The organism is Acinetobacter sp. R933-2 (assembly GCF_030325485.1).
GTDB classification, from domain to species: Bacteria; Pseudomonadota; Gammaproteobacteria; order Pseudomonadales; family Moraxellaceae; genus Acinetobacter; species Acinetobacter sichuanensis.
In genome coordinates this window covers 221,968-332,611 of record NZ_JACAIJ010000001.1, presented here as the reverse complement: position 1 = coordinate 332,611, position 110,644 = coordinate 221,968, and the positions used below count along the sequence as shown (strand labels likewise).

Sequence of the window (110,644 nt, the reverse complement as noted above, 5' to 3'; positions counted from 1 at the left end):
GCGGGATGGAGCAGTCTGGTAGCTCGTCGGGCTCATAACCCGAAGGTCGTTGGTTCAAATCCAGCTCCCGCTACCAATCAATTTTATTTTAGAAGCAAACTAAAATAAACAACTTAGAGAGTTAAGTTGAGATAAATATTTGCGATGTTGATGCGGGATGGAGCAGTCTGGTAGCTCGTCGGGCTCATAACCCGAAGGTCGTTGGTTCAAATCCAGCTCCCGCTACCAAGTTTCTAAAGAGGGCTCACAGATAGGTGGGTCTTTTTGCACAGTGGGCTTTTAGTTTTCTGTGTAATAATAGGGGCGAATTTCGCCCTTTTTTATTGGCTATCGTGTAGTGTCGATATGAGCCGTATAGGCAAAGTTAAAGTGTCATGTTTCACTACTACTATAGTGTGTATGGGTCTGTGGTGATCTATTAAGATCATAATCGCGCAAAATGACGAGAGTAAATGAAGCTATCAAATAAAACTCAAGCACTTCAAGATTTAATTGTTCCTGCAGTGCAAGCTTGTGATGTAGAACTTTGGGGTATTGAATTTTTACCTCAAGGTAAGCGTTCTTTATTGCGTATTTATATCGATAAAGAAGTAGATAAAAATGCTGAGCCTATCATCAATGAAGATGGTGAGGTAGAGTCAGGTCAAGGCGTAGGCGTACAAGACTGTGTACGTGTGACTCAGCAAGTCGGTGCAATACTTGATGTGCATGACCCAATTTCGGGTGAGTATGCATTAGAAGTATCATCTCCAGGTTGGGATCGTCCTTTTTTTGAATTGAAACAAATGTCTCAATATGTTGGTCAACAAGTTGCACTTCGCTTAATCGCAGCCGTTGAAAACCGTCGTAAATTCCAAGCAAAACTTGTTTCTGTTGATCTTGAAAATGAAATGATTCAAGTTGAAGTTGAAAAACAACAAGTATTGGAAATTGACAGCAACAATATCGACAAAGCCAATTTAATCTATCAAGACTAAATTAATTTTAACGAATAAGAATTTGAATAGTAGGTGACTTATGGGCCGTGAAATTCTTACCGTTGCAGAGACGGTTAGTAATGAAAAAGGTGTTAGTCGTGAAGCAATCTTTGAAGCGCTTGAGCAAGCTCTTGTTGCAGCAACAAAGAAAAAATTCTACGAAGGCACAAATTCTGAAGAAGCACAGTTACGCGTAGAAATTGATCGTAAAACAGGTGAGTACAGTACTTTCCGTCAATGGGAAGTCGTTGCTGATGAAGATCATGAAATGCCTGCTTGCCAAGATGCAATCTCAGATGTAGATCCTGCAAAATGGTCAATCGGTGACATCCGTGAGCTTGAAGTACCTTCAATTGAGTTTGGACGTATTGCTGCACAAATTGCAAAACAAGTCATTGTGCAAAAAATCCGTGAAGCGGAACGTGCATTGATTGCTGAAGCTTATGAATCTAAAGTTGGTGAGCTGATCTATGGTGAAGTGAAAAAACAAACCAAAGATGGCTTTATTATTGACTTAGGTGATAATGCAGAAGCGTATTTAGCGCGCGAAGAAATGATTCATAAAGAAATTCTTCGTCCTAAACAACGTATGAATGCGATTTTATATAGCGTAAATAAAGAAGGTCGAGGTGCGCAATTATTATTGTCACGCGCTAAGCCTGAAATGTTGATCGCATTGATGAAAAAAGAAATTCCTGAAATTTCTGAAGAAATCATTGAAATTAAAGCAGCCGCGCGCCAACCAGGTGTTCGTGCTAAAATTGCAGTGAAAACGAACGATCATCGTATTGATCCTGTTGGTGCTTGTATTGGTATGCGTGGTACACGTATTCAAGCAGTACAATCAGAATTGAATGGCGAACGAATTGATGTTGTCGTGTGGTCTGATGATCCTGCTCAATATATTGCAAGTGCTTTAGAGCCAGCAGATGTATCGGGTATTGTGATTGATGAAGAAGAACGTACTGCAGATATTATTTTTGCTACTAGTGATCAATTAGCGCGAGCAATTGGTTCACAAGGTCAAAATGTTCGTTTAGCGTCTGAGCTTACAGGTTATAAGCTCAATATGATGCTTGAGGATGAATATCGTGCTCGTCAACAAAATGAAGCACAACAATATTTAGATATGTTTGTTACACGTCTTGATATTGAAGAAGATCTTGCAATGGCATTGGTTGAAATGGGCTTTACTTCTCTAGAAGAAATTGCTTATGTGCCAGTGGAAACATTTGACGAAATTGAGCTAGATGCTGAACTTGTTGAAATGTTACAAGGTCGTGCGAAAGAAGTAGCCTTAGCTGATGCTTTAAAGCAGCAAGAAAATATTCAAGAGCCAAGTCAAGAACTTCTAGAAATGGAAAGTATGACTTCTGAAATTGCATATGCTTTAGCGGCTCGTGGTGTTATTACAGTGGATGATTTAGCTGATCAAGCAACTGACGATATCGCAGATATTGAAGGTTTAAATGTTGAAAAAGCGGGTCAACTCATTATGAAAGCGCGTGAATCATGGTTTAACTAGGAGGTAATACATGACGGATAAGTCAATTAACGAGTTAGCGGTCAGTGTAGGACTTCCTGTAGAAAAGCTCCTTGATCAGGTGCGTGAAGCTGGATTACCACAAAAGAAAGCTGAAGATAAGATTACGACAGAACAGCAAGATACCCTTGTCAACCATTTGAAAAAATCTCATGGTCAAGATGTGGGTCAGGCAGGAAAAATCACGTTGAAACGTAAAACGACTAGTACCGCTAAAGTAGCAAGTACATCGGGTAAGGCAAAAACGATTAATGTAGAAGTGCGTAAGAAGCATACATTTACTAAGCCAGATCCAGAACAAATTAAAGCTGAAGCACTTGCGAAAGCAGAAGCTGAAGCAAAAGTACGCAATGAACAAAAAGCGAAAGTAGACGCTGCGCCAAAAGAGGCTGAAAGCTCTGCAAAAGCAAACTTGGAAAAAATGCGTGCTGCTGCAAAACAGCAAACAGCTGCAAAAGAAACACCAAAAGCTGCAGTCGTGGTGAAGCGTAAATCTACGAATAAACCAATTACTAAAGCAACTGTAAAAACAATCGAAACACCTGAACAAAAGAAAGCACGTGAAGCGCAAGCTGCTCAGTTAAAAGCAACTGAAGAAGCTGCTCGTCGTAAATCAGCTGAAGAAGCACAACAACGTACGCTTGAGCAAATGCGTCAAATGGCGTCTAAGTATTCTTCTGATGATAATGCGCCAACGATTCGTGTTGTGGATGATTCACCATTGGCTGCTGGTCTAGTTGGTCAAGCATACGAAGACTCTTTTGCAAAAGAAGACCGTGAAATTAAACGTGGTACAAACACGAATAATCCACGTGGTCAAAAGAAAGGTGGTCGTCGTGGTCAAGAAGAGCAATCTTTCAGCCATAATCCACATAAACGTGGCTTAAAAACAAGCCAAGCAAATAAACATGGTTTTGAAAAACCTGTTAAAAAGCAAGTTTATGATGTTGAAATTGGTGAAACAATTGTTGTTGCTGACTTGGCTGCAAAAATGGCAGTTAAAGTGCGTGAAGTAATCAAATCACTCATGAAAATGGGTGAGTTAGTTACACAAAACCAAGCGATTGATCAAGAAATTGCAGCACTTGTTGTAGAAGAAATGGGGCACAACCCAGTATTAGTTTCTGATACTCAAGCTGAAGATAATTTACTTGAAGCAGCAGAAGAAGCACGTGGTGTTCAAACAACTCGTCCGCCTGTTGTTACTATTATGGGTCACGTTGACCATGGTAAAACATCATTACTTGACCGTATTCGTCGTGCGAAAGTTGCTCAAGGCGAGGCTGGTGGTATTACTCAGCACATTGGTGCTTACCATGTGAAAACTGAGAAAGGTATTATTACTTTCTTAGATACACCAGGACACGCAGCATTTACAGCGATGCGTTCACGCGGTGCAAAAGCAACAGACATCGTGGTATTGGTTGTTGCAGCAGATGATGGTGTAATGCCACAAACTGCCGAAGCAATTGATCATGCACGTGCAGCAGGAACTCCAATTATTGTTGCGATCAACAAAATGGATAAAGAGTCTGCTGATCCAGATCGCGTATTAAATGAATTAACAACCAAAGAAATCGTACCTGAAAAATGGGGTGGTGATGTACCAGTTGCATTGGTTTCAGCACACTCAGGTCAAGGTATTGATGAGCTTCTAGACCTTATTTCAATTCAAGCTGAATTGTTAGAATTGAAAGCATCTGAAGAAGGTGCAGCACAAGGTGTGGTAATTGAAGCACGTGTTGATAAAGGTCGTGGTGCAGTAACTTCTATTCTTGTACAAAATGGTACATTGAATGTTGGTGATTTAGTACTTGCTGGTGCGTCTTATGGTCGTGTCCGTGCAATGACAGATGAAAATGGTCAGCGTATCAAATCAGCAGGTCCTTCAATTCCAGTGGAAATTTTAGGTCTTCCTGAAGCGCCAATGGCGGGTGATGAAGTTCTTGTAGTAGATGATGAGAAGAAGGCACGTGAAGTTGCTGAAGCTCGTCTAGATCGTGAGCGTCAAAAACGTCTTGAGCGTCAATCTGCCATGCGTCTTGAAAACTTGATGGCATCAATGGGCAAAAAAGATGTGCCTATTGTTAATGTTGTCTTGAAAACAGATGTACGTGGTACTTTGGAAGCCTTGATTGTTGCACTTTCTGAATTGTCTACAGACGAAGTGAAAGTACGTGTAATTAGTTCAGGTGTTGGTGCGATTACTGAATCTGACGTAATCCTTGCTGAATCTTCAGAAGCAGTATTACTTGGCTTTAACGTTCGTGCTGATAATACAGCGCGTCAAAAAGCGGATGCTGATGGCATTGATATTCGTTACTACTCAATCATTTACCAATTGATTGATGATGTGAAAGCTGCAATGAGCGGTAAACTTGCACCAGAACATCGCGAAACGATCTTGGGTGTGGCTGAAGTTCGTGAAGTCTTCCACTCAAGTAAATTTGGTGCAGCAGCAGGTTGTATGGTACTTGAAGGCGTATTACATCGTAATAAACCAATTCGTGTATTACGTGAAGATGTTGTTGTTTTCCAAGGTGAACTCGAATCACTTCGTCGCTTCAAAGAAGTTGTTGAAGAAGTCCGTGCAGGTATGGAGTGTGGTCTTGCAGTTAAAGGCTATAAAGATATCAAAGCAAAAGACAAAATCGAAGTTTATGATGTTCAATTGATTAAACGGAGTCTTTAATGGCGGGTAGTCAGCGTCTTAAACGTATGGCAGATACAGTTCAGCGAGAGTTGTCTGAACTGATTCGTCAGGAGCTGAAAGATCCACGCTTAGGTGGTATTGTAACCATCTCTGCGGTTAAGGTAAGCCCAGACTTAGGGTATGCCGAAGTTTATGTGACTGTAATGGGACGTGAATTAGGCGATGAGCAAAGTGAAGCTGCAAATAAAGAAACATTAGAGGTGCTTAATAAAGCATCAGGTTTCTTGCGTCATGAGCTTGGTCATCGTATTAAAACGCGTGTAACACCGCGTTTACGCTTCCATTATGACAAAACCAATGCATATGGTAACTATATGTTTGGTCTAATTGCTGAAGCAGTGAAGGATTTACCTCCTACTGATGAAGCAAAAAAAGATGATGAATAAATGATGTTCAAGAAAGCCACCTTCGGGTGGCTTTTTCTTATAGACAACTTATAATCCCACACAAATTGACGAATAATTAGAGAATGAAAATAAAAAATCTTTTCTTATTTTGTATCCAGTGACAGCACAAATTATGTTTAATCTGGGGAATATAGAAGTTGTACAAGTTAAACGTGATAGTGAAGTTCCTATTTTTATGTATTCTTCTGCCAAAAAATTACAATTTAGTGATCAAGAATTTCTCGATAAACGCATGAATTATGTAAATAATTCAATTTGGTTTCGACTTCAACAGTGGTGGTTTTCATTTAAAAAATTCATGAATATTTATATTTTAAATCATTAGATTGATGTGCTACAGCAAGTAAGTATGATGTGTTGTAAAGAAAATAAACAATTCTATTTTCAAAATATGTTTAGAATAAGTTTATATCAACAAATACAAATAAATACTTGAGGTTTTAAATGATGAATTCAATGAAAAAGGTCGCACTTGCATTGACATTAACCAGCACTTTAGCTTTTTCAGGCTGTGGTTATAACACACTGCAAGCTAAAGACGAATCTGTAACAGCCGCATGGTCTGAGGTTGAAAACCAATATCAACGTCGTGCAGATTTAGTCCCTAACCTTGTAAATGTTGTAAAAGGTTATGCTAAACACGAAGAACAAGTATTAACTGAGGTAACCCAAGCGCGTGCTAATGTTGCTGGTCTAAAAGTTGATAAGGAAGTATTGGAAAATCCTGAACTGTTTAAAAAATATCAAGAAGCGCAGGCACAAATGAGTAGTGCTTTATCACGTTTATTAATGGTACAAGAAAAATATCCAGATCTAAAAGCCAATGAGCAATTTAAAGATTTACAAGTACAGCTAGAAGGTACCGAAAATCGTATTAGTACAGCACGTACACGCTATGTAGAAACTGTACAAGATTACAATACGTATGTACGCCAATTCCCACAAGCGATGACTGCAAAAGTGATTGGAATGAAAACCAAGCCAAACTTTAGTGCAGAAGCAGGCGCTGCAAAAGCACCAACTGTCAATTTCAACTAAGTTAAATTGAACACTTTGTGAGGATGCTACATGCTTGAAATGAGTCAATGGATCGGTCGAAAAATGAAAACCGTCTTCATGTTAATGATTTGTACGTTAGTACTTACATTTCAATCATTTGCATGGGCTGAAACTGCTACAGCAACAGATTCGTTAGATGATGCTGTTGTTGTCGCTAAAGTGATTCAAAATAATACCAACGCACAAGATGATTCACCTGAAGTTATATCAACATCAAATCAGACAGCTTCTTCGGTAAAAAATGATTTGGCAGATGGGCAAATACGCCAATTACCCAGTTTAAATGAGCCTGTTATTGATCAGGCAAAAGTTTTGTCTGCAAATGAAAAACAAAACTTAGAAGCAAAAATTCGCAATATTTATAACCAAGGTAAAGCTCAAATTGGTGTGATTATTGTGCCAACGACAGGGGCTGAAGGCATTTTTGACTTTGCTATGCGTACTGCGGAACAATGGAAATTAGGCTCGGCGAAACAAGATAATGGTTTGTTGATCGCAGTTGCAGTCAATGATCGAAAAATTCATATTGCGACAGGTTATGGTTTAGAAGGTGTATTGCCTGACATTATGGTGAGCCGAATTATTCGTAATCAAATTACACCGTACTTTAAATCAGGGCAATATGGTCAAGGCATACAAGCTGGTGTGATGGAAATTGAGCGAATTCTAAATCTTGACCCTGAAATTGCCAAACAAGCTGCTGATGAGTTAAAAGCTCGTCAAGACCAAGCCATTCAAGAGCAAGAAGCTAAAGACCGTACAATGACAACCGCAATCATCATTCTTATTGTGGGTATATTTGCTTCATTTATTATTGGTAATCGTTTAAGTGCTTCTGTAGCGGGCGTGACTGCTTTTGCGGCGGGTTTAATCTACGGCTCTGGTATTTTAATGAGTTTGGTCTTAGGTTTTGGTATATTTTTCTTATTAATTACTTCTTTAGCACAACTGATTTTTCAAATGTTTCTTTCTGGTGGCGGGCGAGGAGGAAGTAGTGGTGGTGGTTTCGGTGGCGGTGGTGGATATAGTGGTGGTGGAGGTGGATTTGGCGGTGGAGGTGCTTCAGGCTCATGGTAACAAAAACAGACACAACAACAATTTTGACACAACCTAAATTACAGCAGCAAGTGACACCAAGCTTTTCACGCTGGTTAAAACATTTTTTTTATATGCCTGCATCCAAACGCTATTTTTCTAAACAAGATCAATTTGCGATTGCAGAAGCCGTGAAACAAGCAGAGCAAGGGCATATTGGAGAAATTCAAGTTGTTATTGAAGGGCATATTCCAAGCAATCAAGCTTATTATCAAAATACATACTTACGTGCTCAGCAGTTATTTGCTGAACTAGGTGTTTGGGATACAGAAAAAAATAGTGGGGTTTTGCTTTATCTTAATTTATGTGAGCAAAAAGTTGAAATCGTGATAGATCGAGGCTTAAAAAAAGCTACGGAACAAAAGCTTTGGCAAGATGTATGTGACCAAATTGTTCTGGAATTAAAAAATAAACGCCATAGGCAAGCTGTTGTAAATGGTGTATTAAGTATTGGTAAAATATTGAATTTGTATTATGAGCAAATCGGTTTGGATGAGTTTAATGAGCTACCAAACTCACCAATCATCTTAAACTAAAGTATTAAAGTGACGGAAAATGTCACTTTTTTACATAAAATAACTTAAAAAAACACAAGCTAATTTAGTTGTTGTAAAAAACAACAGATTCAATGAAAATAAAAAAGTGTTAAGCAGTTAGCGTTTTTTAACTTCCAAATAAAAACTTAACTGCACTAATTTATAAAAAATTAAAATATTGGAGAAATGTTATGAACTCAATTCAAAAGGGTTTCACCCTTATCGATACTCCATAAGTGTCCATATAAAATGAACAATCCATAAGTAAGTCAATATGGACATAAAAATAATAAATTTGATATGAAGAGTCAATATTATCTTTTTCTACTTTTTTCAATCTCTGTTTTTACTCATGCTCAAGAATTAGACTTAATCCAATATTCAGATATTTCATCAGTTCCTCAAATTGCGTCAAATCAAAAAATTCAAATAGAACTTCGAAAGTTGTTAAAGCACGATTATCCAAAATTTCAATCTAATTTCGAAAATTACTCCGCTCCCTATTTACTGAAAACAGATGCGGCTTTGTATTATGAAGGTAGGTCTGGAACCAATTTAGATGCTTCATTGGCTATTGTTTTTGAAGATGGGTGATTGTTTGCTGCAATTTATTTTGCCAAAGCCAAAAAGCTAAAATATTTTAGCAATGATACAAGTTGTTCAGAACAGTTACATCCTGCGATTAAAGTCTTTGCTCAGCAGCGTGAGATTCAAGGTATTGAGTATGCAACGGCAGGATTGGATACAACTTTAAAATATAATCGTGGTTTGCTCTCTAAATGTGAGGCTTATATCAAAAAGCTAAAGAAACAAAACTAATTTGAGTTATTTGAATCATACATATTTTCATAAATAATTTTTTCTTCAGGCTTAAGCAAATACTCATTACTTAATGATATCGGCTAAAACACCTGCTAATTTTTGACCATTCTTACGATCAATTAAACGTGCTGACATACCAAATTCATTTGGACCACTATAATCAGCTAAAGGTGTATCTCCGATAAACAAAACATCTTTGGCACGACATTCTAATTGATCTATTAAATATTGATAAATTTGTAGCTCTGGTTTAATTGCTCCAGCCTCATAACTCCAAGCATAAGCATCAAGAGAAGGTAAAAATGAAGAAACAACTTTTCCATATGGCATCGCTAAATTGGAGCATAATGCCAATCTGAATCCCAGTTTTTTTAATTCTTCCAAAGTTGATAAGGTATCTTCATACAGTCTAATAGAGCGTAACTCTTCATCTAAATCATGCTCAAGTTCTTGCAGAAATTGGTCTGGAATATTTACTGCTAATCGCTTTGCAAGCTCTGCCAAATTAAAATTGTGGGACATAATAAATTTGGCATCATCAGGTTTTGGTTGTCGCCCATTTTCTTTTAGCCATTTCATTAATTTTCTATATGGGGAACGTCTTTCCCCTATTTTTACAAGTGTACCAAACACGTCAAAAGCAATGACTGATGGTTCAATATGACTTGCTTTTATCGATGAATCCATATTTTTACAACCAATTAAATTAAGTTTCACTTTTAATCGAGATTGCAATAAGAGGGTCAGTTAAAAATTAAGGGAAATATTTGTTATCTCCCTTTGTTTATTTTATTCACTAAAGTTTGCAAACATAATTTTAGGAAAGTTTTTCATAAAGTGACGTCTAACATTATTGAAGTCACTAAGATCATGTTGATTTTTTTCAAAATAATTAACCCAAGCCAAAGTTGCATCTTGGTCATTTAAGTTAGGATTAACATTCAGGAATAAAGCTAAATCAAATGTACGGTCAATATTAAACTCTTTGATTAGAGCAACAGCAGTTGAGCGGACTTCTTCTGAAACGGAGAATTTTGGAGAAAAATAGTTATTCATAGCTGAACTCACATAGAAATTATATAATGATATTTAGAAAGGTTATTTTGTTTCACTATGAAACAAAATAACCTGCTGTGGGTTAAATTATCATGTTAAAAATTATTTATCAAGTTAAATTGACTTGCTGTAGGTTATTATTTTGATTTGAAGGTTGCTATGATTAGATGTAGGTTGTCAGCTTTAATGGGTGAGCGAAAAATTTTAAAGTTAAGTGAGGTAGCTCAGGCGACCGGTATTAATCGCAATACGCTAACAAGCCTTTACTATGACAGGGCAATACGAATTGAACTTTCAGTCGCTGATACCTTGTGCAAATATTTTAATTGCAATATGCAAGATCTATTTGAATATACTAATGGGGATGAAGAAAGGGATGACACTTAGTAAAATGTCATCCCTTTTTTTAAAGCTCAATAGGATGTTTTAGATACAATTCAGGATCATTCCAAATTGTCTGAATGTATTCTTTTTCTTTGAAATCACGCAATACTCTTGCCCTTAATTCATCAAAACCATCCCAATAATCTAAAGTGCGATCAGGTAACTTATCTGCTAAATCATCTACCCAAGGAATATGATGTAGTTTTTCTGCAATTGTTAAGGGATGAACTGTTCCAGTCAAAATAAGTTTAAACTGCTCTTCTGAAAGCAGATGACTATATACATTCACCTTAGATTTATAATATCGCAACAGTAGTTTGGTTAATAAACAAAGATATAACAATGAGTTATATCCACCAACACCATTTACATCACTGATATGATATGGGGGGTAAAAAGTCTCAACTGCGTAATTTTCATAAATTTTAAGAATAATTAACTGCCCTGCTTCTGATAATTCGCGAATAAATTTTATTTCTTTCACTTTTGATGCAGATAAATATTCATTACTTGGGTTTGAACCTAAGAGCAGCTTTATATCTTGATCTAAATATTCATTTAAACGTATATGTTGAATATCATACGGAGTTTGTTTGCCAAAGAATAACCAGTTCGGATTTGCTGAAGTATGTTGCGCTATTTTTCCCAATTGTCCGAAGGTGGGTTCTAATTCTGCTCTAAACCAAGCTTCAGCTTCATCGGCCGTTTCTTCACCTATCTCAAAGGCTAATTCAGCAATTGTAAACTCTCTGAAATGATAAATTTTTTTTAATTCACTTAATACGAAATTTAAACGCTCAGCTACCACTTTTTTTCGTTCTGTGGGTGAGCGTGATCGCAGAAATTTTTCAACGATTTTTGCAGCTTCAACTTGAATATTGTCATTCATAACGAATGAATCATAAAGCCGAGAAGTTGCTTCAGCATTAATGGAGCGTTGATTGGCTTTCGCAGCATCATCCACTTTATTTTTTAACTCTTCTGGAATTCGAAGGTTAAATTGAATGTCTTTTTTACCCATATATTTCACAAATAGTAAAAAATTTAATACTAGCATTATGCTATAAAAAAATAGTTGACATAAGTGATAGCATATTGCTATGTTAGCAATATGCTAATAATTGATTAATTGCATATGAAACAAACAAATTTACGCTTACCTATAGATTTAATTTCTTGGGTTAAACAAACAGCAAAGCAAAGACATCAGTCAATGAATGCTTTTTTTATTACGGAATTGGAACGCTTAAGAAAGGAGGAACAGAATAAATTGACAAAAAAGTAATTATTTTCATTCGGCAAAAAGTATAAAAGCCCATGCGGGAACATGAGCTCTTATAGATTGTCTTGATTGGTGTCCAGACAATCCCATTTTGATGAATAGGGGCATTTTTGTCAATCCTATCTTAAGGTCGCTTTTTGCCTGTTTTTAATAAACAGGAGGCTCAAATGAGCACTAAACTTAAAAATGGTCAGTCACGCTACCAGTCTAAAGCCAAAATTGTGACCATCAAAAAATTTCAGTTATTGACGTTGGTTAAGGCAACTCATTGTTTCAATGATGCCGATTTCGAAAATTATGGTGATGCGTACCTTGAATTTCCTGTAATTATTCAGGGAGATGGTAGTCCGTCAGAAATTTTTAATCTGTACTTGCTGAAAAAATTACAGCAAACAGTACAGTATGATTTTAAAACTTTTGCATCTATTGCACACCAGCTTGTGGATTTTCAGCGCTTTTTAGAAGATGAACAGCTGGACTGTTTGAAATTTCATAAGCTAAAACAGTTGAATGCGATTTTTAAATATCGTACTCGTCTTATTGAGCAGACAAATGCAGGTCTAATTTCAGCTCGCTCTGCAAGTAATCGAATTAATGCGGTAGTGAATTTTTACCGATTTCTCGTTACAGAAGATTTGATCGATCATCAGTGCTATGGCATACCGTTTAAAGATGTTTACAAATATATTGCTGTAGATAATGAATTTGGTGCACGTCGAAAAATGGCAATTAAGTCACATGATCTTGCAATTCATGTTCCAGCCAAAGCTCCAAATTCTGAAGCGATTGTGGATGGTGGTGAATTAAGCCCTCTCAGCGTTGAATCGCAAACTGTCATATTAAAAGCACTGCAAAAATCATCACGTGAATATCAGCTGATGTTCTATCTAGCATTATTCACAGGTGCCCGTTTACAAACCATTTGTACTTTACGAATAAAAAGTTTAATTGGTTGTGAGCTTGATAGTCATGGCTTTATTCGTCTGCCAGTTGGGGCGGGTACAGGTGTGGACACTAAATTTCAAAAGCCGATGACACTTTTGATTCCAAATTGGTTAGTACAAGATCTTAAAATCTATATCAATAGTGAGCAAGCGCATCTGCGTAGACAGAAATCAAATTATGGCGACTCGGATGAAAACTATGTGTTTCTCACCAAGCTTGGTACACCTTTCTACACCAGCAAAGCTGAACAGCAAGAACTGACTGAGCAGATTAAAGCCTCTGACTCATTTGGGGCGAGGCTGAAACTGTATGAGGGTGAAGCGGTACGTAGTTATTTAAAAGTCGTGCTATTACCCGAAATTCGCTTGATTGATCCACAATTTAAAAGTTTTAAATTTCATGATTTACGTGCCAGTTTTGGGATGAATCTGCTTGAAAGTCAATTGCAGCATCTACCTGAAGGGCATTCTGCTATGACAGCGGTCGAATATGTGCAAGCTCGGATGGGACATCGCAACATCAGCACAACTTTACAGTATTTGAATTATAAATCACGATTGCAATGGCGCAGTAAAATTCAGCATGAGTATGAATCAAGCTTAATGAAATACGTGATGTCTTCTGTCAATTTAGCAGGAGAATTGTCATGAATTTTAGACGCTCTCCGATTTTTGTGCATATCTCAGATATCAACAAACAAATTATTGAACATGAAAGACTTGTTCTTGTCTGCAAAGATAAGACAGCTTCTTTTGCTTTTAAAACATTTGACATCGGAACTCTGTTTTATCGTAAAAGAGTATCTGACGAGGTCTTGTCGGAACAACAGTTATCTGCATCTTTTGATGAAAAAAGACGTTATTTTTTGCAGTGTTTAACGGACTATTTGTTGCAAATGGGCGGATCAGATTTGTCAAAAGGGCTCTTTTACTATACTAGTAAAATGTTTCTAGATTATGTGGATTTGCAAAAGAAAAATTTTGATTTATCAAATCAAGACAGTGTGATCGATGCGTATCGTCGTTACAGCAAATATTTAGTTGATCGCACTTTGCTTGCAGATACTGATGAAGAAAACTTGGCTGCACATACAGCAAAGCAATATCAGCGTAATGCGGCGAAGTTAATCGCATATGTATTTGACTGTCATGAAATTGATATTGTTAGTCAAGCGATGCAAGTACAGTCTCAGCGTTATGATGTTCCTGTTTTTCCAATCGCTAAAGAAGATCATCAAAAAACTTATGCAACTTTTTTGAATGTCTTTCTTGAAATTCATCGTATTGTTGTACAAGAAAATGACTTTCCTGCGCATTTTCAATCTGTGGATGAAGAAGATTTTTATTTTTACTCGGGCTTTCATCATCAAACTGAAAAACAGCATATTCAGTTTGATGTACAGAGTTACTTAGCCAAATATCCAATTATTCCAGCCCTTTCCAAAATGCTGGCTGATTTTGAGTTAGAAGAAGATAGTGAGTATCGAAAACGTGTACGTGAAAATCGCAATCAAGCGATTCGTAAACTTGAAGAACGTAATAAAAACAAGCGACATTTAGAGCGCACAAGACTTGCCTCCTACGGTCTTGCCATTGGTATGCTGTTATTTATTGCGCAAACTGGTGCAAATCTAGACACTGCTCAACAGTTACAACTTGATACGATGGAAATCCGACCAAGTACCCAAGGGCGCAGGTTTTCAGGAACAAAAAGCCGTGCAGGTGACAAGATAGTACGACCAGAATTTGGGGTGAAATTTGAGCCAGTTTTTAGGAGGATTCTGGAACTTCGAGAATGGTATGTACAAGATGAAGTATGTGATTTTGTCTTTCCATTGCGCAATGAAATTCAGCAATTGGGACCTGTAAGCAACGGCAGATTACAATTAATAAAAAAATTTTTACAGCGCATTTTCCCGAAAATGGCTTGGATCACCCCACAAGAGTGGCGCAAGCATGTTAGCAGTCAATATGTTGAATTGAGCGATGGCGATTTATTGCTTGAAGCTGAAGTGATGGGGCACTCACTTGATACAGCAAGAAATAATTATGCACGTACTTCATTCAAAGATGCAGCTCAGCAAATTTCACAATTTTTTAATGAGTTGAGAGAAGTTGCGGTGGCACAAACTCGAACCGTTGAGCGTATTCCTGTGCAAACTTTAGATGAGACTGTTGATGTTCAAACCTTAGCTGTCGGGGCTTGTACGACTACCAATCTACAACCTGAAAAAGCAACAGGTTTTACTGCGCAAGCTCCAACTCCAAACTGTCAGCAATTTGAGCACTGTTTATTTTGCCAGCATTATGCAGTTCATGCTGATGACGAAGATGTGCGTAAGCTTTTATCACTGAAAAGCCTGCTCGGCTACGTTAAGCAAAAAGCCACGGACTTAATCAAGTGGGAACAGCAGTTTGGGGTTGTGCTACATCGAATTGACGAAGTAGTCAACGAATTATCAGATACTTATGAAAATTTACGTGATCGTATTTTTTCAATACAAGAAGAAGTAGAAAGTGGTGATTTAGATGCCTATTGGCTCAATCATTTTGAATTGCTAATTGATTTGGGGTGGATATCATGATTTCATTTAATTCATATCTATATTCATTGGGTATTGCTGAGCAGTTCTTACCTGATGAGTATAATCTACAGAATAATCAGCTGACTGTTCCAAGTATTTTTGTATTATCGCGAATGAAGAGTGGTGAGATATTGTCAGTTTATTCAGACAATATCTGGGATCTTTCTCCATATTTACCGAAGTGTGATTGTCGCCTCAATTTTGATAGTTGGCTTGAAAATGTCCGAGAAAATGACTTTCTTTACTGTCAAATTCGGGCAGAAATGAAAAAAATCAGTTTTGCTTTGCTTTATATAAAATCTGGTAAGTCGATTATTAAAAGTATTGAACAGCGGCATACGGTCTTACGCCAGTTTGCAGCAATTGCATATAAAAATGGTTGTACACTGCAACAGTTATTTAGTGATGTTGCATATATATCAAAGGTGAATGATGCTTATGTTGGTGTGAGCTATCAAAAAGCAATTCACATTAAAGCATTTTTAACGGATTGTTTTGCCTTACAACAGCAATACCCATTGCTCATTCCTGCGTTTAGTACATATAAGCCAATACAGCATTTAGCAAAGTTGGCTGCTCAAATCAGGTTGCAGTCAGGCAAAGTAGGTCCACAAACCAAAGTTGTTCCTTCACGGCTTTATATAGCCTTAATTAATGCTTTAGCAGATAAATTGAATGAATTTAATCAAAATACATCAGCACTTCTGAAATGGTTTCAGCGCAAGCAGCAGGATGCAAATTTTGCTTTGATGCCGACAGCGTTTAAACGTGAAAAAAATGCGGTAAGTTTTGCTGATGCTAGAGATTTACTCGGTTTAACGGCACTGTTTGAAAATAATCAGATTCAAAAACATGCCAACCTCACCCGTTATATGACGCTGATTCAAGGTATGACCAAGTTGTGGATTCATCTATTTACAGGGATGCGTGATAATGAAGTGAATCAGCTGTCTTCTGATTGCTATCAAACTATTCAAAGTAACGAGCATCTTGTGCATGTCATTATGGGCTATACATCAAAATTACACGGGGGTGGCAAAAAGTCTACGTATTGGATCACGTTTGAAGATATTCAAGTAGGCGTACACGCAGCACAAAGTATTGGTGAAATATATGCCCTGTTCAACCCACATTATGATATGTCTAATCCTGCTGAATACCCATTATTTCCAACGCTATACTCGCAAAAGTATCGAAATAAAAATAACAGCAATATTGAGCATAAAACGGATTTTATCTCTAATTTTGAGGGTGCTCCGACTCGAACACAGTCTAATTTTAATCAGTATTTAAGCCGTATTTCTGTCTTGCTTGGAGAGGGGGTGAAAATCACAGAAAGTGATATCGCCGAGCTTGAAGCTTTTGATGGTTTTCGCAACTGGCGTGAAGACAAGGACTGTCAAATTGGTCAATATTGGAATATTTGCACGCATCAATTCAGACGTTCGCTTGCAGTTTATGGCGCACGTTCAGGCATGATCGGACTCGGTGCTTTGTCTGTTCAATTTAAGCATCTAACAGAGTCTATGACTTTGTATTACCGTAATAATGCGGTATTTGCGCCAAATATTTTAGTGAGTGATAGTCAAAAAGAGTTTATTCAAGAGCTGGAATATCAGCGCTTGGTGCATTCTTATGCTCAGTTTGAGGATGGTGTAATTAATAGTTCTAGTCGTTTGGTCGGTGGGGCAGGAACCTATTTGCAGCTGCAAAAAGACTGTGAGCAATTACTCACAGTATTTCCAAATCGTGAAGAAACGATTAAGCGTATGAAAAAAGGGGAAATTGCGTATAAACCTAGTCTTTTTGGGGCTTGTACCAACCCCGATTCATGCGAAAAAATTTCATTTACTGCAATTACGAGTTGTCTGAGTTGTGCTCATGCGGCGTTTGATACTGGCAGCGCAGAGAAGATGCAAAAAGCGGTTCAGCGACTGCAACGAGTACGTGGTAAACAAATACAAGGCAGCTTGCTGTACGCACAAATGGATAGTGACATTATGGTTTTAAATAAGACCATTCAAAAAATTAAAACGATCAATATTGAGGTTTAAAATATGAGTGCACTCAATGAATATTATGCTGCTTTAGAACGATTAAAAGCCAATAAGCCAACCGTCTTGCCTAAAGGTTCTGCAATTAATAATGACACTGTAGCACTTGAAGCAGGGCGTAAACGGGGTTCGATTAAAAAGAGCCGTCATGCTGCATTAATTGAGGCAATTGAACAAGCTGCACAGGCAGCAGGGCAAAATGTTCTTTCGCCTGCCCAGCAAATTGAGCAAGCGAAAACTAAGACCAAGGCAGTGAAAAGTGATTATGAGCAGCTGAAAGAGGATTATGAAATACTGCTGGAAAAGTGCAATTCTTTATTGCTAGAAAATTTTGAATTGAGGCAAGGTACTCGGACTATTTGATTAATATAGCCACTCAGTTTATAAACTTAGTGGCTTTTTATAAACGGAGTTAAAAAATATGCCGTTAAAATTATTCCCACGGTCTTAAGTCTACTATTTTGATGATGCTTGCAGATTCTTTATTGACTAAAACCACCATATCTACCGCAGTGGCTTTTAGCGGTAAAAATGCCGTTGCTTGAGGGTATTGAGCGAGTATCATTTTTACTATATTCGGATCATTAAAATCATTTAGGAGGGCTAAAGGTTGTGCCCGCTGTTTGATAGAGGTTTTAGCTTGGGTCAGCTCTACATAACGTTCAGGTTGTTGTGAGAGAGAAATTCCTCCTAGCACTTCTATAAACATATCATTATTATGTTGTTGAACATCTTTTGCTGATTTTATCGCTACCAATTGTGGTTTCGTCCACGATACATGTTGAAACTTTTGTTGAGCTTGATCAATATGATCTAAAATGATGTCATTTTTACGTACTAATTCAAAACGATCCACATAATAAACCAACCATGCTGGACGGCCTTGCTCAATACTATAAATACCATAACATAAAGCAGAAACTTGTAAGGCAATAATCACTGCAATATCAAATTTAAGTGATTTCTTACCTTCCTTATAGACCAATAAACCCAAGACTGGTCCGACAATTACATCGATTGCCAGCATCATCAGGAAAATTTGCGTCACACCCACTGCTGTAGCTAAAGGTGTTGGATACCAAATAAAAAATACCAAACCAACCACACACAAGGCGAGCATCAAAGAAATACTTAAATGATTAAGAAAAAATTTTAGACGTTTTGACATTAGAATCCCTTCCCATATTTATACTCAGTAATCATATTGTCATCAGTAATTGCTTCAGGTGGACGATATGGAAACTGGGATAAATCCATTTCTGCATATGGTGTTAATGGTGTTTTTAAAATAATGTCTGCTGCGGATGAACATTCATCAGCATCTTTAAAAATAGGCGTTTGAATTGAATGTCGCACCAATTTACATAATTGTGTTTGCATATATTCATGATTTGGCAATGAAATTGGTTGCATTGCATTGAGTACCATAAATTTATATTGATACACATTAGGAAAAACTTGATTTGCAGTATAGTATGCATCTATAGATTGGGTTGTGTTGTAAAATAGAATACCATCATTTTTCATTCTAGGTTTTAGCATGATTAAAAAATCTTGACTTAATAAGTTAGATGCATAAGCACGCCAATACCATGTCGTATTCATTAAAATAATGTCATATTTTTTCTCAGGTTGCTTTTTTACCCATTTTCGACCATCATCAAAAATAATCTCAATACGTTTATCTTTGAGTATATCCGATACAATCAGGTCTGTTTTAATTAGATCAATATAAGCAGGATTAATTTCAATCACTGTGATTTTTTTCAAGTTTGGCATCATGCTTAAAACTTTGACCCATGACCCTGTACTTAATCCAATCACCAAAATTTCTTGTGCATCAGGTTTTAGTACAGGCAGTAAGTAAGCGCGATCAATGCCGTTAGAATTATGAAAAATATTAGTATTGAGCTTTCCATCATAGACATTTGCTCCGTATACCACACGGTCTTTTCCTTGATCATAAACTTGGATGAAACCATGTTTATTTTCAAAAATTTGGCTTGGATAGGCACTCAGTTGTGGATTTAAATAATCTTCTTTTTTTGAAAACTCATAAAAAATTTTATCTGGAATTAACATAAGCAATAGTGTAACAATACCTAAAGTAATACCTACATATTTTAATCTTCCCGAATTTAAACATAACACCGCAATAATAATCGTAAAAAAACAAATCAATAGATAAACTTGCTGAGTATTCAAATAATCTAATGCAATAAAACTAATCAATATCGGGGCTAAGGCACTACCAAAGACATTTAAAAAATAGACATTCGAGATTTGTGAACCTGTTTTTACTTGTGCTGTTCCAACATGATGAATCAATGGAAAAATAATCCCACGGACGCTTGCACAGATAAATACACATAAACCCAGAAATAAGATAGAGATATCAAAGTTCTTGGTAAATATATATACGAAGGCGATGAGAATAATATCAACCATCGCCGCAAGCATAAAAATTTTACCCAAAACCCACATTTGCACATGGGTGTTTTTCTTGCAAATAGATTTACCTATGGATGCACCACAGGCAATCCCTATTAAAAATAATGCAAGTGTATATGAAAATGTTTGTGGAACTGTCATTCCTACAAAAGAAATCAAACGCATCCAAATAATTTCTTGAGCTAAACTTAAAAATCCACTAAAAAAAGATACAAGATAAATCAGATGATTATTTTTCATATTATTTTCTACCATAGACAATAAAGACTAAAAAAGAAATGCCGAGGTTTAGCATTGCTGCAATATAGATCGTATGGGATAAGGTAAAATGATTAAAAAGGATAAACCCCGTTGCTAATGCACCAAAAGCGGCACCAAGTGTATTATAGAAATAGAGTTGCCCAATGGAGTCACCAATATTTTGAATATATTGATTAAAAAAACTAGTCAATAATGGTAAAGTTGTTCCCATTAGGAATGTAGGGAATAATAATAGAATAAAACTACCCAATGCTGTCATCACCAAATTAGCATGAATCAATATGTCTTGTAAGTTTAGAATTAAATGATGACTCAACAGACCAAAACAACCAATTCCAAATTCAATCAAGCAAAATAAGATAATGATATTTTTAGAGAATTTATCTGCAATACGACCACCAAAAAATGCGCCTATACCCAATCCCGACATAAAAACTGAAACAATGACGGTAATTGAAGTCAAATCAACCCCAAAACCCGTAAAGAGTAATCGTTGCCAACAAACTTGATAAATTAATGCACTTAAGCCAGAAATAAAAAAGATCGCAGCTAAGTTAGAGAGCATTTTTTGCTGGGTTTGGTTCATTTTATTTCCTTGCAGATTTTATCATATTGGGCTGAGTCAAAATTTTTTCCACCTAAAACCAAACGTGGATAATCTTTAAATGGGCTGAGTATACTTTTTTCTTCCGTATATTCAGGAATATGAATTTTAGCCGCTTGAATTAAGGTTGGGAAAATAGCCGTTTGATTAATTTTTCGGTCTTTATTTTGTATTAAGTATGCGATTTGGCTTGGATACTGAGAAGCGAATAGATCCGAATACCATGCAAAACTAGCAATTTCAAGATTATGTTGAGTATCTAAACCATGTCCACTTTTTCCACAACCATTATCAAAAAGATCTTCGCCATGATCTGATGTATATAATAAGAAGGACTCTGCATCTTTCTGCTGTTTTAATGTCTCAATAAATTCATTTAAAACATGATCAGTAAATAGAATCGAATTATCGTAACTATTTACGAGTTGTTGCTTATATTTAACCTCCTGCAAACTATATTTTGATAGATCATTGAGTGATGGTCTAAAAATATCATATTCTTTGGGATAACGATGTGCATAGTTATAATGACTACCTAAGGTATGAACCACAATAAATTGTTTATTTTCATTGCGGTGTACAATTTTATTGAGTACAGGAAGAATAACATCATCATGTTCGCCTGCATCGGTATAATTGGCTTTATTTAAAAAAATTACTTGGTCTGCTTCTTTAGCATAAACTGATGTGCTGGTATCGAAATTTCCGAATTTTTGCTGAGTAGATAACCAATAGGTTTTGAACCCTACCTCTTTAAAAGCTGAAATTATTGATTTTTCTGGAAAGTTATAGTTATAAATTTGATCTGCTGATTTACGTGTCAAGATCATAGGTATAGAGGTTCGAGTTGCACTAGAAATAGATAACATATTGTTAAAGTTAACTATATTTTTTTGTTGGCTCAATAATGGATTGGTTTTTCTGGTATAGCCATTGAGTTGCCAATTTTTTCTGCGACTAGTTTCTCCAATTACTAATATATATATTTGTTTTTGAGTCATATTCAAATTTTGTTTTGCATTAAATTTGAATTTTTTATTTTTTTCAAAAGAAAAATTAATTTTTTTTTGTTCTTTTATTAAGTCCGAAATAGAAATAAAAAAACCTAAAGGATAGGTTTTTTTAATGTCTTGAATATATGGATTCTTTTCTTTAGTTAGAAAATTATCTCTTTGAATTGGGATGAACTCTTCAGCTTGGGCATCAAGATTCAGATTTAAAGCATAAATTAAAGTGAAATATAGTGTTCCTATTATTAACACCCATAAGCGACTGCGATGATTCCAAATTAAAGGAGATTTATAGTTTTTATAGAAAAGTTTTAAGCATCCAATACACCAAATAATCCAAAAAATTAAATAAATGAATAGTTTGTTGCCGAAAAAGGCTATAGCTTCTTGATAATCAGTTTCTAATATAATACTTAATATTTGTTCATTAATGTTTGTTTGATAAATTGAAATATAATACAAATATGCTGGGATAATAAAAAAAAATGGAAAAAATAGAAATATATATTTGCTACTTTTGATAATTGAAAAAAAATAAAAAATAAAAAATAAACTTAAAGCCAGATAGTAGAGATCTCTTACTTTGAAAGATAAATACAGATCCGGTAGTAGTAATAACCACATAAAAGTTAAACCCAAAAAAACACCTCTCAAAAGAGAAGTGTTTTAAATCAGTACTACAAATTAAGGTGAAGAAGCAGCAGCAGTGCGACAGTTAGCAGGTAAAAATTTACTTTCAACAGTAGTGCCCGCTCCACCACACTGCCAATTCACCTGTAACCCAGCACTAGTAGCAGCGCTTAAATCTAAAGCAGTAGTTCCATCAGCAGCGACTGGATTAAGTGTTAAAGTGCTCTTAGCGTCAGGTAACACAGCTGGTTTAAATTTAATTGAAATAATTCCACTTTCACCACTTAATACCGATGCAACATTTTTATTGCCAGCTAAAGCAGTTGTATCTAATGGATTAGTGCCAATTGCTGTACAAGTAGCATCGTCTTTACACTCCATTGATGAAGGTCCTTTGCTTTGGAAACTTTCATTAATTGCAGTTTTTAAAGCTGAAGATAAAGATAAACCATCTGATACTTTCGCACGAATAGTATAGTTTTGGTATGCTGGAATCGCAATTGCCGCCAAAATACCAATAATAGCCACCACAATCATAAGCTCGATGAGCGTGAAGCCTTTTTGATCATTCATAACTTTTCTCCAATATTTTAAAAATTTTATAGCTTTAATAAGCAATTTTAATTCAGGGTATTGAGTGTGAAAAATCAACACCGATTAGAAACATTTTGATTCTAGACATTGTGTAGTTTTTTACAAGGCTTATTTTATTTTATGTTTTCTTATAAGTTTTTATGTAAAAAAGTGACACTTTTTGTCATTTTTTATTTTATGGGGTTAACTAGCCAATGCATGATATCAAAAGTTGGTTATCACCTCGATAGACATATAATATTTTTGTAATATGGACATAATCATTAAAATTGGCATATTAATTAGTGTCTATATGGACAAAAGGTATAAAACTAAAAAAACCAATAATTCAAATGTTTGAGTTGTGTCCATTTCAAGTGACTTATGGAATGTATCGAGTTAATGATCGTTGTTGCGATTATCGGTATTCTTGCTGCAATTGCACTTCCTGCATACCAAGATTATACAGCACGTGCCCAAGCATCAGAAGGTTTTAAAGCGACTTCAGGTTTGCAAGCTGATATCGGTACGTTTATTGCTGATCAAAGTCGTTATCCTTTACCAGCAGATCCTGTTGGTGTATCTGCTACTCTATTGGATGGTAAATATTTTGCACCAGGTGGCGTTGTGTTAACTGGGGGGGATGCTGTAGGTACAACAACACCAACGGCTCCTTCAGTGATTCAAATTACATTTGATGCAGGCACAAATGCTGGTAAAGCTATGATATTAACTCCTACTGTTATTGCTGCTACAGGTCAAGTTTCTGGATGGACTTGTGCACCTCTTGCTGGTGCGTCAGGCATTGAGACTAAACGTTTACCTACTAGCTGTCAGTAATACCTAGTTGTTAGAAAAAAGAGAGACTTTATGTCTCTCTTTTTAATTAAATTGATCAATGAAATGAGGTAACCATGAAACAAAATAAAGGGTTTACATTAATTGAATTGATGATTGTAGTAGCGATTATAGGTGTATTAGCTGCATTGGCTTTACCTTTGTATAAAACTTATATGGATAGATCTAAAGTTACAGAGGGATTTATTGTTACAGAAACACTTAGAAGTGAAATCGCTATTTGGGTATCAGATAGAAAAGAATATCCTCAAGTTGTAGATGTATCGAGTAGTGGTATTATTGGGCGATTAGCTCAATCGATTGAAGGAAAGTATATTCAAGATAATACTATTACTGTGGCTGCAAACACAGGTATTATCACTATTTTGTATGATACTGGTGATCTAAGTGGTAGAACATTAATTTTAACTCCAACTTTAAATGTGTCACGAAACGATCAAGTAATTCAATGGTCATGTTCTGGCACAGTGGGAACAAAAAATTTGCCTAATGCTTGCAGATAAGATACTAGGGATTAAGATTCATGGGTTTATCTTTTCGAATAAAATTATTTTTTGGTCATTTATGTGTTTCAATAATATTGGCATTAGTTTGTTTTATACTTGTATATATTTTTTGGCATCCGTTTCCATTAGCAAAAGCTATTGGTGTGACACATATTTTTATAATGATGTTGTGTATAGATACTGTTTTAGGTCCATTATTAACCTTAATTGTTGCTAAAAAAGGGAAAAAAACACTTAAGTTTGATTTAGTTATTATTTTCATCTTACAAATTAGTGCCTTAGTTTATGGAGTGTATAATATTTCGATTAGTCGCCCTGTATATATTGTATTTGATACTTTTCGCTTTGATTTAGTGCAGGCAAATAATATACCAAAAAAATTATTAACCTCTGCGGATCAGCCTTTTAATACATTACCTTTATTTACTCAAAATTGGGTAGCAGTGCAAAGTGCTAGTTCAGAAAAAGAAAAATCAGATCGAACATTTTGGGAGTTAGAACAGGGTGTGGCTCCAAGTATGATGCCTAACTTATATGTCCCCCTTTCTAAGTATATGTCTCAAGTTAAATCTAAATCATTGGATTTATCCTTACTTAATGAGTTCAATGCAAAAGAAGATGTAAATGCTATAATAAAAAAATACCCTCAAGCGGATAGTTGGGTTCCACTGAAAGCCAACGCAGTTGATATGGTGGTATTAATTAATAAAGAAAAAGGTGAAGTGGTTAAAATTGTTGACCTTCGTCCTTGGAAGTAGCAGAACACCTAAAGATTAATGAAAGACTGAGTGTATAATTCACTCAGTTTTTTTTTGCGCATTTTTCAATGAAAGCAATTTTACCTATACTCTCCGCATTTTTTTTAGCATTGGCATATCTCTTGCCATTTCATAAACTTCCATGGACAACTTTTGGTAGTGAAGTTCTGGCTTTTTTATCAGGCATTATACTGTTATGTATGTTTGTGAAAAAAGATTTAAAAATTCCAAAACCACAGCTTTTAGCACTTCCTATTCTATTGATTCCAATGATTCAATATGGTTTTGGGCAGATTCTTTATTTTAGTAATGCTTTGTTATGTACAGCATATCTGTTGATGTTCTGGCTGATGGTTGTGGTAGGTTATAACTTATCATTAGAAAAAGCGCATCGAGAAAAAACCTTTACAGCGATAAGTATTGTGATTTTGATTGTGGCTTTGCTTTCAAGTGTGATTGCGATTTTCCAATGGCTCGGGATAAATTCATACTTTGCACCATTCATGAATTTTCTAAAAGGAAATCGTCCTTATGCTAACTTTGCCCAACCCAATAACTTAGCGACTTTTTTAACAATGGGTGTTTTCGCCTGTTTATATTTTTATGAAAAACGCTTGATCTCGAATTTTGTTCTTGTACCTTCAAGCTTGGTTCTACTTTTTACAATTGCCTTGACTCAATCACGTACTTCTTGGGTTGTATGTATATTTGTTTTAATTTATTTAGCGATCAAACAATTTAATAAACCAAAAAGATTTAATTTTGTAAAATTATTAATGTGGGTTGGTATTTTTGTCGCTGCGATTGGTTGTTTGCCTTATTTAAATCATTTAATGAATGAAATTTCAACACAAGGCGTTGTAGATACTGCAACTGTTGTGGAGCGAGCTTCTTCAGGTTATAAGCGCTTAGATATGTGGTCGCAAGCTTGGGTAGCCATTCAACAACAGCCATGGTTTGGTTATGGTTGGAATCAAACAGGTATGGCACAAATTGCAGCTTTTGATTTAAGACCAAATTGGGAATGGTATAAGACTGCACATAATGTCATTTTGGATTTATTAATCTGGACTGGTATTCCAATTGGTGGGTTGATTGTTTTATATGTCGCAGGTTGGTTATATTGGTTAAATAAAGGCATTAAAGAATCTATTTCTTTGGTTGCAACTTTAATGGTTTGTGCAATTTTAATTCATGCATTTTTAGAATATCCAATTCATTATGCATATTTTTTATTACCTATGGGGCTCTTGCTTGGTATTATTCAGGCACAATATTCTTATTTACCAAGTAAAAATTTAAAACCAGCAGTTACATTGAGTTTAGTGCTGATCGGCATTGTTTTATGTGCGGTGGTGTATCGAGATTATCAGCTATATCGCCAACAAAGTGTGTTTGTAAATATCAAAAAACCATTAACAGCCACACAGCAAGACGTAATGAATCAACAGATTTGGTTATTATCACAATTTAAAGAACGTATTTGGTGGATTGGATTAAATCCATTTATTAAGTTGTCTGATGAGCAGTTACAGTATATTGATCGTATGGTGGCAAATTTAGCTTCTAAATATGATTTATTTAAATATGCTCAAGTTTTAGCTTTTAATGGCAAGCAGGCAGAAGCAGAACATCAGCTTTGGATCTTAGGTGAATTACACCGAGAGAAACATGATTATCAGGATTTACTCCCTAAATCTGAGAAATAACAATAAAAAAATCCCTTTACATCGATAAAGGGATTTTTATTTAAGTCTTGGTTAGAGCTGGCTTTGAATATAATTTTCAATACCAACACCATCTGTTAAATCAATTTGTGTGGTTAACCAATCCCAATATTCTTCTTCTTTTTCTAGAATTTCTTGGGTAAGATCACGTGTTACATAATCTAGATGCTGTTCAGCAAGCGCAACGGTTTTTTGTAAAGCCTCAATATTTTCTTTCACTTTACGAACATCACAATTGAGTACTTCTAGCGTATGTTGCCCAATATATAATTTACCTAAATGTTGTAAATTTGGTAAGCCTTCTAAAAATAAGATACGTTCAATGATTTTATCGGCATGCTTCATTTGGCGAATAGATTCTTTATATTCTGCTGAACCTAATTGCTCAATACCCCAATCATTAAACATACGTGAGTGTAAAAAATATTGATTAATTGCTGTTAAGTGATGATAAAGCACTTGGTTAAGTTGATTAATAACGTCACGATTGCCTTTCATGGTGAATGCTCCATTTAAAACGTGTGCCTTAAATTATTTCAAGGCAATCCATAATTTATATTAATCAAATTTATCAAAAGTTTCGAGGGCTTTATTGAACGGCAAATGAAAATCGCAATCAAAATCATGAGAAAAGATCATTTCATCTTAAGCAATATTTTTTGCTGAACAGCGATCTTTAAAAATAAGATTATTATATAAAAGAAACCCGCCTTGAGTCGAAGCGGGAGAGGAAGATGATCTGTTAGGATCATAGAGTATTATTGTTATCTGGTGTGAGTTTAAGATGCTAAGCAGCAACAGAAAGACGTGCTGCAATTAAAGCTAGTTCTTCATTAATGATACTTTTTGCTTCAGGGGCACAACGTCCGCAACATGTACCCAAGTCGAGTAAGTCACGAATTTCACGATAGCTTTCAGCGCCATCAGCCATGGCATCTTTAATATCTTGATCTGTAATACCACGACACAAGCAAACGTACATGAGAATGAACCACAGTGTTAAATGCGATAATAGATATTATTGATAATTGTTATCGTTTGTCAATGGAATTTATTTAAATAGCTAAAAATTATTTATCGTATTTTTGGATAAAAAAACACCACCTGATCGGTGGTATTTTATAATTAAAATAAATATTGAATAAATATAATATTATTGGTTTATTACAACAATACCATCCATTTCAACTAAAGCCGATTTTGGTAAACTAGCAACACCTAAAGCTGCACGAGCAGGATAAGGTTGAGCAAAATATTCACCCATAATTTGGTTTACAAGTTGGAAGTGAGATAAATCAGTTAAGAAAATATTCAGTTTTACGATATCTGCTAGAGAACCACCCGCTGCTTCACATACAGCTTTTAAGTTGTCAAAAACACGACGAATTTGAGCTTCAATGCCTTCGACCAATTCCATACTATACGGATCTAAACCAATTTGACCCGAAAGATATAGCGTATTTCCAACTAAAATTGCTTGAGAATAAGTACCAATTGCGGCTGGGGCATTTTCGGTATGAATCACTTGGCGGGACATCAATTTCTCCTATTTTTCAATTAGATTCATCATATCGGATGAATTGTATTCTCCAAAGACATATCGGTTTATCTGATTAACACGCTTTGGAAACAGGTGTTATTGCAATGGGCATAGCAAGACGTGTTACGCGAGGGAAACCAAAAAGCATGCGTAGCTCACGAATGATTTGTGCAATTTGTTTACGATCTTTCACCACAATATTGACAAAAGTTTTGTCATCACGGCTTTGTACAGACTCAACCCCTGTTTTTAATTTACGACATAAATAAATAAGTTCAGAAATCTGTTCATCATTGAGCACTAAATCAATACTTAAATATGCACTAAAGTTAATATCATCTTCAGTTTCTGAATTCCAATGCAAAGGCATAATATTTTCAGGATGCAAATGTTGTTCATGCAGTAAATTGTGACAACGTGCGCGATGCACAATTAAGCCACGACGTGAAATATGCCCTTGAATTGGGTCACCAAGAACAGGGTTGCAACAATGCGCATATTTTACATCAACGCCTTCGGTGCCTTGAATCAAACGTTGTGACGCATTATTTTCATCTTGGTCTTGCGCAAATAAATGGTTAGCAACCAATTGTGGCAGTAAATCACCAACAGCGATTTGTTCAAATAGTGCTTCTTTGGTGCTGACATGTCGCCATTGTAATAAATCAGCCCAATCAGACTCAGATAAATCTTTTACTGATAAATTAAATAATTTTAAAGCACGATTTAAGGCTTGTTGCCCAACTAAACGTTGTTCTTCAATATCTTGATCTTTTAAAATATTTTGAATCGCGCGGCGTGCTTTTTGTGTATTGATGAAGCTTAGCCAATCAGGATTTGGCGTTGCTAATACATCGGTAATTACTTCAATGACTTGACCACTTTGTAGGGGGGTGGAAAGTGGTTTGATTTCACCATTAATTTTAGCACCTACAGCATGATTACCTAAAAACAAACTTGCAGAATAGGCAAAGTCTACGGCTGTTGCTCCCTGAGGAAGTTCATGAAGTTGACCATGTGGTGTATAGACCCAAATTTTCTCTTGATGTAAATAATCTAACAGATCATTAAAAGTCGTTTTAGCACAGTCGCCATCCACTAAAATATTTAAATTTTTCATGGAGGCTTGAATGGCTGAGCGGCAGGCTTGAGGCGCATTTTCACCTAAGACTACGCCAAAGCGAGCAGCTTTACGCATTAACTCGGTTTGGATGGTTAAAGATAATGTGGTTTTTTCACCTTTGAGGCGAATCATTAAGGATTGATTTCCGCCAGGCAGTGGATAACGAATGTGATCTTCATAATGCAGAACTTGGAAATTTTCACGTAAAGCTTCAACTAAACGGTCACAGTCAGCAATCGTTTTTAAAATAATTTCGAAGGCATGGCTATGGGTAAGTTCTTGTAAATCAATTTCATTTTTTACAAAGTGACGCAGTAATTCAATATTGTTATTTTTCTTTTTAATACGACCTTCAATACTATAAGTATGTAATAAGTCTGCAAGATTTTGTTCCCAAACAGTCTGATATTGACATCGTTCAGGTTTGGTTGATAGCAAAGATTCTTGCACATCATTATACATATCTAAATCAAGATTTTGATAACACAGATGCTCAAGGTTATCTGCCATTTCATTCATACCCACTAAACGTGCCATAGGTACAAAAACATCAAAGGTTTCTTGAGCAATACGAGCACGTTTATCAGGGCGTAGAGAGCCCAAAGTTGTCATATTATGATAACGGTCAGCAAGCTTAATAATAATGACACGTGGGTCTTGTAGAGTCGCTTGTAGAATTTTTCGAAATGAAGCGGCTTTATTGTATTCTTTATCACTAGAATGGCTGAGTTTAGTTACTCCATCTACAAGCTCAGCCACAATACGACCAAATTTATCAGTGATATCGTCTTTACTAAAATCAGTATCTTCAATGACGTCATGCAATAAGGCAGCCATCAATGTTTCTGCATCCATTCGCATGTGCGCTAAGATACAGCTCACTGCAATAGGGTGCAAAATGTAGGGTTCACCACTTTTACGTGTTACGCCATCATGTGCAATATCTGCATAATCACATGCCGCAAGCACTTGCTCGACTTCGCTTGGTTTTAAGTAAGCGTCGATAATAATATTGAGCTGTCGCTTGGCTTGGCTGACCTCTTGGCCTGGCATAGAACACCTATTTTCCGAGTTACAAAATTAAAAAAGATTTCACTAATGCCCTAATGAAAAGCATATTGAATGAATTGTCAATTTTAAAATTAAAAAGTATCTATTTTTTTAACAAATATTTTGAATTTTGTCGATTGATTATCTAAATAAATTGCAATAAAAAAGCCTAGTAAATACTAGGCTTTTTAAGAAAGTTCAACTTATTGAAAAGAAAAACCGTCCAAGTTCAAATTGTTTACTGAAAGCGCAAGGTCAAGACTCGAAGTTTGGTAATCTTGATCACGTTGTTTCAAGATATCTTTGGTTACATGACCGACTGCAATTTCACGTAGTGCAACAACAGTTGGTTTATCATTGTCCCACTCTACAGTTGGTTCAATGCCTTGACGTGCCAATTGACGCGCGCGTTTGCTTGCCACTAGTACAAGCTCAAAGCGGTTGTCTACATGGTCTAAACAATCTTCAACGGTTACGCGTGCCATAAGAGTTCTCGTATGAATGTAAATTTTTAAATAGACTGTGCAGTATAAAATGCTTTAACTTTATACTCAAGTTTAATCATCGCTTCCTTTGTCTTGAGGCGTAATTAATTTTTGAATTAAAAGTTGATGTCTGTTTGCTTGTTGGCTGAGTTTTAAGCGATTTGCATTAATTACAGATTCTAAGTCATGCAATGCTTTATTAAAATCATCATTAATAATGATATAGTCAAAATTGACATATTGTTGCATGTCTTCAACAGCGCAACTTAAACGATGTTCAATCACTTCAACAGAATCTGTACCACGATTTGATAAGCGTTGGCGTAAATCAAATTGGGTCGGTGGTAAAATAAAAATTTGTTTAGATTCAGGGAAAAGTTTGCGAACTTGTTCAGCGCCTTGCCAATCAATTTCGAGTAAAACATCATGTCCTTTCGCTAATTGTTCTCTTACAGTACTTTGTGAAGTACCATAATAATTACCAAAAACCTCAGCAAATTCAATGAATCCACCTTGATTCACTTGTTCAAGAAAAAATTCTTTTGTGGTGAAATGATAGTGAACGCCTTCAAGTTCACCAACACGTTGACCACGTGTAGTATGAGAAACAGAAACATGTAAATTACTTACACGTTCTAGCAGGGCTTTAACGAGAGATGTTTTGCCTGTTCCTGATGCAGCAGAAACGACAAACAATAGACCCGACATGATATTTTTCCTGATATGATAAAATATCTTCTCTATTTTAGAGTAGAGTGCGAACAAACAAAATAGCTTTTATAGATTGTTTGTCATTTTCTAAATAAATTTAAGTGAGCCTTGAGGGTGTTATGAAAATTGTATTGGCTAATCCACGTGGTTTTTGTGCAGGCGTAGACCGTGCAATTGCAATCGTCAATCGCGCACTTGAGTGTTTTAATCCTCCCATTTATGTTCGTCATGAAGTGGTACATAATAAATTTGTAGTTGATGATTTACGTCAACGTGGTGCAATTTTTGTTGATGAGCTTGATGAAGTGCCTGATGATAATATTGTAATTTTCAGTGCGCATGGTGTTTCAAAGCAAGTCCAACAAGAAGCTGAACGTCGTGGCTTAAAAGTATTTGATGCCACTTGTCCTTTGGTTACCAAAGTTCATATTGAAGTGACGAAATATGCTCGTGAGGGCATCGAAGCCATTTTAATTGGTCATGAAGGTCATCCAGAAGTTGAAGGTACAATGGGGCAATATGACACTAAAAATGGTGGTCAAATTTATTTAGTTGAAGATGAAGAAGATGTTGATTCTTTAAAAATTAATGATATTGAAAAGGTTGCTTTTGTCACACAAACAACGTTGTCCATTGATGATACAGCGAAAGTTATTGATGCTTTGCGTCAGAAGTTTCCAAAGATTCAGGGACCGCGTAAAGACGATATTTGTTATGCAACTCAAAATCGTCAAGATGCTGTTCGAGATTTGGCAACGCAATGTGACATTGTTCTTGTTGTAGGGTCGCCAAACTCATCGAACTCTAATCGTTTACGTGAGTTAGCAGAACGTATGGGTAAACATGCGTATTTGGTTGACAATGCAGATGAGCTACAAAAAGAATGGTTTACGGATGTTGAAAAAATTGGTGTAACCGCAGGAGCATCTGCACCAGAGATTTTAATTAAACAAGTGATACAGCGTTTACAGGATTGGGGAGCAGAAGCACCACAAGAATTAGATGGACGTGAAGAAAATATAACTTTTAGCTTACCTAAAGAATTAAGGATACAAGTCACGCAAGCTTAAATATTTCTTAACATTTTATGCCGATAACTGTTAATCAGTTATCGGTTTTTTTATGCCTCTTATCTACTATGTATTGGTTTTGTATAAATTGTTAATAGAATATTAATAAATAGGTTTTGTTTTAGGAACCAAAATGAATAAAAAAAATAGGGGCTTCACACTGATTGAACTCATGGTGACGATTGCAGTTTTGGGAGTTATTGCCGCCATGGCAGCTCCGTCTTTTATCAATACCATTAACCAGCGACAACTAGATACTGCATTTAGGGAACTTTCTATCGCAATGATAAATGCAAGAAGTCAGGCAGTTAATATAAGACAAGAGGTGGAGTTAAACCTTAATTCTACTGCTGCGAATACAGAAACTGTGCTGAATTGGAGATCTAAGACAAGCAATGTCGTCCTAGAAAATGGGAGTGTAACGAATATTGTTTTTGAACCAATGGGAAACGTGAAAAGTTTTAATCAGACTACGATGGTTTTTTCTATTTGTCATTCAGATTTGGGGATTTCTAGGCGTTTACAACTGAGTCGTTTGGGAACGATTACTATACTTGCTGAGGGGACATGTTGATGAACTTACAAATACAAAAAGGGGCAGGGTTAATTGAAGTAATGGTCGCTTTATTTATTTTGGTTATTGCTGTTTTGGGTTTTGTCGCATTGCAAGTTAGAGCTATTGAAGCTTCTCAAGATTCAGTTTTTAAAACCCAAGCTGTACATTTCATGCAATCGTTATCAGAAAGTATTCGTGTAAACAATACAGCTAAAGCAAATTATGCAACTAATATAAATACTTATCTTTTGGCATCTTCAAAGCCAACAGCAACAATTAATTGTAATACTACAGTTTGTACGCCAGCACAGCTTGCAACTTTTGAATCTTATGCAATAGCTCGACAAGCGGCAATACAAGGTTTGAGTCTTGGTGTGGCAATTTGCCCAGGAATCTCTGCAAGTACACCTGTAGCAGATAAACGATTATGTATTTTTAGTGTTTGGAACAATACATCGCTGACTGGAACTGTAGCAAGCTTAAACGTAGCAAACTGTATGAGTAATACAGGTATATATGTTGCTTCTTCAAACTGTTTGATGATGGAGAGCTATTAAATGATAACTAAAAAACAAAAAGGTTTTACACTAATTGAGTTGATGATTGGTATTGCATTAGGTTTATTAATTGTAGCGGCTGGTTTAGCTATTTTTTTAAACAGTTTGAAAAACTCTCGCTTACAAGAAGGAGTTTCACAAGTTCAGGATGGGGGGATTTTTGGTTTAGATTATATAGCTAGTCAAGTGAGATTGGCTAATTATGGTAATGTTGAAAATCGCAGTTTAAATGACCAAACTCCAATGGGTGGAATTGTTCTGACAACAGGACTGCCAACTCAAACGAATATTAATTTAGCTATGGGAGATGCAAATGCTACGACTGCTTTTGCAAATACTATTGTAACGAGATCTAGTGGTTTAAGTAATGTAAATTTAGCCAGTGATCAGTTAACAATACAATTTATTGCACCAACAGATATGCAAAATTGCGTAGGCGAAAATGTTCAAAAAGGGGATCGAGTTGTACAAAGATATTTTTTACGTGCAGAAAATAATAAAACTAACCATGATACAAATATTACAAGCTTAGGTTTAGCATGTGTAGCAAATTCACCTTTAAATAATCCAAATTCAAATCCTAGGTTTTTAACACGATTTGCGCCGAATATTACTGGTGAAATTATTATTCCTAATGTTGATTATTTTGGTTTTTTATTAGGCGCACGTACAGGCAACAATTATCGTTATTATACAGTAGATGAATATACAGCAGCAGTGACTGCAGCAAGAAATGCAATTCCTGCTCAGGAAGTTCCTTCGATTGAAATGATTAAAATGGCTGTTTTAATTCGGTCACAAAATGAAGTTAGAACAGCACCTATTACATTATCTACATATGAAATTTTAGGAAGAACAGTCACTTTAAATACACCAGCTACAACAGGTGTAACGAATAAATTTGTACGCAATGTATATGTTACTACAATTGCTTTGCGTAATGCTTTGGGAGATAAATGATGAAAATTACCCAATCATTAGCACAACAAAAAGGTATGACACTTATTACAATTTTGATTATTTTACTTTTAGTCACAGGAATCGGTGCATTGGCAGTAAAGTATTCTGTAATGAATCTAAGAATAGCAAGTAATAGTCAAGTGCGTCAATTAATGACTCAGTCAGCAGATTTACCTTTATATATTATTCGTAATAAGTCACCTATAGAATTACGACGTTTAGATAATGTCGTTGGTTTAGTCATTAATAATAATTTACCAGATCGAGAATATGTATTTTGTTATCGCCCTCAATCACAGAAAAATTTTGCACCTATCAATAATGTTGCAGAGATTTCACCTTATAGCACTACAGGAACAGCAATCACGAGTGATGTTATGCGCTTAATATCAGGTACTAATAATACTTTTTGTGATTTAAATGCTGATTTTGGAAGTGCGCGAGCAGGTGTAGTAACTCAAGTAGCAGTATCATTAATTACTGATAGTGCTGGTAATACAGAAAAAGGTGAATATTTACCTGAAGGGACAGATTCAAGTGGGGCAGCTCATTTAGGGGCAAAACTTACAGGGAGTCAGCGTATAAGGGTTACTACAACCGCAATGTTACCTGCATATTCGACAGCCTCAATCAGCACGGTCCAAAGTGAATGTTTAAGTACATCAAAACCAAGATTAAATGACAATACTGAGCATCCAACATTAAGAACTTTAAAAGATTGTATATCAGATTATGGAATTCCTGTGGTCGCGCAAACGCAAGAATTTACATTAGCAAATACACTGATTGAAGAAGCTAAACCTGATTAAACCTAATTTTAATTCAACTTATTTTCTCAATAATCGTAAGATGGAGAATGAAAATGAAAAGAACATATTTAAGCCACTTATTAAAAGCGATGATGAGTAGTGGTATTTTATTTACAGCCCCGTCTTTACTGCAAGTACAAGCATCAGATTTACAGATTTACGCAGGTCCTGGTACAGCAGGGCAAAAAACATTAATCATGATGCTAGACCGTTCAGGAAGTATGGGGATGGTTGCTGATGATCTTAGTAATAATGCAATTGTTGCAGATTATCCTGATATTTTTACTTTTAATACATGTAGTGCTGTAGGCGGGGCGGGGAAAACTAAGTTTAGTACAGAAACAAAAACCGACCTAATTTTTCCTGATATCTCATATACACGTGTTTATTGTAAGAGGAATGGTGATCCAAAACTCTATGAGGATAGGATGACACGTTTAAAAAATGGGATGTTTGACTTATTAAGTAGTACAGATCCCAAATTAGAAAAAGTCTATATTGGTTTGGGATATTACTCTGCGGAAGATAGTGTATCAGGAATAATTAAGGTTCCAGCAAAAGAACTAGGGGCTATTAACTCAAGCCACCGTAAAGATTTGAAAAAAGCGATTGCTGCATTATCTGCAGGTTGGTCAACACCAACTTCACATGCTTATGCTGAGGCTGCTGCTTATTTGCTAGGTACAACAACGACAAATCCAGTCTACAATTTTGTAAATAAGCCCTTAATTGAAGCTTGGTATTCAGCATCAAATAATTCTTATTCTTCTTATAGGCTGTGTGACAAAGCTGAAGGTGAAACATGTCTAAGTAGTTGGGGAGCATTTGTATATCAGCCAGTACCTGCAGGATATACTTATTTAAAAGCATATAATGAGGGGGGGTGGAATAAAAGACTTTATCAAAAAAATCAAGGTACTAGTGATATTATTAGCGCTGCCACTGATTCTGGTTTTGCAAAGTCTATCAGTACGAGTAAAAATGCTGGACAGACTGTTTACAATAGTCCTTTACCAACAACAGCTGCGACGTGTGATGGGCAGGGAGTATATATTTTATCTGATGGGCAGCCGAATAATACAAACGATGCTCGTTCAAATGCAATTATGGCAAAAGCATTAAATCAAACGTCTTTTTCATGTGATGTATCTAATGGTTTAACAAATAGTCATTCGGGTAGTGGTTGGAAGTGTATGGGGGCTTTTGCACGTAGTTTATACGCAATAACTAATCCTAAACAGCGTCCAATACAGACAGCTTTTGTTGGCTTTGGTAAAGAGTTTGATGGGGCTATGTCAGCTACATTGACAACAGATACACGCAATGCTTGTCAGCTTGGTTCAGCCAAAGAGGGTGATAATTGTTCATATTATAATACAGATAAGACTGTAAAGCCTGATACAGTATTTCGAAATACTGAGGGTGGTTTTGGTAATGGTGGATTTTTCCAAGCAAAAGATGCAGTAGATGTTACAAATAGTGTTCTTGCTGCTTTAAATAATTTAGATACAGGAACAATCGAACCATTAACCACAGGTGCTTGGTCTGTACCTGTTGATGATTTAAATCCAACAGGTGTTACGTCACAGGGATATGTTCGAGCATTTCAACCAAGACCAGGTAGTACAGATGTATTGTGGGCAGGAAATTTAAAAAAATATGATATTGTGAATGGTGCTTTAGCTGAAGGAGCATCAGCGACTGCTTCATTAGTATTAGATAATAAAGGTAAGTTTAATACAGGGATTAATGATCTTTGGGGTACTGCAGGTGCTGATGAAGGTGGAAGTGTATATAAAGGTGGTGCGTATAAAAACATTCCAATGCCGATAGTTGGTGCACCAAATAAAATACGTAATCTTTACACCAATTTTAAATTAGATAGTGATAATAACTTAACGCCTCAATTATCTAAAGGGGGCTAATTTACTGCGTTTACCAGAAGTGGAAAACTCTACTTTAGCAACCACAATAACTAGTTTAAATGAAAATGCAGTAACTTCAAAATTCACTAATTTATTAAAACGTAAAATACTTAACTATTTAGGTTTTAAAATCGATTTGAATGATACAAACCTACCCACTGATTTAACAACTGTACCTTTACAACAGGAAGGAAAAGAGTGGAATAGTTTAGGAGGGATTTCTCATTCATTGCCTGTACAAGTAACTTATGAAGGCGTACTAAATAGTGAAGGTGAATTACAATCTGCACGTAGCCAATCAATTTTGTTTGGAACAATGGAAGGCGGTTTACATTTAGTAGATGCAGAAAGAGGAACAGAACAATTCTCGTTTATTCCATCAGATATTTTATCTGACTCGGTACAGTCCTTAGCTCTGAAAAGGGATGAATCATCTACAGCAGGTGTTGCAGCAGGTACGGATGCAGCTTGGGTTGTTGATCCTATATATAAGTATGAACAGGTAGGTTCAGGAGATACAGCAACAACAAAAATTGTTGCTGAAAAAATGTATGCATATGGTGGCTTACGTATGGGAGGAAGTAGTTATTATGGCTTAGATATTACGACAAAAACCTCACCAAAATTTTTATTTAGAATTAGTGCAGATCAAACAGATTATAACCATATGGGACAATCTTGGTCTAAACCAGTATTGGGTAATATTCGAATCAATGGTGTGATTAAGCGAGTTATGTTTATTAGTGGTGGTTATGATACATGTTATGAAGATCCACATTTTAAACTCAATACAGATTACACAGCAGATATATCAAAAAGTGCTGCATTTAAAGCACAATGTTCAAATAAATCACAAGCAAAAGGTAATGCTGTTTATGTTGTTGATGCTGCAACAGGTGACCGCTTATTTTGGGTAAGTAATGTTGGTGCAGATAAGAACAATGCAGATATCAAACACAGTATTGTAAGTAATATTTCTACATTAGATACAGATGCTGATGGTTTAGTAGATCATTTTTATTTTGGAGATCTTGGGGGGCAAGTTTTCCGTGCTGATTTAAACAATAAAAATAAAACAGAAAATAGTGAAAGCTTTGGTGTACGTGTTGTTAAAGTCGCAAATCTGGCAACAAATGCAACGGGTGCAAATATTACGAATGGAAATAATCCACGTTTTTATGAAGCACCAACATTAACTATGCATCGTGAGCAAGGAAAGAGATTTATATTAATGGCTATAGCATCTGGTGATCGTAGTTCACCATTAGATGTTGCACCTTTGGGGCGTATGCGTCCTTCATCTGTACCTATAGCATTAACGGGTCAATTAGCTAATAATATTTATGCAATTATGGATACAGATGTACTGAAAAAAGATTTAAATACAAATTATGCAGCTGATTATGCATTAGCGACTAAAGATTTAACATTAGCTAGCCTTATACAAAATCCTCAGGTTATTGTTCGAAATAGCGGTTTTGGTGTATTAAAAAATCAGTTAATTCCTTACGTGAATACAGTTAACGCAGCTACTCGTTATGGTTGGTATCGTTCTTTATCGAGTAATTCAGCTGGTACAGAGAGAGCAAATAATAGTTATCGACAATTAGGTGGGATAAAAGCATTTGAACCATTAATAGTCGTTGCTAATACTCTGTTGATGACTGTTTATGACCCTGAAAGTGAAACAATTAATCCCAATCCAGATCCATGTCAAGTTCGTGTTATTGGAGAAACTTATCGTCAATATTATTGTTTACCATTTGGTGCTTGTTTGAGTGGAACGGGCACGAACGTAACTCTTAACACTCTCGAGGAGAGTAAAACAGGTTGGAGACCAGGGAAAGAGAGTGATGTTCTCGGAAGTGAAGTATCAAGTGCTGCTCTAGGGCAAGGGATTTTAGGTAGTGCATTCGCACCAGGTCAATCTGATGGAAACTGTGGTGGTTTGCAACTAGCAGGCAATCTTCATGGTACTGGTAAGTGGAAATGTGTTGCTCAAACCAAACCAATGAATTGGTATGCTAAATAGGTGGAAAATGAATTTAAAAAATGGTTTTACGCTTATTGAGTTGATGGTGGTGGTGGTGATGGTTGCAGTACTTGCTGCAATCGCTTACCCAAGTTATCAGCAATATATTCTACGAAGTAATGCATCTTTAGCTGAGGCAGAAATGCAACGTCTAGCTCAGGATCTAGAACGTTATAAATCTAGGAATTTTAGCTACAGATTGTATACTCCTATTTCAATAAATGTTGGAGATCCACTTAAATATACAATTAGTCTTCAAGCAACAGCGACCACAAATTTAGCCACTGATGGTTCTGCATGGGTGATGAGAGCTGTTCCACAGGATGTCAAAAATTTCACATATTTAATTAATAATCAGGGTCTTAGGTGTAGAAATAAAATAGCATCGAAAGTAACATTTACAGATTGTGGGACAAGAGCAGATGGAAGCGAAGATTGGTAAGCAATTTGGTTTTACATTATTTGAATTGATGATTATCGTGGCTATAGTAGGCATTTTAGCCGCTATAGCACTTCCTAATTACTCAGAATATGTTAAACGAAGTAATAGGGCTGATGCACAAACACATATTATGAATCTTGCACAAAATTTGGAAACTTATCGTTTAGTGAACCATAGTTTCTTTGGGGCAAATTTAACCCAATTAGGAGGAGACAAATATCCTATTAATACTGCATATTATCAGTTAACGTTAACTGATATATCTGGTGTTGCTTTTACTAACGTGCAGGCGAATTTGCAATCATGGTTATTAGTTGCAAGACCAATAGCAACAGAGAGACAAAAAGGTACAGGCGCTATTTCTTTAAATTCAGCAGGCGTAAAGTGCTGGTATAAAAATAATGATAATGCAAATGTAACATCAACGGTTGATAATAATGGTAATCCTGTTCCAGCCACAGCTTGTAGTAATAAATGGGAAGATAAATAATTAATCCCAGATTAATTAAAAAAACCTTCTAATTTAGAAGGTTTTTTTTAAATTAATGTTGTTTTATTTGGTTAAAATTTCAAATAATGTGATGTGTTTTATTTAATTGAATATTTAAGTTATTTTTTTATCATTATTTTAATAAAATTTGTTTTTAATCAGTTGTTTAATCCGAATATCTTGCAAAATAGCCTTTCATCTATCTATTGTTTTATTTAAAAAATAAAACCTTAGTATCGTAATTATATGGATTTATAGTTTAGATAATTTTATGCAACTAATGAGAGGATTTACGCTTATTGAGCTGATGGTCACAATAGCTGTCATCGCTATAATTGCGATGATGGCTATCCCTCCCTTTAAAAATATGCTGACTCAACAAGATTTAAAAAAAAATACTAATGAGTTAATAGGTGTATTGAATCAGGCACGAGCAAAAGCGGTACTAGAGCGTAAAAATGTTGAAGTAGAACTCAGTCCAAGTGAAGTAGATTCATTACCTCAAAATACAGATACAACTATTTATTGGATGCCTTATGGAAAAGTACATTTAACAACTGCAAGTGAAACAAAAATTACTTATGGGTTAAATGGTAGCGTAAGAGATGCAGGGTCAGATACCACTTTTATCATTTGTTCTGAAATAGGTGGAAAGTCTCAAATAGTGAAAGTTTCTAAAATGGGAACAATTCAACAAGCTATTGAAGGGGCATGCTAATGATTGATAAAAATCAACAGGGTGTCGGTTTGGTTGAAGTACTTATTGCATTATTAATTTTAGCAATAGGAGTCATGGGATTTATTGCACTACAGTATCGGGCTATAGAAGCAACTGCTGAAAGTGGTGCACGGATTCAAGCGGTCAATCTTGCGCGTGATTTAGCCGAAAGAATGCGAGTGAATCGAGGTGCAGAAGAGGTTTACGCATTTCAATTAAATACAGCCAATACACAAAGAGTTTTTCCTATCAATTGTTTTAATACAAATTGTTCTAGCACAAATTTAGCTGATTTTGATGTAGCTCAGATTGCTACAAAAGCAAGAACAATCGGAATGACAGCAAATTATTTACCTTGTCAGGGAAATGAGGATAACCGCAGATGTATTTATGTTGCATGGGGGGATACTGCTGCAACTGATGGTACTGATCGTGGTAATTGTACAACTGGTACAAGTTACGAGCCAAATTCAACTTGTTTGATTATGGAGGTTTATTAAATGAGCCATATTAAACAAGTCGGTTTTACTTTGATTGAATTAATGATTGCATTAGCTCTAGGTTTGGTAATTGTTGCTGCAGCAACAATGCTATTTTTGACGAGTTCTAGGAGTCAGGCATTACAACAAGGTCAATTGAGTTTACAGGATGATGCTAATTTTGGTCTGAACTATATTGTAAAAGATATACGTTTAGGAAATTTAAATACAATTAATTCAAGTATTAATGATTTAACTACATATGGAGGGATTGTTTTTCGTTCATCTGAGAACTCAGTTGAAGTAAGCGGAGTTGAACGAGCAAATATCCCTATAGGTATTGTTGGAAAAACTGTAAATGAAACCTTGCTTACTCGTAGTGATGGGCTTGAGGTAGGTACATCACCGCAATGGACAGGTGTATCGAATGTGCAAGATAGATCTAGTGACCAATTGACTATTCAATTTGTTCCACAATATGTTTTGGATCATAAAAATACAGCAAATGAAAATGATGATGTTTGGTATGGCGGTTCTGATTGTGAAGGGACAGAATTAGAATTTAGTCGGACAGAAGGTCGTCAAGTTATTGTCCAACGATATTTTTTACGACCCGATAACAATAATAGTAAAAATGAGCCTAATACACCTTTAGCGCTTGCATGTGATGCTGGACATTATCCTCTAGAAGGCAGCCCCAATGAAATTACAGGCTTGGGTGATGATGGCGAAATTATTTTACAAAGAGTTGATCATTTTCGAGTGTTGTATTCAATTCAATCTGGTGAAAATCATCGCTATGTAGATACAGCCACATATATGGCTATGGCATCAAGACCTCGAATTTTAGCAGTGCAATTAGGTGTTTTAGCACGCTCAAATCAATCTGTAGGTACTGGAACAGAATTTTCAGATAGTCAAGTGTTTAGAGTTTTAGATCAGGATGTAACAGTGACAAAACCTATAGGGAATTCCTCAAAGTATGCAAGACAAGTGGTCACACAAACGATAGCACTACGTAATGCATTTGGGGAGAGAGGGCAATGATGAAGCAACAACGTGGAGCAACATTAATCGTTGTCTTATTTCTTTTATTAGCCATTGTTGTATTGGGAACTTTAGCAGTACGACAAAGTTTAGTTGGTTTGAATATTGCGACAAATAGTCAAGCACAACAGTTGTTATTACAAAATGCAGATGCTGCTTTTTTTAATGTTGAACGAGAGGACAATATTATTCAGGCTTTAAGTTCTAGTGGAATGTTTGGTTATATCAGTGGGGCAACAGATAAAGATAAAGAAATGGTCTTTTGCTATCGCGGTGAAGAATCAGGTTTTTTTGATATTAGTCGAGCAAGTTTAATTTATTGGAAATCGGGGCAACAAGCACCAAGCAATAGTGAGTTTGGGTTAGATGGATATTGTAATGCAGATGAGAGTGCCACAAACTTTTTTACCAGTGGTCGTAAAGCTGTGATGACCCAAATTGCTGTTAAGTTTTCCAGTATTTCAGAAAATGATCCTTTTTTTGGTGCGCAATTTGGTACAGATGATCAAACCGTAAAATTTGATCGTAGTAAACCTGTGAAGGTATTTGCTGTATCTGTTATGCCTACACTAACCAATGCTTCTGCTACAGATATTAATAAATGTTTTAAAAATTATATGAGTGAAGCAACAGTTCCTGAAGGAACGACAGTTGCATTAAATGCTGATTCACGAAGAACAGTGACGGAGTGTCTTGCTGATTTAAATGTCCCATATACATCACATGTGACTGAATATGTGATTGTTCAAGACTTTGTATAGATTTGGAGTAATGAAATGAAAACCTTAAACAAAAATTTCCTGAATTCATCTCGTTATAAAGTTTTGGTCATAAGTATTGCGGCAATATCGACTATGTTAGTCAGTACAAGTGTGACACAAGCAAGTGATATTGATATTTACCAAGATGCAAAGTCGGGTGATATTACGTTGATGTTTATGCTTGATGTTTCAGGAAGTATGACAGGGAATAGTTCGTATGATGGTACAGGCAAAACACGAATAGTGCGATTAAAAATGGCTATGGATAATCTTCTAAATGGTACCGCAAAAATTGATAAATTGGGTGATGATAAAATTATTGGCTTATCAACTTTAGGATCACCAACGAATACAGAGTCAGGTGCTGTTTTAGTCCCTGCAAGAAGATTAGATGCTAAGGTTGGAACTAAAACTCAGCGACAAGTACTTTGGGAGAAAATTAATAGTTTGTCAGCAAATTCAAATACTCCAACAGGTCGCTCATACGCTACAACAATTTCATATTTAATGGGAACATCAACTAGAAATATAGATAATGGAGGTTGGAATGAGTCTGATAGTTTAACAAAAGATGGGAATAAGTATCAGTCCCCACCTTCATTAACTCAAACAGATGATATAAAAAAATGTAGTGGTCAGGGTATTTATGTATTAACAGATGGTGAGCCAAATAAAGGAACTACGACTGAATTATCAAAAGTTGCTATTGGGGAAACAACATTTCCTACATGTAGCGGGTCATCACCAGGTTGGGATTGTATAGGTAAACTGAATGCTGCTTTATTAGATCCAACAAAAAATATAAAAAAATTACAATTTAAGACAGCTGTTGTTGGTTTTGGTAATAGTTTTAATAATATTCCAAAATATGATTCAGCAAAATCGCAAGCTGAAAACTTAGTACCTTTTGTAGATTCTAAAGGTAATAAAAAGAGTAACTTAACAAATGTACAGGAAGCAGCTTATTGGGGGATTATGGGAGAGGGTGGATGGTATTCAGGTAATGATTCTGCTGATATTGTAGATAGTGTAAATGATTTTATTAATAATTTATCCAAAGAGATCCCTTCTGTAACGACAGGTTCTCCGACTATTCCCCGAGATGCTTTAAACCCTGCTGAGCTACAGGATAATGCATATTATCAAACTTTTCAGCCTACACCTGCAACTAACTACCAACTCTGGCTAGGTAACTTAAAAAAATATTTAGTCAGTGAGAATGGTGTTTTAAAAGCAAAAAATGCAGCAACAGTTTTTGAAAGTGATGGTCGAATCAAAGAACCTGTTTATGATGAAAATGGGAATATTACTTCGGCAATTTATGATTTTTGGGCGAAACAAATAGATACTGCTGTGGAAAATGGTGATGAAAATACTGTTGGAAGTAAAAAATTTGCTGTACGTGGTGGCGCATGGTCACAAATGTTACTTGGGGCAAATACTGAAAATAAAGCAGAACGTAAGTTATTAACAAATCGTAAAGCAGTCACTGAAAATGGTAATACATCATTTAAGGGCACAGGCACATTACGCCAAGTTCAATTGGCAGATATTGTTGATACAACTTATAAAAACGATCCAAATCGTGGTTATTTATGGTCATTGCTAGGCTATAACATTGATGTAGTCAACCCACCTACAACTATTGATAATTTAAAAGCACAACCAAATTTACGTCAAATGGGTGCAGTGATGCATTCTTATCCATTATTAGTTACCAATAAAGGAAAATTAGAATATAACAAAACCACGAAAGTGATGGAATCAACTAGCAGAGAAGACTATGTACTGTTTGGTACAACACAAGGTCTATTACATGTTGTTGATGCTGAAACAGGTGTTGAAAAGTTTGCTTTTGTACCTAATGAAATGGTTGAAAATCAAAAAGATGCTTTTCGTTTGTCTAGTGTGACCAATGGCGGTTTGCAAAAACTTTATTATGGTGTTGATGGGGCTTGGTCTCTATATACACAATATGTTGTTGATAGTTCTGGTAATTTGGTTGTAGGCAAAGGACGTACAGATAGCCAACAAGGTATGCAAATGGCGTATGGTGGATTACGAATGGGAGGGCGTAGTTATTATGCGCTAGATCTGAGCAATATTAATAGCCCAGAACTGAAATTCCATATCGATCCAGCAACCCAGAAAGTATATAGCGGAAGCTCTTCTACAACATTTAATCAACTGCAATATATGGGGCAAAGTTGGTCTAAGCCAGCGATTGGTTGGGTAAATTGGGGAGGAACACGTAAACGTGTGATGTTTGTTGGTGGTGGCTATGATGCGGGTGGCGATGATGGCGATGCACATACCAATGGTGTGAAAGGGCTATATAGTGGTTATGAAAATGCAAACTACAATCCAAGTCGGTCAAAAGGTGCAGGCATTTATATGTTTGATGCAGACAATGGTGATCTGCTTTGGTGGGCGAGTGATTATGCTACTGCTACATCACCAACAGATGTAAATACGGGTGTTATTTCAACCAAAAGTGCAGATTTGAAATATAGCGTAGTGAGTGAGATTCGTACTGTAGATCGTGATGGTGATGATTTAATTGATCATTTATATTTTGGTGATTTAGGTGGACAATTATTTAGAATAGATTTGGATAATAAGCAAAATATAAAAGGTGCTGTTCCAAAAGCACCAGTAAAAATTTTCACTATGCATACAGATGTAGCCAGCCCTAGATTCTACGATATGCCAGGTTTTTCTTTATATAATCAAAATGGTACAACATTTGCTGTAATTTCGCAGGGCAGTGGTAATCGTAGTGCTCCTTTAACAAGTTATACGTCTTCTAATACATCTGATGAATATGATGCAATTTATAATATCTATGATAAAGATGTCGCACGCCGTGATTTATTTAATCGAAAAACTGATTTAAATACTCAAAATCTTGAAAAAACTAATTTAGGTGAAATAACAGATCTTAATCGTTTTGAAAATACCATACTTGTTGCACCTTTTTCAGAAAAAGGAGGCTGGTATTATGATTTTAAAACCTGTACAGCAGGTGTCGATGGGAAATTAACTAATTGTAATAACTATAATAAACAAAGTGAAAAAGTCTTTGGTACACCATTGGCAATGAATTACAAACTTTATGTTTCTACCTTTGATTCTAGTAAACCAGGCATTTCTGGTGAATGTGGTGCAGGTGTAAAAGGTGAAAGTATGTTAACTGCATTTTGTATGCCTTTTGGTCAATGTGCATCAAAGTTAGAACCTGCACGTGGTGTAATTGGTATTGGTATTCACACAGTTACTGTGGGGGGTAAAAAAGGTGGAGGTGGTGGTAGTGATGGAGGTGAAGGAGAATGTGTAGGAGAAAGCTGTCCACCTGTTGATTGCAAAGATGAATCATGTCCACCGAAAGCGACAGGAAATACCAGTGCAACAAACTATTGTATTAATACCAGTGGTCGAATTGCTTTAACCGTGACAGGTGGTTTTGGAAATGGTGAAGCAACAGAAATGTGCCTTATTCCACAACGTTGGTATGAAAAGCTTGCACGTAAAGTATCATAATGGGTGAAATATGAAAAAAAATAGCTCATTTCAAAATGGTTTTACGCTTATTGAAGTGATGGTTGTGGTGGTGATCGTTGCAATTTTTGCTGCGATCGCAATCCCATCATATCAAGAATATGCACGGCGAGCTCAGGCAGCTCAGGTTCAAGACCAATTGCAACAAATCGCAATTGCTTTAGATCGATATAAGACAAGAAACTTTAACTATCAAGGTTTTGTATTGCCAGTGGAGATGGAGGTTTCACCAAAAGGCGCAACAGGAAGTGCTATAAGGTATAACCTCTCTGTTGCTACAGGTGTAGGACATCAATCTTGGGTCATCACAGCACTCGCAGAAGATACGAAAAGTGATAACTTTCTTATGTCGAGTACAGGCATACGTTGTAAAAATAAAGCGGGAAATCTTATAGATGTCACAGAGGTTTCATGTGGTGATAAAAGTGTAGGACGTGAAGAATGGTAAGTAATCGCAAAGGTTTTACACTGATTGAGCTTATGATTGTTGTTGCGATTGTAGGTGTTTTAGCAACTATAGCTTATCCATCATATCAAGAGTATGTCAAAAAAACGCATAGAGTAGAGGCTCAATCTGAAATGCTAGAATTAGCGACTCAGATTCAGCGTTTTAAAATAGCAAATTTTTCTTATGCACCTTTGATTAACGATGTGGAAACACCTTTGACTTTAGCTGAGTTAAATCATTCAGCTAAGATTCCTAGGCAAGGAGAAGCGTTGTATGATCTACAAATCATAGGAGTAACACCTACAACTTGGACATTAATTGCAACACCAATAGCTTCAACTACACAATTTGCAGATGGGCATTTAGTATTAAATCATCGTGCTGAACGTTGTTGGACAAAAGGTAGTGATAAAACAGGAACAGCCTGTACACCATCTGCTGCCACAAATTGGGATGGTAAATAAAACTTAAATTCAAAATTGTGGATAACTAAAAAATTTGATCTTTCATTCATTGCAAAGATAACGTAAAATACTGCCCTCTATGAAAGGGGTTTGAGTTATATCGATGGTCGGTATAAGGATAATCCGTAAAAACTATAAGGTTCTATCATGGTTGTTATTCGTCTTGCACGCGGTGGTGCTAAAAAACGTCCGTTCTATCAAATCATTGTGACTGATAGCCGTAATGCTCGTGACGGTCGTTTCATTGAACGTATCGGTTTCTTTAACCCTACAGCTCAAGGTAAAGCAGAAAAACTTCGTTTAGATGCTGACCGTTTTGCTCACTGGGTTTCACAAGGTGCTCAACCTTCTGAACGTGTTGCTTCTTTAGCTGCTCAAGCTAAGAAAGCTGCAGTTACTGCATAATTTTTGAAAATTAAGTAGTAGATTGCCCATGACACCAACACAGAATGTTCCCGAAGATCGTATTCAGATTGGACAGTTACGTTCAGCATATGGATTAAATGGGTGGCTCTGGGTCTATTCCAATACAGAACCGATGAGCAACATTTTTGACTACCTGCCTTGGTACATTGAAACCAAAGCAGGTTGGCAAATTGTCGATGTGAAACGTTGGAAACCACATGGCAAAGGCTTAGTTGTTTCGCTAAAAGGTGTGAGTGATCGTACCGCAGCGGATAATTTAGTTGGTGCAAATGTTTGGATCTCTAAATCGCAACTGCCTCAAGCGGGTGTGGACGAGTATTATTGGACTGATTTAAAAGGCTTAACCGTGTTAGGTCTAGATGATGAAGAACAAGAAGTTAATCTCGGTCAAATCCATGAACTGTTTGAAACAGGTGCCAATGATGTAATGGTGGTTCGCGCAACTGCTGCAAGCATTGATGGTGAAGAGCGAATGATTCCATGGCATAAAGATGTAGTACAACGCGTTGATCTAGAAGCTGGTCGTATTTACGTGAATTGGGGCGTAGATTATTAATCCGAATAGGATAAACGCAGCAGGAAAATAGAGGAGTCTGCGATGTTTTTTGCAGTCATTACGCTTTTTCCTGAAATGTTTGAAGCGATTACAGCCTACGGTATTAGCGGGCGCGCAGCGAAAAACGAAATTGTGCATATTCATTGCATCAATCCACGTGAATTTGCTGAGGGCAACTACAAAAGAGTGGATGAACGTCCATTTGGTGGTGGTCCAGGCATGGTGATGATGGCTGAGCCTTTAAGCAAAGCAATCAGTCGTGCCAAAGAACTTGCAACACAAGCAGGTGCAGTGAACGTTCCTGTGGTGTATATGTCACCACAAGGAAAAACCTTAGATGAACCAGCAGTACGACAATTTGTTGATTATGACGGATTGATTGTGTTGTGTGGGCGTTATGAAGGTGTTGATGAGCGTTTGATCCAGCAATATGTTGATCAGGAATGGTCAATTGGGGATTACGTTTTATCAGGTGGTGAACTCCCTGCGATGGTTTTATTGGACAGTATTATTCGGAGACTTCCGGGTGCCATGTCTGATGAACAATCTCATGTGCAAGATTCATTTGTGGATGGTCTTTTAGACTGCCCACAATATACCAAGCCAGATCATTTTGAAGGTTTGGATGTGCCTGAGGTACTTAAATCTGGGCATCATGCAAATATTGAGAAATGGCGGTTTTTGCAGCGCTATCAACGTACACTTGAACGTCGACCAGAATTGGTTGAGCAAGTCACATTGACCAAGCAGCAAAAAAAATGGCTAAAAGATTCGCAAGGACAAAAGAGTTAATTCATTTGTCTAAGCAGATTTACTCTAAGTATTTTACTTAGAGTCATTAATAGGCTTTTTAAGCATTGAAGTGGTCAATCTTAAAGAGAAAGATAATCGGGTCTATGCGCTTTAGCCTCTATACCCAGTGGAATTCAGACCTCTTCTGACCCACATATATCGGAGATACCCCATGAGCGGTAAGCATCCTTTAGTACAAGCTGTTGAAAATGCACAGCTTAAACAAGACATCCCAGCTTTTGCACCAGGTGACACTGTAATTGTCCAAGTAAAAGTAAAAGAGGGCGACCGTGAGCGTCTTCAAGCATTTGAAGGTGTTGTAATCGCGAAGAAAAACCGTGGTTTGAACTCTGCGTTCACAGTACGTAAAATTTCTAGCGGTGTTGGTGTTGAACGTGTTTTCCAAACTCATTCACCAATCGTTGCTGGTATCGAAGTGAAACGTCGTGGTGACGTTCGTCGTGCTAAACTTTACTACCTACGTGAATTGTCTGGTAAAGCTGCACGTATTCGTGAAAAATTACCAGCTCGTAAAGCGAAATAATACGTTTTACGTGACTAAAAAAGTGCGCCTTATGGCGCATTTTTTTATTTGTATCTTGAGGTAAGTTGAATTAGATAAAATATAGGTTTCTTCTGTATAAGCTGACTTTAGACCAATGTGTCATTTATTTGGTGCAGTGTTTTCTTGATTCTTTATGGCAAAATAGTAGGATTTTTAAGACTAAATCATTGATTTATTGATAATTAATTTTTTACTTTTATCATGGGCTGAAGAGTCGAAGATGAAATTTTAATTTCTAAAGCGCAAATTTATAAAAATAGATAAATGGATTTGTTAGAATAGCCATACATTGTTTTGATCTCCTTACTATGTCTGTAAAATCGCCAAAAATTCAACGTCGTCATATCAGTGGCATTTTTTTATTGAATAAACCGTTAGGTATTAGTTCTAATGCTGCCTTGCAACGGGTTCGCTGGTTATTTCGTGCAGAAAAGGGTGGACATACTGGCGCGTTAGACCCATTGGCTTCTGGTTTATTGCCTATTTGTTTGGGCGAGGCGACTAAATTTTCTCATTTTTTATTAGACTCAACAAAGCGTTATCAAACAACTATTCATTTGGGGCAGAGTACAACGACAGGTGATGTTGAGGGTGATGTACTGTTAGAAAAAGCTGTACCAAAGTTGGATGAGGCTTTGATTGAAAAGGTATTGACGCAATTTATAGGAGATATTCAGCAAATTCCTCCAATGTACTCAGCTTTAAAAAAAGAAGGACGTCCTTTATATGAGTTGGCACGTAAAGGAATAGAAATCGAACGTGAAGCACGCCCAATTCATATCTATGATATTCAGTTGTTGTCTTTTACTGAAAATAGTTTGACCTTGGACATCACCAGTTCTAAAGGAACGTATATTCGTGTTTTAGGTGAAGATATTGCGAAAGCTTTAGGAACATATGGTCATTTGACGTATTTACATCGTATTCAGACAGGGCATTTTGAGCTGAATCCAAGTTATACCATTGAATATTTAGAAATTTTAACTGAACAACAAAGAGAACAATTATTACTTCCTGTATATGCTTCAATTGATCATTTTCCAAAAATACAAGTTCCAGAAGGTCGGTCAGAATATTTTAGCCGAGGAATGGAAAGCAATATAGATCATTGTGCAGAGGAGCAAGTTGTTGTTTTTGATGGTGAAAAATGTCTAGGTCTGGCTGAGATTACTGATCGAAAGCGTCTAGTACCAAAACGGGTTTTAAATTTGTAATACGCAAGATTTAAAGGATAAGTGATGGAACTTGATCTTATACTCAGCTTGGTGTTTTTTGCATTTTGTGCAGGTGCAATTGATGCGGCTGTAGGTGGTGGCGGGTTAATTCAAATTCCTGCTTTAATGGGTGCATTGCCTCATTATCCAACGGCAACTGTTTTTGGAACGAATAAGTTAGCTTCAATTTGTGGTACAGCTTCAGCAGCTTTTTCATATTTGCGCCAAGTTAAAATTCAATGGAAATTATTGGCTGTTATTGGTATCACTGCTTTTATTAGTTCTTTTGGTGGTGCAGCTTGTGTTTCTTTGATTCCACAAGAAATTTTACGCCCTTTTGTGCTGTTTATGCTGATCGTCATTGCCATTTATACCTTGGTTAAAAAGCAATTTGGACAAGTGCATATTCAGCAAGAAGTGACTCGTAAAATTTTAATTCTTGCGGGTGTGGGTGGTTTATTAATCGGGTTTTATGACGGTATTTTTGGACCAGGTACAGGTAGTTTTTTTATTTTCTATTTTATTCGCTATTTAAAAGTTGATTTTTTACATGCTTCTGCTTTGTCTAAAATTGGTAATTTCATGACGAATTTTGCAGCTTTGAGCTTTTTTGTTCCCACTGGACATGTGCTATTTCAACTGGGTTTGATGATGGCAGTTGCAAATGTTGCAGGTTCTGTGGTCGGTGTGAAAATGGCATTAAAATATGGCAGTGGTTTTATACGTATTTTATTTTTAATTTTAGTGAGTATTTTAATTTGTCGTTTAGCATATCAAATGTTTACTGCTTAACAGACTTACATAACTAAAGCTTTTTATACAAATCATTGCAAGAGCTGACACAGTCAGCTCTTTTTATTTTCTATGATAAAAGATGTTGAAGCTCACTGAAATCTAGAAATTATTTTTTTGTTTAAAACCGAAAGTTATTGAGGTTCGTTGCAATGAATATATTTGAAGCATTAAGAGAAAGTCATGAAATTCAAAGAGAACTGGCTGAAAAACTCATACAAACATCTGGTGAAAATGTAGAGCGGCAGACCTTATTTGAGTTATTGAAGAATGAATTATTTGCTCATGCCGTTGGCGAGGATCGTTATTTGTATTTACCTTTAATGATGACTGATTCAGGACTTAATATTAGTCGTCATGCTTTGGCAGAGCATCATCAAATGGATGAGTTATTAGAAAAGTTAACTGAAATGCCAATGAGTCATCCGCATTGGTTAGTGCTTGCAAAAAAATTATCAGAGCTTGTGCATCATCATTTACAAGAGGAAGAACATGGCTTTTTTCAACAGGCTGGTAAAATTTTGAATGATGTCGAAAAGCGTAGTTTGGCGCAGCAATATTTAGTGGAGTATGCAAAATATAAAGCCAAAGATAAGGATCATTTAACTTAAAAGATTAGGAGCTGAACTTTCAGCTCCTTTTTATAATGCATTAAGGCGATGATATTTATGATGAAATAGCGTCTTTTTTTGCTTTTAAGGTGACGCCTACAGAAGCCACCATAATGCATAATAAAGCAATACTTTGCCAAATGCTGATATGTTCTTTGAGTAAGACCATACCAGCAACCGCAGCTAAAGCAGGTGATAAACTTGATAAAGTACCATAACTTAATTTGCTAAGATGCTTGAGCGCAAGTAAATCAAGTGCATAAGGAATTGCTGTAGCTAACAAGGCGATGATAAGGGCTTTACCCCAATATTGAGTTTGCATCAGCGCTTCAGGGTTGTGGACTGCGCTAATAGGCAACATCACTAGAGCAGATAAAGCAATAGCGATGGTTAAGGCATGCATCCCAATATTTTGTCGTATAACTTTTTGTCCAAAATAAATATAAGTTGCCCAGCAAACTCCTGCACCAAGCGCAAATGCTGCGCCTAAATAAGAAAAATTATGTTGAGTTGCATCTTGCCATGGCACCATGAGTGCGATGCCTAAAATCGCTAAACCGACCCAAATGTAATCACTTTTGCGTTTTATTGAGAGTAGGGCAAGTGTAAGTGGTCCTAAAAACTCTAAACCAACAGCAATGCCTTGAGGTAATTTTCCTAAAGATGCATAAAACAAAACATTCATCAGACAAACGGAAGCGCTATAAAATAGTAGATTTTTCCATTGTAAATGTCCTAAACGATGAATAATTTTCCATGAACGAAACATGAAAAAAATTAAAACAGAGGCAAAGCATAAACGTAGTGTAACGACGGTTAAAGGGTCTAAAACCTGAAAAAGTTGTTTGGCAAATGAGGCGCTGATTTGATATGACACCATCGACATAATCATATAAAAAACAGCAAGTAGTTGAGTATTTTGCATGGTGCAATCAAGAGTAAATATCAACCAATTCTAGCATTTTATTGTTTCAAAATGGGCGGTAATCTTTATGATCTATGCATACATTCTTTTATATTGTTTGATATAATTATCCCCGCAATATTATATGGTTTTAGGATTTTATTTAATTTATAGGTATAGAAGATGTCAGAAACTAAAATAAACAAAAAAGTAGTGCAAGAAAATTTAAAATCAATGTCGATTGTTGATGATGGTGATGAAGTAGCACAAGACTATCAATATGTTCTAGATTTAGAGAAAAAAGGTATAGCACAAACGAATCAAGAGGCTCAACGTCGTGTTGATCTGTTAATTCATGCATCAAATGAAAATTTTGCTGCTGCAAGTACGTGTCTAGGTCAATGGCATTTAATCGGGCATTATGTGCCTAAAGATATTGAATCAGCAATTTTATTTTTTAAACATGCAGAAAACTTAGGCGATGCTTTAGCAATGGTCGAGTTAGCATATATTGGTTTAAAAGGTTTAAGTTCGACGATTAGTAATGAACAAGGTTTAGATTACTTAAAAAAATCAGTTGATTTAAATCATCCAGAGGCTATTTATGCTTCAGCATTGCATATTTTAGAAAATAATCCTGAAGCTGCTTTAAATTTACTCATGCATAATTACCAACAAAATCAGCATGAAAATAGTTTAAAAACTTGTATTGAACATTCTGCATTTGATCAAAACGTAGTAAATCAAAAGTTAGAAGAAATTGCACAACATGATAGCTATGCAAGCGCATTGCTTGCATTTCAATATTTTCAACAAGGCAATGATAAAAAAGCCTTTCACTACGCACAAAAATCACAAGAACAAAATAACCCTTATGGTTGTTATGTCCGTGCTTTAATGGAAGAAAAAAATCCAAAAAGCGATCCAGATGTTGTACATGAGTTTTTAATTAAAGCCGCACAACTTGGTCATATTGATGCATCTTATTGGGCTGCTGCACAAAACTTGCGTAAAGCAGATGAGATGAACGAAGGTGCTAAGCAACAAGAACTTAAACAACAAGCTTTTAAATTTTTTGAATATGCAGCTCTAAATCACTATATTCCTGCACAATATTCTTATGCACAGTGTTTAAGAACGGGTATTGGTACAGAGAAAAATTTTGAACATGGTGTACAGTGGTTAGAGCGAGCTGCACAAAATAATAATGCAGATGCACAGTTTGAGTTAGCTATGCTTATTGCTGTGGAACATCCCCAGCATTTAGCATTGTTACAAGCCGCAGCCAATAATCGACATGTACAAGCGATGCTATGTATGGCTGTTCATGAGCAACAAAAAGAGCAATTTGGACAGGCTTTACAATGGCTAGATTTGGCAAAAGATGCTGATTCAGCACGGGCTTATTATTTATTGGCTCAAATGTATGGAAATGGTCAAGGTGTTGAAGCTGATCCAAAACAGCGTGTTGCGTTACTGATTAAAGCTGCTGAGCGTGGCGATGTAGATGCTTATTTTGAATTATATCAAGCTTACTCACAGGGCTTAGGTATTCGTAAAAATAAAAAGAATGCTGTTAAATATTTAGATTTAGCTAAGCAGAATCAACATATTGAAGCATGTGCGATAGAGCTATATGGCTAAACCTTTAGACATCAATAGAGTCGAATATTACCACCATGAACAAGGACGTTTGTTTGTGGTGGGAGATCTACATGGTTGTTATGATGCGTTGATGCAAGAGCTTCAACGCGTTAACTTCAACTTTCAACAAGATCTATTGATTGCTGTAGGGGATTTGGTTGATCGTGGGGCTGAAAGTTTAAAGTGTTTAAACTTAACGAAAGAGCCTTGGTTTAAATCAATTTTAGGCAACCATGAAGAGATGTGTATGTTGGGTCAGCATGATGTGAGAATGGCTGACTTGCATGCTCAACATGGTGGCGAATGGTTTTATGAACTTCCACTAGCAGAACAACGCAAAGTGATTCAACAATGCCAAACCTTGCCGCTGGTGTTGGAAGTACAATATCAAGGTTTAAACTACGGTTTTGTGCATGGTGATATTGAGCATCATGATTGGAATACTTTTAAAGCCCAGATCAATGACCATCAATCACGTGAAATTATTTTATGGGGACGTTCACGTATTCGTAATTCAGCTAGAAAAAAATTTGATGTGATCACTGGGATTGATTATGTTTTTTTAGGGCATACCATAGTTGATTTAGTGACCAAACGACATAATTGCTATTTTATTGATACAGGAGCAGTTTTTGGTGCTCAACTGACGGTGTTAGAAATTAATAAAAATCTAGCAATAGAGCAGCAGTTAAATGTTATAAAATGACTCATTTTTTAAGTTTGGCTTCAACCTCTTTTTTTGCTTGTTGGGTGGTATAAGTACAACCTATAGAAGCACCAATAATGACAGCCAATGCGAGCCATTGTGTCCATAATAATTGCTCATGTAAAAAAATAAAACCTGAAAGAGCAGCAATAGCAGGCTCTAAACTGGTGAGTGTGCCAAAAGCAAAAGGACTTAAACGGCGTAAAGCAACCATTTCTAAACTAAAGGGTAATGCGCTTGCTAAAATTGCTAATGCTGTGAAAAGTATTAAATTTTCAGGTTGAAAGCTATGTAATGGTAAACCTGAAAAGAGCGCGATAGGCATTAAAAAACACATGCCAATAAACATACCTAGACAAACGGTATGATTTCCAGAAATACCAGAGGGTTTTTGCCCAAAAATGATATACATTGCCCAGCAACAACCTGCGCCTAAAGCAAAAATAATTCCGATTGGATCTAAGCTTTGTGCAGTTTGATCAAAAGGAAAGAGTAAAATTAAGCCTAAAATGGCTAAAATAATCCAAATAAAATCAAATTTTTGTCGTGCATAAAACAGTGCCACGCTGAGTGGACCAATAAACTCAAAAGAAACAGCAATACCGAGCGGAAGTCTTTCGATCGATAAATAGAATAAGGCATTCATACCTGCAAGAGCTAGACCATAGCTGATGAGCGCAGACCAATGAACGTCTTTTATATTCATACGCCAAATTCTAAAAATAACTGCCAAAATGACAGAACCTAATAATAACCGCATAGCGGAAACGGTAAGTATAGGAAACTGATCAAATAAAATTTTGGCAAGTGAGCCACTACTTTGCATACTGATCATGGCAATAAAAAGTAAGATCAACGCATGTAAATAAGGCTTATTTTTAAAATTCAGCATGAAAGCAAGGATTGTCTCTTATTTGAGCATGAAGCACATAAAAGTAAAGCAATAAAAAACCACAGACCAAAGCCTGTGGTTTTTATATCCGTTGAAACTTAGAACAATACGCGAACGCGAATTGTACCTTCAACTTCATGAAGTGTATCTAATGCTTCTTGAGATGCAGTTGCATCAACATCCATCACTAAATAACCAACATCACCTTTAGTCATTAAAGATTGACCAGAGATGTTAATGCCATGTTCAGCGAACAGGTTGTTGATTTTAGAAAGTACACCTGGTACGTTTTTATGAATGTGAAGTAAACGGTGTTTACCTTCAGTCAATGGAAGTGCGATTTCAGGGAAATTCACAGCAGATAAAGTCATACCTTTATCAGAATAAGCAACAAATTTCTCAGCAACTTCTAAACCAATGTTTGCTTGTGCTTCCATCGTTGAACCACCAACGTGCGGTGTTAAAATCACGTTAGGTAAGTTACGCAGTGCAGAAACAAATTCTTCACCATTCGCTTTAGGTTCTTTCGGGAATACGTCAACCGCAGCACCTGCAATATGACCTGATTTAAGCGCATCAGCTAGATCTTCAATAACGACACATGTACCACGTGCAGCATTAATGAAAATAGAACCTTCCTTCATTTTTGCAAACTGTTCTTTGGTCATGAAGTTGCGTGTAGAAGGTACATCTGGTACATGAATAGATACGACATCAGCAGTTGCAAGTAATTCATCCATAGAGCCAACTTGACGTGCATTACCCAATGGTAATTTAGTCACGGCATCATAATAAATTACATGCATACCCATGCTTTCTGCAAGTACAGAAAGTTGTGAGCCGATTGAGCCGTAACCCACGATACCTAAAGTTTTACCACGAGTTTCAAATGAACCTACTGCTGATTTATTCCAGCCACCAGCATGTGTATCTGTTGATTTTTCAGGTACACGGCGAAGCAAAAGAATCGCTTCAGCAAGTACAAGTTCAGCAACTGAACGTGTATTTGAATATGGTGCGTTGAAAACAGGGATACCACGAATCATCGCAGCATTTAAATTCACTTGGTTTGTACCAATACAGAAACAACCCACAGCAATCAGTTTATTCGCAGCTTCAAAAACTTCTTCAGTCAGTTGAGTGCGCGAACGAATCCCAATAAAGTGAGCATCTTTAATCGCTTCTTTCAACGCTTCACCCTCAAGCGCAGTTTTACGATAGTCGATGTTGGTGTATCCGGCAGCATTTAGTGTGTCGATTGCGTTTTGATGAACGCCTTCTAACAACAAGAAACGAATTTTATCTTTAGGCAGTGAAAGATGTTGGCTCATTACGGCTCCGCTACAAAGGCCAAATTTAGTGGCGATATAATAACATAGGACGCAGCCTGATTTACATTTCCTTTATGACGATGATTGTGGGTATTTCGGCGAAATATGAGTCAAAATCTGTCATTTATGGTCTATTTAACTGTGTAATTTTAAAAGTGACCTGATCAAAATGCTAATTTCTACAGGTTTTAGGCAAAAATGGCTTATAATGTTGTCCTGTAAGAATTGCTGATATCCATATATCGCTTTCGATCTTACCGTTGTCTGGAAAATATACAATATTGTGCCTGTCACGATAGAATATCTGCCAGACATTTTCTACTTGTTTACTTCTGCTAGGTCTGCAAACGATGAACGCTCCAGTCGCTTTAACACCTGAGTTATTGACCCAATTAACTGAAATTGTCGGTGAAAACCGCATAAAAACCGATAACGACAGTCTCCAAAACTGGGGGCGTGATCACACTAAACATTTTGATCCAAATCCATCGGTCATCGTTTTTCCATCGAGCACTGAGCAAGTACAAGCCATTGTTAAAATTGCCAATCAATTTAATGTCGCAGTAACGCCGTCAGGTGGTCGTACAGGTTTATCTGCAGGTGCTGTTGCTGCAAATGGTGAAATTGTTGTTAGTTTTGACAAAATGAACCAAATTTTGGAATTCTTCCCAGCAGATCGTATGGTACGTGTTCAGGCAGGCGTGGTGACTGAACAATTACAAAATTATGCTGAAGAACAAGGCATGTATTATCCAGTCGATTTTGCTTCGGCAGGTTCATCGCAAATCGGCGGTAATATCGGAACCAATGCAGGCGGGATTAAAGTCATTAAATATGGCATGACGCGTAACTGGGTTTTAGGCTTAACTGTAGTGACGGGTAAAGGGGATGTAATTCGCTTAAACAAAGGCATGATTAAAAATGCGACAGGTTATGCGATGCAACATTTATTTATCGGCGGTGAGGGGACTTTAGGTTTAGTGACTGAAGCAGAAATTAAGCTTGAGCGTCAACCACATGATTTACAAGTTTTAGTCCTTGGTGTGCCTGATTTTGATGCCATTATGCCTGTGTTACATGCATTCCAAAAGAAAATTGACCTGACTGCATTTGAATTCTTTGGTGAATTGGCAATGCAAAAAGTGTTAGACAATGGTCATGTACAACGTCCATTTGAAACACAATGTCCATTCTATGTTTTGCTTGAGTTTGAAGCACCATATGAGCCTATTATGGATGCTGCGATGGAAATCTTCGAGCATTGTATGGAACAAGGCTGGGTACTTGACGGTGTAATGAGCCAAAGCCTTGAGCAAGTTCATAATTTATGGCGTTTACGTGAAGATATTTCAGAATCTATCGCGCCATTTATTCCATATAAAAATGATATTTCTGTACTCATTACACATGTTCCTGCATTTATTAAAGAAATTGATGCAATTGTTGAAGAGAACTATCCTGACTTTGAAATTTGTTGGTTCGGTCATATTGGTGACGGTAACTTACACTTAAATATCTTAAAACCTGCGGATTTAAGTAAAGATGAATTCTTTGCAAAATGTCAGGTTGTAAACAAGTATGTGTTTGAAACTGTGAAAAAATATGACGGTTCCATTTCAGCTGAACATGGCGTAGGCATGACCAAAAAGCCATATTTAGACTATACCCGTACAGCTGAAGAAATCGAATATATGAAAGCCTTGAAAAAAGTATTTGATCCAAACGGGATTATGAATCCGGGTAAATTATTTGATCTTTAATCATTTAAATTGATATAAAAAACGCTCTTTCGGGAGCGTTTTTTATTGTTAAATTACATACTTGCAACTCAGTTTTCTTCTGATTTTGCTATTTTAGGGTAGATATTATTTTTCCATAACAATAGATAAATAGGAATATGACATGTTACTTAGCCCAAATATTATTATTTCAAAACAAAGTTTAGATAGTGATGATGCTTATGATGTCATCTATTCAAATATTGATAATTTAAATGCTTTATTTGAGCGTTATGTTGAATACAATGAAGTATCTACCGCTGCTTTATATAGTTATTTTGTCGATTATTATCTGGCTCAGGTCAATAACGGTGGCTTTTCGCAATTTGTCTATAACACTAATTGGGATGCATTCGTAATTAAACATGTGCATGAAGGTTTACAAGCAATGAATGCGACTCAACATGCTGCTTTATTTGGGCAAAGTGCTGATCTTATTGAGCAATTTAGCCATGAATAATTTGAGCAGTTTCTAGAGGGGGAATATTTTGGTGAAAATGAACAGCGAGATATTCTGAATAAATTTGATGACCAATTTTATACCCTAAATGATTCTGACGATTTAATTGAAATGAATAGCCAATGGCTCAAATCGCATCCTCAATTACAACTTGTCGATGAAAATGATTTAGATGAATTATTCGATCAGATTATTACCAAGATACCGAATTTAGCGGAACGTAAACAAAAAGCATTGGAAAATCGTCCAAGATATTTCAAAGTAATTGAAGCATTATGTCAAAGTGTAGATCAGACTCTAGAACAAATTACGGCAGGGAGTCCTGTCATCTATGAAGGAAATTCTGTGATTGAATGGCATTTTTTTACAGATGCTGGGCATTTTTATATGTTGGACTTAGGTGATCAAGCTTTGATGTTTAGTGAATCTAAGCAGCAAGTGAGTTCCATTGATGTGTCTCATTTAGCAGAAGAATAATCATCAAGTCACAGTTTTAAAACAGCATCATGAGCTAAGTTATTGCATCATAGGCTTATCTCTTTGTTTTGGACTAATAAAATGATTCGTTTATTTTCTATTTCTGCACTGTGTTTTGCAGCATTGACAGGTTGTGCAACAACTGAAAAGTTAACCAGTAAAGTAAGTTTTGGTGGTTCAGATACACCTATGCAACAGGTGATAAAAGCTCAACCATCGATTCTGAAAAATCAAAATAGTATGTCCGTTCGTCAAGTATTTAACCGTGTAGAAAATCCAACAGCAGCACAAATCGCAGTGATTGACTCAAATTTATTGGATGATTCTGTGAATGCGATTCGTACTGATTATATTTTTAAACGTGTAGAAAATGCATGGAAATTACAAGAAACTAAGAAGACTTATCAATGTAGACGTGGTAATTCGAGAGAATTTCAAACACAGTTATGCTCTTAATTTCATTGTCGTTTAGTAGACTTACGAGATGAGTAATCTCGTAAGTTAAATTTAGTATATACGATTGAATAAACGTATTTCATCTGCTTTTGGTAAAACATCACCATAACCCAGTTCTTTGTACAATGCTGTCGCTTTAGCTCGCCAAATTTTGGCTTGTTTGGCATCGGCTTTAAAAGTTTTACTGCCATTTTCATATAAGTTCACAAGCAAAATGCCCGCAGTTGGGTTGCCTTGTTGTAGCGATTTTTTATAAAGTTCTGCGGCTTTGGCAGGGTCTGCTTTTACTAAATAGCCTTGTTCATAATAACGTGCTAAATCTAGTAATGCCCGATCATGCCCAAGTGCAATAGCTCGGTTTAGATAGGTAATAGATTTTTTTGGGTCATAAATTTTCCACTCTTTTTGTGCATATAGTTCTGAGAGTGTATAGAAAGCATCTTTTTCTTTTTTTGCAGCTTTATGTTCTGCCATAAATAACTCAGGTTCATAGGTTAATTCTTCAAATTTTTTATTGCTGTTTAATAGCTTTAAAACTGCTTGTTGTGCTGCAATATTATCTTTATTAGCAGACATTTTATAATATTGCATCGCATCTTCAATCGGTTGATTATTCATATGTTTATCTTCAATCATTTTTCCCATCATGTAGGCAATAAAACCTGTCGGGTCAATTTGCATCGAATATAAATGATTGGCTTTTTTCCAATATTGCAGTGCTTTTTCTTGATTTTCAGGTCGTCCAACACCGTAAGCATAGCTATATGCAACGTATGCCCAATATGCGCCTATGCTGTCGGCATTACTAGGATTGTCAGCAAAAAGAGAAAGTAGATCAATACCTTGTTCTTGAAGTTGCGTATAACCAATCTGATGCATGACACGAATACCAATCAGTTCCATAGCATCCAAACTGCCTAAATCAACAGCTTCAAGAATTAAATCATTCGCCTTGCTTTGGTCTTTTTTTACACCTTCTCCTAAATCGTATTTTTGAGCTTCAAGCAATTTTTTATAGATATTAATGTCATTTTCATCAGGTTCACGAATGTTTGCCATGTCGCGATATTTCTGTTTTTCTTCCTCACTCATGTTTGAACTTGCTTCAATTTGTGGCAAATTATTTTTAATTTGTTCTGCAAACATACGAGAAAGTGATTGATCATTTTCAGGGTCAGTTAAGTAGTCTTCCCATAAAGTTTGGTTAAATGAATCGATGCCATTGAGTTGGTGAAATTCAGCAAAAATCGGGGTGTGTTGTACAGGTGAGGGCATGTTATGTTTTATGGTGCGTTGTATGTTTGGGCTTTTAGTCGCAAATACATTTTGTAATGGTGCAACAGACATGAAAACAGCGCTACAAAGACTGAGTGTAAGAAGTGATTTTTTCATTTTTAGTTAAAATATATGATTGAATTTCGTAAAGTATTTATAGCAAAAATTACTTTCCAACTGTGTTAAATTGAGTAAGTTTTAAATGTTTGGAAAATTTAATTTTTTAAAGATGTGAAAAAAATCCTGATATTGCCAAAATTAATGATATAAAACCTGTAGAACGACCTCAAACGTGAAAACAATGAACATCCAACAAGAAATCCAAAATTTATTCCAAAACCGAGATGAACATCCGCTGTTTTATATTGAAAGTGGCAGCCGTTTGTGGGGCATGGCAAGTCCTGACAGTGACTATGATGTACGTGGTTTTCACCTGCCTTCCAAAGCCCAGTATTACGACTATCGAAAGCATCGTGATTTAATCGAAATCATGGACGGTGATTTTGACTTTGTTTCTTTCGATCTCAATAAAATGTTTGGTCTACTTGCTAAAAGCAATCCTACTGTTTTGGAATGGGTACGTGCGCATATTGTTTACTTTAACCAATTTCCTGAATGGGAAAAATTCAGAGATGGATTGCTGCAACGTATAGATTATAAGGCATTGTATTATCATTATTTATCGCTTGCCAAAGGCGGTATGCATGTAATGCAAACAGCAGATAATTTTACCTACAAAAAAGTGTTTTACTCGATTCGAGGTCTAATGTCTGCCGAACTTGCAACGCAGGAAATCATGCCTGAACTCCTGATCACCAACTTATTTACCCAAATTGATGAAAATGATCCACTGCGCCATTGGGCAGAAGATTATCTGGAAATTAAAAAACAACAGAAAGAAAAAGCTCAAGTTCCTGCACCTGAACAGGCACAGATTTTAAAATTGTTAAATGATAAAATTGAGGCTTTAAATTTGCGTGCAATTGAGCCAACCAATGATGTTGCACAGCTTCAGCAATATTTAACCGAATATAGCTTTTATCTCAAACAACATTTTTATGGTTGATGCTTTCAAAAAACAATTAAAAAACAGGAATATAACATGATGAAAACGCTCGCTTTTATCCAACGTAATGACACAATATTTTCGGTTGGAGATTTTCATCCTGTTAAAACCATTTTTTCTCACCATGAATTGGGCAATACCGTTTCACCTTTTTTATTGCTCGATCATTTAGGACCGAGTTATTTAAAACCGACACATTTACGCAAAGGGGTCACAGAACATCCGCATCGTGGTTTTGAAACGGTAACTTTGATGTTTCGGGGAGAACTTGAACATCGTGACTCGACTGGTGGCGGTGGCATCATTGCAGAGGGAGATGTGCAATGGATGACCGCAGCCTCAGGTGTGATTCATAAAGAATTGTTTAGTGAAGCTTTTTCCAAACAAGGCGGTGCATTTGAAATTGTGCAACTATGGGTCAACTTACCTGCCAAAGATAAATTGAATCCTGCCCGTTATCAGAGTTTGAAACAAGCCGATATTCCTGTGGTACAACTTGAACATGATGCAGGCAGAGTACGCATCATTGCAGGTGAATATGCAGGGCAACACGGTATTGCCAAAACCCATACGCCTATCATGGTTTTAGATATAGATTTAAAAGCAGGACAAACAGCGACATTTCCTGCCAAAGTGGGTGATAGCACTTTAATTTTTCTCAGAACAGGGCAACTGCAATTTCAGCAAGAAGATGGGACATTGAATAATGATATTTTGGAAGATCAGGCACTTGCAGTCATGTCGAGTCATGGTGAGCAGGTTCAAGTAACTGCTTTGCGTGACAGTCAGTTTTTATTGCTGAGTGCTGCACCACTGAATGAACCGATCAATGCCAAAGGTTTTTTTGTGATGAATACTTACACAGAAATTTTACAGGCTTATGACGACCTGAAAAATGGGAGATTTATTCAGCAGTAGTCAATACGTTACATTCATAACAAATGGATAACTTTCACTCAAAAAAAGCCTGTGTTACACTCAGCATTCTGTATTTGGTTGTACCCTGTTTCAACGTGAGTCTGTAGGGCTCAAGTGAACATTGACGCAGATCTATCTCACTCTATTTTCTATTTTTACCTGATTTAGACACCTTGTGAATACGGTGTTGATCTCGCTTTTTCAAAGCAAATCTAAATTTATTTTAAATTCTCAGTGCTTGTCATTGGGCTGACGTTTATTTACTGAAAAATAAGCGTAGACCTGCAAGCCATTATGATATGTAGAAAACAATGCAAAATAATGCACAAAATGTAATGCAAAAAGAGCAGATGACGACTTTGAGCCGTGCAACATTCATGTTTCCATTGGCGTTAGTTTTGTTCGAATTTTCAGTCTATATTGGTAATGATTTAGTACAACCTGCGATGTTAGCGATTACTAAAGAGTTTGGTGTTAGTAGCTCTTGGGCGCCTTCATCCATGTCTTTTTATTTATTGGGTGGTGCCTGTGTCGCATGGTTATTGGGTCCCTTATCAGACCGTTTAGGACGTAAAAAAGTCCTTTTGGCAGGCGTAATTTTCTTTGTGATGACCTGCGTACTCATCTTATTCACACATCATATTGAAAGCTTTTTAGCCCTACGCTTTTTACAGGGTTTTGGTTTATCTGTCATTGCAGCAGTGGGTTATGCCGCAATTCAAGAAACCTTTGAAGAGCGTGATGCGATTAAAGTCATGGCTCTCATGGCAAATATCTCTTTGCTTGCACCTTTAATTGGACCTGTTTTAGGGGCTTTTCTCATTGACCATGTGTCTTGGCACTGGGGTTTTATTGGGATTGCCTTTTTTGCATGTTTGAGTTGGTTTGGTTTAAAAGCCAAAATGCCTGAGTCAAAAGTGAGTATTCCTAAGCAGCCTTTGCGTTATATTTGGGATGATTATAAAAAAGTCCTGAAAAATAGAACCTTTATTGGCATGACTTTAGGTTTGCCTATGGTAGCGATGCCATTGATGTTATGGATTGCACTTTCACCTGTCATGTTGGTTGAGGAATTAGGACTCAGTAGTATGCAATATGGCTTGGCTCAGTTTCCTGTTTTGGGCGGTTTAATTGTGGGTAATATTGCCCTGATTAAAATGATTGACCGTTTAGCCTTAGGTAAAACCGTTTTAATGGGCTTACCGCTGATGCTGTTAGGAACTGCAATCATCTTACTGGGAGTGATTTGGCGTGAATATTTTCTCTACTGCGTCATTTTAGGCATGACTTTGGTCAGCTTTGGTGAGGGGATCAGCTTTTCAGTACTTTATCGTTTTGCATTGATGGCGTCCGATGTGTCTAAAGGAACGGTTGCTGCGGCAGTTTCAGTGTTAATGATGTTTATCTTTTTCTTTGTGATTGAGATTATTCGCATCATGTATGAACATTTTCATTTATGGGCATATGCTTTGGCATGTTTTACCTTGATCGCTTTATGGTTTACGATTCCCCGTAAATTATTAAAAGAAATCATGCAACAGCGTCAGGCAAAAGGTGAGTTTTAAATAATTATTTTATTTTTTAGGGAGAGGGCTTTTAAAAGTACTTCTCTCATCCCTCCTCTGAGGAGGGATGTTTATAAGAGAGATTTTAGGGCTATTGTTATACAAAAAATCAAAGAAAAAATGATGTTATTGCACTAATTTCTTCAGTTTATAATCAAAGACAAAAGGTCCAAACGGTAAAATTGAAGCAACCAATCCCATTAAAAATACTTTTAAAGAAAGCTTTTCTTTTTCACAAACAATAAATAAAACCAATAAAAATAGGATGAAAAGTACACCATGTCCCATGCCAACATACTTTACCAAAATAGGATTATCAAACATATATTTCATCGGCATTGCAATGAACAGTAACAATAAAAATGAAATACCTTCGAGTAAGCCAACTAGTCTTAAAGTTTTAAAATTCATCGTAGATACTATATTGAATATAATAGTTTGAGTGTAAACAATTTGATGATTAAAGCAAATTAAATATGCATTATAGCTTATTTTAAATTGTTGAATTTATTGAGAATTAAACCAAGTTGTGCACTTGGTTTTTAAACATAACTGAAATAGATTTTCTTCACTGTTTGAATGAAAGTGTGAGCAATAATATTAATATTTATACTTTGCTCACCTTAATATTTTAAAAAATATAAACTGCGGTATTAGATCACACCACAAGCAATACGTTCACCGCCACCGCCTAGAGGTTTCGGTTGGTCTGAGTAGTTATCTCCACCTGCATGGATCATAATGGCTAAGCCTTGTACATCTGCAAGTTTTAAACGAGGAGCATAAACCGTTGTTTTCGCACTGCCGTCAGTGTCTACATTGAGCACAGGTAAGTCGCCTAAATGCCCATCATTAGGTGTGCCATGACCTGCTGCTTGTGTTGGGTTAAAATGCCCACCAGCCGCTAAAGCAGCTCCCATTTTTCCATCTTTTTCAGCAGGTTCACATGAGCCTTTTTCATGAATATGAAAGCCATGAAAGCCTGAAGGAAGCTGTTGAAGATCAGTGCTAATTTCTAAACCTTTACTGCTGTCTTGTAATTGAATAGAACCAATTTTCTCACCGACTCCTTCAGCAGTAACAGCATGTACTGCAACAGTTTTCTGTGCTGTTTTTGCCGTATTTTGAGAGCTTGTCGTGGTACAGGCAACCGTAGTCAGCGTAATAAATGCAGTTAGCGCTGAAAGTTTAAAAATAGAAAAAGCATGCATATGATGAAATATCCTAAGTTTTGTTATGTCTTGGGGTATTCAAACAAAGTACAGAAGTTTGTACAGTAATGAATAAGTATTTGAATGTAAAAATTTATTAAATTGATGTCATTTATTTTGGTGAAATGACATCATCATTTTCTTCTATATCGTATGCTAAAGTTGCTTTAGGCATTTGTTCGGCAACACTGGTTTCATGTAACCACTCACGCCAAATCGCCAATAAAATGGCTAAAATGACAGGACCAATAAATAAACCAACTAAACCAAAACTTGCTAAACCGCCTAAAACACCAAACATAATGAGTAAGAATGGAATTTTAGTTGCGCCAGAAATCACCAAGGGACGAATGACATTATCTGCTGTACTGACGACACATACGCCCCATGCCATGACACCAATCGCCTCAATTGTCATACCTTTTGAAAATAGCCACAGTGACACAGCACCATAAGCCAAAGGTGGACCAAATGGAATTAATGCCATCAAGAATGTAATCAGTGTTAACACCATAGGATTGGGTGCGCCAGCAACAAAATAACTCACACCAGCAAGTAAGGATTGTGCAACAGCCGTTAAGCCTACACCATAAACAACGGCACGTGTGGTTTCAGAAATCGTTTCTAAATAATGATGTACACGTGGACCAATCACCATTTCTAAAGCTTTACTGACCTGCTGTAAAATCGTTTGCCCATCTCGATAAAAAAAGAACAATGACATAATTGCAAAGCAGAGTTTAACTAAGTTTTTAGAAATTTCACTTAAAACAAACTTACCATAATTTAAATGCCCTTGAATCCAAACGCCAATATTTTGTGAGAGATTGGTTGGGTTTGAATTAATTTCCTCAATGATACGAGAAAATTCTTTACCAAGAATCGGGAGTTGACGTAAAAAATCAGGAACTGTTAAATGCCCAGAAGCCAACTGACGATGGAGGTCAAAATAGAGATTACGCCCTTCATGCTGTAAAATGAAAATAGCAAAGACTAAAGGTATACCAATCACAAGTACGACAAGCGTGATCATGATCGAGGCACTTAATGTCGGTCGATGTTCACCACATGTTCTTAAGATACGCTTATACAAAGGCCATGTCATATAGGCGATAATGCACGCCCAAAGCACAGGGACAATGAAGTATTTGATAATATCAAATCCCAAAAAAATCAGGATAAATAATAAGCCAAATAATAAAATACGCTGCAAGGTGAAAGTGAAATCTGACACTAATTTCTCGAAGTTTAATTAATTATCGTTCAGTTAATATTAACTGAAAAATAGGTTCAGGCAATGTTAAATACATTGCCAGTTATTATTTTTTGAAAAACTGACTTAGAACCAATCGCTCGGATCATCAATTAAAGCATCCAGAAGTGGTTGCCACTGCGTTTGAATTTGTAGAAAATTCTTTTGATTTTTATCAAAAACAGACAAGCCTTGCATTGCCAGTTGCCCATAAGCGCTGCGTTCAGAAATCCAAGCCAAGGGTTGTTGCTCAATTTTTTCAAAAAATTGTTGAATATCTTTAGCACTTGAACTATTTGCTTTTACGCGATTTGCGACAAGTAGAATCTCTACTTTACCTTTACGTATACGTTTAATTTCTTGGATGTGTTTTAAAAAACGTTTGGTACTGTCAATGTCAAAAAAAGAAGGTTGTAAAGGTGTCACAATAGCATGACATTCGCTGATCAATTGTTCTGCATGAGCACCTGTTAATGCGCCTGGTGCATCAATAATTAAATATTCAACATTTTTAGGTGTATCACCAATGGATTTTTCATGTCGCCAGTCTAAGCTTTGAATTTCATTGGCATCACTTGGACGGTGTTTTAACCACTGTAAAGCAGATTTCTGATTGTCTGCATCTGCAAGTGCCACACTATAACCTTTTTGGGCTAATGCCGAAGCTAATGTAATAGCTGTAATCGTTTTTCCACAACCACCTTTTTGATTTGCGATGAGAATTGTTTTCATGATTTTTAATTTGATTCATCCAAGCCCGTCCTTTCACTAGCTTAGCATTATTTTTTAGACAGTAGGTTACACATGACAAAAGTCTTAGAGTTGTTTACATTGGAAAAACAGCAAAAAGTAGAGTTTGATCATGTCATTGTGGGTCGCCATGTTAATAGGTGTCTGTCTAGGTGTTGTGATAACAACTGTAGTGTTATCAAATACGCGAAATGGCAAAATCAAAGCGGAGTATGAGCGTTATATCGCTGAGTTAGAGTTAGAACACCAGCAAGCTTTAGCAATGGCAAAAAAACGAAGTGTAAATACCAGTCGTGCTGTTTTAAAGGGAAAAATGGCAGAACAACTTGCTCCGATTATGCCTGAATTTCACTATTTACCAAGTGATGCAAAGTTTTTGGGTGATCCTGTCGATTATGTCATTTTTAATGGCTATAGCGAGTTCAGAGATGGTGAAGGGCATGCTGATAATATTGAAGTGATATTGGTGGACATAAAAAGTGGAGGCGCTCGCTTGACCAAAGGGCAACAAGCGATTGCACAGGCGATTCGTGAAGGACGAGTTCGTTTTGAAACCATTCGTATTGATTTTGAGGACATATAAACGGCGAAGCTAAGCGGATGAAACTCAGACTTTTTGTACTCGTGCCATCAACATACGGCGTCCAATTTTAGGTAGCTCATCTGCATCAAAATAATATTTTTCTATAAATTTAAAATTTGCATTGGACAGGTCGAGTTCAATATTACGATTGAGATGACAACCATCAGCAATCACTTTTTGCATAGGTGTTAAAATATTTTGCAACTTTTTTAGTGTTGGATGGTCGTGATATTGAACATGTTCAACCAAATGAAAAGTCCCTTCAGGTTTAAGAACACGATAAATTTCAGCTAAGGCTTGTTGTAAATTTGCAATACTGCACAAAGTCCATGTACTTACAATTTGATCAATAGAATGATCGGCAAAAGGTAGTTTTTCTGCACTTGCTTGAATATGTTGCACATTAAAGGGGGCATCTAAGACATTTTTTTGAGCTAATTGGTAAAGATCAGCATTGGGTTCTAAAGCAATTAATTGCTCTACCTGATAAAAAGGTAAATTTAAACCTGTTCCAAAACCTATTTCTAAGACTTGTCCTTTGACTTTTCTGAGTAATTCAGCACGTGCATCCATCATGCTTGGTGTTTGCATGACTTTATTGAGTAAATGTGGAAAAATCCGTTGTTGATAAAATTTATAAATCATCGCTTTCACAGTTTTATTATTAAAAAAATATTCTAACGAAAATATAGACTTAAATATAAGACAAAAAAGTGACGAAATTTCTATATTTTGTTACTTAAAGTCGATTTTATTTTAATTTTCATGAGGGATACTAAAGCTTAAATTTGAACATGTATTTTTAGGAGGCATTTATGACACGGAATTTATGGTGTGCAGCAGTTTTGGCATTATGTTCAGCAGCTGTGAATGCCTCTCAATCCGTTGAATCTCACTCTGCTGAATATAATATTGCCAATGGTTTAGCACCTATTATTAAAGATCAAAAAATTTCTGTGCTTGAGCCTTTTCATGGTGAGTTTCGTATTTTAGGATCTAAAGAATATCAAGATGATGAACAAGCAAAGTTTTCACCTATTGATTATGCTGTGACACGTGGCATTTTTACTGAGCCTGAAATTGCCCGTCAAATTTCTATTAACCAATATGATCGTTATTTAAATTGGAAAATGGCACGTCCACCTATCCCACCAAAACTTGCCACACAAATGGTGAGTAATATGCATATTATTCCTGCCAATCCAAAAATTGCCCAAGAAATTAAGAAAGTAAAGCGCGGTGATCTTGTGCGTTTAACAGGTGATTTGGTACAGATTAATGATAAAGATTTAGTTTGGAAATCTGCACTTGATTGGAACGGAATAGGTGATGGGGCATGTAAGTTAATTCGTGTTGACTCAATTCAATGGGTAGAAAAACAAAATATATAAGTACATCAAGCGAGAGATAAAAGAATTTTTTTGAATGATCGTTTGAGACAAATCCTGAAAAATGCTAAGGTTTCTATGCTTGAAAAATAATCATGTTATGTAAAAGAGTTAATGTTAATGAAAGGTTTTTTTGCGGTTGCAGTGCTATTTATGGGGTGTGCTTTAACAGCTTGCCAAAGTACAAGCCCCACAGTAGATGGTAAAACCCATCAATACACTGTAAAACAAAGCTGCCCAACTTTAATGGAAATGAATACAGGGGAAACTTTGGTTTTTTCTGCGCCTGAAAACCCAAGTACTGGTTATCAATGGAAATTAGTCCAACCTTTAAAAAACTTTAAAATAGAAGAAACTTTTTTACAAAATGATGTTGAAGAAGGAACTGTAGGTGCAGGTGGTACAAAAGTATTTCGTTTTACTGCTTTAAAAGCAGGGCAAGATTATATTGAGCTGATTCATGTACGTCCTTGGGAGTCTAGTCAGCAACCCAATCAACAGTGGCAATGTCGTATTCGTATTTCTTAAAATATAAAAATAAAGCTGCTGGCAAAGATGACAGCAGCTCGGTATTGAGATCAAACAATACATATTGAATGTTAAACTTTTACTTGGTTGTTTTGGTTTTCCAGTTATCAAGCTGAGCTTCTGCCGTCAATAAATCACTCATGCCACGTACTGACTCAAGGGAAGCATCATCTTGATTTGATTTGTCAGCTTTTTGGTCAAAGGTCTTGGCTTGATTTTCCCAGTACTGATAAAGTAAGCCTTGAATATAGCGACCTTGTTCAGTTTTTAAATCCAAGTCTTTTAACATATTTAAAGCAGATTGAATGCTATCTCGTTTACGTTGTTGGTCAATTTCCTCAGTTAATGTACCTTCAGCATCCATTTTTTCTAAATCAGCTTCTAAGGCTTCATTCATGGCATCATATTTTTCTTGATATTCATCAAGTAAAGTAATGTCTGCTGCATCTTTAGGTGTACTTGGGAAATTTTGAATAGGCTTAGTTTTGAGTTCTGTCATGACGGCATCAGAACTTTTCGTGGTCTGGTCGGTCTTATTTTTAGGATCATTTTCCGATGAACATGCACCAATCAGGACAGCGCTTAGGAGTACTGAAATATAAGTCAAAGGGCGTAAAAGGTGCATGAAACTAAAACTCCTTAAAATATTCATAGGGTTTGCTTTTTAAAATGATAAGCATAAGTCACATAAGGAAACTCGATCTCATCATGTGCATATTTACCTGTATGCTCCAATATAATAGCTTCAAATTGTTGTTTTAGCTGTTGCTGTTGTGTGGAGGGCATAGCGGCAATAAAGCTCGTTGACAATAGCCGTTTACTGACTACATTTTCAACTGTTCCTTTGTGAATTTGTGAAAATAATTTTAGACTTTCTAGCTTAAATAAAAATTGGTGTTCAAAAACTTTTTTCCAATCACCACTATGATAACGAGGCGTATCTCCTTCAAAGGGTGCAATTAAGTCTGCTAATGCTTTAACCCATGGCACATTTTCATCACGCTGATTCCAAATCAGACCTAGATGACCTTGTGGTTTTAATAAATGATGCATTTCATTTAAAGTTTCAATATTTGAAAACCAATGAAAAGACTGAGCACATAAAATGGCATCAATACTTTCTGAAGCCAGCGCAATATCATCACTTTTTGCTTGTAAGGTTTGGACATCTGGATGGCTTATTTTGAGTTGAGCAAGCATTTCTGCCACAGGCTCCACCGCAATAATTTGATGGCTTACTTGCTTTAAATAAGGCAAAAACTTACCTGTTCCTGCACCTAAATCAACCACAGTCGAGTTAGATTGGATTTTCAGCTCATCAATTAGCCAATTAACAATTTCAGATGGATAATTTGGGCGAACTTGTTGATATAGTTCAGCAGCAGAACTAAAGCCTTTTTGTGCGGCAGGATGTAAAGAATGTGTCATATTTTGCGCTTTTTTATCTGTGCAGACTCTATAAAATATGACATTGAATACGATGAATAGGCAAGTTATCTATTTATTTAATTTTAACTAAAGATAAGAGAGCCGTTTTTCGGTATTGCAATGGACAAGCAAATCATTTTTGAAGACGATCACATTCGAGCAATTTATTTACAAGGTTCAACAGATACTTTGGTCTTGTCATTTGGTGACTTAATTACTCGTGCTAAAGGCTTGTCGATTAATGCTGAAAAATCATTAATGAAATATGATTATAGTGTTGTTGGTATTATGCCAAAACAAAAATCATGGTTCCCTGCCTCAAGCATGAATGCGCTATTAGCGCATTTGCAGCCTATTTTAAAACAATTTAAAAAAATCGTGGGTTATGGCGGCTCAATGGGTGGCTATGCTGCGATTAAATATTCAAAACCATTGCAAATGACACGTGTCGTGGCAATGGTGCCGCAATATTCAATTGATCCGAATGAAGTTGAAGATAAGCGTTATACCGACTTCTATGATGCTGAATTAAATGCAGACATGCGTATTCAGGCACAGGATATTGTCGAAAATTGTGAATATATTATTGTTTACGATCCGTATTTTGAAAATGACAAAGAGCATTATTTAAAAATAAAACCATGGATTCCACAATTGTATACATTGCATTTGCCTTATACAGGACATGATGCAATTGCTGTCTTAGCAAACTCAGCGTTATTGCATGATTTTATTGAATATCCTTATGATCAGACTTATTTTTATAAACAAATTCGTGAAGTCAAAAAGAACAGTAAATTTTACTATCGTAGTGTGATTGCTCATCTTTTGGGTACACATAATGAAGCGTTAGGGAAAATATTAAAAGGGATTGATTTACAGCTTGATAGCACGTTTTTTGATGCGAATTTAAAACAGACCATCACCCGTATTTTATTAACCAATAAACGTGTTGATGAGCAAGATTTACAAAAGCTTGGCATTCAAGTGAACTTGCCTTTCGAAGAAAAAACTCAGTTACAGGACTGTTTTGGCAATATTATTGTATTTAATGTTATTACCCAAAAACTTGAAAGCTATAATCAGCAAGTTATTGATGTAAATGGAAAATATATTATTCCACTGAATGTTGAAAATAGTGGTTTAGTCGAAATTGAAGTTAAAAAGCAAACCTATTTAATTTGTATGAATGACCGTCGAGTGACTAAATTATTTAAATACGATGATGCTTTATCTTTGGATATGAATCCGATTGTTATTAAAAAATGTGCAGATTTTTATGTATTGAGCTATAAAAATCTATATATGCGTTGTGATGAAGCAGGTAACTGTTATTTTGATGCTGAAAGTGTGCAGGACACTGAAAAATATACTATTATCTAAAACACTTTTTAAGTTTTAGCGGTGAAAATAAGGCAAGATATTGCTGAAAGTCAGCAATGGTTTGAGAGGATTGAGGGTTTAACTCAATACGCTGTCGTTGAGTTTTAAAATTGCCTTTATTTTCCGATAGGTTTGTTAAGCCGCCTTTGCTGTAATGATATTCGTAACGTGCAGCATAAAGTAAATTTTGCTGTTTAAAAATATAATTTTCTTGAGTTTTGCCTATTTCGCCAAAAAAATGCGCTTCAATTTTACAGCCTTGTTTAAGCTGAGAGAGTTTAAATTGATTGCCTTCGGTAGTTGGGTATAGTTCAATATTATCAATAGATTGCAAAACTTTTTCTGCATAACACACTGAGCTTGATAACGTTAAAATCATTAAATAGAGCCTATATTTTCGCTGTGTAGTCACTATAAATTCCGATATTATGTAGTTTTAAAAAGAGAATGATGTGATGATCTATTTGTAAACTATCCACATGATGGGACTATGTTATATTAGATGAAGCATGGTCTAATTTTATAAAGATTGTATGCTGTTATGTACATCATAACGATAAATTTTAAATATTTTACATACACTAAATTTCAGTGAATGACTGTGAAATAGCCAATAGGAAATGGCAGATAACTCAATAATATTGAATGCAAAAAAGTTAAGGAAATCACCATGATTAAGGCACAGGCAACTTCAGTATTAAAAAAAATAAGAAAAAAAACAGCGCAACCTAAGCAAGAACGTACTCAAAAGCGTATGCAAATGGTCATTCAAACCACACAAGAGTTATTATTAGCTGTGGGTATTGAACGTATTTCTATTCCAGAAATTGCAAATGCTGTGGGCATACCTCGCACCAGTATTTATCAGTTTTTTCCTACAAAGTATGATTTATTACGTCATATTGCTTTGATGCATTTAAATGTTCTCGTCACACGAATAGGTCATGCAGCAGTTGCAGTCTTAAGTGAACATCCTAAAGCTTCAATTGATGAATATGGGCAAAAATTATCTGCAAGTATGATTCAAACGACTGCACATTTTTTTAATGAATCTGAAGTGGCGAGTTTAATTATTTTAAGTGGACCGTTTACACGTCAAGCTTATTTAGAATATCAAGTTGAATTGAAAAAAGTGAGTGTTGGTGTACGTAAAGCATTAGAAATGATTAAAGTCGATCATTATGTACCACAGCAACCAGATAGCTTAACGATTCTCATGGAGTTGGTATTTACCTGTATGAAACATGGTTATTATAATGAAAATTATATTTCTGAAAAAATTATTCAGGAATCTTATCGAATTGCGATGAGTTACTTGGCTGCTTTAAAAGATAATGCTTATTTATTAGCGGTGGATGAAGGTTAAATCTAGATCTAAGTCATGTATAAAAAATCCCTCAATGAAATGAAGGATTTTTTATGATATCAATCAAAATATTTGAAGGATATTAAGCACCCGCTTTTACAGTTTTTTCGCTTGTAGTTGCAGGTGTACCACGGAAGAAGTTCTTTGTTTTTTCCCATGATCTAGAAAAGAAACCTTGTGCTTTTTCAGATTGGTCTTTTACAACTTCTTTTGTTTGTTCTACTTTTTCTACAACAGCATCTTTGATTTCAGTTGTTTCAGTTAGAACAGCATCTTTTACTTCAGTCGTTTTAGCAACAGTTGCGTCTTTTACTTCAGTCGTTTTAGCAACAGTTGCATCTTTTACTTCAGCAGCTTTAGTAACAGTTGCGTCTTTTGCTTCAGCAGTTTTAGCAACAGTTGCGTCTTTCGCTTCAGTAGCTTTAGCAACAACAGCATCTTTCACTTCAGCAGTTTTAGCAACAGTCGCGTCTTTCACTTCAGCAGTTTTAGCAACAGTCGCGTCTTTCACTTCAGTCGTTTTAGCAACAGTCGCATCTTTCGCTTCTACTGTTTTAGTCACAACGGCAGTTTGAACTTGTTCAGCTTTCGCTTGAGTATTTTGAACTGCAACTTGTGCTTTAGTTACAGGTGTTGTAGTTGTTTCAGCAAAAGCAGGAACACAAACCAATACACTTGCAGCGACTAAAGTTGTTTTTATGCTTTTCATGATAAGACCTTCCTCAATGTGAGGAGTACTGACAACGTACTCCAATAATAAGGCGGGCATGTTAAAACCAAGCTCTTTCTAAGTGTGAAAAAGAGATAAAATGATACATCTTTACCACAATAAGACTACATAAGTATAAGGTGGTTATAAGATGTTTTTAATAGGATAATTCATTTATTTTCATATTGTTATATTTTTTATTGGCTTTATATTTTTATTTGAAATTTACATAAGTTTACATTTATTAATGTGATGCTGTTTTATTTAACCTATTGTTTTGTATCGTTATTGTTTTATTTTTAAACGATTGTATGACCCTTAAAACAAAACATTAAAAATGATCAAATTTACTTAAAACTATTATAAATATTAAATAAATATGATCATTTTGCTCTAACTAATTATTGTGGAATATCTTCTTTATTTTTGTTCGATTGAGGAGTTGGCAAAGAAAGTTTACTGATCTCGGGTTCTACAGGTTCATTTAAATGCTGCTGAGTTGGGTCTATGGTAACCGCGGTTTCTGTTGAGATTTGTGTCGTTGTTGGTGTAGTCGCTGGGTTTGTTACTGAAGAATGATTGCTCGTAGTCGGTGTTATTTGCGGCGTTACGATTGTTGTAGCAGACTGACTTAAATGCCCACGTTCAATAGGAACAGTTCCTTTATTTGTTCCGACTATAGCATCTCGGGTGTTATTCGCAGTTTCTGTCACCTTTTCCGCACCTTTTTGTACACCTATTTTTGCACGTTCAGTTTGTTGTTCTGAAAAGGTTTTTGTTTCTTCCCATGCATTGTCTACTTTCGGTTTAATTTTTTCTACACCGCGTTCAGCAGCAGCACCCACACGTTCAGCAGTATTTTGAATTTTTTCACCCGTTTTATGTGCTAAAACTTTGAAAATATTTGGGTTATCACCATAAGATGGTGGTGTTTTTGTTTCTGCATAAATTGAGGATGTTGCCAAAATGGCAGTCGCAAAAGACAAAATTTTAATACTTTTCATTGTGACTTCTTCCTTTATATGTAGAGGCTCATAGCGTGTTTAGTTAGTATCATACTGTGAAAAAAGTAGTGACATGGATTCTGTAAGCAAAGTGATACAGAGTAAAAACAAAGCTGTTGTATAGTCTACATGTATAAGAAGATCATTGAGAAATTTAAAATGATAAAAATTAAATATTTAAATGTATTTTGGTTGATTATCCCGATTTTATTTTTACAACCGAGCTTTGCCTGTGGTTGTGGTGGGGAAAATTCTTTAAGCCTTGGTTATCAAATTTTAACGTGGATAATATGGTTAATCATCTTATTCATTTATTTAATACCGAGCTTGTGGTTTGTAAAATTTTATCAATTTTTATCATTAAAAATTGTTCATTTTATTGTTCCTCATATGATTTTATTTTTAATGATAGGGGTATTATTTAATACAGACACTCTGGGTTTAATGAGAATTTATGATCAAATTCGAGATGTTATACCCCCATTTTTTGTGATTTTTGTCGTGGGAATATTCGCGCTATTTCTGTGGTTCTATCCAATTCTTTATGTTTTAAAGATGAATGGAAAAAGAACTACTTCAAAGGTTTAATTTAAAGTAGTTCTGTCATGATTATTGGCATTTTTCTAAGTTTGTTGCTTTAAAATTCTTTTGTAAGGCTGCAAAATTTTTCAGTTTTTCAGTATCTTGAATGTCGAAAACAGTTTGTTTATTTTCTACTTCAGCATTTACATTTGAAAATGCGGAAATGAGTTGATCGCCTTTAAAGATCCAATGTTCAGTCGCTTTGCCTGTTTCAAAGTTGCCTGTAAATTCGATCACGCAGTTGTCTTTTTGCTGAATGAGACGAGCGAGGTTGTGCTTTGTTGAAGGTTCGGCAGAGATGTTTTTGTGTTGTTCCAATACGACAGGGGCGTTGGGGTTAGTGGGTGTAGTTGAGCAGGCGGTGAGGGCTGAAGTCAATATTGTGAATACTAAAACTTGTGTTTTAATCATAAGAGTCTTCTTTAATTTTTTGGTTCGATATAGATGTTAAACATAGTACTATGTTAAGTGATAAGACCAGAACAACCAATGCGATCTCTACTTAAATAATATGTACCTTTGTAATTTAATAAGGTTAATAAATATTGTCGTAATAAATCACTCACATCACATCGATCTACAATAGCTTGGTTAATGTAGTTATTGCCACTGCATGGCAATAGAATTCCTTCATGAATTATCTTATGCCGTTTTTTTAAAAATGGCATTATTTTGGTTCTATTAAAATTTATATCCTCAAACATTTTCAAAGTCATTTCGGTTGATGAAACCTGACCAAATTGTTTATGAACATATTTTTTTCTATTCTTTGTGAGTGGTAAATAATTTTCTATATCTTTTGGAGGATTATCTAAATGAGGAAAATTTTTATGAATAAAATATTTTCCGTTATATTCATATTGTCGCTCTAATGCAAAAGTGTTTTTTAGATTTTCTATTGCAATATAATGAGAAATAAGGGCTATTTCTAAAGCTAAGGAAGAGCGGTTGGCTTCGCATAAATACCCAATGACTATAGGTAGTTGTCTTGATGATTTCAATTTTTTAAAAGTTGGATAGGTCAGTTCAACAAATTTACGAATATCTTCTCCTCGATCATCAATAATATTACTTAGTGGGTTAATGAGAATGTGTGAGCATGAATTGAAACTTTCATTAGCATTTACTTTATAGCCATGACGGGCAACGGGTGATTGTTGAGCAAAAGATAGTAACCAACAGATATTATCAATAATTTCTAAAATTTGAGGAATTTGCTCTTCTGTAATATTACGAACTGTAACTATGGTAGTTATAATAGTTTTATTAATATATTCACTCTGCTTTAGTTTGATATCTTGTTGTCTAAATTCAAATACAAAACCTTCACAGTGTATAATTGTAGTGTCACGAACTCCTTGAGTTGAGAATAATTCGCCCCACATAAATAAATTGATAAGAAATATTTCTAATTTTTCCATAGTAACTTTTTATAAAAAACCCCACTTATTTAAGCAGGGTTTTTATCCTATTTCAAATATTTAGCTTAGTGCTGTAACACCGAAATATCAGCAACTGCTGTAAATAAACCACGTAACTGTGCAAGGATGCGTAAACGGTTGGCTTTCAACTCAGCATCTTCCGCCATGACCATAACGTTATCAAAGAACGCATCAATCGGTGCACGTAACGCAGCAAGTTTAGACAATGCTTCAGTATAGTCTTTTGCAGCTAAAAGCGGTTGAACCACAGGAAGTAGGTTTTGAATCTCGGTATAAAGCGCTTTTTCAGCATCTTCAACCAATTTAGATTCAACAATTTCACCTGTAGGCGCAGCTTCTTTCGCCAAGATATTCGCAACGCGCTTATTCGCCGCAGCAAGCGCAGCAGCTTCAGGCAAGTTACGGAAATGATTCACCGCATTCACACGCTTATCAAAATCTAAAGGAGATTTTGGAGAAAGCGCTTGAACCGCTTGAATCACATCAACTTCAACACCTTGGTCTTCATACTTGGCACGATAACGACCTTCAAGAAATGCAACTGCATCTGCCAAAGTCTTGTCGTGATCTTTAATCACATCGCCATAAGCAGTTAAAGCAAGTTTGATCAGTTCTTCAATCGAAACATCAAGATTGTTTTCAGTCACCAAACGTAAGATACCAATCGCAGAACGACGAAGTGCAAACGGGTCTTTCGAACCTGTCGGTGCTTGACCAATACCGAAAATACCTGTGAGCGTATCTAAACGATCCGCAAGGGCAATGGTTGTACCTGTTTTGGTTTTCGGTAAAACATCACCTGCAAACTTAGGTAAATATTGCTCGCCTAAAGCTTCTGCAACTTCATCGTTTTCGCCTTCAAGACGTGCGTAATAAGTACCGGCAATCCCTTGAAGTTCAGGGAATTCACCCACCAACTCAGAAGTTAAGTCACATTTCGCAAGAAGTGCCGCTTTTTCAGCATCGGCAGGATTTGCACCTGTGATTGCAGACAATGCCACAGCCAATTTTGCAATACGTTCAGATTTATTCCAAAGTGTACCCAATTGAGCTTGGAACACCATATTTGCTAATTTCTCTTTACGAGATGCAAGCGGTTGCTTTTGATCTTGTAAGAAGAAGAATTCAGCATCTGACAAACGAGGGCGTACAACTTTTTCATTCCCTTCAATAATTTGAGTCGGATCTTTAGACTCAATATTTGAAACGGTAATGAAGTAAGGTTGAAGTTTATTGTCAGCATTGACCAAACAGAAATACTTTTGGTTGTCCTGCATGGTGGTGATGAGCGCTTCTTGCGGAACAGCAAGGAAACGTTCTTCAAAACTTGCACGAAGTGCAACAGGCCATTCAACCAATGCAGTCACTTCATCACGAAGGTCGCTTGGTACAATCGCAATTGCATTCACTTCATCAGCCAAAGCTTTGACTTGACCGTCAATGATCGCTTGACGTTCTTCAAAGTTTGCAATGACATACGCTTTACGAAGCGCATCTAAGTAAGCATCTGCATTTGCCAACGTAATCGCTTCAGGCGCATGGAAACGATGACCATAAGTCACATTACCTGCTTTATGATCCTGAATGGTTGCATCAACCACATCATTATCTTTCAGCAATACCACCCATTTTACAGGACGAACGAATTCAGTACGGCTTGCTGCTGAACGCATACGTTTTGCAATTGGCAGATTGTCCAACGCAGTTTGTAAAATTTGTGGAAGTAATACGTCAAGACTTTGACCTTTCACATCTTTTAAGTAACACACTTTTTCAACTTTACCTGCTTGGAAAGTCGAAACTTGATCTACAGTGATGCCTTGACCACGCATAAAGCCTTCAAGTGCTTTAGTTGGCTTGCCTTCAGCATCAAATGCAGCTTGTTTTGCAGGACCATCAAAACGTTTTTGTGTGTCTGCTTGTGCGCCATCGACATTGACAATTTTTAAAGCCAAACGACGTGGAGCAGCATATGCTTCGATCGCATCAAAAGCCAAACCTGCATCGTTTAAACCTTTTACAGTTTCAGCAGTCAACGCATCACGTAAAGTTTTGAGGCTTTTTGGTGGAAGTTCTTCACAGCCTAATTCGAACAATACTGTATGTTTAGACATTATTTGCTCTCCTTAGATTCAACTTTCTCAGCTTTTGCATCGCTTTCAACTTGTGCTTTTAACTGTGCCAATACTTCATCACGTAAATGTGGTTCAGCCATTGGGAAACCAAGCTCAGCACGTGCGGCAACATAACTTTGTGCAATGGCACGCGCCAAGGTGCGTACACGTAAAATATAACGCTGACGTTCAGTCACAGAAATTGCGCCACGAGCGTCTAATAAGTTAAAGCAATGAGAGGCTTTAATGACTTGTTCGTATGCAGGAAGTGGAAGTTTTACCTCGATTAAACGCGTTGCTTCTGCTTCATAGAAGTCGAAAAGCTCAAACATTTTTTCAACAGGTGCGTATTCAAAGTTGTAAGTTGATTGCTCAACTTCATTTTGATGGAACACATCGCCATAAGTCACAGTACCGAACTGACCTTTCGTCCAAACAAGATCATAAACTGAATCTACACCTTGCAGGTACATTGCCAAACGTTCTAAACCGTAAGTGATCTCACCTGTAACAGGGTAGCATTCAACACCGCCCACTTGTTGGAAGTAAGTGAACTGAGTCACTTCCATACCGTTGAGCCAAACTTCCCAACCTAAGCCCCAAGCACCGAGTGTTGGAGATTCCCAGTTGTCTTCGACGAAACGAATGTCGTGAGTCAACGTGTCGATCCCAATCGCTTTTAGAGAGTCGAGGTATAGCTGTTGGATGTTGTCTGGGTTTGGTTTAAGTACCACTTGGAATTGGTAATAGTGCTGTAAACGGTTAGGGTTTTCGCCATAACGTCCGTCTTTCGGACGACGCGATGGTTGTACGTATGCAGCGTTCCATGTTTCAGGACCAAGCGCACGAAGAAATGTTGCTGTGTGGAATGTCCCTGCACCCATTTCCATATCGTAAGGTTGTAACACGACGCAACCTTGTTCAGCCCAGTAGTTTTGTAAGGCAAGAATTAAGCCTTGGAATGTATCAATATGCGATATGGCGCGACTCATGCAGCATCCACTATAAGTATTAGAAAAAATTGGTTCTAAGTATAAGGATTTTGCAGGAGAGTGGCAAAGGTTAGTCTATAAAATTGTCATTTAAGCATGTGTGTTTTTATGATGTTCTTTCAAAAGTAAAAACCAGTAACCAATCGCTGTTGGAACTGAGAATAAATATAGATAGCATAAATCATTTAATTCTAAGTGTAAGACCTTAATGCCGAGCAAAATAAAAGTAGCGGAGAGGAGAATTGCTGAAAAAAGAATTGTCCAAAAGTTGATAAACAAGTACTTGTGTAAAAAAAGTTGAATAGCATAGATAAAAGCATAAATGAGAATGAAGTAAAAAATTAAAGCACCTACAACAAAAGGTAATAACATGATGAACATGCCAAAGGTTTCTAATGCAAATTGTGTTTGGATCAGAAGTGCTAAATTAGTCAAAAGATAATAGAAAGCCAAAGGATAAAAAGGTGCAATCGTTAAACATTTTTTGATTTGAGAATGATTGACCTGAAGTTTTAGAAAAAGCACTTTAACAGTGAAATGATGGTTTGTTTTTTTCAATATTTATGACCTTTGGTTTGTTTTTTAAGGTATTGAATATGCTTAATATATTTGCCATGGTTTTTGCAAAAGCTATTTTTATGATTATTTCTAAATGTATAGAGTAGAGAATGCCTATTTTCTATATTCATTTAAAACTTAATCTTCAACCCATAATCTTTTTTCAAAGCCAATAATGCTTCAGCATTGCCTTTGGCATCATCAACAGGATTGTGGGTATGTGCAGTTTTACGCAAATGTTTAAAATTTTGAAACGTGTCTTTGGTCAAACCTTTATATAAACTGCCTAAATTTTGCGAACTAAATCCAAATGGATTACTCCCCGTAAAATGATGAAAGTACCAACAGACAAACATCCAGTCAAAACCGTTATTATCACTGATAAAAATTGGGCGGTCTTTGCTGACTTTGGCGATCCATTTGGCAAAGTCTTTCATGACATGTTCAGGGTTGTTAAAACTTAAAGTTTCCTCACGACTAAAACCAGAAACCGCTAACGCCTGTGGAATATAATTTTCTGAAATAGGTTTAAGTAAGCCGTAAAACTGCTGATTTAAATCTTCATCTACAAGTACAGCACCCAATGCAATCATTGAATAATCGCTGGGAATGGGTCCATCAGCTTCGATGTCAACCATGATATAAGCCATTTATTTTCCTTTTATATTTCATGTTATTTTAAAATGTGTCATCCCTATAGGATATAACATTAAGCATTTAGATCTGAACGATTTTTGTAGTCATGCCATTTTAAAAATAACCAAAAAGTAAAAGCTGTTGAAACTGTCCAAAGCAAAAGAGGATTTAAAATAAAAATCTTTTTAAATTCAAAGAAGGTATTGGGTAAGTCATGGTCTTTAAAATAATTCCCCAATAAAGTCAGTAAAATTGTTGAAAAATAAGCAATACAGGTCAGGGTGAAAAAATGAATGTGTTTAGTGCGGTTGAGAAAATATAAAATTATAAATAAACATGGTGAAATGATAAAAATATAGATCAAATACACGACTAGAGAAAGTTTGATTAGTAAGGCTAGATTGTTAAATCCTTCATAATGATCAAAAAAAGTAGGTTGGCAACAGAGATAAACCATCCAACCAAAAAGAACGGGTAAAGGCGCGAGCAATAAACTTCGTAGAATAATGACGTTTGGATACGCTTTTTGCATTGCTCTGATTTATAGATTATAAGTTGTTAAATAAATATACATGATATTAAAAATAAATAGGTATGCAAAAACACCATAAAACCTCGCTTTGGCTCAGCATTTTTCTGATTTTATTTGCTGTAGTTTCAATTCCAGCAATTCATCTAATTCGTACAAAAATCAATGAACATCAAAATATTGAGCAACTCCCGACAGGTTATCGTGATGATGCAAGCCATTTAAATAAAACCAAAGTTGCAAAAATTGTGGATGTGGAAACAGAACCACAGGCAATGCAAAAGCAACTTAAAGAATTGTTGGTCTATGCACAGCAAAATCATTTAAAAGTGTCAATTTCAGGGGCGAAACACAGCATGGGCGGGCATACCATTTACCCCGATGGCATTGCTTTAAATATGTTGCCGTACAATCACATGCATTTGGATGAAAAGACCAATATTCTTAGCATTGGTTCAGGTGCAACATGGCAACAGGCACTGCAATATCTGGATGGTTTTGGTAAATCTATTGCAGTCATGCAATCTTTCAGTGATTTTTCCATTGGTGGTTCAATCAGTGTTAATGGTCATGGTTGGCAACAAAATGCAGCGCCTATTTCCTCAAGTGTGCAGTCATTTACTTTAATGCAGACAAATGGAGAAATCGTCAATTGTAGTCGTGATGAAAACCCTGAACTCTTTAAACTGGTCATTGGAGGCTATGGTTTATTTGGCATTATTTTAGATGTCAAACTTAAAGTCGTTGATAATGTGGCTTTGAAATTTAATTCGATTTCGCTTGATCCGCAGGATTACCTAAAAACTTATCAGCAGCTCGTTACGAACAATCCACAAGTCCAGTTTGCTTATGGACGTTTGCGTATTTCAGATAAACATCGTTTGGAGCAGGCAAGCCTGAATTATTTTATCAAAACCGATGAAAAACCGTTGCTATTGAAACAACAGCAAAATAAAAATGCGGAAGTGAAACGGATTGTTTTTCGAGGTTCAGTTGACAATGAATATGGCAAACGACTGCGTTGGGATCTGGAAAGCAGCTTAAATCAGGTTTCACCTTATGCCAGCTTTAGTCGCAATGAAATTTTGAATGAGAGAGCCAGTCTTATTGCAAATAAAGATCCAAGTTCAACTGATTTATTACATGAATATTTTATTCCAAAATCGCAGTTGGCAGCTTTTATTCAAGATTTAAAACCAATTTTAACAGCATCAAAAATTGACTTGCTGAATATCACCATTCGGGAAGTACGTCATGATCAGGATGCTTTTATGAACTATGCACGTGAAGATGTCTTTGGTCTTGTCTTTTTATTTAATCAAAAGAAAACACCAGAGCAGGAACAGCAAATGCAAGTATTGACCAATCAACTTGTGGATGCTGCACTGAAACATCAAGGAACTTATTATTTGCCCTATCGTTTGCATATCAGCCGTGAAAAAATGCGTTTGGTTTATCCGCAGGCAGATGATTTCTTTCGTTTAAAGAAAAAATATGATGCAGATGAAATTTTCAATAATCAGTTTTATGTCCATTATCAATAACCACTATGATCAGATGCGCGTACTTTAGGCATGATTGGGTTATATTTGAACAATAATAGTGCTGATTAATATAAGTTTAATTCTTTGATTATATTTGATAAAAATCATTATGTGATAAAAGTAGTGTCTTTTTTAGCTCGTTAAAATAGATAATACATACACCTTATCATAACAACCACGTATAATTTGCACTTCATTTGTGCAAAAGCGAAGGACTTCAATGTTTCATACGCAACTTGAGTGGCTGAATACCTTAAAACCTAACTTTAAAGTATTACCATTTAAAGAACGATTATTATGTGGAATTGGGGCTTTAATTGGACTCGCAATTTCCTCATTAATCAGTTGGTATGTCTTAGGTGATTTCAATGCATGGTACATTGCACCGATGGGGGCATCATCTGTACTCTTGTTTGCAGTATCTGCAGGTCCACTTTCGCAGCCTTGGAATATCATTGTTGGCAACACCATTGCAGGCTTTATTGGTGTGACATGTGCAATGTTCATTGCGAATCAGACTGCGGCTTTTAGTCTAGCTGTTGCCTTGGCAATTTTCCTGATGATGAGTACAGATTCATTACATCCACCCAGTGGTGCAGTTGCCATTACAGCGGTGTTAGGTGGTGAATCAGTTCATGAGTTAGGCTATCACTTTATTTTCTATCCTGTTTTATTAAATTCTGTTTTACTTTTGGCTGTGGCAATTATTTTTAACCGTTTACTTGGCAAGCAATATCCACAAGTTGCTCAAGTCAATACGCGTTCTAAAGACCCAACGCCAACGCAAAAAGTGACGATTCAACCGCAAGATATTCAGGAAGTTTTAGAGCATCAAACTGAGTTACTGGATATCAGTGAATACGATCTACAAAAAATTATTTTAGAAGCGCAGGAAAAAGCCAATGCAAGAGCAATTAGTCAATATCTATGCCAAGACATTATGAGTAAAGATGTCATTAGTTTGTCTGAGCAAGATGATATTCATCAGGCTTTAGATAAATTTAAACATGTTAATTTAATGAGCTTGCCTGTCGTTAATACTGAAAATAAGTTAGTTGGGACGCTTGCACTTTATGAAGTCGTAGAATGGTTTAAGCGAGCTGCAGATCCACGTGCTTCTTGGGAGCATCTGGTGAAACAGATTATGAATCGTAAAGTCGTGACGGTACAGCCATTACAACCTATTCAAGATTTAGTGCCTTATTTTGTAGAACGCTCATTTAATTATATTCCTGTCGTTGAACAACACAAATTGGTTGGTATTATTAGTCGTGCAGATATGATTGCAGCCATGCAACAACAATTAAATCGTACTCCATGAGGTTTTAGCACATAAAAAAACGCTACGACAGTCTAGGGGGACGCTGTCGTAGCGGTAAAAAAGTAATCTATAACGATAAGTTTATTTATATTTTTCCTCATGCACCGTACGAATAGATTGCTGATACGGATTTGCATGCGGTGAATTTAGTTGCAAATCTTGTTTAGGAATTAACAGCCATAAAACTAAATAAACCAGAATTCCAGGAAATGCAGCACTCATACATGATACAAGAACAAAAATGATGCGAAGTAATGTTACATTCCAACCAAAACGTTCAGCAATACCGCCCATCACACCCGCAATCATGTTTTGTCGGCTAGAACGATATAAACCAGATTTGGTCATGAATAATTTCTCCTAAAATTTAAATCAAAAGTAAAATACCTTTAATCTTTATATTGGGTTTTATTCTAAAATTTAAAGAATGTGAGGGAAGTGGTTTGTATACTTTTGTAAATAAAAAATTGATCATGAATTAAAAAGTTAATTTTCACCAAAAGGTGAATTAATTTCTCTAAATGTTTAGATTTATTATATTGTTATATAGTTTTGTAACAATCAGGGGGGATTAATTTATAGTTTAAGTGAAAATAAAATATCATAGCTTAACTATTAAAATATGTAAGTTTATTTAAAATAAACATTGGTTTATTCATATGATGGCGTTTAAATATACTCAAATCGGTTCCTTTAAATATGTTGGAATGGCTATTTGTTTATTGTTAGGGGCTTGTGATTCTTCAACACAAACAAAAAATACGACCAGTTCACAGGGTGATGTGGCGTCGGTGAAGGTTGTTGCAGACTCAGCACAAGAAAATACGGTAGATATCGAAGATGGGAAGCGTCTTACAGAAGTTGCAGGTAGAACGGCTTTGCCACGTTTAACAGAACCTGAATCTATTGCTCATTCTAAAAAAATGATTTCAAAGGCATCGCAAGCCTATGTGGGGCGTTATCACTTAATTATTGATTGTTCTGAAAAATTTGCTTTATGTGATAAAGGGAAAGCAGAGTTTGTCATTAGTTTATTGGCAGATGGCACATCGCATCGTACCATTGTTTATTTGGGTAAAATGAGTCATGAAGCGAGATCAAAACCCTCAAGCCACATCTATCAACAAAATACATGGACATTTAATCCTAAAACACATCAGATTGAAGTTAAAAGAAAAGAAGGGGTAAACTTTTATTATCACGTTAACCCAGAGGGTAATTTGGTTATTGACCTAGAAAGCATCTATGCCAACAATAAAGTTGAAAATGGTCAATTGATTGATGGTACTTATGTTCCAACTAAAGCTTATGTATTGAAAAAGTTAGAAACCAAGAATTAAAAATTAAATTTGAAAGATATGGTGGGTTGTGTGGGGTTCGAACCCACGACCAATAGATTAAGAGTCTACTGCTCTACCAACTGAGCTAACAACCCTGAGAAAATTTTAAAACACGTTAAAATATCGTTTTAAAATTTTTACAAGATAGACGCAGTATGTAGTTTGGAATACTAGATTACATATGCCATCTAACTATTTTCAGATTTAATATTTGACATACAATATCAAATTTATATCTTGAATAGGTAAATTTAACAAAAAATCGAGAATGGCGAAGCATCTAGTTGTAGATGTTTGGTCTTGGTCGGATCGTTTGTAGGTTTCGTTTCTGTTTTAACACTGCTGTATTAAAGAAAGAAGCCCTAAGAAAGAATGGTGGGTCGTCCGCGATTCGAACGCGGGACCAACGGATTAAAAGTCCGCTGCTCTACCAGCTGAGCTAACGACCCTGAGCAAGGATAAGCTATCCTGAGCAGGTATTGTAAAATTGGCTTTTACAATGAGATGGTGGGTCGTCCGCGATTCGAACGCGGGACCAACGGATTAAAAGTCCGCTGCTCTACCAGCTGAGCTAACGACCCATCTAAAGGTGATCAAAATAAGTGGTGGGTCGTCCGCGATTCGAACGCGGGACCAACGGATTAAAAGTCCGCTGCTCTACCAGCTGAGCTAACGACCCACTATATCTAAGTTTTACCTTAAATACGCAGTGTAAAATAAAATTAAACACTACTTTGTTTTGATGGAGCGTATTTTAGCAATTTATTGATAGAGCGCAAGTAAAAATTAATAAAGTTTGCAACGTTCGGTTATAAATAACACAATTTTAGCAATTATTTTCTAAAATTGTGTTTTTGTCGCTTCGTTTTGGCTTAAAAACGATATTTATAGTCCTCAATATTTTTGTAAATTTCATCTGTCATTTCACAATAACAGTTGGTACTCGGTAAAAAAACATATAAGCGATCAGAGGTTTTCTTTGGATCATAAGCTTGTTCTTTGAGCTTATTTTTTTGATACTTAAAGGTTCCAGTCGTTTCTACTGCTTCTTGTATACGTAAAAATACAGGAATAGCATAAGCAGGAAGTCCTTTTTTAAACTCCGTAACCATATTGGTTAGATCTTGTTCATTCAGCGTTTCATTTTCACTTAACGTAATCGCTGCCATTCCTGCGCGACCATTCGTATTTGGAATTTCGACACCATAAACAACAGCTTCAGTAATTTTGCTATATTCGCTAACAATATTTTCAACTTCAGTTGTAGAAACATTTTCGCCTTTCCAGCGGAATGTATCGCCTAAACGGTCAACAAATTGAGCATGACGGAAGCCAATATCACGGACTAAATCACCTGTAATAAAATAAGAATCTCCTTTTTGGAAGACATCTTTCATAATCACAGATTTATTTTTTTCAGGATCGGTATAGCCATCAAAAGGTGAGCGTTTGGTGATTTTACCTAATAATAAGCCAACTTCACCTTTGTTGACTTTAATGCAATATCCTTTTTTATCACGTACAGCTTCATTTTTTTCTTTGTCAAATTGGATGATTGCGTAAGGAATAGGTGAAAAACCGACTGTATTATCAAAATTAAAGATATTACTGAAGCCGACATTACCTTCACTTGAAGCATACAACTCTAAAATTTCTTTAATGCCAAAGCGTTGTTTAAATTTGCTCCAAATATTTGGACGCATACCATTACCAATCATCTTTGTTACACGATGGTCACGATCTGCTGCTGATTCAGGCGCATCCATTAAATAGCGACAAAGTTCTCCGACATAGCCAATGGCAGAAGCATTAAACTTTTTAACATCTGTCCAAAATGCTGATGTTGAATATTTACGGCGAATCGCCAATGTTGCTGCACCAGCGAGTACACCACACCAGCACACAACCATTCCTGTTGCATGGTAGAGAGGGAGTGTGCAGTACATTACATCATCTTCGTTTAGATTGAGCACATGACCATAAGTACCAAAAGCCAGCATCCAACGGCTATTCGTAAAAATAACGGCTTTAGGTAAACCTGTAGTACCTGATGTGTAGATGTAAAATAAACCGTCTTTACCTGTGACTTTGTGGGTCGTTGGTACATTAAATTTTGGAAAATCATCAATGACTTGGGCAATGTTGGTATAGCCTTCAGGTGCTTGACCGATATCTTTTAACGTTTCTTGATCTGCAAACCAATGAAAGCGATCTGCTGCAATATTTAAATCTTGGCGAATTTCATCAACTGCGACACGACATTCTTCCCCTACAATAATCGCGATTGGATTAACGAGGTTGATGCTATGAGTTAACACTTTTCCAACTTGAGAAGTATTCACAAGAGCAGAAGTTACCCCAATTTTTGCTAGTGCAATCACAGTAGCAATCAGTTCAGGGCGATTTTCAATCATTACCGTGATGACATCACCTTTGGATGCACCTAATGAAAGATAATAGTGTGCAATTTGATTTGCCCAATTGTTGAGTTCTTTATAGCTGAAACGTTGGTCTTCAAAAAGTAAAGCATCACCATAAGGGTTGCGTTTTACAGCGCGTTCAAATGCTAAACCTAAACCAGAAGGTGTATTGGGTGTGCGTAAATAGGCTTGTTTTAGGCCAGTGAGTAAATTAGGGACTTTATTGATAAATTGAGGGAGTCGCGCTGCGACATCAGCAATCCTGATAAGATCGTTCTGTGTATTTGAGCTCATAAGCATCCTATTTATTTTTCGTAATCCAATATGGTCTATTTTGTCTGCGAGTTTACTTTACAGTGATTTTACAGTTGTCCTTTTAACGGTAGTGCTCTAGTGCAATCAACCTAATTTGACAAAACTTATAAAAATACCATTAAAAATAACAAAAAAACCTAGCCATCGAAATGGCTAGGTTCTCTTAAATCACCCGCAATTCAGCAAATCATTCTGCTGCAGGTGTTGTTGTTTTCTTTGGTGGACGACCACGAGGACGACGAGGACGTGCTGGTTTTTCACCATCTACTTTCTCAGAGTCTTCGGTTGGTTCAGCCTTTTTAGTGCTTTTGGTTACAGCCTCTGCACTTTGCGCCTCAGTTGCAGCATTTGGCTGAGCTTTGGCTTTGCTTTGTGCTTTGGTTGGTTTTGCAGTTTCAACCACAGCTTTTTCTTCAGTAGGTGCTTGCTCAGTCACAGCTACTTCAACTTCGGCAATGGTTTTTGCTTCAGGTTGGTCTTCTTTTTGAGCAACAGGCTCAACAGCTGTAGTTAACTCAGCAACAGAAACATTTTCTGTTTGTAGAGCAATTTCACTTTGTGCTGTTACTTCTGCATTTTCCACTGGACTTGGTGCAATTTCCTGTGATTTTTCAACAGATTTTTCAGCTTGCTCAACAGCTTCAGCAACGACCTCTGTAACAGCAGGTTCAGCAACTTGTTTCTGTTCAACATGTGCTTGCTTTGCTTGTTCAGCAGCAAGTTTTGCTAAACGACGACGTTCGCGTGGGTCATTTGCAACACGGTTGTCTGAAACAGGTTTTGGCGGTACTAAATCAAGTACTGGTGCAGGTTCTGCTTCAGGCTCTGCTTTGGTAATCGCAACATCACGTGTGACTGCTTTTTTCTCAACAGGCGCTACAGTTTTTTCAACTTTTAAAGTTGCTGCATACTCGTCAGAGAATTTTTGTAATGCACGATTGAACGTTGGAATTAAACCAAATTGTTCAATCAACACAGCACAGTCTTCACCATATACATGGCGAATTAAACTACCAATGGTATATTGGCTTAACGTTGGGATTTGTGAAGGGGCTAGTTTAGGAACTTCAACTACAGGTGTAGTTGTAGCAGCCTCACGTTGTTGACGGCGACGTTGACGTGGGTCATTGCTTGCCCGTTTTACGGGTTGAGTTGCTTGTTGTGCAACAGGTTGCTCTTCAACGACGACAGGTTCAACTTTAGCAGTTGCTTGCGGTGTTTCAGTTGTTGTTGCAGCTTTATTTGCTGCAACTTTTGCAACTGGAGCAACAGCTTCTTTTTTCGCAGCTACATGTTGCTGAGGTGCTAAAGCAATAATTTCACTTTGCGCTTGGTCAACATTCACCACTAAAGCAGTCGTCATTGTTTCATTACGTGGTGCTTCAACCAAATCAACTTTGATGCTTGGTGCTTTTTCAACAGCTTTGTTTTCTCTTGGTGCAGAAACAGGAGGTGCTGAATTTTGCTCATCATTAAATACACTTGCATCGCGATGACGATTTGGGCGATTTGGACGTTGCTGGTTGTTACGGTCACGACGTGGAACACTGTCATGTGTATCAGCAGATTGTTCATGTTGAACACGTTGTGGTTTTTGCTGACGACGTTGTTGCTCTTGACGAGGCTCACGTTGCTGTTCTTGACGAGGTTCACGCTGTTCTTGACGTGGAGCTTGGACAACTTCTTCAATCACTTGATGATGTTGATCATGTGATTGTTCACGTGTGTCTTTGTGCTTATTATTGTTGTTATTACGCTTTTTGTTATTACGTTGAGATTTTTCTTCTTTCTCAATCACTTTTTCAGCGTAATCACGTTGCTCATTTTTTGCAGCAGGAGCGTGACCTAAATAAGCATTGGTTTCAACAAGTGCAGGTTGTTGAGGTGCAGCAACTGCTGTTGTATTGACATGACCAAACTGACCACGACTAACAGCACCACCATTCACCATTTGTTCAATCGCAGCCGCAGCATTATTTGCTGTGCGGGATTGGTCAATCGTGCTTGCTTGTTTTTGGACAAACAAGTTTTCTAACCATGCACATGGGCTTGTCGTTGCGGTTGGTGTTTTAGCAACTTGTGGTTGTTGAGTTGCTTGTACCACTGGCGCAGTATTTTGCTTTTTATGGTTGTTAGATACTTTGTTGTTATTGTTTGGAGTTGGGGCAGTTGTATGTTGAGCAGCTGCATGTTCTTCTTCTAAATGCCATTCAGAAGATTCATAACCCAATTCTTTTTCGCTAGAACGTGTTGCTTCAGTCCGCTCATAGCTTGTTGGTGCGAAACCTTCAGGGTTGTATGAGATTTCGTAATGTGGCGTTTCTAAATGTGGATGTGGCAATACAGTCACACGTACATTTGAGGTTTGTTCTAAGTAAACAAGACTGTGACGCTTTTCATTCAATAAGAATGCTGCAATTTCGACAGGAACTTCGACTTGTACTTCACCATGACGTTCACGAAGAGCAATTTCTTCAACTTTACGCATAATTGAAAGTGAAAGTGAACGTAAGTCACGTACCATGCCTGTGCCATGACAGCGTGGGCAAACATAACCCGTTGCTTCTTCAAGAGAAGGGCGTAAGCGTTGACGGCTCATTTCCATCAAGCCAAAACGTGATAATTGACCAAATTGGATACGAGCACGGTCACTTTGTGTTGCTTCACGAAGTTTCGCTTCAACCATACGCTGGTTACGTTCTTTAGTCATGTCGATAAAATCGATGACAACCAAACCACCAATATCACGTAAACGGAGTTGACGAGAAATTTCTTCAGCCGCTTCTAAGTTTGTACTTAATGCCGTTTCTTCAACGTCATGACCACGTGTTGATTTTGCTGAGTTAATGTCGATAGACACCAATGCTTCCGTTTGGTCAATGACAATCGAACCACCTGAAGGCAGTTTAACTTCACGCTCATAAGCCGTTTGAATTTGGCTTTCAATCCCGAAATGAGCAAATAATGGTTCATTTAAGGTATAAGTTTTGAGTTTGTCTAATTGGTTCGGCATCACTGCTTTCACAAAGTTATAGGCTTCGTTATAAGCTTGCTCAGAATCAATTAAAATTTCTGCAACGTCATCACGTAGATAATCACGGATGGCACGAGTCACAACGCCAGCTTCTTGGTGAACCAACATTGGCGATGGACCAGAACTTGCTGTGCTTTGAATTTGTGACCAAAGGTCTAATAAATGTTGTAAGTCAAGTTGTAATTCTTCTTGAGTACGACCAATACCCGCAGTACGAACAATGACGCTCATGCCACGAGGAGTATTTAAAGAAGCCAACATTTCTTTTAGTTCTTCACGAACAGAACCAGAAATCTGACGACTAATACCGCCACCTTTTGGGTTATTTGGCATTAAAACTAAATAACGACCTGCAAGGGAAATATAAGTAGAAAGGGCAGCGCCTTTATTACCACGTTCTTCTTTTTCAACTTGAACTAAAAGTTCAGTGCCTTCAGTGATGAGTTCACGAATATTTGAAGTTTGACGTGGGTCAGCTTTATAGTAGGAATTGGCAATTTCGCGCATCGACAAGAAACCTTGACGACCTGCACCATACTCTACAAATACAGCTTCTAGAGAAGGCTCTACGCGAGTCACATGACCTTTATAGATATTGGCTTTCTTTTGTTCACGCGTGCGATTTTCAAGATCGAAATCGTAAAGACGGTGACCAGTGATAAGTGCAACGCGAACTTCTTCGGCATGTGTTGCATTGATCAACATACGTTTCATGGGTGTAACACCTAATAGTGATCCACACCAACAACTCGCTATCTATAAGTGAAGCGAACATCTTAATATTGGATCAATGCTCAAATTATTGAAAATTATTTCTAATAACTTGAGTGATTTACCAGCTTGTTTTGAACAAGTTTGGATTTGATACCTGTATTGATGCTGCAATACTTCTTTAATCTTTGCACAATTAAAGTTCTGAGGTTTTCACTGGTACTGAAAGTGGTGCATTGGATGACTGATTTGATTCGTCTTTCACTGACATATTGCTCGAAGAGCAGCTCAGTTTTTTGTGAGCGCGTCTTGATACGGAATTATCGTCGTATCTTTACAAAATATGCAGTTCCAATGCCTCAAACACTTATGTCCTGAATAACACTCTAAAGCGACTTGTCTGGCGTGTATCAGTTTATGTTTAAAAACCAACGTCTGGGTTGGCGACATATATTTTTAAACAAACTGATTTCTGTACTTTAAATACAATTAAACGCAACAGTTTGTCTTTTTGCCGATATAATAAAGCCTTCGGCGTCGGCATATTCTTTTGGGACCTTTCCGAGTTTATGGTGAATTTTGTATGTGTTTAATTTTCAAAAGTCTTGAAAATGTCACAATAAATTTCACTTACGGTGGTATCCGTGCGCTGACTATAGCAAACCTTACATCATCTGCCTATGGGCTATGCATTTATTTTGTATGAAAAGTATAGTCTAAGTGATCAGTTTTTAATCAAAATTTCGTTTTTATTGGGTCATCGTAACTGTATGAATTCTACACAAGACTGGCAAAGTGTCACCTGGTTTGAAGTCGACGAACATCAAGAAGGTCAACGTATTGATAATTTTCTATTCAGTCGTTTAAAAGGCGTACCTAAAAGCCGTATTTACCGACTAATTCGTGAAGGTCAAGTTCGTGTCAATAAAAAGCGCGTAAAAGCTGAAACTAAGCTGGCGATTGGTGACCAAATTCGTGTTGCTCCGATTCGTTTTGAACAAAAAGATGAATCTGCTGTACCTGTTTCAGATAAAGTCGCACAAAGTTTACTAAGTCGTGTGGTTTATGAAGATGAAGGCTTAATGGTTGTAAACAAGCCTTCAGGTATTGCTGTGCATGGCGGCAGTGGCGTTGCATATGGATTGATTGAAGGCTTGCGTGCCGCGACTGGTAAAAAATATCTGGAGCTGATTCATCGTATTGACCGTGATACTTCTGGCTTGGTCATGATCAGTAAAAAGCGTAGCACATTGAAAACACTGCAAGATTTATTGCGTGAGCATAAAATTCGTAAAACTTATGCAGCCATTGCCAAAGGTCAGGTCAGTTTGGATGATCAACTGATTGATCAACCTTTGTTGCGTTATGAACTTGCCAATGGTGAGCGTCGTGTTCGTGTGTCAAAAGATGGTAAAGAAAGTAAGACACAATGGAAAGTGGCTGAACGCTTTATGCATGCGACTTTGGTTTATGCTTCACCGCTTTCAGGGCGTACCCATCAGATTCGTGTACATGGTTTAAGTATCGGACATCCTTTGGTGGGTGATGATAAATACGGGCATGAAACTGAATATCGTGGTCCAAATCCACGTCGTTTGTGTTTGCATGCGATGCGTTTGGAAATTCCGGGCTATGAGCCGATTGAAGCGCCTTTGCCTGAGGATATGCAGAGTTTGGTGGCGCAGTTAAGAGCGCAGAAGGCGGATAAGCCAACGATATAAAATGTAATGAATAGAGCATAACGGAGTCTTTTCAATTAAGTTGATATAATTGGAAGCCACCTTCGGTTCGACCTACTTTTGTTTCGGCAAAAGTAGGCAAAACCATTGCCATCCGCAAAACTCGTTCACTACCTATTTTTGATTAATATTTCGCAAAAACATTACTTATTCATTGTAGTCCTGTCTCAAACAGTTGTGGATGACATTTCCGTGTATCAGATTTGATTGTGAATAAGATGTTTGTGCATTATTGAACTAAGAGTGAAAAATGCAAAAACCTGTAGAGCTGATTATTTTTGATTGGGATGGAACATTATTTGATTCTGTCGGGCAGATCGTGGCGAGTTTAAAATTTGCTGCACAGCAATTTGCTCAGCCTTTAACCGATGAAGCAGCAAAAAGTATTATTGGTTTGGGCTTGCCTGAAGTGGCACAGGTTTTATTTCCGAATGTACCTGAATTACATACCGATATTTTAAAAAGCTATGGCGATCATTATGTGGAGCATTCCAAGGGTGATCAGTGGTTTGCAGGGGTTTCTGAAATGTTGCATGACTTGAAAAGTCAGAACATTCAGCTTGCTGTGGCAACAGGAAAAAGCCGTCGTGGTTTAGACCGTGTATTGGCGCAGACCCAAAGTCAGGATTTGTTTTGTGTGACCCGTGCGGCAAGTGAAACCAAATCTAAACCTGATCCATTGATGCTGGCAGAAATTTTGCAACATACGGGCGTAGAGGCAGATCGTGCGATTATGGTGGGTGATACGTCTTATGATTTGGAAATGGCGCAAAACATTGCCATGCCTCGTGTAGGCGTGAGCTATGGTGTACATACGCCTGAAACTTTACAGCAGTTTGCACCTTTAACCATCGCTGATGATGTTCAGGCTTTGCATCAGTTTTTGTTACGACAAAATCAGCTTCAAGACGCAATTTAGTCGTCTTGTTATATTTTTAAAATCAAGAATTAATTTCGCCTAGATTTTTGTTTGCTAAGTTCTTGTTTAAAGATTAGGCAAATTAATTCTTTCACATATTTTCTTCTGAATATTTATGCGAATTGATCCGTAAAATACAAAAATTAACGGCAGTTCTTGTGCTTTATTTTGTCGTGCATTTTATTATCTTTTAGTCGTAGAACATCATCTGCTCAAAAATAAATCATGAATTTATTTTCTCTATTGCTGATTATTTTATTTTGAAATTTATAAAATATTTAACTTTTTCTCTATGCAAATAAGCATTTATAGCTTCTAACTATTGCCATACATAAAATAAGTATTGGCACAAAAATGACATTTTCCTGATGCTTAAACTGTTCATAAAAGTACATGTTTTATAGTGAGTTCAGATGCAGTGGAACTGCAAAGATTGGTCTGATTCATGAAAACGGTATTGAGTCCATTTTTGTAGTTTAAGGAAAGATGATGTCGAATTCTGCTGTTGTTAAAACAAGTGTTGAATCGGTTGCCTTGGCACTCCGTGAAGCTGAATTGTCAAAAGTTGCAATTGCACCTGTTCGTCCACAATTGGGTGCTGAAAATGCAGATGTTGATATTGCTTATGCTGTACAAGAAGTTAATACACAACGTGCGCTGAAGGAAGGACGCCGCTTGGTGGGTCGTAAAATTGGCTTAACTTCAATTGCAGTTCAAAAGCAATTAGGCGTAGATCAACCAGATTTTGGCATGCTATTTGCCGATATGGCTTTTGGCGATGGCGAAGCGATTCCCGTAGGTACATTGATTCAGCCTAAAGTTGAAGCTGAAATAGCCTTGATCATCAATAAAGATTTAACCCAAGAAAAACATACCTATGCAGATATTATCAGTGCAACTGAGTATGCTTTGCCTGCGGTGGAAGTGGTTGATAGCCGTATTGAAAATTGGAAAATCTCACTGATTGATACGGTTGCAGATAACGCCTCTTCAGCCGCTTATGTCTTAGGTTCACGTCCTGTAAAACTTGAAAACCTTGATCTTGTAAATTGCAAAATGACCATGAAGCGTGGTGATGAAGTTGTTTCTCAAGGTGTAGGTAAAGCTTGCCTTTCAAATCCACTCAATGCTGCGGTTTGGTTAGCAGATGAAATGGTACGTCGTGGTCGTCCTTTATTAGCAGGTGATATCATTCTCACAGGTGCGCTTGGTCCAATGGCTGTGGCTCATGCAGGTGATGAATTTGTGGTTGAAATTGAGGGCTTTGGTTCAGTGACGGCTACTTTCGCTGCTGAATAAGATGTTTTGAATGAACCGCTTTGATCATCTTTACAGATGGATATTCCTCTTAATAAAGAAGAAAAGTATTTGATAAAAGCGGTTTTTCTTACTATTTGGATTGGTTAAGAGTTTGAACGTCAAATATAAGGAAATAGTGGTAAATTTTCGACCTATAAAAGCAAAAATATTCTTATTAATAAAATAAGTACAGGCAATGTTTCTGTACTTATTTTTTACAATAGTGATGGCAGTTTTAAACTTTAGAAGAAATAACCGACTGCTAAAGCAAACAGTTTATTGATGTCGTTATTGTCTCCTTTGGCAAGCGAATTGGCACTGCTGCCTACAGCAGGGTCGTTTTTACTGATAATGTATTCAGCCTGAATACCAATATCTTTATAGAAGAAATATACCCCTGCATTTAAACGTTCTGAATCAAGATAACCTTGTTGATCTTTATAGTATTTTCCATAAGACAAATAGGGTTTCATTTCAGGAACATGTTTGAATGGTTGTTTGATGGTGTAATTGATTTCATTGAGTAAATATTTACCATCATTGGCAACTTGGTAAGAAAAATCACGTGAACCCATGGTTGAGTCATGTGGAAATAATTGGTCAGCATTATCAACTTTTTGCTCTCCTACCAATACTAACCATTGCCATTGATTATAGTTGGTGGTGGCAAAAATATTATAGGCATCACGGTTGCCGCTTTTTCCTGTGATTTTGTTGTCTAAGTCTGAGTGCCAATAAGATGCGCCAATTTCGGTGTTAAAACCTTGGTCGGGATCAATCTGAAAAGTTTTGCTCAGGCGAGTGACCCACATATTTTTTTCTTCAAGATGTGTACCCTGATCCAATTCATCTGCTTCTACGTAGTTTACCCCATAGCGACTGGAGTCTTTGCTTAAACCTTTATAGTTAGCACCATCTACAGGGTAGTAGCCCAAGGTAAAGTGATAGTCTTGCTGGTTTAAATTGTATTTTAAGCCGATATTTTGCACGTCTTCTAGACCCGTGGCTGAAAAAATCGAGCCATAGTTGGTATTGCCCCACAGACGTCCAAAACCAAACTCAATATCTTGTTGACCTGCTGAAATGCGGCTATTTTCAGAGAGTTTATAACCGACCCATGCATCACGGATATAAATCGCATCACATAAACGATCATACTGATAACAACGCGCATCCATAGAGGCTAGCCAATTCGGATTTTCATAATTTAAAATGACTTTGGTATCAAGAAACTTAATCGTGCCATTTTTCGTACCTTCATTGGCTTGTTCTGCATAATCTTTATAGAGATACGCACCACGAATCGCACCAGAAACATTTAAAGCCCCTGCATCTGTTTTTGCATCACCAAATGTTAAAGCTTCTGCAAATACCTGATTTGCAGTGAATAGCGTTGTCATTAAACCAATAAGTTGAATGGTTTTATTCATCTTAATAAATCCTTTGTTTTAAGATGTTTTAAAGAGGCTTTGTCTGAAAATAGACAAGGGGAGTACGCCCAACTTCACGGATAGAAATTGGGGGCGTGATAGACTGACTTTTAAAATAAGATGGTGTTAAGGCAAACTCACTTTGCTAGAGAGCTTTAGTGTGCTGCTTTCCAGTCGGATTGGACTTTTGCTGCAATGCTAGGATAATTCATGATAAAGCGAACATGTGATTCAACGCCTGTTTTTAGTGTGGCATCATCTACAATAAATTCAGAACTATGGTTTGGCGCCGCTTTGTTCATATCTTCATGTTCAGGTGTCGCACCTAAAAAGACAAATAAAGAAGGCATGATTTTGCCATAGTAAGAAAAGTCTTCACTTGGGCTGGCATTGTTTTCCATTAGATGTAGACGTTCTTTGCCCACTGCGGCTTCTAACGTTGGTGCAGTGAGTTCAGTTAAAGTTTTATCATTGCTCGTAACGCCTGCATACGAAGATAAGTCAATTTCGGCTTTGACATTATTGGCTTGCGCAGTCGAGTTCACGATATTTGGAAGCTGTTTTAAAATGGTCTGACGGATATCTTCATGATTGGTACGAATGGTGCCTGCCATGCTCACTTCATCTGGAATGACATTGCTGACTGTACCACCTGCAATTTGCCCGACACTCACCACACCCATGCCTTTAGTCAAATTTGACTGACGGCTGACTAAGGTTTGTAAGTTGTTGATGACCTGTGCAGCAGTCACAATCGGATCTTTACCTGCCCAAGGCATAGACGCATGCACTTGTTGACCTTTCAGCTTGATACGGAATTCATCAGCACTGTTTAAAATAGCGCCGCCTTTATAGAAAATATTGCCACTTGGCATGCCTGAAATCACATGCATACCAAAAATAACTTCAGGTGCAGGCTGTTTCAAAGCACCATCTGCAATCATTTTACGTGAGCCAATCTGGTCGCCTTGAGTAAAATTGTCGAGGTCTGCTGCACCTTCTTCAGCAGGTTGGAATACAAATATCACTGTACCCGCAAGTTTATCTTTATTTTTAGCGAGCACCTTAGCTGCACTGAGAAGCATAGCAGTATGCGTATCATGTCCACAAGCATGCATAACAGGCTGTTGTTTACCTTGATAAAGTGCTTTGACTTTACTGGCAAAGCTTAAGCCCGTTTTTTCTTCAACAGGTAAGGCATCCATATCTGCTCTTAACGCCATGACTGGACCAGCAAGATCACCTTTTAACACACCAATCACACCTGTTTTAGCATAGCCTGTGCGTACATCTATGCCATAAGATTTAAGTTCTTTTTGGACTAATTTTGAAGTATTGAACTCCATATTACCCAATTCTGGATTTTGATGAATTTGATGACGTAACTGAATGGTTTGAGGTTCAACTTGAAGCGCTGCATCCTTGATCCAATCAGCAAAACTGATCTGATTGACTGAAAATAGGGCAGTAGCTAAGAATAGAGTTTTAAGTCCTTTCATGTGGTTTACGTCCTGTAAATGGTCTTTGAAAAAGTTAGGCAAATTTACAGGTAGGAGACTTTGGATCCAAATACTTTATAGGTATTTTTATATGCACTTGTATAAAAAGTTAACAATTAGAATCTGTTTGGTTGAGTTTTATACCGCTTTGCGTTGGATATATAGAAAAAAAGTTTCTTGTAAACGTTATTCATTATAAAAAAATAAAAGCTTTTTGCTCTGTGAATAAATAACTTAAACAAAAAAACACTAATAGATTTCATATATTGATAATTAGATAGTTGTATTGTGAATGAATTCTTCTAAAAATTTGTACGAGAATCTCTGAGTGAAACTGGCTTGCATAATGAGTTATTGTTAAAACATATTAAAAAAATAGCCAAAAAATGATGATAATTTTTCTCTAAGATATTCGCTCAAAATTCTTATACTGTGGTCTGATTTTTTCTATTTGTCGCATTTTGCATGATGTTGTCATCGATTTTCGTTTTAATTGGAAAAACAACGATGCCTCGTCAATCATTATGGATAGCAATCTGTGCTGCAATCGCAACACTAGGTACAACTGCAACGAATGCAGAATTTATCGACGATAGCCAAGTTCAACTTAAGTTTAAAAACTTCTATTTAGATCGCCAGTATGCAGATCTACCACAAAATAATTGGGGCAGTTGGTCACAGGGTGTGACCTTAGATGCAAAATCTGGTTATCAAGACATTGGGGCAGGCATTCAAGTGGGTGCTGACTTATTGGTACAACATGCAGTTAAACTTAATGGGCGTGATCAAAATGCTGACTGGGTCTTAGCACATGATGGGGAAAAATCACGTGATCATTTTGGTAAAGTTGGCGCAACGTTAAAAGCCAAAGTGTCTCAAACTGAATTAAAAGTGGGTGAAATTTTACCTGTTTCTCCTGTATTGGTTTTTGACCCATCTCGTCAATTACTCACCACATATAGCGGTGCATGGTTAGAATCTAAAGATGTTAAAAATACCAAATTAACTTTGGCATATATAGACAGCATCAATGCGCGTTATGACAACCAGTTTCAAGATTTGAGTTTATTTCCAAATAATAATCCAACCACAGCAAAAGCAGCAGATGGTATGTATATCGCTGGAGTTGATCATCAATTTAGTCCTGAAATTGGCGGCAGTTATTGGTATGCCGATGTTCGTGATCTTTATCAACAGCATTATGTAGGTGCAAGCTATAAAGCAAAACTTTCTGAAAAAGTAAAATTAGACAGCTATGTGCGTTATTTTGACAATTCAGAATCAGGTGACAAGTTGTATGGCACGATTGATAACCAAGCGATTTCTGCAAGTGCCAAAGTGAATTATGCTGCGCATACTTTGGGCTTGGGTTATCAGCAAATGTTTGGTGAAAATGCTTTTCCAACCTTAGCAGGTTGGGTACCACAACCCTATTTGGTGAACTGGGGTGTTGCGACATTTACCAATAAAAATGAAAAGTCTTGGGGTGTGACCTATGGTTATGATTTTTCCGAACTGGGTGCTCAGGGTTTAAATGCCACAGCGATGTATTTCATGGGTTCAAATGCAGAAGTGGCAGGTAAAAAAGATCAGGATTCTGATGAACTCAATGTGATTGTAAATTACACCGTACCTGAAGGGAAAATGAAAGGTCTGGGCTTCCAAGCGATGTATATTGATGTCGATTATGATTGGAAAACAGATTTAAAAGAGTATCGTTTTGCAACAACTTATACTTATCGTTTTTAATTTATCATTTTAAAAAATCGTGCTGTTGAAATAGCGCGATTTTATTTTTTATATTGAATTAAAGTTGTTGTAAAACAAATATTTAAATTATCGTTATTTTGTAGTTTGTCATCGTTAATAAGTATCAGTTTGTGCTTGTGAAGCATGTAATATAAAGCTGTAAATTAGGCAATTTGAATCTGTATAGATGTGTTTTAAATGGATTCAACCCATCGATTAGGCTGTACGAGGAATAAGTATGAGCACTGTGCAAATCCCCGATTATAAAACTGATTCATTCTTTGGTTTAGAAGATAAATGGATTGAAACTGCTGAAGGTGAATTAACGCATTATCATGAAGTGGGGGAAGGTACGCCTATCCTATTTTTACATGGTTCTGGTACGGGTGTTTCTGCCGCTGCAAACTGGTGGTTAAACTTACCACACATTGGTGAGCAAGCACGTTGCATCGCGATTGATACAATTGGTTATGGTCAAACTGTTGTTGCACCAAATACTGCTTATGGTATTCGTGCTTGGGTGGATCATGCTATTCGTACTTTAGATGCTTTAGGTATTGAAAAAACATGGCTCGTTGGAAATTCTCTTGGTGGATGGTTGTCTTTTCAATTGGCACTTGATTATCCTGAGCGTGTACTGGGTATTGTTTCAATGGGTACAGGTGGTGCAAAACAAACTGCTGCCTTGAAAGCACATGCAAACCCTGTTTTGACAGAAGAAGGCATTAAAAAAACTTTATCTATGTTCGTTGTGAACAAAGATTTAATTACAGACGAGTTGGTTAAAGTACGTTATGAGGCTGCAAAAAATGACTATGCTTCTGATCGTTTGATGGAAGTGGTTGGCGCACGTGATCGTGATCGTTTTGATTTCCCACTCGATTTTGAAAAAATGAAAAATATTACAGTGCCTGTATTGTTGATTCATGGTGTGCAAGATGTGGTGATTCCTGTTTCTCGTTCATGGGATATTTTAAATATTGTTCCACATGCAGATGCGCATATTTTCAGTCAGTGTGGTCATTGGTCGCAAGTTGAGAAAGCTGAAGAGTTTAATACGGTAATTAAAGATTATTTAACTGCACGTGGCGTATAAGTATTTTTAATACTTTGTGTGTAGTAAATGGAGGATGGTGAAAGCTGTCCTTTTTTATTGATGGAAGTTAACGTCTTGTAAATAAAATTAGGAGTTTAAATGATGTGAAATATGAGTTTTTAAATAGTAAGTTTATTTGCACTGCCGCATATACCACCGAAAGTTTAGATTTATTTGCGTAGGTAATGCCTTCCTTTTCAGGGATGAAAAGGAACAAAAACCCTTTGTTGGGTGAGGGGTTCGTCCATGAACCTTCACCCAACGGCGACATCCATGTTGCCCTGCGATAGCACCACCAGATTAGGTTAATTCACGTAAAATGCAAAAGCACTAAATATAGGGATTTGAAGGCTTTGAATTGATTGATAGGATAGGAAATAACATTACATTTCATTTAAATAAAACTCGCTGCTACATTAATACAAATCGCTAAAATTGTGGTGTTAAAGCCATAAGCCAAAAGTATATGTAAAATATTTAAAATACGCATTGAACGTGAAGTAATAGAGACATCGGCAGTCTGTGCAGAGGTGCCAATGACATAGCTAAAATATAAAAAGTCAGGATAGGTTGGTTCTGGTGTTTTAGGAAAATCTAAGCCGCCATCTTCATGTCTTGCTATAGCCAAATAAAAATCATGCGCATAATGTATCGCAAATACAGTATGCATAAATAACCACGCAAAAATAATGGTACATATACTTAAGGCTAAATGCCCTGATTTAATCCATCCATGATGAGGTAAATGACTCAGTTCAATCACAATGGCAATAAAACACATAATTAAAGTGAAAAATACCAACAATAAAATGATCCATTTACTGGCATCTTGCTGTTGTGCGCGTTTTAAAATATGGTGACGATCTGTGCGCCATAAGAGACGAATTGTGAAGATTAAATAGCATAAAATAGACACATTCCAACTGAGTAAAATCTGAGTTGACCATGCCCAATGCGTCGTAAAATGTAGAAAAATAAATAAAATTGCAGTGAGTAAAAAGGTGATAAAGAAGTAGAAGCGAGATTGGATCCCAATTTTTATACCTTGCAAGCGATGTTTAATCATGAAAAACCTCATTGCACTATGAGTTTATATTTTTTCTTTACATTTCTTTTAAGGGGTATTTTTACATGCATTAGACTTAAGTTGTAGCTAAAGTACGATATTTTTTATGGATTTTTTATTTTAAGTCGTGGATGAAAAAATAATCAACCTTGAAAATCGTATTTGATGCGAAATAATCGATCCCTTATTCAATTATTTTTGTTTTTATAAAGTGTGAATAAGTTCTCTATTTTATTGGCATCACCATTTTTTAAATAAATAGTCAATGGATGCGTTGATTGGCAGTCAGCTTAAATGCTAATCATCTGTTCGATTAATGTCTAAGTAAAAAACCTTGGTCAGCAGTTCAATAAACTTCTGTACAGAAATAGAACTGGCATTTTTACGATAACTGACATACAAATCAAGATAAGGCAGTTCAACATCTAAAGGACGAATCACCGTATTATTCATGGTGAGTGGTGCAATATAACCAGGAAGAATGGTGCAGCCTAAACCCATCCCAATTGAATTGATATTAAACAAAATATTATCGGCTTTTTGCACGATATTAAATTCAATTCCTTGTGCTTTAGCAAAGTCTAAAATCGCATTGTGTAATGTCCCTGATTGCTCTTCAGCAGGAATGATAAAATCAATACCATTCAATGCTTTAACAGGGATTCGTTCATATTTTGCTAAGGGATGATCTTTAGGTAAGATGAAGATTAAAGGTTCTCTTAAAACAAATTTACTTTCAATTTCATCATTGTGAAAATTATGGCGCGTAAAGGTAACATCAAGCTCACCTTTTTGGATTGCACGCATTTGTTCAAGATTATTTAAACTGAGTAATTCAATTTTTAACTCTGGATTTTGTACACGTAAATTAGGCAATACATAAGGAAAAACTTTCATTTCTGCGACAGGAACAAATCCAATACGCAGCAATTGTTGTTTGGCTTTGGACACTTGGCGTGCCATAGCGATTGCTTTGTCTGCTTGGGCTAAAGTTAAACGTGCTTGTTCAAGAAAAACAGCACCTTCTTCAGTCAGTTCAACCTTACGTTTAGTGCGGTTGAGTAGTCGAACACCGACATCTTCTTCAAGGTCTTTAATCTGTTGGCTTAGAGAGGGTTGGGCGGTATAAAGTTTCAAAGCTGCTTTACTAAAGTTAAGTTCTTCAGCAACAGTAATGAAATATCTAAGGTGTCGTAATTCCATATAACTTTTCCAAAGAGTAATCCAAAAAATGTCTTACTACGAATTCACTTGAGTATAATCTATAAACAACTAAGAGGTGAAGATGATTGCATCATTTAGAAAATAAATGACGAAATCGAAGTGATCAGTCATTTTATATAGAAAAAGCCTAACTCAATAATCCATAAAACATATTAATTAAAACAAAATAAATATTTCCCTAAAAGTGCTCCAAACGGCGATGATTTTTACAAGTTGAGTCAATTTGTGTGTGACCCCACGTTTGTCGCAGGAGAGCTTTCATGAGTGGAAAAATAGATGTGCGTGAAATCGACGCTTTAGTCGATGCACAAAATGGACGTATCTCGCCATCCATTTATACAGATCCAGAATTGTATGAACTCGAACTCGAAAGAGTCTTCGGTCGTACTTGGTTATTCCTTTGCCATGAAAGCCAAATTCCAAAGGCAGGTGATTTTTTCAATACCTACATGGGTGAAGATCCAATTATCGTGGTTCGTCAAAAAGATGGCTCAATCAAAGCATTATTAAACCAATGCCGTCATCGGTCTATGCGTGTGAGTTTTGCAGACTGTGGTAATACACGTGCATTTACTTGCCCATATCATGGTTGGTCATATGGCACAGATGGTTCTTTAAAAGATATTCCATTAGAAGACCGCGCTTTCCCACAAGGTGCATGTAAAGAAAAATGGGGTTTGATTGAAGTCAACCGTGTGAAATCTTACAAAGGCTTAATTTTCGGATGTTGGGATGAAACCACACCAGATTTAGAAGAATACATGGGTGATATCGCTTGGTATTTAGATGGTGTCGTTGACCGTCGTTCAGGTGGGACAGAAATCATTGGCGGTGTACACAAATGGGAAATCGAGTGTAATTGGAAATTTGCTGCTGAACAGTTCGCATCTGACCAATACCATGCTTTGTTCTCACATGCATCTGCGATTCAGGTTTTGGGTGCAAAACCAGATGATGACTCATCTAAAAAATTAGGTGCAGCTCAAACCGCTCGTCCAGTTTGGGAAACAGCAAAAGATGCCATCCAATATGGTTCACGTGGTCATGGTTCAGGCTTTTTCTTCACAGAAAAACCAGATGCAAACGTTTGGGTCGATGGTGAAGTTGCCAACTATTTCCGTGAAACATATGAGGAAGTGAAAGAGCGTTTAGGCGAAGTGCGTGCTTTACGTTTAGCAGGTCACAACACGATGTTCCCAACGATGTCTTGGTTGAACGGTACAGCGACACTTCGTGTCTGGCATCCACGTGGTCCAAATAAAACAGAAGTTTGGGCATTCTGTATTGCAGATGCTGAAGCTTCACAAGAAGTCAAAGAAGCATTTGAGCGTTCAGCAACACGTGCATTCGGTCCTGCAGGTTTTCTTGAGCAAGATGACTCTGAAAACTGGATCGAAATTCAAAAAGTATTACGTGGTTATAAAGCGCGTCAAAACCGTTTAATCATGGAAATGGGTAAAGGGAATGAGAAAGTCCGTGAAGATGGTATTCCGGGGATTACCAACTATATTTTCTCTGAAACAGCAGCGCGTGGGATGTACCGCCGTTGGGCAGATTTACTCATTCATGAAAAATGGGAAGACGTGGAAAAAGCAGCTGACGAATATGAGAAGGAGCTTATGAAATGAGTCAGATCAGTTTAGAACTTCAACATCAAATTAGTCAGTTTCTTTATCGTGAAGCGAAGTTGCTTGATGATTGGAAATTCCGCGATTGGTTAGCTACTTTAGCTGAAGATATTTCTTATACGCTACGTACTACTCCAAATGCACAAACACGTGACCGTCGTCGTTCAGTTGAGCCACCAACAACATGGGTATTTAACGACACTAAAGATTTGCTAGAACGCCGTGTTGCCCGTTTAGAAACGGGGATGGCTTGGGCAGAAGAACCACCTTCACGTACCACACATATGGTGTCAAATGTCATCATTGAAGCCACTGATATTGCAGATGAATACGATGTTTATGTGACGTATTTACTTTACCGCACGCAGAAAGAAAAAGATGTCACCATCTACTGCGGTAAGCGTCACGACAAACTGCGTAAAGTGGAAGATGGCTTAGGATTCCAAATCTTTAATCGTAAGATCATGCTAGATCAAGCAACTTACAACTCACATAACTTGAGTATCTTTTTCTAATGAACAAAATTTTTGTATGCCAAATCGACGAGTTGGATGAAGGCGAAGCACTCAAAGTAGATTGTGGTGTAAATGGCATTGAAGCACTTGCAGTATTCAACAATGGTGGTGATTTCTTTGCGATGAATGACCGTTGTTCACATGGTAATGCGTCGATGTCTGAAGGCTATCTTGAAGATGATGGCACAGTGGAATGTCCGTTACATTCAGCGCGTTTCTGTTTGAAAACAGGTCAAGCACTGTGCTTGCCTGCAACAGATCCAATTCAAACATTCCCTGTGATTGTTGAAGATGGTGCCTTATACGTGGAAATGTCAGGAGAATAAGCATGGGTTGGCTCGAAGGTGAAGTTGCACTGATTACAGGGGGCGGTTCAGGTCTAGGTTTGGCTTTGGTGGAGCGTTTCCTTGCAGAAGGTGCAAAAGTAGCGGTATTACAACGCTCACAAGCTAAAGTGGATGCACTGAATGAGCGCTTTGGTGATCAGATTGTCACTGTCGTCGGCGATGTTGCCAACTTTGTAGATAATGTAAAAGCAGTGAATGCCACCATTGAGCGATTTGGAAAACTGGATTGCTTTATTGGGAATGCAGGGATTTGGGATCACTATGCTGACATCGTCAATATGAGCGGTGAACAGTTGGAAAAAGCCTTTGATGAAATTATGGGCATTAATACCAAATCTTTGATTTTAGGTGCAAAAGCAGCTTTAGATGAGTTGGTCAAATCTGAAGGTTCAATCATTTTTACACTGTCTAACTCTGCACTGTATTCCGCAGGTGGTGGACCAATTTACACAGCATCGAAACATGCAGGTGTAGGTGTGATGAAAGAATTGGCATATGAACTTGC

107 protein-coding genes, 6 tRNA genes and 1 pseudogene (1 of these 114 cut by a window edge) are annotated in these 110,644 nt (G+C 36.6%); 70 read left to right on the top strand and 44 right to left on the bottom strand.

What is annotated here, in order from left to right:
* The 10 genes and pseudogenes from HX005_RS01670 to HX005_RS01625 all read left to right on the top strand — a co-directional run bounded on the left by HX005_RS01670 (window position 1) and on the right by HX005_RS01625 (window position 9,149).
* Window positions 1-76 (top strand) — tRNA-Met (locus tag HX005_RS01670).
* A gap of 75 nt (window positions 77-151) precedes the next feature.
* Window positions 152-228: transfer RNA gene (locus tag HX005_RS01665), tRNA-Met, on the top strand.
* A gap of 224 nt (window positions 229-452) precedes the next feature.
* Window positions 453-977 (top strand): ribosome maturation factor RimP, encoded by a 525-nt coding sequence (gene rimP, locus HX005_RS01660; RefSeq protein WP_286376075.1) that lies wholly within the window; start codon window positions 453-455, stop codon window positions 975-977.
* Window positions 978-1,017: 40 nt separating this feature from the next.
* Window positions 1,018-2,502: a transcription termination factor NusA gene (gene nusA / locus HX005_RS01655; protein ID WP_107007139.1), complete on the top strand. Its 1,485-nt coding sequence runs from the start codon at window positions 1,018-1,020 to the stop codon at window positions 2,500-2,502.
* A 10-nt stretch (window positions 2,503-2,512) separates the two neighbouring features.
* The gene (gene infB, locus HX005_RS01650) at window positions 2,513-5,212 is read left to right on the top strand and encodes a translation initiation factor IF-2 (RefSeq protein WP_286376074.1); all 2,700 of its coding nucleotides are present in this window, start codon (window positions 2,513-2,515) and stop codon (window positions 5,210-5,212) included.
* On the top strand, window positions 5,212-5,619 hold the full coding sequence (locus tag HX005_RS01645; RefSeq protein ID WP_107007137.1) for a ribosome-binding factor A: 408 nt from the start codon (window positions 5,212-5,214) through the stop codon (window positions 5,617-5,619). Before infB ends, HX005_RS01645 begins: the two co-directional genes overlap by 1 nt.
* A 468-nt stretch (window positions 5,620-6,087) precedes the next feature.
* Window positions 6,088-6,678 (top strand): LemA family protein, encoded by a 591-nt coding sequence (locus tag HX005_RS01640; RefSeq protein ID WP_107007271.1) that lies wholly within the window; start codon window positions 6,088-6,090, stop codon window positions 6,676-6,678.
* A gap of 30 nt (window positions 6,679-6,708) precedes the next feature.
* Complete coding sequence (locus tag HX005_RS01635) at window positions 6,709-7,776, top strand: TPM domain-containing protein (RefSeq protein WP_502872707.1); 1,068 nt, start codon at window positions 6,709-6,711, stop codon at window positions 7,774-7,776.
* Complete coding sequence (locus HX005_RS01630) at window positions 7,770-8,330, top strand: TPM domain-containing protein (protein WP_286376073.1); 561 nt, start codon at window positions 7,770-7,772, stop codon at window positions 8,328-8,330. Before HX005_RS01635 ends, HX005_RS01630 begins: the two co-directional genes overlap by 7 nt.
* 300 nt (window positions 8,331-8,630) lie before the next feature.
* Window positions 8,631-9,149 (top strand): annotated as a pseudogene (locus tag HX005_RS01625) (hypothetical protein).
* 66 nt (window positions 9,150-9,215) lie between these two features.
* Here HX005_RS01625 and HX005_RS01620 read toward each other — a convergent pair.
* Entirely contained in the window at window positions 9,216-9,839 is a 624-nt protein-coding gene (locus HX005_RS01620) for an HAD family hydrolase (protein ID WP_286376177.1), read from the bottom strand.
* A gap of 102 nt (window positions 9,840-9,941) precedes the next feature.
* The gene (locus HX005_RS01615) at window positions 9,942-10,208 is read right to left on the bottom strand and encodes a hypothetical protein (RefSeq protein ID WP_286376072.1); all 267 of its coding nucleotides are present in this window, start codon (window positions 10,206-10,208) and stop codon (window positions 9,942-9,944) included.
* 159 nt (window positions 10,209-10,367) lie between these two features.
* Between HX005_RS01615 and HX005_RS01610 the strand changes: the two genes are divergently transcribed.
* A complete protein-coding gene (locus HX005_RS01610; protein WP_262445244.1) occupies window positions 10,368-10,595 on the top strand; it encodes a helix-turn-helix domain-containing protein in 228 nt (75 codons plus the stop codon).
* 19 nt (window positions 10,596-10,614) lie between these two features.
* On the opposite strand, the gene HX005_RS01605 is transcribed toward HX005_RS01610, so the two are convergent.
* On the bottom strand, window positions 10,615-11,613 hold the full coding sequence (locus HX005_RS01605) for an Arc family DNA-binding protein (RefSeq protein ID WP_286376071.1): 999 nt from the start codon (window positions 11,611-11,613) through the stop codon (window positions 10,615-10,617).
* A gap of 114 nt (window positions 11,614-11,727) precedes the next feature.
* On the opposite strand from HX005_RS01605, the gene HX005_RS01600 reads away from it, so the two are divergent.
* From HX005_RS01600 to HX005_RS01580, 5 genes are all read left to right on the top strand, one after another.
* A complete protein-coding gene (locus tag HX005_RS01600) occupies window positions 11,728-11,877 on the top strand; it encodes an Arc family DNA-binding protein (protein WP_286376070.1) in 150 nt (49 codons plus the stop codon).
* A gap of 164 nt (window positions 11,878-12,041) precedes the next feature.
* A complete protein-coding gene (locus HX005_RS01595; protein WP_286376069.1) occupies window positions 12,042-13,469 on the top strand; it encodes a tyrosine-type recombinase/integrase in 1,428 nt (475 codons plus the stop codon).
* On the top strand, window positions 13,466-15,403 hold the full coding sequence (locus HX005_RS01590) for a hypothetical protein (protein ID WP_286376068.1): 1,938 nt from the start codon (window positions 13,466-13,468) through the stop codon (window positions 15,401-15,403). Before HX005_RS01595 ends, HX005_RS01590 begins: the two co-directional genes overlap by 4 nt.
* Complete coding sequence (locus HX005_RS01585; RefSeq protein ID WP_286376067.1) at window positions 15,400-17,457, top strand: hypothetical protein; 2,058 nt, start codon at window positions 15,400-15,402, stop codon at window positions 17,455-17,457. The genes HX005_RS01590 and HX005_RS01585 overlap by 4 nt, the downstream gene beginning before the upstream one ends.
* A gap of 3 nt (window positions 17,458-17,460) precedes the next feature.
* On the top strand, window positions 17,461-17,820 hold the full coding sequence (locus tag HX005_RS01580) for a hypothetical protein (RefSeq protein WP_286376066.1): 360 nt from the start codon (window positions 17,461-17,463) through the stop codon (window positions 17,818-17,820).
* 70 nt (window positions 17,821-17,890) lie between these two features.
* Here HX005_RS01580 and tfpZ (HX005_RS01575) read toward each other — a convergent pair whose 3' ends face one another.
* The 5 genes from tfpZ (HX005_RS01575) to HX005_RS01555 are packed head-to-tail and all read right to left on the bottom strand — an operon-like array spanning window position 17,891 to window position 22,986.
* A complete protein-coding gene (gene tfpZ / locus HX005_RS01575) occupies window positions 17,891-18,625 on the bottom strand; it encodes a TfpX/TfpZ family type IV pilin accessory protein (protein ID WP_286376065.1) in 735 nt (244 codons plus the stop codon).
* Window positions 18,625-20,148, bottom strand: a complete 1,524-nt coding sequence (locus tag HX005_RS01570) for a spermine/spermidine synthase domain-containing protein (protein ID WP_286376064.1) — start codon at window positions 20,146-20,148, stop codon at window positions 18,625-18,627. The genes tfpZ (HX005_RS01575) and HX005_RS01570 overlap by 1 nt, the downstream gene beginning before the upstream one ends.
* A 1-nt stretch (window position 20,149) precedes the next feature.
* Complete coding sequence (locus HX005_RS01565; RefSeq protein ID WP_286376063.1) at window positions 20,150-20,755, bottom strand: fused MFS/spermidine synthase; 606 nt, start codon at window positions 20,753-20,755, stop codon at window positions 20,150-20,152.
* Entirely contained in the window at window positions 20,752-22,422 is a 1,671-nt protein-coding gene (locus tag HX005_RS01560) for a phosphoethanolamine transferase family protein (protein ID WP_286376062.1), read from the bottom strand. The genes HX005_RS01565 and HX005_RS01560 overlap by 4 nt, the downstream gene beginning before the upstream one ends.
* A 45-nt stretch (window positions 22,423-22,467) precedes the next feature.
* Window positions 22,468-22,986, bottom strand: a complete 519-nt coding sequence (locus tag HX005_RS01555; RefSeq protein WP_353621992.1) for a pilin — start codon at window positions 22,984-22,986, stop codon at window positions 22,468-22,470.
* Between the two features lie 384 nt (window positions 22,987-23,370).
* Between HX005_RS01555 and HX005_RS01545 the strand changes: the two genes are divergently transcribed.
* From HX005_RS01545 to HX005_RS01530, 4 genes are all read left to right on the top strand, one after another.
* Window positions 23,371-23,826 (top strand): pilin, encoded by a 456-nt coding sequence (locus HX005_RS01545; protein WP_286376061.1) that lies wholly within the window; start codon window positions 23,371-23,373, stop codon window positions 23,824-23,826.
* A gap of 74 nt (window positions 23,827-23,900) precedes the next feature.
* Window positions 23,901-24,347 carry a pilin gene (locus HX005_RS01540; RefSeq protein WP_286376060.1) on the top strand — a complete coding sequence of 149 codons (447 nt, stop codon included), beginning with the start codon at window positions 23,901-23,903 and terminating at the stop codon, window positions 24,345-24,347.
* Between the two features lie 20 nt (window positions 24,348-24,367).
* On the top strand, window positions 24,368-25,108 hold the full coding sequence (gene tfpZ / locus HX005_RS01535) for a TfpX/TfpZ family type IV pilin accessory protein (protein ID WP_286376059.1): 741 nt from the start codon (window positions 24,368-24,370) through the stop codon (window positions 25,106-25,108).
* A gap of 68 nt (window positions 25,109-25,176) precedes the next feature.
* Window positions 25,177-26,817, top strand: a complete 1,641-nt coding sequence (locus HX005_RS01530) for a PglL family O-oligosaccharyltransferase (protein ID WP_286376058.1) — start codon at window positions 25,177-25,179, stop codon at window positions 26,815-26,817.
* Between the two features lie 51 nt (window positions 26,818-26,868).
* On the opposite strand, the gene bfr is transcribed toward HX005_RS01530, so the two are convergent.
* The 6 genes from bfr to gmk form a co-directional block, all read right to left on the bottom strand.
* A complete protein-coding gene (gene bfr / locus HX005_RS01525; protein ID WP_286376057.1) occupies window positions 26,869-27,333 on the bottom strand; it encodes a heteropolymeric bacterioferritin subunit Bfr in 465 nt (154 codons plus the stop codon).
* A gap of 289 nt (window positions 27,334-27,622) precedes the next feature.
* A complete protein-coding gene (locus HX005_RS01520) occupies window positions 27,623-27,817 on the bottom strand; it encodes a bacterioferritin-associated ferredoxin (protein ID WP_107007131.1) in 195 nt (64 codons plus the stop codon).
* A 171-nt stretch (window positions 27,818-27,988) separates the two neighbouring features.
* Complete coding sequence (gene ridA / locus HX005_RS01515) at window positions 27,989-28,372, bottom strand: deaminase RidA (protein ID WP_107007130.1); 384 nt, start codon at window positions 28,370-28,372, stop codon at window positions 27,989-27,991.
* Window positions 28,373-28,448: 76 nt separating this feature from the next.
* The gene (locus tag HX005_RS01510; protein WP_286376056.1) at window positions 28,449-30,551 is read right to left on the bottom strand and encodes a RelA/SpoT family protein; all 2,103 of its coding nucleotides are present in this window, start codon (window positions 30,549-30,551) and stop codon (window positions 28,449-28,451) included.
* Between the two features lie 200 nt (window positions 30,552-30,751).
* On the bottom strand, window positions 30,752-31,033 hold the full coding sequence (rpoZ, locus tag HX005_RS01505; RefSeq protein WP_107007128.1) for a DNA-directed RNA polymerase subunit omega: 282 nt from the start codon (window positions 31,031-31,033) through the stop codon (window positions 30,752-30,754).
* Between the two features lie 72 nt (window positions 31,034-31,105).
* A complete protein-coding gene (gene gmk, locus HX005_RS01500; RefSeq protein ID WP_286376055.1) occupies window positions 31,106-31,741 on the bottom strand; it encodes a guanylate kinase in 636 nt (211 codons plus the stop codon).
* 122 nt (window positions 31,742-31,863) lie between these two features.
* Between gmk and ispH the strand changes: the two genes are divergently transcribed.
* The 23 genes from ispH (at window position 31,864) to HX005_RS01385 (ending at window position 53,016) form a co-directional block, all read left to right on the top strand.
* Window positions 31,864-32,814 carry a 4-hydroxy-3-methylbut-2-enyl diphosphate reductase gene (ispH, locus tag HX005_RS01495; protein ID WP_107007126.1) on the top strand — a complete coding sequence of 317 codons (951 nt, stop codon included), beginning with the start codon at window positions 31,864-31,866 and terminating at the stop codon, window positions 32,812-32,814.
* Window positions 32,815-32,947: 133 nt separating this feature from the next.
* Window positions 32,948-33,388, top strand: a complete 441-nt coding sequence (locus HX005_RS01490; protein ID WP_286376054.1) for a pilus assembly FimT family protein — start codon at window positions 32,948-32,950, stop codon at window positions 33,386-33,388.
* Complete coding sequence (gene pilV, locus HX005_RS01485) at window positions 33,388-33,927, top strand: type IV pilus modification protein PilV (protein ID WP_171405075.1); 540 nt, start codon at window positions 33,388-33,390, stop codon at window positions 33,925-33,927. Before HX005_RS01490 ends, pilV (HX005_RS01485) begins: the two co-directional genes overlap by 1 nt.
* Window positions 33,928-34,887 carry a prepilin-type N-terminal cleavage/methylation domain-containing protein gene (locus HX005_RS01480; RefSeq protein WP_107007123.1) on the top strand — a complete coding sequence of 320 codons (960 nt, stop codon included), beginning with the start codon at window positions 33,928-33,930 and terminating at the stop codon, window positions 34,885-34,887. It begins immediately after the preceding gene.
* Window positions 34,887-35,696: a PilX N-terminal domain-containing pilus assembly protein gene (locus tag HX005_RS01475; RefSeq protein WP_286376053.1), complete on the top strand. Its 810-nt coding sequence runs from the start codon at window positions 34,887-34,889 to the stop codon at window positions 35,694-35,696. The genes HX005_RS01480 and HX005_RS01475 overlap by 1 nt, the downstream gene beginning before the upstream one ends.
* Window positions 35,697-35,749: 53 nt before the next feature.
* A complete protein-coding gene (locus tag HX005_RS01470) occupies window positions 35,750-37,621 on the top strand; it encodes a hypothetical protein (RefSeq protein WP_286376052.1) in 1,872 nt (623 codons plus the stop codon).
* A gap of 136 nt (window positions 37,622-37,757) precedes the next feature.
* The gene (locus HX005_RS01465) at window positions 37,758-39,653 is read left to right on the top strand and encodes a pilus assembly protein (protein WP_286376051.1); all 1,896 of its coding nucleotides are present in this window, start codon (window positions 37,758-37,760) and stop codon (window positions 39,651-39,653) included.
* Window positions 39,643-40,095, top strand: a complete 453-nt coding sequence (locus HX005_RS01460) for a type IV pilin protein (protein ID WP_286376050.1) — start codon at window positions 39,643-39,645, stop codon at window positions 40,093-40,095. The genes HX005_RS01465 and HX005_RS01460 overlap by 11 nt, the downstream gene beginning before the upstream one ends.
* A complete protein-coding gene (locus HX005_RS01455) occupies window positions 40,076-40,585 on the top strand; it encodes a type IV pilin protein (RefSeq protein ID WP_286376049.1) in 510 nt (169 codons plus the stop codon). The genes HX005_RS01460 and HX005_RS01455 overlap by 20 nt, the downstream gene beginning before the upstream one ends.
* A gap of 271 nt (window positions 40,586-40,856) precedes the next feature.
* Window positions 40,857-41,303, top strand: a complete 447-nt coding sequence (locus HX005_RS01450; protein ID WP_286376048.1) for a pilus assembly FimT family protein — start codon at window positions 40,857-40,859, stop codon at window positions 41,301-41,303.
* The gene (pilV, locus tag HX005_RS01445; RefSeq protein ID WP_286376047.1) at window positions 41,297-41,803 is read left to right on the top strand and encodes a type IV pilus modification protein PilV; all 507 of its coding nucleotides are present in this window, start codon (window positions 41,297-41,299) and stop codon (window positions 41,801-41,803) included. The genes HX005_RS01450 and pilV (HX005_RS01445) overlap by 7 nt, the downstream gene beginning before the upstream one ends.
* A complete protein-coding gene (locus tag HX005_RS01440) occupies window positions 41,804-42,829 on the top strand; it encodes a PilW family protein (protein WP_286376046.1) in 1,026 nt (341 codons plus the stop codon).
* On the top strand, window positions 42,826-43,590 hold the full coding sequence (locus HX005_RS01435; RefSeq protein WP_286376045.1) for a pilus assembly PilX family protein: 765 nt from the start codon (window positions 42,826-42,828) through the stop codon (window positions 43,588-43,590). Before HX005_RS01440 ends, HX005_RS01435 begins: the two co-directional genes overlap by 4 nt.
* A 15-nt stretch (window positions 43,591-43,605) precedes the next feature.
* Window positions 43,606-47,130 carry a pilus assembly protein gene (locus tag HX005_RS01430; RefSeq protein ID WP_286376044.1) on the top strand — a complete coding sequence of 1,175 codons (3,525 nt, stop codon included), beginning with the start codon at window positions 43,606-43,608 and terminating at the stop codon, window positions 47,128-47,130.
* 10 nt (window positions 47,131-47,140) lie between these two features.
* A complete protein-coding gene (locus HX005_RS01425) occupies window positions 47,141-47,596 on the top strand; it encodes a type IV pilin protein (RefSeq protein ID WP_286376043.1) in 456 nt (151 codons plus the stop codon).
* Window positions 47,590-48,060, top strand: coding sequence for a type IV pilin protein (locus HX005_RS01420; protein WP_107006923.1), 471 nt, complete (start codon window positions 47,590-47,592; stop codon window positions 48,058-48,060). Before HX005_RS01425 ends, HX005_RS01420 begins: the two co-directional genes overlap by 7 nt.
* Before the next feature lie 147 nt (window positions 48,061-48,207).
* Complete coding sequence (gene rpsP / locus HX005_RS01415; RefSeq protein WP_286376042.1) at window positions 48,208-48,465, top strand: 30S ribosomal protein S16; 258 nt, start codon at window positions 48,208-48,210, stop codon at window positions 48,463-48,465.
* Between the two features lie 28 nt (window positions 48,466-48,493).
* Window positions 48,494-49,042, top strand: a complete 549-nt coding sequence (gene rimM / locus HX005_RS01410; RefSeq protein WP_107006921.1) for a ribosome maturation factor RimM — start codon at window positions 48,494-48,496, stop codon at window positions 49,040-49,042.
* 42 nt (window positions 49,043-49,084) lie between these two features.
* A complete protein-coding gene (trmD, locus tag HX005_RS01405; protein WP_286376041.1) occupies window positions 49,085-49,834 on the top strand; it encodes a tRNA (guanosine(37)-N1)-methyltransferase TrmD in 750 nt (249 codons plus the stop codon).
* Between the two features lie 172 nt (window positions 49,835-50,006).
* Window positions 50,007-50,378: a 50S ribosomal protein L19 gene (gene rplS, locus HX005_RS01400; protein WP_107006919.1), complete on the top strand. Its 372-nt coding sequence runs from the start codon at window positions 50,007-50,009 to the stop codon at window positions 50,376-50,378.
* Between the two features lie 329 nt (window positions 50,379-50,707).
* On the top strand, window positions 50,708-51,613 hold the full coding sequence (gene truB, locus HX005_RS01395; protein WP_286376040.1) for a tRNA pseudouridine(55) synthase TruB: 906 nt from the start codon (window positions 50,708-50,710) through the stop codon (window positions 51,611-51,613).
* Between the two features lie 24 nt (window positions 51,614-51,637).
* Window positions 51,638-52,405: a sulfite exporter TauE/SafE family protein gene (locus HX005_RS01390; RefSeq protein ID WP_286376039.1), complete on the top strand. Its 768-nt coding sequence runs from the start codon at window positions 51,638-51,640 to the stop codon at window positions 52,403-52,405.
* 152 nt (window positions 52,406-52,557) lie between these two features.
* On the top strand, window positions 52,558-53,016 hold the full coding sequence (locus HX005_RS01385; RefSeq protein ID WP_286376038.1) for a hemerythrin domain-containing protein: 459 nt from the start codon (window positions 52,558-52,560) through the stop codon (window positions 53,014-53,016).
* A gap of 55 nt (window positions 53,017-53,071) precedes the next feature.
* Here the strand turns inward: HX005_RS01385 and HX005_RS01380 are convergent, their stop codons facing one another.
* The gene (locus HX005_RS01380; RefSeq protein WP_286376037.1) at window positions 53,072-53,941 is read right to left on the bottom strand and encodes an EamA family transporter; all 870 of its coding nucleotides are present in this window, start codon (window positions 53,939-53,941) and stop codon (window positions 53,072-53,074) included.
* A gap of 162 nt (window positions 53,942-54,103) precedes the next feature.
* Here HX005_RS01380 and HX005_RS01375 point away from each other — a divergent pair, with 162 nt between their 5' ends.
* Together HX005_RS01375 and HX005_RS01370 are read left to right on the top strand one after the other, a co-directional pair.
* Complete coding sequence (locus HX005_RS01375) at window positions 54,104-55,564, top strand: tetratricopeptide repeat protein (RefSeq protein WP_286376036.1); 1,461 nt, start codon at window positions 54,104-54,106, stop codon at window positions 55,562-55,564.
* Window positions 55,557-56,270 (top strand): metallophosphoesterase, encoded by a 714-nt coding sequence (locus HX005_RS01370; protein WP_286376035.1) that lies wholly within the window; start codon window positions 55,557-55,559, stop codon window positions 56,268-56,270. Before HX005_RS01375 ends, HX005_RS01370 begins: the two co-directional genes overlap by 8 nt.
* Before the next feature lies 1 nt (window position 56,271).
* Here HX005_RS01370 and HX005_RS01365 read toward each other — a convergent pair whose 3' ends face one another.
* Window positions 56,272-57,162, bottom strand: a complete 891-nt coding sequence (locus HX005_RS01365) for an EamA family transporter (RefSeq protein ID WP_286376034.1) — start codon at window positions 57,160-57,162, stop codon at window positions 56,272-56,274.
* 98 nt (window positions 57,163-57,260) lie between these two features.
* Window positions 57,261-58,493 (bottom strand): phosphoglycerate dehydrogenase, encoded by a 1,233-nt coding sequence (gene serA / locus HX005_RS01360; RefSeq protein ID WP_107006911.1) that lies wholly within the window; start codon window positions 58,491-58,493, stop codon window positions 57,261-57,263.
* Between the two features lie 350 nt (window positions 58,494-58,843).
* On the opposite strand from serA, the gene HX005_RS01355 reads away from it, so the two are divergent.
* From HX005_RS01355 to HX005_RS01340, 4 genes are all read left to right on the top strand, one after another.
* Window positions 58,844-60,253: a D-2-hydroxyglutarate dehydrogenase gene (locus tag HX005_RS01355; RefSeq protein ID WP_107006910.1), complete on the top strand. Its 1,410-nt coding sequence runs from the start codon at window positions 58,844-58,846 to the stop codon at window positions 60,251-60,253.
* 142 nt (window positions 60,254-60,395) lie between these two features.
* Window positions 60,396-60,731 carry a DMP19 family protein gene (locus HX005_RS01350; RefSeq protein ID WP_286376033.1) on the top strand — a complete coding sequence of 112 codons (336 nt, stop codon included), beginning with the start codon at window positions 60,396-60,398 and terminating at the stop codon, window positions 60,729-60,731.
* Window positions 60,732-60,842: 111 nt separating this feature from the next.
* Window positions 60,843-61,208 carry a hypothetical protein gene (locus HX005_RS01345; protein ID WP_286376032.1) on the top strand — a complete coding sequence of 122 codons (366 nt, stop codon included), beginning with the start codon at window positions 60,843-60,845 and terminating at the stop codon, window positions 61,206-61,208.
* 81 nt (window positions 61,209-61,289) lie between these two features.
* Complete coding sequence (locus tag HX005_RS01340) at window positions 61,290-61,664, top strand: hypothetical protein (protein ID WP_286376031.1); 375 nt, start codon at window positions 61,290-61,292, stop codon at window positions 61,662-61,664.
* Window positions 61,665-61,715: 51 nt separating this feature from the next.
* On the opposite strand, the gene HX005_RS01335 is transcribed toward HX005_RS01340, so the two are convergent.
* Complete coding sequence (locus HX005_RS01335; RefSeq protein ID WP_286376030.1) at window positions 61,716-63,011, bottom strand: tetratricopeptide repeat protein; 1,296 nt, start codon at window positions 63,009-63,011, stop codon at window positions 61,716-61,718.
* Between the two features lie 229 nt (window positions 63,012-63,240).
* On the opposite strand from HX005_RS01335, the gene HX005_RS01330 reads away from it, so the two are divergent.
* The 3 genes from HX005_RS01330 (at window position 63,241) to craA (ending at window position 66,488) form a co-directional block, all read left to right on the top strand.
* A complete protein-coding gene (locus HX005_RS01330; protein ID WP_286376029.1) occupies window positions 63,241-64,005 on the top strand; it encodes a nucleotidyltransferase domain-containing protein in 765 nt (254 codons plus the stop codon).
* A gap of 39 nt (window positions 64,006-64,044) precedes the next feature.
* Entirely contained in the window at window positions 64,045-64,923 is an 879-nt protein-coding gene (locus tag HX005_RS01325; protein WP_286376175.1) for a pirin family protein, read from the top strand.
* Window positions 64,924-65,258: 335 nt separating this feature from the next.
* Window positions 65,259-66,488: a chloramphenicol efflux MFS transporter CraA gene (gene craA, locus HX005_RS01320; RefSeq protein ID WP_286376174.1), complete on the top strand. Its 1,230-nt coding sequence runs from the start codon at window positions 65,259-65,261 to the stop codon at window positions 66,486-66,488.
* A gap of 126 nt (window positions 66,489-66,614) precedes the next feature.
* Here craA and HX005_RS01315 read toward each other — a convergent pair whose 3' ends face one another.
* The 4 genes from HX005_RS01315 to HX005_RS01300 form a co-directional block, all read right to left on the bottom strand.
* Window positions 66,615-66,899 carry a DUF3817 domain-containing protein gene (locus tag HX005_RS01315; protein WP_286376028.1) on the bottom strand — a complete coding sequence of 95 codons (285 nt, stop codon included), beginning with the start codon at window positions 66,897-66,899 and terminating at the stop codon, window positions 66,615-66,617.
* Window positions 66,900-67,141: 242 nt separating this feature from the next.
* Window positions 67,142-67,699, bottom strand: coding sequence for a superoxide dismutase family protein (gene sodC / locus HX005_RS01310; protein ID WP_107006906.1), 558 nt, complete (start codon window positions 67,697-67,699; stop codon window positions 67,142-67,144).
* 112 nt (window positions 67,700-67,811) lie between these two features.
* Window positions 67,812-68,933 (bottom strand): AI-2E family transporter, encoded by a 1,122-nt coding sequence (locus HX005_RS01305; RefSeq protein ID WP_286376027.1) that lies wholly within the window; start codon window positions 68,931-68,933, stop codon window positions 67,812-67,814.
* Between the two features lie 105 nt (window positions 68,934-69,038).
* A complete protein-coding gene (locus HX005_RS01300; protein ID WP_286376026.1) occupies window positions 69,039-69,683 on the bottom strand; it encodes a nucleotide-binding protein in 645 nt (214 codons plus the stop codon).
* 130 nt (window positions 69,684-69,813) lie between these two features.
* Here HX005_RS01300 and HX005_RS01295 point away from each other — a divergent pair, with 130 nt between their 5' ends.
* On the top strand, window positions 69,814-70,284 hold the full coding sequence (locus HX005_RS01295) for a Holliday junction resolvase-like protein (protein WP_107006903.1): 471 nt from the start codon (window positions 69,814-69,816) through the stop codon (window positions 70,282-70,284).
* A gap of 24 nt (window positions 70,285-70,308) precedes the next feature.
* On the opposite strand, the gene HX005_RS01290 is transcribed toward HX005_RS01295, so the two are convergent.
* Window positions 70,309-70,929, bottom strand: a complete 621-nt coding sequence (locus HX005_RS01290) for a class I SAM-dependent methyltransferase (RefSeq protein WP_286376025.1) — start codon at window positions 70,927-70,929, stop codon at window positions 70,309-70,311.
* Window positions 70,930-71,099: 170 nt separating this feature from the next.
* Here HX005_RS01290 and HX005_RS01285 point away from each other — a divergent pair, with 170 nt between their 5' ends.
* Both HX005_RS01285 and HX005_RS01280 read left to right on the top strand, forming a co-directional pair.
* The gene (locus HX005_RS01285; RefSeq protein WP_107006902.1) at window positions 71,100-71,675 is read left to right on the top strand and encodes a hypothetical protein; all 576 of its coding nucleotides are present in this window, start codon (window positions 71,100-71,102) and stop codon (window positions 71,673-71,675) included.
* Between the two features lie 117 nt (window positions 71,676-71,792).
* Complete coding sequence (locus HX005_RS01280; protein WP_107006901.1) at window positions 71,793-72,200, top strand: protease inhibitor I42 family protein; 408 nt, start codon at window positions 71,793-71,795, stop codon at window positions 72,198-72,200.
* Window positions 72,201-72,279: 79 nt separating this feature from the next.
* Here HX005_RS01280 and HX005_RS01275 read toward each other — a convergent pair whose 3' ends face one another.
* Together HX005_RS01275 and HX005_RS01270 are read right to left on the bottom strand one after the other, a co-directional pair.
* Window positions 72,280-72,825, bottom strand: coding sequence for a hypothetical protein (locus HX005_RS01275; protein WP_107006900.1), 546 nt, complete (start codon window positions 72,823-72,825; stop codon window positions 72,280-72,282).
* Window positions 72,826-72,848: 23 nt separating this feature from the next.
* Complete coding sequence (locus HX005_RS01270; RefSeq protein WP_286376024.1) at window positions 72,849-73,628, bottom strand: class I SAM-dependent methyltransferase; 780 nt, start codon at window positions 73,626-73,628, stop codon at window positions 72,849-72,851.
* Window positions 73,629-73,748: 120 nt separating this feature from the next.
* On the opposite strand from HX005_RS01270, the gene HX005_RS01265 reads away from it, so the two are divergent.
* Window positions 73,749-75,011 carry a hypothetical protein gene (locus HX005_RS01265; RefSeq protein WP_286376023.1) on the top strand — a complete coding sequence of 421 codons (1,263 nt, stop codon included), beginning with the start codon at window positions 73,749-73,751 and terminating at the stop codon, window positions 75,009-75,011.
* Here HX005_RS01265 and HX005_RS01260 read toward each other — a convergent pair.
* Window positions 75,004-75,390, bottom strand: a complete 387-nt coding sequence (locus HX005_RS01260) for a hypothetical protein (protein WP_286376022.1) — start codon at window positions 75,388-75,390, stop codon at window positions 75,004-75,006. The two genes, HX005_RS01265 and HX005_RS01260, sit on opposite strands and share 8 nt — an antisense overlap.
* A gap of 291 nt (window positions 75,391-75,681) precedes the next feature.
* Between HX005_RS01260 and HX005_RS01255 the strand changes: the two genes are divergently transcribed.
* On the top strand, window positions 75,682-76,377 hold the full coding sequence (locus tag HX005_RS01255; protein ID WP_107006896.1) for a TetR/AcrR family transcriptional regulator: 696 nt from the start codon (window positions 75,682-75,684) through the stop codon (window positions 76,375-76,377).
* An 82-nt stretch (window positions 76,378-76,459) separates the two neighbouring features.
* Here the strand turns inward: HX005_RS01255 and HX005_RS01250 are convergent, their stop codons facing one another.
* Both HX005_RS01250 and HX005_RS01245 read right to left on the bottom strand, forming a co-directional pair.
* Complete coding sequence (locus tag HX005_RS01250; RefSeq protein ID WP_286376021.1) at window positions 76,460-77,086, bottom strand: hypothetical protein; 627 nt, start codon at window positions 77,084-77,086, stop codon at window positions 76,460-76,462.
* A gap of 401 nt (window positions 77,087-77,487) precedes the next feature.
* Window positions 77,488-78,090, bottom strand: coding sequence for a hypothetical protein (locus HX005_RS01245; RefSeq protein WP_286376020.1), 603 nt, complete (start codon window positions 78,088-78,090; stop codon window positions 77,488-77,490).
* 159 nt (window positions 78,091-78,249) lie between these two features.
* On the opposite strand from HX005_RS01245, the gene HX005_RS01240 reads away from it, so the two are divergent.
* Complete coding sequence (locus HX005_RS01240) at window positions 78,250-78,678, top strand: hypothetical protein (protein ID WP_286376019.1); 429 nt, start codon at window positions 78,250-78,252, stop codon at window positions 78,676-78,678.
* A gap of 21 nt (window positions 78,679-78,699) precedes the next feature.
* Here HX005_RS01240 and HX005_RS01235 read toward each other — a convergent pair whose 3' ends face one another.
* The 5 genes from HX005_RS01235 to HX005_RS01215 form a co-directional block, all read right to left on the bottom strand.
* Window positions 78,700-79,083 carry a hypothetical protein gene (locus tag HX005_RS01235; protein WP_286376018.1) on the bottom strand — a complete coding sequence of 128 codons (384 nt, stop codon included), beginning with the start codon at window positions 79,081-79,083 and terminating at the stop codon, window positions 78,700-78,702.
* 53 nt (window positions 79,084-79,136) lie between these two features.
* Window positions 79,137-80,093: a hypothetical protein gene (locus tag HX005_RS01230; protein ID WP_286376017.1), complete on the bottom strand. Its 957-nt coding sequence runs from the start codon at window positions 80,091-80,093 to the stop codon at window positions 79,137-79,139.
* 65 nt (window positions 80,094-80,158) lie between these two features.
* Window positions 80,159-82,228: a glycine--tRNA ligase subunit beta gene (gene glyS / locus HX005_RS01225; RefSeq protein WP_286376016.1), complete on the bottom strand. Its 2,070-nt coding sequence runs from the start codon at window positions 82,226-82,228 to the stop codon at window positions 80,159-80,161.
* Window positions 82,228-83,220 carry a glycine--tRNA ligase subunit alpha gene (gene glyQ / locus HX005_RS01220; protein ID WP_286376015.1) on the bottom strand — a complete coding sequence of 331 codons (993 nt, stop codon included), beginning with the start codon at window positions 83,218-83,220 and terminating at the stop codon, window positions 82,228-82,230. The genes glyS and glyQ overlap by 1 nt, the downstream gene beginning before the upstream one ends.
* A gap of 689 nt (window positions 83,221-83,909) precedes the next feature.
* Window positions 83,910-84,428 carry a 3'-5' exoribonuclease domain-containing protein gene (locus HX005_RS01215; RefSeq protein ID WP_286376014.1) on the bottom strand — a complete coding sequence of 173 codons (519 nt, stop codon included), beginning with the start codon at window positions 84,426-84,428 and terminating at the stop codon, window positions 83,910-83,912.
* Between the two features lie 580 nt (window positions 84,429-85,008).
* Here HX005_RS01215 and HX005_RS01210 point away from each other — a divergent pair.
* Both HX005_RS01210 and HX005_RS01205 read left to right on the top strand, forming a co-directional pair.
* A complete protein-coding gene (locus HX005_RS01210; protein ID WP_286376013.1) occupies window positions 85,009-86,487 on the top strand; it encodes an FAD-binding oxidoreductase in 1,479 nt (492 codons plus the stop codon).
* A 220-nt stretch (window positions 86,488-86,707) separates the two neighbouring features.
* Window positions 86,708-87,808: an HPP family protein gene (locus HX005_RS01205; protein WP_286376012.1), complete on the top strand. Its 1,101-nt coding sequence runs from the start codon at window positions 86,708-86,710 to the stop codon at window positions 87,806-87,808.
* An 81-nt stretch (window positions 87,809-87,889) separates the two neighbouring features.
* Here the strand turns inward: HX005_RS01205 and HX005_RS01200 are convergent, their stop codons facing one another.
* Complete coding sequence (locus HX005_RS01200) at window positions 87,890-88,156, bottom strand: PspC domain-containing protein (protein WP_107006881.1); 267 nt, start codon at window positions 88,154-88,156, stop codon at window positions 87,890-87,892.
* A 311-nt stretch (window positions 88,157-88,467) separates the two neighbouring features.
* Between HX005_RS01200 and HX005_RS01195 the strand changes: the two genes are divergently transcribed.
* A complete protein-coding gene (locus tag HX005_RS01195) occupies window positions 88,468-89,148 on the top strand; it encodes a hypothetical protein (RefSeq protein ID WP_286376011.1) in 681 nt (226 codons plus the stop codon).
* A 19-nt stretch (window positions 89,149-89,167) separates the two neighbouring features.
* On the opposite strand, the gene HX005_RS01190 is transcribed toward HX005_RS01195, so the two are convergent.
* The 6 genes from HX005_RS01190 to HX005_RS01165 form a co-directional block, all read right to left on the bottom strand.
* Window positions 89,168-89,243, bottom strand: a tRNA-Lys gene (locus HX005_RS01190).
* A 278-nt stretch (window positions 89,244-89,521) separates the two neighbouring features.
* A tRNA-Lys gene (locus HX005_RS01185) sits at window positions 89,522-89,597 on the bottom strand.
* Window positions 89,598-89,653: 56 nt separating this feature from the next.
* Window positions 89,654-89,729, bottom strand: a tRNA-Lys gene (locus HX005_RS01180).
* A 22-nt stretch (window positions 89,730-89,751) separates the two neighbouring features.
* A tRNA-Lys gene (locus tag HX005_RS01175) sits at window positions 89,752-89,827 on the bottom strand.
* Between the two features lie 193 nt (window positions 89,828-90,020).
* Window positions 90,021-91,862: a long-chain-acyl-CoA synthetase gene (locus tag HX005_RS01170; RefSeq protein WP_286376010.1), complete on the bottom strand. Its 1,842-nt coding sequence runs from the start codon at window positions 91,860-91,862 to the stop codon at window positions 90,021-90,023.
* Between the two features lie 208 nt (window positions 91,863-92,070).
* On the bottom strand, window positions 92,071-95,631 hold the full coding sequence (locus HX005_RS01165; protein WP_286376009.1) for an Rne/Rng family ribonuclease: 3,561 nt from the start codon (window positions 95,629-95,631) through the stop codon (window positions 92,071-92,073).
* A 767-nt stretch (window positions 95,632-96,398) separates the two neighbouring features.
* Between HX005_RS01165 and HX005_RS01160 the strand changes: the two genes are divergently transcribed.
* The 3 genes from HX005_RS01160 to mhpD all read left to right on the top strand — a co-directional run bounded on the left by HX005_RS01160 (window position 96,399) and on the right by mhpD (window position 99,585).
* A complete protein-coding gene (locus HX005_RS01160; protein WP_286376008.1) occupies window positions 96,399-97,349 on the top strand; it encodes an RluA family pseudouridine synthase in 951 nt (316 codons plus the stop codon).
* A gap of 268 nt (window positions 97,350-97,617) precedes the next feature.
* Complete coding sequence (locus HX005_RS01155; protein ID WP_286376007.1) at window positions 97,618-98,286, top strand: HAD-IA family hydrolase; 669 nt, start codon at window positions 97,618-97,620, stop codon at window positions 98,284-98,286.
* Between the two features lie 489 nt (window positions 98,287-98,775).
* Window positions 98,776-99,585: a 2-keto-4-pentenoate hydratase gene (gene mhpD, locus HX005_RS01150; RefSeq protein WP_286376006.1), complete on the top strand. Its 810-nt coding sequence runs from the start codon at window positions 98,776-98,778 to the stop codon at window positions 99,583-99,585.
* 242 nt (window positions 99,586-99,827) lie between these two features.
* On the opposite strand, the gene HX005_RS01145 is transcribed toward mhpD, so the two are convergent.
* Complete coding sequence (locus tag HX005_RS01145) at window positions 99,828-101,015, bottom strand: porin (protein ID WP_286376005.1); 1,188 nt, start codon at window positions 101,013-101,015, stop codon at window positions 99,828-99,830.
* A gap of 155 nt (window positions 101,016-101,170) precedes the next feature.
* On the bottom strand, window positions 101,171-102,514 hold the full coding sequence (locus HX005_RS01140; protein WP_286376004.1) for an amidohydrolase: 1,344 nt from the start codon (window positions 102,512-102,514) through the stop codon (window positions 101,171-101,173).
* Between the two features lie 507 nt (window positions 102,515-103,021).
* On the opposite strand from HX005_RS01140, the gene HX005_RS01135 reads away from it, so the two are divergent.
* Together HX005_RS01135 and HX005_RS01130 are read left to right on the top strand one after the other, a co-directional pair.
* On the top strand, window positions 103,022-104,263 hold the full coding sequence (locus HX005_RS01135) for an OprD family outer membrane porin (protein ID WP_286376003.1): 1,242 nt from the start codon (window positions 103,022-103,024) through the stop codon (window positions 104,261-104,263).
* Window positions 104,264-104,501: 238 nt separating this feature from the next.
* Entirely contained in the window at window positions 104,502-105,359 is an 858-nt protein-coding gene (locus HX005_RS01130; protein ID WP_286376002.1) for an alpha/beta fold hydrolase, read from the top strand.
* 394 nt (window positions 105,360-105,753) lie between these two features.
* On the opposite strand, the gene HX005_RS01125 is transcribed toward HX005_RS01130, so the two are convergent.
* Window positions 105,754-106,425: a DUF1345 domain-containing protein gene (locus tag HX005_RS01125; protein WP_286376001.1), complete on the bottom strand. Its 672-nt coding sequence runs from the start codon at window positions 106,423-106,425 to the stop codon at window positions 105,754-105,756.
* A gap of 297 nt (window positions 106,426-106,722) precedes the next feature.
* Complete coding sequence (gene hcaR, locus HX005_RS01120; protein WP_107006868.1) at window positions 106,723-107,628, bottom strand: DNA-binding transcriptional regulator HcaR; 906 nt, start codon at window positions 107,626-107,628, stop codon at window positions 106,723-106,725.
* Window positions 107,629-107,909: 281 nt separating this feature from the next.
* Here hcaR and hcaE point away from each other — a divergent pair, with 281 nt between their 5' ends.
* The 4 genes in view from hcaE to hcaB are tightly spaced (at most 2 nt apart) and all read left to right on the top strand, a layout consistent with a single transcriptional unit that may run on beyond the window.
* The gene (gene hcaE / locus HX005_RS01115) at window positions 107,910-109,277 is read left to right on the top strand and encodes a 3-phenylpropionate/cinnamic acid dioxygenase subunit alpha (protein WP_286376000.1); all 1,368 of its coding nucleotides are present in this window, start codon (window positions 107,910-107,912) and stop codon (window positions 109,275-109,277) included.
* On the top strand, window positions 109,274-109,792 hold the full coding sequence (gene hcaF / locus HX005_RS01110; RefSeq protein ID WP_107006866.1) for a 3-phenylpropionate/cinnamic acid dioxygenase subunit beta: 519 nt from the start codon (window positions 109,274-109,276) through the stop codon (window positions 109,790-109,792). Before hcaE ends, hcaF begins: the two co-directional genes overlap by 4 nt.
* Entirely contained in the window at window positions 109,792-110,118 is a 327-nt protein-coding gene (gene hcaC, locus HX005_RS01105) for a 3-phenylpropionate/cinnamic acid dioxygenase ferredoxin subunit (RefSeq protein ID WP_107006865.1), read from the top strand. Before hcaF ends, hcaC begins: the two co-directional genes overlap by 1 nt.
* A 2-nt stretch (window positions 110,119-110,120) precedes the next feature.
* A protein-coding gene (gene hcaB, locus HX005_RS01100; RefSeq protein ID WP_286375999.1) for a 3-phenylpropionate-dihydrodiol/cinnamic acid-dihydrodiol dehydrogenase crosses the window boundary here: on the top strand, window positions 110,121-110,644 show its 5' portion. 292 nt of this gene lie beyond the right edge of the window; the window shows 524 of its 816 coding nt (coding positions 1-524); the start codon lies at window positions 110,121-110,123; its stop codon lies beyond the right edge, outside the window.

Bases quoted from the DNA above. Each gene is read 5' to 3' on its own strand.
- rimP (WP_286376075.1), top strand. From the start codon at position 453: ATGAAGCTATCAAATAAAACTCAAGCACTTCAAGATTTAATTGTTCCT.
- nusA (WP_107007139.1), top strand. From the start codon at position 1,018: ATGGGCCGTGAAATTCTTACCGTTGCAGAGACGGTTAGTAATGAAAAA.
- infB (WP_286376074.1), top strand. From the start codon at position 2,513: ATGACGGATAAGTCAATTAACGAGTTAGCGGTCAGTGTAGGACTTCCT.
- HX005_RS01645 (WP_107007137.1), top strand. From the start codon at position 5,212: ATGGCGGGTAGTCAGCGTCTTAAACGTATGGCAGATACAGTTCAGCGA.
- HX005_RS01640 (WP_107007271.1), top strand. From the start codon at position 6,088: ATGAATTCAATGAAAAAGGTCGCACTTGCATTGACATTAACCAGCACT.
- HX005_RS01635 (WP_502872707.1), top strand. From the start codon at position 6,709: ATGCTTGAAATGAGTCAATGGATCGGTCGAAAAATGAAAACCGTCTTC.
- HX005_RS01630 (WP_286376073.1), top strand. From the start codon at position 7,770: ATGGTAACAAAAACAGACACAACAACAATTTTGACACAACCTAAATTA.
- HX005_RS01620 (WP_286376177.1), bottom strand. From the start codon at position 9,839: ATGGATTCATCGATAAAAGCAAGTCATATTGAACCATCAGTCATTGCT.
- HX005_RS01615 (WP_286376072.1), bottom strand. From the start codon at position 10,208: ATGAATAACTATTTTTCTCCAAAATTCTCCGTTTCAGAAGAAGTCCGC.
- HX005_RS01610 (WP_262445244.1), top strand. From the start codon at position 10,368: ATGATTAGATGTAGGTTGTCAGCTTTAATGGGTGAGCGAAAAATTTTA.
- HX005_RS01605 (WP_286376071.1), bottom strand. From the start codon at position 11,613: ATGGGTAAAAAAGACATTCAATTTAACCTTCGAATTCCAGAAGAGTTA.
- HX005_RS01600 (WP_286376070.1), top strand. From the start codon at position 11,728: ATGAAACAAACAAATTTACGCTTACCTATAGATTTAATTTCTTGGGTT.
- HX005_RS01595 (WP_286376069.1), top strand. From the start codon at position 12,042: ATGAGCACTAAACTTAAAAATGGTCAGTCACGCTACCAGTCTAAAGCC.
- HX005_RS01590 (WP_286376068.1), top strand. From the start codon at position 13,466: ATGAATTTTAGACGCTCTCCGATTTTTGTGCATATCTCAGATATCAAC.
- HX005_RS01585 (WP_286376067.1), top strand. From the start codon at position 15,400: ATGATTTCATTTAATTCATATCTATATTCATTGGGTATTGCTGAGCAG.
- HX005_RS01580 (WP_286376066.1), top strand. From the start codon at position 17,461: ATGAGTGCACTCAATGAATATTATGCTGCTTTAGAACGATTAAAAGCC.
- tfpZ (WP_286376065.1), bottom strand. From the start codon at position 18,625: ATGTCAAAACGTCTAAAATTTTTTCTTAATCATTTAAGTATTTCTTTG.
- HX005_RS01570 (WP_286376064.1), bottom strand. From the start codon at position 20,148: ATGAAAAATAATCATCTGATTTATCTTGTATCTTTTTTTAGTGGATTT.
- HX005_RS01565 (WP_286376063.1), bottom strand. From the start codon at position 20,755: ATGAACCAAACCCAGCAAAAAATGCTCTCTAACTTAGCTGCGATCTTT.
- HX005_RS01555 (WP_353621992.1), bottom strand. From the start codon at position 22,986: ATGAATGATCAAAAAGGCTTCACGCTCATCGAGCTTATGATTGTGGTG.
- HX005_RS01545 (WP_286376061.1), top strand. From the start codon at position 23,371: ATGGAATGTATCGAGTTAATGATCGTTGTTGCGATTATCGGTATTCTT.
- HX005_RS01540 (WP_286376060.1), top strand. From the start codon at position 23,901: ATGAAACAAAATAAAGGGTTTACATTAATTGAATTGATGATTGTAGTA.
- tfpZ (WP_286376059.1), top strand. From the start codon at position 24,368: ATGGGTTTATCTTTTCGAATAAAATTATTTTTTGGTCATTTATGTGTT.
- HX005_RS01530 (WP_286376058.1), top strand. From the start codon at position 25,177: ATGAAAGCAATTTTACCTATACTCTCCGCATTTTTTTTAGCATTGGCA.
- bfr (WP_286376057.1), bottom strand. From the start codon at position 27,333: ATGAAAGGCAATCGTGACGTTATTAATCAACTTAACCAAGTGCTTTAT.
- HX005_RS01520 (WP_107007131.1), bottom strand. From the start codon at position 27,817: ATGTACGTTTGCTTGTGTCGTGGTATTACAGATCAAGATATTAAAGAT.
- ridA (WP_107007130.1), bottom strand. From the start codon at position 28,372: ATGTCCCGCCAAGTGATTCATACCGAAAATGCCCCAGCCGCAATTGGT.
- HX005_RS01510 (WP_286376056.1), bottom strand. From the start codon at position 30,551: ATGCCAGGCCAAGAGGTCAGCCAAGCCAAGCGACAGCTCAATATTATT.
- rpoZ (WP_107007128.1), bottom strand. From the start codon at position 31,033: ATGGCACGCGTAACCGTTGAAGATTGTTTAGACCATGTAGACAACCGC.
- gmk (WP_286376055.1), bottom strand. From the start codon at position 31,741: ATGTCGGGTCTATTGTTTGTCGTTTCTGCTGCATCAGGAACAGGCAAA.
- ispH (WP_107007126.1), top strand. From the start codon at position 31,864: ATGAAAATTGTATTGGCTAATCCACGTGGTTTTTGTGCAGGCGTAGAC.
- HX005_RS01490 (WP_286376054.1), top strand. From the start codon at position 32,948: ATGAATAAAAAAAATAGGGGCTTCACACTGATTGAACTCATGGTGACG.
- pilV (WP_171405075.1), top strand. From the start codon at position 33,388: ATGAACTTACAAATACAAAAAGGGGCAGGGTTAATTGAAGTAATGGTC.
- HX005_RS01480 (WP_107007123.1), top strand. From the start codon at position 33,928: ATGATAACTAAAAAACAAAAAGGTTTTACACTAATTGAGTTGATGATT.
- HX005_RS01475 (WP_286376053.1), top strand. From the start codon at position 34,887: ATGAAAATTACCCAATCATTAGCACAACAAAAAGGTATGACACTTATT.
- HX005_RS01470 (WP_286376052.1), top strand. From the start codon at position 35,750: ATGAAAAGAACATATTTAAGCCACTTATTAAAAGCGATGATGAGTAGT.
- HX005_RS01460 (WP_286376050.1), top strand. From the start codon at position 39,643: ATGCTAAATAGGTGGAAAATGAATTTAAAAAATGGTTTTACGCTTATT.
- HX005_RS01455 (WP_286376049.1), top strand. From the start codon at position 40,076: ATGGAAGCGAAGATTGGTAAGCAATTTGGTTTTACATTATTTGAATTG.
- HX005_RS01450 (WP_286376048.1), top strand. From the start codon at position 40,857: ATGCAACTAATGAGAGGATTTACGCTTATTGAGCTGATGGTCACAATA.
- pilV (WP_286376047.1), top strand. From the start codon at position 41,297: ATGCTAATGATTGATAAAAATCAACAGGGTGTCGGTTTGGTTGAAGTA.
- HX005_RS01440 (WP_286376046.1), top strand. From the start codon at position 41,804: ATGAGCCATATTAAACAAGTCGGTTTTACTTTGATTGAATTAATGATT.
- HX005_RS01435 (WP_286376045.1), top strand. From the start codon at position 42,826: ATGATGAAGCAACAACGTGGAGCAACATTAATCGTTGTCTTATTTCTT.
- HX005_RS01430 (WP_286376044.1), top strand. From the start codon at position 43,606: ATGAAAACCTTAAACAAAAATTTCCTGAATTCATCTCGTTATAAAGTT.
- HX005_RS01425 (WP_286376043.1), top strand. From the start codon at position 47,141: ATGAAAAAAAATAGCTCATTTCAAAATGGTTTTACGCTTATTGAAGTG.
- HX005_RS01420 (WP_107006923.1), top strand. From the start codon at position 47,590: ATGGTAAGTAATCGCAAAGGTTTTACACTGATTGAGCTTATGATTGTT.
- rpsP (WP_286376042.1), top strand. From the start codon at position 48,208: ATGGTTGTTATTCGTCTTGCACGCGGTGGTGCTAAAAAACGTCCGTTC.
- rimM (WP_107006921.1), top strand. From the start codon at position 48,494: ATGACACCAACACAGAATGTTCCCGAAGATCGTATTCAGATTGGACAG.
- trmD (WP_286376041.1), top strand. From the start codon at position 49,085: ATGTTTTTTGCAGTCATTACGCTTTTTCCTGAAATGTTTGAAGCGATT.
- rplS (WP_107006919.1), top strand. From the start codon at position 50,007: ATGAGCGGTAAGCATCCTTTAGTACAAGCTGTTGAAAATGCACAGCTT.
- truB (WP_286376040.1), top strand. From the start codon at position 50,708: ATGTCTGTAAAATCGCCAAAAATTCAACGTCGTCATATCAGTGGCATT.
- HX005_RS01390 (WP_286376039.1), top strand. From the start codon at position 51,638: ATGGAACTTGATCTTATACTCAGCTTGGTGTTTTTTGCATTTTGTGCA.
- HX005_RS01385 (WP_286376038.1), top strand. From the start codon at position 52,558: ATGAATATATTTGAAGCATTAAGAGAAAGTCATGAAATTCAAAGAGAA.
- HX005_RS01380 (WP_286376037.1), bottom strand. From the start codon at position 53,941: ATGCAAAATACTCAACTACTTGCTGTTTTTTATATGATTATGTCGATG.
- HX005_RS01375 (WP_286376036.1), top strand. From the start codon at position 54,104: ATGTCAGAAACTAAAATAAACAAAAAAGTAGTGCAAGAAAATTTAAAA.
- HX005_RS01370 (WP_286376035.1), top strand. From the start codon at position 55,557: ATGGCTAAACCTTTAGACATCAATAGAGTCGAATATTACCACCATGAA.
- HX005_RS01365 (WP_286376034.1), bottom strand. From the start codon at position 57,162: ATGCTGAATTTTAAAAATAAGCCTTATTTACATGCGTTGATCTTACTT.
- serA (WP_107006911.1), bottom strand. From the start codon at position 58,493: ATGAGCCAACATCTTTCACTGCCTAAAGATAAAATTCGTTTCTTGTTG.
- HX005_RS01355 (WP_107006910.1), top strand. From the start codon at position 58,844: ATGAACGCTCCAGTCGCTTTAACACCTGAGTTATTGACCCAATTAACT.
- HX005_RS01350 (WP_286376033.1), top strand. From the start codon at position 60,396: ATGTTACTTAGCCCAAATATTATTATTTCAAAACAAAGTTTAGATAGT.
- HX005_RS01345 (WP_286376032.1), top strand. From the start codon at position 60,843: ATGAATAGCCAATGGCTCAAATCGCATCCTCAATTACAACTTGTCGAT.
- HX005_RS01340 (WP_286376031.1), top strand. From the start codon at position 61,290: ATGATTCGTTTATTTTCTATTTCTGCACTGTGTTTTGCAGCATTGACA.
- HX005_RS01335 (WP_286376030.1), bottom strand. From the start codon at position 63,011: ATGTCTGTTGCACCATTACAAAATGTATTTGCGACTAAAAGCCCAAAC.
- HX005_RS01330 (WP_286376029.1), top strand. From the start codon at position 63,241: ATGAACATCCAACAAGAAATCCAAAATTTATTCCAAAACCGAGATGAA.
- HX005_RS01325 (WP_286376175.1), top strand. From the start codon at position 64,045: ATGAAAACGCTCGCTTTTATCCAACGTAATGACACAATATTTTCGGTT.
- craA (WP_286376174.1), top strand. From the start codon at position 65,259: ATGCAAAAAGAGCAGATGACGACTTTGAGCCGTGCAACATTCATGTTT.
- HX005_RS01315 (WP_286376028.1), bottom strand. From the start codon at position 66,899: ATGAATTTTAAAACTTTAAGACTAGTTGGCTTACTCGAAGGTATTTCA.
- sodC (WP_107006906.1), bottom strand. From the start codon at position 67,699: ATGCATGCTTTTTCTATTTTTAAACTTTCAGCGCTAACTGCATTTATT.
- HX005_RS01300 (WP_286376026.1), bottom strand. From the start codon at position 69,683: ATGAAAACAATTCTCATCGCAAATCAAAAAGGTGGTTGTGGAAAAACG.
- HX005_RS01295 (WP_107006903.1), top strand. From the start codon at position 69,814: ATGTCATTGTGGGTCGCCATGTTAATAGGTGTCTGTCTAGGTGTTGTG.
- HX005_RS01290 (WP_286376025.1), bottom strand. From the start codon at position 70,929: ATGATTTATAAATTTTATCAACAACGGATTTTTCCACATTTACTCAAT.
- HX005_RS01285 (WP_107006902.1), top strand. From the start codon at position 71,100: ATGACACGGAATTTATGGTGTGCAGCAGTTTTGGCATTATGTTCAGCA.
- HX005_RS01280 (WP_107006901.1), top strand. From the start codon at position 71,793: ATGAAAGGTTTTTTTGCGGTTGCAGTGCTATTTATGGGGTGTGCTTTA.
- HX005_RS01275 (WP_107006900.1), bottom strand. From the start codon at position 72,825: ATGCACCTTTTACGCCCTTTGACTTATATTTCAGTACTCCTAAGCGCT.
- HX005_RS01270 (WP_286376024.1), bottom strand. From the start codon at position 73,628: ATGACACATTCTTTACATCCTGCCGCACAAAAAGGCTTTAGTTCTGCT.
- HX005_RS01265 (WP_286376023.1), top strand. From the start codon at position 73,749: ATGGACAAGCAAATCATTTTTGAAGACGATCACATTCGAGCAATTTAT.
- HX005_RS01260 (WP_286376022.1), bottom strand. From the start codon at position 75,390: ATGATTTTAACGTTATCAAGCTCAGTGTGTTATGCAGAAAAAGTTTTG.
- HX005_RS01255 (WP_107006896.1), top strand. From the start codon at position 75,682: ATGATTAAGGCACAGGCAACTTCAGTATTAAAAAAAATAAGAAAAAAA.
- HX005_RS01250 (WP_286376021.1), bottom strand. From the start codon at position 77,086: ATGAAAAGCATAAAAACAACTTTAGTCGCTGCAAGTGTATTGGTTTGT.
- HX005_RS01245 (WP_286376020.1), bottom strand. From the start codon at position 78,090: ATGAAAAGTATTAAAATTTTGTCTTTTGCGACTGCCATTTTGGCAACA.
- HX005_RS01240 (WP_286376019.1), top strand. From the start codon at position 78,250: ATGATAAAAATTAAATATTTAAATGTATTTTGGTTGATTATCCCGATT.
- HX005_RS01235 (WP_286376018.1), bottom strand. From the start codon at position 79,083: ATGATTAAAACACAAGTTTTAGTATTCACAATATTGACTTCAGCCCTC.
- HX005_RS01230 (WP_286376017.1), bottom strand. From the start codon at position 80,093: ATGGAAAAATTAGAAATATTTCTTATCAATTTATTTATGTGGGGCGAA.
- glyS (WP_286376016.1), bottom strand. From the start codon at position 82,228: ATGTCTAAACATACAGTATTGTTCGAATTAGGCTGTGAAGAACTTCCA.
- glyQ (WP_286376015.1), bottom strand. From the start codon at position 83,220: ATGAGTCGCGCCATATCGCATATTGATACATTCCAAGGCTTAATTCTT.
- HX005_RS01215 (WP_286376014.1), bottom strand. From the start codon at position 84,428: ATGGCTTATATCATGGTTGACATCGAAGCTGATGGACCCATTCCCAGC.
- HX005_RS01210 (WP_286376013.1), top strand. From the start codon at position 85,009: ATGCAAAAACACCATAAAACCTCGCTTTGGCTCAGCATTTTTCTGATT.
- HX005_RS01205 (WP_286376012.1), top strand. From the start codon at position 86,708: ATGTTTCATACGCAACTTGAGTGGCTGAATACCTTAAAACCTAACTTT.
- HX005_RS01200 (WP_107006881.1), bottom strand. From the start codon at position 88,156: ATGACCAAATCTGGTTTATATCGTTCTAGCCGACAAAACATGATTGCG.
- HX005_RS01195 (WP_286376011.1), top strand. From the start codon at position 88,468: ATGATGGCGTTTAAATATACTCAAATCGGTTCCTTTAAATATGTTGGA.
- HX005_RS01170 (WP_286376010.1), bottom strand. From the start codon at position 91,862: ATGAGCTCAAATACACAGAACGATCTTATCAGGATTGCTGATGTCGCA.
- HX005_RS01165 (WP_286376009.1), bottom strand. From the start codon at position 95,631: ATGAAACGTATGTTGATCAATGCAACACATGCCGAAGAAGTTCGCGTT.
- HX005_RS01160 (WP_286376008.1), top strand. From the start codon at position 96,399: ATGAATTCTACACAAGACTGGCAAAGTGTCACCTGGTTTGAAGTCGAC.
- HX005_RS01155 (WP_286376007.1), top strand. From the start codon at position 97,618: ATGCAAAAACCTGTAGAGCTGATTATTTTTGATTGGGATGGAACATTA.
- mhpD (WP_286376006.1), top strand. From the start codon at position 98,776: ATGTCGAATTCTGCTGTTGTTAAAACAAGTGTTGAATCGGTTGCCTTG.
- HX005_RS01145 (WP_286376005.1), bottom strand. From the start codon at position 101,015: ATGAATAAAACCATTCAACTTATTGGTTTAATGACAACGCTATTCACT.
- HX005_RS01140 (WP_286376004.1), bottom strand. From the start codon at position 102,514: ATGAAAGGACTTAAAACTCTATTCTTAGCTACTGCCCTATTTTCAGTC.
- HX005_RS01135 (WP_286376003.1), top strand. From the start codon at position 103,022: ATGCCTCGTCAATCATTATGGATAGCAATCTGTGCTGCAATCGCAACA.
- HX005_RS01130 (WP_286376002.1), top strand. From the start codon at position 104,502: ATGAGCACTGTGCAAATCCCCGATTATAAAACTGATTCATTCTTTGGT.
- HX005_RS01125 (WP_286376001.1), bottom strand. From the start codon at position 106,425: ATGATTAAACATCGCTTGCAAGGTATAAAAATTGGGATCCAATCTCGC.
- hcaR (WP_107006868.1), bottom strand. From the start codon at position 107,628: ATGGAATTACGACACCTTAGATATTTCATTACTGTTGCTGAAGAACTT.
- hcaE (WP_286376000.1), top strand. From the start codon at position 107,910: ATGAGTGGAAAAATAGATGTGCGTGAAATCGACGCTTTAGTCGATGCA.
- hcaF (WP_107006866.1), top strand. From the start codon at position 109,274: ATGAGTCAGATCAGTTTAGAACTTCAACATCAAATTAGTCAGTTTCTT.
- hcaC (WP_107006865.1), top strand. From the start codon at position 109,792: ATGAACAAAATTTTTGTATGCCAAATCGACGAGTTGGATGAAGGCGAA.